The organism is Saccharothrix coeruleofusca (assembly GCF_017876325.1).
GTDB lineage: Bacteria > Actinomycetota > Actinomycetes > Mycobacteriales > Pseudonocardiaceae > Actinosynnema > Actinosynnema coeruleofuscum.
This window is the reverse complement of the sequence record NZ_JAGINV010000001.1, coordinates 3,136,047-3,251,389: the sequence shown is the minus strand read 5'-3', so window position 1 is coordinate 3,251,389 and position 115,343 is coordinate 3,136,047. Positions and strand designations below refer to the sequence as shown.

The 115,343-nt window shown below is 73.7% G+C and carries 91 protein-coding genes and 1 tRNA gene (1 of these 92 only partly in view); 58 read left to right on the top strand and 34 right to left on the bottom strand.

Annotation, left to right across the window (positions count from 1 at the left end):
- The 7 genes from JOF41_RS38270 to JOF41_RS14705 all read left to right on the top strand — a co-directional run.
- On the top strand, positions 1 to 94 hold the end of the coding sequence (locus JOF41_RS38270) for an AAA family ATPase (RefSeq protein WP_307867414.1). 2,774 nt of this gene lie to the left of the window's left edge; the window shows 94 of its 2,868 coding nt (coding positions 2,775–2,868); its start codon lies off the left edge, out of view; the stop codon is at positions 92 to 94.
- A gap of 21 nt (positions 95 to 115) precedes the next feature.
- The gene (locus JOF41_RS14730) at positions 116 to 2,872 is read left to right on the top strand and encodes an AAA family ATPase (protein ID WP_209619556.1); all 2,757 of its coding nucleotides are present in this window, start codon (positions 116 to 118) and stop codon (positions 2,870 to 2,872) included.
- 96 nt (positions 2,873 to 2,968) lie between these two features.
- Positions 2,969 to 5,755: an ATP-binding protein gene (locus JOF41_RS14725; protein WP_209619554.1), complete on the top strand. Its 2,787-nt coding sequence runs from the start codon at positions 2,969 to 2,971 to the stop codon at positions 5,753 to 5,755.
- A gap of 470 nt (positions 5,756 to 6,225) precedes the next feature.
- Positions 6,226 to 6,909, top strand: coding sequence for a helix-turn-helix transcriptional regulator (locus JOF41_RS38265; protein ID WP_209619552.1), 684 nt, complete (start codon positions 6,226 to 6,228; stop codon positions 6,907 to 6,909).
- A 406-nt stretch (positions 6,910 to 7,315) separates the two neighbouring features.
- Entirely contained in the window at positions 7,316 to 8,533 is a 1,218-nt protein-coding gene (locus tag JOF41_RS14715; RefSeq protein WP_209619551.1) for a helix-turn-helix domain-containing protein, read from the top strand.
- Between the two features lie 54 nt (positions 8,534 to 8,587).
- Positions 8,588 to 9,175 carry a GrpB family protein gene (locus JOF41_RS14710; RefSeq protein ID WP_209619548.1) on the top strand — a complete coding sequence of 196 codons (588 nt, stop codon included), beginning with the start codon at positions 8,588 to 8,590 and terminating at the stop codon, positions 9,173 to 9,175.
- 81 nt (positions 9,176 to 9,256) lie between these two features.
- Positions 9,257 to 9,871 (top strand): class I SAM-dependent methyltransferase, encoded by a 615-nt coding sequence (locus tag JOF41_RS14705; protein WP_209619546.1) that lies wholly within the window; start codon positions 9,257 to 9,259, stop codon positions 9,869 to 9,871.
- Positions 9,872 to 9,898: 27 nt separating this feature from the next.
- On the opposite strand, the gene JOF41_RS38260 is transcribed toward JOF41_RS14705, so the two are convergent.
- Complete coding sequence (locus JOF41_RS38260; protein ID WP_209619544.1) at positions 9,899 to 10,807, bottom strand: effector-associated domain 2-containing protein; 909 nt, start codon at positions 10,805 to 10,807, stop codon at positions 9,899 to 9,901.
- A 272-nt stretch (positions 10,808 to 11,079) separates the two neighbouring features.
- On the opposite strand from JOF41_RS38260, the gene JOF41_RS14695 reads away from it, so the two are divergent.
- Positions 11,080 to 12,507 carry an aldehyde dehydrogenase family protein gene (locus JOF41_RS14695; protein WP_189227241.1) on the top strand — a complete coding sequence of 476 codons (1,428 nt, stop codon included), beginning with the start codon at positions 11,080 to 11,082 and terminating at the stop codon, positions 12,505 to 12,507.
- A 228-nt stretch (positions 12,508 to 12,735) separates the two neighbouring features.
- Here JOF41_RS14695 and JOF41_RS14690 read toward each other — a convergent pair whose 3' ends face one another.
- Entirely contained in the window at positions 12,736 to 13,509 is a 774-nt protein-coding gene (locus JOF41_RS14690) for an NPP1 family protein (protein WP_372448525.1), read from the bottom strand.
- A gap of 169 nt (positions 13,510 to 13,678) precedes the next feature.
- Between JOF41_RS14690 and JOF41_RS14685 the strand changes: the two genes are divergently transcribed.
- The 3 genes from JOF41_RS14685 (at position 13,679) to selB (ending at position 16,790) form a co-directional block, all read left to right on the top strand.
- Positions 13,679 to 13,773: transfer RNA gene (locus tag JOF41_RS14685), tRNA-Sec, on the top strand.
- 12 nt (positions 13,774 to 13,785) lie between these two features.
- Positions 13,786 to 15,075: an L-seryl-tRNA(Sec) selenium transferase gene (selA, locus tag JOF41_RS14680; RefSeq protein WP_209619542.1), complete on the top strand. Its 1,290-nt coding sequence runs from the start codon at positions 13,786 to 13,788 to the stop codon at positions 15,073 to 15,075.
- Positions 15,066 to 16,790 (top strand): selenocysteine-specific translation elongation factor, encoded by a 1,725-nt coding sequence (selB, locus tag JOF41_RS14675; RefSeq protein ID WP_209624220.1) that lies wholly within the window; start codon positions 15,066 to 15,068, stop codon positions 16,788 to 16,790. The genes selA and selB overlap by 10 nt, the downstream gene beginning before the upstream one ends.
- On the opposite strand, the gene nrfD is transcribed toward selB, so the two are convergent.
- The 4 genes from nrfD to JOF41_RS14650 form a co-directional block, all read right to left on the bottom strand.
- A complete protein-coding gene (gene nrfD, locus JOF41_RS14670) occupies positions 16,737 to 17,858 on the bottom strand; it encodes an NrfD/PsrC family molybdoenzyme membrane anchor subunit (protein ID WP_244989595.1) in 1,122 nt (373 codons plus the stop codon). The genes selB and nrfD overlap by 54 nt on opposite strands.
- On the bottom strand, positions 17,858 to 18,745 hold the full coding sequence (locus tag JOF41_RS14665; protein WP_189227239.1) for a 4Fe-4S dicluster domain-containing protein: 888 nt from the start codon (positions 18,743 to 18,745) through the stop codon (positions 17,858 to 17,860). Before JOF41_RS14665 ends, nrfD begins: the two co-directional genes overlap by 1 nt.
- The gene (gene fdh / locus JOF41_RS14660; protein ID WP_307867412.1) at positions 18,742 to 22,020 is read right to left on the bottom strand and encodes a formate dehydrogenase; all 3,279 of its coding nucleotides are present in this window, start codon (positions 22,018 to 22,020) and stop codon (positions 18,742 to 18,744) included. The genes JOF41_RS14665 and fdh overlap by 4 nt, the downstream gene beginning before the upstream one ends.
- Before the next feature lie 65 nt (positions 22,021 to 22,085).
- Positions 22,086 to 23,483 carry a condensation domain-containing protein gene (locus JOF41_RS14650; protein ID WP_209619540.1) on the bottom strand — a complete coding sequence of 466 codons (1,398 nt, stop codon included), beginning with the start codon at positions 23,481 to 23,483 and terminating at the stop codon, positions 22,086 to 22,088.
- 193 nt (positions 23,484 to 23,676) lie between these two features.
- Between JOF41_RS14650 and fabG the strand changes: the two genes are divergently transcribed.
- The 11 genes from fabG (at position 23,677) to JOF41_RS14595 (ending at position 46,214) form a co-directional block, all read left to right on the top strand.
- Positions 23,677 to 24,429, top strand: coding sequence for a 3-oxoacyl-ACP reductase FabG (gene fabG / locus JOF41_RS14645; RefSeq protein WP_209619538.1), 753 nt, complete (start codon positions 23,677 to 23,679; stop codon positions 24,427 to 24,429).
- Between the two features lie 109 nt (positions 24,430 to 24,538).
- Positions 24,539 to 25,495: a beta-ketoacyl-ACP synthase 3 gene (locus tag JOF41_RS14640; protein ID WP_209619535.1), complete on the top strand. Its 957-nt coding sequence runs from the start codon at positions 24,539 to 24,541 to the stop codon at positions 25,493 to 25,495.
- 33 nt (positions 25,496 to 25,528) lie between these two features.
- Complete coding sequence (locus tag JOF41_RS37040) at positions 25,529 to 25,780, top strand: acyl carrier protein (protein ID WP_189227234.1); 252 nt, start codon at positions 25,529 to 25,531, stop codon at positions 25,778 to 25,780.
- Positions 25,777 to 26,853 (top strand): 2,3-diaminopropionate biosynthesis protein SbnA, encoded by a 1,077-nt coding sequence (gene sbnA / locus JOF41_RS14630; RefSeq protein WP_209619532.1) that lies wholly within the window; start codon positions 25,777 to 25,779, stop codon positions 26,851 to 26,853. The genes JOF41_RS37040 and sbnA overlap by 4 nt, the downstream gene beginning before the upstream one ends.
- On the top strand, positions 26,847 to 27,842 hold the full coding sequence (gene sbnB / locus JOF41_RS14625) for a 2,3-diaminopropionate biosynthesis protein SbnB (protein ID WP_189227232.1): 996 nt from the start codon (positions 26,847 to 26,849) through the stop codon (positions 27,840 to 27,842). The genes sbnA and sbnB overlap by 7 nt, the downstream gene beginning before the upstream one ends.
- 10 nt (positions 27,843 to 27,852) lie before the next feature.
- Complete coding sequence (locus JOF41_RS14620) at positions 27,853 to 28,065, top strand: MbtH family protein (RefSeq protein WP_189227231.1); 213 nt, start codon at positions 27,853 to 27,855, stop codon at positions 28,063 to 28,065.
- A 99-nt stretch (positions 28,066 to 28,164) separates the two neighbouring features.
- Complete coding sequence (locus JOF41_RS14615) at positions 28,165 to 33,177, top strand: non-ribosomal peptide synthetase (protein ID WP_209619530.1); 5,013 nt, start codon at positions 28,165 to 28,167, stop codon at positions 33,175 to 33,177.
- Positions 33,174 to 41,207: a non-ribosomal peptide synthetase gene (locus tag JOF41_RS14610; protein ID WP_209619528.1), complete on the top strand. Its 8,034-nt coding sequence runs from the start codon at positions 33,174 to 33,176 to the stop codon at positions 41,205 to 41,207. Before JOF41_RS14615 ends, JOF41_RS14610 begins: the two co-directional genes overlap by 4 nt.
- Positions 41,207 to 43,993: a non-ribosomal peptide synthetase gene (locus JOF41_RS14605; protein WP_209619525.1), complete on the top strand. Its 2,787-nt coding sequence runs from the start codon at positions 41,207 to 41,209 to the stop codon at positions 43,991 to 43,993. The genes JOF41_RS14610 and JOF41_RS14605 overlap by 1 nt, the downstream gene beginning before the upstream one ends.
- A gap of 20 nt (positions 43,994 to 44,013) precedes the next feature.
- Complete coding sequence (locus tag JOF41_RS14600) at positions 44,014 to 44,976, top strand: ornithine carbamoyltransferase (RefSeq protein ID WP_209619522.1); 963 nt, start codon at positions 44,014 to 44,016, stop codon at positions 44,974 to 44,976.
- A complete protein-coding gene (locus JOF41_RS14595) occupies positions 44,973 to 46,214 on the top strand; it encodes an MFS transporter (RefSeq protein ID WP_189226679.1) in 1,242 nt (413 codons plus the stop codon). The genes JOF41_RS14600 and JOF41_RS14595 overlap by 4 nt, the downstream gene beginning before the upstream one ends.
- A gap of 730 nt (positions 46,215 to 46,944) precedes the next feature.
- On the opposite strand, the gene JOF41_RS14590 is transcribed toward JOF41_RS14595, so the two are convergent.
- Positions 46,945 to 49,074 carry an MMPL family transporter gene (locus JOF41_RS14590; RefSeq protein ID WP_209619519.1) on the bottom strand — a complete coding sequence of 710 codons (2,130 nt, stop codon included), beginning with the start codon at positions 49,072 to 49,074 and terminating at the stop codon, positions 46,945 to 46,947.
- Between the two features lie 143 nt (positions 49,075 to 49,217).
- Here JOF41_RS14590 and JOF41_RS14585 point away from each other — a divergent pair, with 143 nt between their 5' ends.
- From JOF41_RS14585 to JOF41_RS14555, 7 genes are all read left to right on the top strand, one after another.
- Positions 49,218 to 50,492 carry a sensor histidine kinase gene (locus JOF41_RS14585; protein ID WP_209619516.1) on the top strand — a complete coding sequence of 425 codons (1,275 nt, stop codon included), beginning with the start codon at positions 49,218 to 49,220 and terminating at the stop codon, positions 50,490 to 50,492.
- Positions 50,483 to 51,124, top strand: coding sequence for a response regulator transcription factor (locus JOF41_RS14580; protein WP_189226682.1), 642 nt, complete (start codon positions 50,483 to 50,485; stop codon positions 51,122 to 51,124). The genes JOF41_RS14585 and JOF41_RS14580 overlap by 10 nt, the downstream gene beginning before the upstream one ends.
- A 12-nt stretch (positions 51,125 to 51,136) precedes the next feature.
- Positions 51,137 to 51,925 carry a DUF4097 family beta strand repeat-containing protein gene (locus JOF41_RS14575; protein WP_189226683.1) on the top strand — a complete coding sequence of 263 codons (789 nt, stop codon included), beginning with the start codon at positions 51,137 to 51,139 and terminating at the stop codon, positions 51,923 to 51,925.
- A 123-nt stretch (positions 51,926 to 52,048) separates the two neighbouring features.
- The gene (locus JOF41_RS14570; protein WP_209619514.1) at positions 52,049 to 52,987 is read left to right on the top strand and encodes a TauD/TfdA family dioxygenase; all 939 of its coding nucleotides are present in this window, start codon (positions 52,049 to 52,051) and stop codon (positions 52,985 to 52,987) included.
- 295 nt (positions 52,988 to 53,282) lie between these two features.
- The gene (locus JOF41_RS14565; RefSeq protein WP_209619512.1) at positions 53,283 to 55,061 is read left to right on the top strand and encodes an AMP-binding protein; all 1,779 of its coding nucleotides are present in this window, start codon (positions 53,283 to 53,285) and stop codon (positions 55,059 to 55,061) included.
- Positions 55,042 to 56,901, top strand: coding sequence for an AfsR/SARP family transcriptional regulator (locus tag JOF41_RS14560; RefSeq protein WP_209619510.1), 1,860 nt, complete (start codon positions 55,042 to 55,044; stop codon positions 56,899 to 56,901). The genes JOF41_RS14565 and JOF41_RS14560 overlap by 20 nt, the downstream gene beginning before the upstream one ends.
- Positions 56,898 to 57,641, top strand: a complete 744-nt coding sequence (locus JOF41_RS14555) for a thioesterase II family protein (RefSeq protein ID WP_189226687.1) — start codon at positions 56,898 to 56,900, stop codon at positions 57,639 to 57,641. The genes JOF41_RS14560 and JOF41_RS14555 overlap by 4 nt, the downstream gene beginning before the upstream one ends.
- A gap of 35 nt (positions 57,642 to 57,676) precedes the next feature.
- On the opposite strand, the gene JOF41_RS14550 is transcribed toward JOF41_RS14555, so the two are convergent.
- From JOF41_RS14550 to hflX, 3 genes are all read right to left on the bottom strand, one after another.
- Positions 57,677 to 59,338 carry a tannase/feruloyl esterase family alpha/beta hydrolase gene (locus JOF41_RS14550; RefSeq protein ID WP_209619508.1) on the bottom strand — a complete coding sequence of 554 codons (1,662 nt, stop codon included), beginning with the start codon at positions 59,336 to 59,338 and terminating at the stop codon, positions 57,677 to 57,679.
- A gap of 33 nt (positions 59,339 to 59,371) precedes the next feature.
- Complete coding sequence (locus JOF41_RS14545) at positions 59,372 to 60,256, bottom strand: Vgb family protein (RefSeq protein WP_189226689.1); 885 nt, start codon at positions 60,254 to 60,256, stop codon at positions 59,372 to 59,374.
- 68 nt (positions 60,257 to 60,324) lie between these two features.
- Positions 60,325 to 61,476: a GTPase HflX gene (hflX, locus tag JOF41_RS14540; protein ID WP_189226690.1), complete on the bottom strand. Its 1,152-nt coding sequence runs from the start codon at positions 61,474 to 61,476 to the stop codon at positions 60,325 to 60,327.
- 268 nt (positions 61,477 to 61,744) lie between these two features.
- On the opposite strand from hflX, the gene JOF41_RS14535 reads away from it, so the two are divergent.
- Positions 61,745 to 62,737 carry a sigma-70 family RNA polymerase sigma factor gene (locus tag JOF41_RS14535; protein ID WP_244989594.1) on the top strand — a complete coding sequence of 331 codons (993 nt, stop codon included), beginning with the start codon at positions 61,745 to 61,747 and terminating at the stop codon, positions 62,735 to 62,737.
- An 85-nt stretch (positions 62,738 to 62,822) separates the two neighbouring features.
- On the opposite strand, the gene JOF41_RS14530 is transcribed toward JOF41_RS14535, so the two are convergent.
- Positions 62,823 to 63,080 (bottom strand): hypothetical protein, encoded by a 258-nt coding sequence (locus JOF41_RS14530; RefSeq protein WP_189226691.1) that lies wholly within the window; start codon positions 63,078 to 63,080, stop codon positions 62,823 to 62,825.
- A gap of 605 nt (positions 63,081 to 63,685) precedes the next feature.
- The gene (locus JOF41_RS14525; protein WP_189226692.1) at positions 63,686 to 63,988 is read right to left on the bottom strand and encodes a hypothetical protein; all 303 of its coding nucleotides are present in this window, start codon (positions 63,986 to 63,988) and stop codon (positions 63,686 to 63,688) included.
- Positions 63,989 to 64,496: 508 nt separating this feature from the next.
- On the opposite strand from JOF41_RS14525, the gene JOF41_RS14520 reads away from it, so the two are divergent.
- From JOF41_RS14520 to JOF41_RS14490, 7 genes are all read left to right on the top strand, one after another.
- Positions 64,497 to 65,927, top strand: coding sequence for a mannitol dehydrogenase family protein (locus JOF41_RS14520; RefSeq protein WP_209619506.1), 1,431 nt, complete (start codon positions 64,497 to 64,499; stop codon positions 65,925 to 65,927).
- 53 nt (positions 65,928 to 65,980) lie between these two features.
- A complete protein-coding gene (locus JOF41_RS14515; protein ID WP_189226694.1) occupies positions 65,981 to 66,727 on the top strand; it encodes an HAD family hydrolase in 747 nt (248 codons plus the stop codon).
- Positions 66,728 to 66,774: 47 nt separating this feature from the next.
- Positions 66,775 to 68,076: a hypothetical protein gene (locus JOF41_RS14510; protein ID WP_209619504.1), complete on the top strand. Its 1,302-nt coding sequence runs from the start codon at positions 66,775 to 66,777 to the stop codon at positions 68,074 to 68,076.
- Positions 68,063 to 68,884, top strand: a complete 822-nt coding sequence (locus JOF41_RS14505) for an inositol monophosphatase family protein (protein WP_189226696.1) — start codon at positions 68,063 to 68,065, stop codon at positions 68,882 to 68,884. Before JOF41_RS14510 ends, JOF41_RS14505 begins: the two co-directional genes overlap by 14 nt.
- Before the next feature lie 326 nt (positions 68,885 to 69,210).
- Positions 69,211 to 70,188 carry a nucleoside hydrolase gene (locus JOF41_RS14500; protein WP_189226697.1) on the top strand — a complete coding sequence of 326 codons (978 nt, stop codon included), beginning with the start codon at positions 69,211 to 69,213 and terminating at the stop codon, positions 70,186 to 70,188.
- Positions 70,189 to 70,231: 43 nt separating this feature from the next.
- Positions 70,232 to 71,746, top strand: coding sequence for a mannitol dehydrogenase family protein (locus tag JOF41_RS14495; RefSeq protein WP_209619501.1), 1,515 nt, complete (start codon positions 70,232 to 70,234; stop codon positions 71,744 to 71,746).
- Positions 71,747 to 71,853: 107 nt separating this feature from the next.
- On the top strand, positions 71,854 to 72,273 hold the full coding sequence (locus tag JOF41_RS14490) for a CBS domain-containing protein (RefSeq protein ID WP_209619498.1): 420 nt from the start codon (positions 71,854 to 71,856) through the stop codon (positions 72,271 to 72,273).
- A gap of 33 nt (positions 72,274 to 72,306) precedes the next feature.
- Here the strand turns inward: JOF41_RS14490 and JOF41_RS14485 are convergent, their stop codons facing one another.
- The 6 genes from JOF41_RS14485 to JOF41_RS14460 form a co-directional block, all read right to left on the bottom strand.
- Positions 72,307 to 72,825: a pyridoxamine 5'-phosphate oxidase family protein gene (locus tag JOF41_RS14485; protein WP_209619495.1), complete on the bottom strand. Its 519-nt coding sequence runs from the start codon at positions 72,823 to 72,825 to the stop codon at positions 72,307 to 72,309.
- A 146-nt stretch (positions 72,826 to 72,971) separates the two neighbouring features.
- The gene (locus JOF41_RS14480) at positions 72,972 to 73,976 is read right to left on the bottom strand and encodes a chymotrypsin family serine protease (RefSeq protein ID WP_209619491.1); all 1,005 of its coding nucleotides are present in this window, start codon (positions 73,974 to 73,976) and stop codon (positions 72,972 to 72,974) included.
- 193 nt (positions 73,977 to 74,169) lie between these two features.
- Entirely contained in the window at positions 74,170 to 74,382 is a 213-nt protein-coding gene (locus tag JOF41_RS14475) for a hypothetical protein (RefSeq protein WP_209619488.1), read from the bottom strand.
- Complete coding sequence (locus JOF41_RS14470; protein ID WP_189226703.1) at positions 74,379 to 75,062, bottom strand: response regulator; 684 nt, start codon at positions 75,060 to 75,062, stop codon at positions 74,379 to 74,381. Before JOF41_RS14470 ends, JOF41_RS14475 begins: the two co-directional genes overlap by 4 nt.
- Before the next feature lie 162 nt (positions 75,063 to 75,224).
- Positions 75,225 to 75,653: an SRPBCC family protein gene (locus tag JOF41_RS14465; RefSeq protein ID WP_189226704.1), complete on the bottom strand. Its 429-nt coding sequence runs from the start codon at positions 75,651 to 75,653 to the stop codon at positions 75,225 to 75,227.
- Positions 75,654 to 75,754: 101 nt separating this feature from the next.
- Positions 75,755 to 77,119, bottom strand: coding sequence for a sensor histidine kinase (locus JOF41_RS14460; protein ID WP_189226705.1), 1,365 nt, complete (start codon positions 77,117 to 77,119; stop codon positions 75,755 to 75,757).
- Between the two features lie 218 nt (positions 77,120 to 77,337).
- Between JOF41_RS14460 and JOF41_RS14455 the strand changes: the two genes are divergently transcribed.
- Positions 77,338 to 77,547, top strand: coding sequence for a hypothetical protein (locus tag JOF41_RS14455; RefSeq protein WP_189226706.1), 210 nt, complete (start codon positions 77,338 to 77,340; stop codon positions 77,545 to 77,547).
- Positions 77,548 to 77,595: 48 nt separating this feature from the next.
- On the opposite strand, the gene JOF41_RS14450 is transcribed toward JOF41_RS14455, so the two are convergent.
- A complete protein-coding gene (locus JOF41_RS14450; protein ID WP_189226707.1) occupies positions 77,596 to 77,904 on the bottom strand; it encodes a DUF1540 domain-containing protein in 309 nt (102 codons plus the stop codon).
- A 440-nt stretch (positions 77,905 to 78,344) separates the two neighbouring features.
- Between JOF41_RS14450 and JOF41_RS37770 the strand changes: the two genes are divergently transcribed.
- Entirely contained in the window at positions 78,345 to 78,566 is a 222-nt protein-coding gene (locus tag JOF41_RS37770) for a hypothetical protein (protein ID WP_209619485.1), read from the top strand.
- Between the two features lie 21 nt (positions 78,567 to 78,587).
- Here the strand turns inward: JOF41_RS37770 and JOF41_RS14440 are convergent, their stop codons facing one another.
- Both JOF41_RS14440 and JOF41_RS14435 read right to left on the bottom strand, forming a co-directional pair.
- Positions 78,588 to 79,820, bottom strand: coding sequence for a sensor histidine kinase (locus JOF41_RS14440; protein ID WP_209619481.1), 1,233 nt, complete (start codon positions 79,818 to 79,820; stop codon positions 78,588 to 78,590).
- Positions 79,817 to 80,155, bottom strand: coding sequence for a hypothetical protein (locus JOF41_RS14435; RefSeq protein WP_209619477.1), 339 nt, complete (start codon positions 80,153 to 80,155; stop codon positions 79,817 to 79,819). The genes JOF41_RS14440 and JOF41_RS14435 overlap by 4 nt, the downstream gene beginning before the upstream one ends.
- 1,095 nt (positions 80,156 to 81,250) lie before the next feature.
- On the opposite strand from JOF41_RS14435, the gene JOF41_RS14430 reads away from it, so the two are divergent.
- Genes JOF41_RS14430 through JOF41_RS14420 form a run of 3 tightly spaced genes read left to right on the top strand, consistent with a single transcriptional unit; the run spans position 81,251 to position 82,544 of the window.
- Entirely contained in the window at positions 81,251 to 81,790 is a 540-nt protein-coding gene (locus tag JOF41_RS14430; RefSeq protein WP_189226711.1) for a DUF6292 family protein, read from the top strand.
- Complete coding sequence (locus tag JOF41_RS14425) at positions 81,787 to 81,942, top strand: hypothetical protein (RefSeq protein WP_189226712.1); 156 nt, start codon at positions 81,787 to 81,789, stop codon at positions 81,940 to 81,942. The genes JOF41_RS14430 and JOF41_RS14425 overlap by 4 nt, the downstream gene beginning before the upstream one ends.
- A gap of 8 nt (positions 81,943 to 81,950) precedes the next feature.
- The gene (locus tag JOF41_RS14420) at positions 81,951 to 82,544 is read left to right on the top strand and encodes a GNAT family N-acetyltransferase (RefSeq protein WP_209619474.1); all 594 of its coding nucleotides are present in this window, start codon (positions 81,951 to 81,953) and stop codon (positions 82,542 to 82,544) included.
- A gap of 76 nt (positions 82,545 to 82,620) precedes the next feature.
- On the opposite strand, the gene JOF41_RS14415 is transcribed toward JOF41_RS14420, so the two are convergent.
- A complete protein-coding gene (locus tag JOF41_RS14415) occupies positions 82,621 to 82,845 on the bottom strand; it encodes a hypothetical protein (protein ID WP_189226714.1) in 225 nt (74 codons plus the stop codon).
- A 292-nt stretch (positions 82,846 to 83,137) separates the two neighbouring features.
- Between JOF41_RS14415 and JOF41_RS14410 the strand changes: the two genes are divergently transcribed.
- From JOF41_RS14410 to JOF41_RS14395, 4 genes are all read left to right on the top strand, one after another.
- Positions 83,138 to 83,365: a hypothetical protein gene (locus JOF41_RS14410; RefSeq protein ID WP_189226715.1), complete on the top strand. Its 228-nt coding sequence runs from the start codon at positions 83,138 to 83,140 to the stop codon at positions 83,363 to 83,365.
- Positions 83,366 to 83,623: 258 nt separating this feature from the next.
- On the top strand, positions 83,624 to 84,499 hold the full coding sequence (locus tag JOF41_RS14405; protein WP_307867411.1) for a glycoside hydrolase family 191 protein: 876 nt from the start codon (positions 83,624 to 83,626) through the stop codon (positions 84,497 to 84,499).
- A gap of 52 nt (positions 84,500 to 84,551) precedes the next feature.
- Positions 84,552 to 85,847, top strand: a complete 1,296-nt coding sequence (locus tag JOF41_RS14400; RefSeq protein ID WP_189226717.1) for a nucleotide sugar dehydrogenase — start codon at positions 84,552 to 84,554, stop codon at positions 85,845 to 85,847.
- A complete protein-coding gene (locus tag JOF41_RS14395; protein WP_189226718.1) occupies positions 85,844 to 86,794 on the top strand; it encodes an NAD-dependent epimerase/dehydratase family protein in 951 nt (316 codons plus the stop codon). The genes JOF41_RS14400 and JOF41_RS14395 overlap by 4 nt, the downstream gene beginning before the upstream one ends.
- Before the next feature lie 54 nt (positions 86,795 to 86,848).
- On the opposite strand, the gene JOF41_RS14390 is transcribed toward JOF41_RS14395, so the two are convergent.
- Genes JOF41_RS14390 through JOF41_RS14365 form a run of 6 tightly spaced genes read right to left on the bottom strand, consistent with a single transcriptional unit; the run spans position 86,849 to position 95,529 of the window.
- Entirely contained in the window at positions 86,849 to 87,763 is a 915-nt protein-coding gene (locus JOF41_RS14390) for an NAD-dependent epimerase/dehydratase family protein (RefSeq protein ID WP_189226719.1), read from the bottom strand.
- A complete protein-coding gene (locus tag JOF41_RS14385; protein ID WP_189226720.1) occupies positions 87,760 to 88,497 on the bottom strand; it encodes a sugar phosphate nucleotidyltransferase in 738 nt (245 codons plus the stop codon). Before JOF41_RS14385 ends, JOF41_RS14390 begins: the two co-directional genes overlap by 4 nt.
- Before the next feature lie 33 nt (positions 88,498 to 88,530).
- Positions 88,531 to 89,889 (bottom strand): hypothetical protein, encoded by a 1,359-nt coding sequence (locus JOF41_RS14380; RefSeq protein ID WP_209619468.1) that lies wholly within the window; start codon positions 89,887 to 89,889, stop codon positions 88,531 to 88,533.
- On the bottom strand, positions 89,886 to 91,385 hold the full coding sequence (gene pelF, locus JOF41_RS14375; RefSeq protein ID WP_209619466.1) for a GT4 family glycosyltransferase PelF: 1,500 nt from the start codon (positions 91,383 to 91,385) through the stop codon (positions 89,886 to 89,888). Before pelF ends, JOF41_RS14380 begins: the two co-directional genes overlap by 4 nt.
- Positions 91,382 to 93,496 carry an Agd3-related carbohydrate-binding protein gene (locus JOF41_RS14370; RefSeq protein WP_189226723.1) on the bottom strand — a complete coding sequence of 705 codons (2,115 nt, stop codon included), beginning with the start codon at positions 93,494 to 93,496 and terminating at the stop codon, positions 91,382 to 91,384. Before JOF41_RS14370 ends, pelF begins: the two co-directional genes overlap by 4 nt.
- Positions 93,493 to 95,529, bottom strand: coding sequence for an Agd3-related carbohydrate-binding protein (locus tag JOF41_RS14365; protein WP_229796224.1), 2,037 nt, complete (start codon positions 95,527 to 95,529; stop codon positions 93,493 to 93,495). The genes JOF41_RS14370 and JOF41_RS14365 overlap by 4 nt, the downstream gene beginning before the upstream one ends.
- Positions 95,530 to 96,255: 726 nt before the next feature.
- Here JOF41_RS14365 and JOF41_RS14360 point away from each other — a divergent pair.
- Genes JOF41_RS14360 through JOF41_RS14340 form a run of 5 tightly spaced genes read left to right on the top strand, consistent with a single transcriptional unit; the run spans position 96,256 to position 101,093 of the window.
- On the top strand, positions 96,256 to 97,854 hold the full coding sequence (locus tag JOF41_RS14360; RefSeq protein ID WP_307867410.1) for an ABC transporter substrate-binding protein: 1,599 nt from the start codon (positions 96,256 to 96,258) through the stop codon (positions 97,852 to 97,854).
- Positions 97,848 to 98,825, top strand: coding sequence for an ABC transporter permease (locus tag JOF41_RS14355; RefSeq protein ID WP_229796226.1), 978 nt, complete (start codon positions 97,848 to 97,850; stop codon positions 98,823 to 98,825). Before JOF41_RS14360 ends, JOF41_RS14355 begins: the two co-directional genes overlap by 7 nt.
- Positions 98,826 to 98,833: 8 nt before the next feature.
- A complete protein-coding gene (locus JOF41_RS14350; protein ID WP_209619464.1) occupies positions 98,834 to 99,655 on the top strand; it encodes an ABC transporter permease in 822 nt (273 codons plus the stop codon).
- Positions 99,652 to 100,446: an ATP-binding cassette domain-containing protein gene (locus JOF41_RS14345; RefSeq protein WP_209619462.1), complete on the top strand. Its 795-nt coding sequence runs from the start codon at positions 99,652 to 99,654 to the stop codon at positions 100,444 to 100,446. The genes JOF41_RS14350 and JOF41_RS14345 overlap by 4 nt, the downstream gene beginning before the upstream one ends.
- Positions 100,443 to 101,093: an ABC transporter ATP-binding protein gene (locus JOF41_RS14340; RefSeq protein ID WP_209619459.1), complete on the top strand. Its 651-nt coding sequence runs from the start codon at positions 100,443 to 100,445 to the stop codon at positions 101,091 to 101,093. Before JOF41_RS14345 ends, JOF41_RS14340 begins: the two co-directional genes overlap by 4 nt.
- A 27-nt stretch (positions 101,094 to 101,120) precedes the next feature.
- On the opposite strand, the gene JOF41_RS14335 is transcribed toward JOF41_RS14340, so the two are convergent.
- A complete protein-coding gene (locus JOF41_RS14335) occupies positions 101,121 to 101,615 on the bottom strand; it encodes a hypothetical protein (RefSeq protein ID WP_189226729.1) in 495 nt (164 codons plus the stop codon).
- A 108-nt stretch (positions 101,616 to 101,723) separates the two neighbouring features.
- Positions 101,724 to 102,668 (bottom strand): anti-sigma factor RsbA family regulatory protein, encoded by a 945-nt coding sequence (locus JOF41_RS14330; RefSeq protein WP_209619456.1) that lies wholly within the window; start codon positions 102,666 to 102,668, stop codon positions 101,724 to 101,726.
- A 196-nt stretch (positions 102,669 to 102,864) separates the two neighbouring features.
- On the opposite strand from JOF41_RS14330, the gene JOF41_RS14325 reads away from it, so the two are divergent.
- The gene (locus tag JOF41_RS14325) at positions 102,865 to 103,206 is read left to right on the top strand and encodes an STAS domain-containing protein (protein ID WP_209619454.1); all 342 of its coding nucleotides are present in this window, start codon (positions 102,865 to 102,867) and stop codon (positions 103,204 to 103,206) included.
- 14 nt (positions 103,207 to 103,220) lie between these two features.
- Here the strand turns inward: JOF41_RS14325 and JOF41_RS14320 are convergent, their stop codons facing one another.
- Positions 103,221 to 103,595 carry an EamA family transporter gene (locus tag JOF41_RS14320; RefSeq protein ID WP_209619451.1) on the bottom strand — a complete coding sequence of 125 codons (375 nt, stop codon included), beginning with the start codon at positions 103,593 to 103,595 and terminating at the stop codon, positions 103,221 to 103,223.
- 59 nt (positions 103,596 to 103,654) lie between these two features.
- Here JOF41_RS14320 and JOF41_RS37030 point away from each other — a divergent pair, with 59 nt between their 5' ends.
- Both JOF41_RS37030 and JOF41_RS14310 read left to right on the top strand, forming a co-directional pair.
- Complete coding sequence (locus tag JOF41_RS37030; RefSeq protein WP_229796228.1) at positions 103,655 to 104,068, top strand: hypothetical protein; 414 nt, start codon at positions 103,655 to 103,657, stop codon at positions 104,066 to 104,068.
- A 154-nt stretch (positions 104,069 to 104,222) separates the two neighbouring features.
- On the top strand, positions 104,223 to 105,074 hold the full coding sequence (locus JOF41_RS14310) for a DUF4394 domain-containing protein (RefSeq protein WP_189226732.1): 852 nt from the start codon (positions 104,223 to 104,225) through the stop codon (positions 105,072 to 105,074).
- Between the two features lie 242 nt (positions 105,075 to 105,316).
- Here the strand turns inward: JOF41_RS14310 and JOF41_RS14305 are convergent, their stop codons facing one another.
- A complete protein-coding gene (locus tag JOF41_RS14305) occupies positions 105,317 to 106,060 on the bottom strand; it encodes a 3'(2'),5'-bisphosphate nucleotidase CysQ (protein WP_209619448.1) in 744 nt (247 codons plus the stop codon).
- A gap of 143 nt (positions 106,061 to 106,203) precedes the next feature.
- On the opposite strand from JOF41_RS14305, the gene JOF41_RS14300 reads away from it, so the two are divergent.
- From JOF41_RS14300 to JOF41_RS14285, 4 genes are all read left to right on the top strand, one after another.
- Positions 106,204 to 106,953, top strand: a complete 750-nt coding sequence (locus tag JOF41_RS14300) for an SDR family NAD(P)-dependent oxidoreductase (RefSeq protein ID WP_307867409.1) — start codon at positions 106,204 to 106,206, stop codon at positions 106,951 to 106,953.
- A gap of 324 nt (positions 106,954 to 107,277) precedes the next feature.
- Positions 107,278 to 108,177, top strand: coding sequence for an aldo/keto reductase (locus tag JOF41_RS14295; RefSeq protein WP_209619445.1), 900 nt, complete (start codon positions 107,278 to 107,280; stop codon positions 108,175 to 108,177).
- Positions 108,178 to 108,387: 210 nt separating this feature from the next.
- Entirely contained in the window at positions 108,388 to 108,612 is a 225-nt protein-coding gene (locus JOF41_RS14290) for an MDR/zinc-dependent alcohol dehydrogenase-like family protein (protein ID WP_209619442.1), read from the top strand.
- Positions 108,613 to 108,706: 94 nt separating this feature from the next.
- Positions 108,707 to 110,425, top strand: a complete 1,719-nt coding sequence (locus JOF41_RS14285; protein WP_209619440.1) for an alpha-glucosidase — start codon at positions 108,707 to 108,709, stop codon at positions 110,423 to 110,425.
- Here JOF41_RS14285 and JOF41_RS14280 read toward each other — a convergent pair.
- The gene (locus JOF41_RS14280; protein WP_209619437.1) at positions 110,412 to 113,600 is read right to left on the bottom strand and encodes a S8 family peptidase; all 3,189 of its coding nucleotides are present in this window, start codon (positions 113,598 to 113,600) and stop codon (positions 110,412 to 110,414) included. The two genes, JOF41_RS14285 and JOF41_RS14280, sit on opposite strands and share 14 nt — an antisense overlap.
- A gap of 702 nt (positions 113,601 to 114,302) precedes the next feature.
- A complete protein-coding gene (gene selD / locus JOF41_RS14275; protein ID WP_189226738.1) occupies positions 114,303 to 115,286 on the bottom strand; it encodes a selenide, water dikinase SelD in 984 nt (327 codons plus the stop codon).
- Positions 115,287 to 115,343: the final 57 nt, after the last annotated feature.

Here is a 115,343-nt window from a genome sequence, read left to right as displayed (position 1 = left end):
GCACCTGAGCAGCGTCTACCGCAAGCTCGGCGTCTGCGGCCGGGCCGAGCTGCCCGCCGCGCTGGCCCGTGAGCGCTGCGACCTGCCCCGGTAGCGAGAGACCCGAGGAGCGGTCATGACGAGAGGGGCGGGTGCCTGTGCGCGGGCGGTCCGGGACTCCGGCGAACTCGTCGAGCGCGACTCGGAGCGCGGAGTGCTCGACGCGGTGGTGCGGATGCTCGGGGCGGGGCGGTCGCACGCGGTCGTGGTGCGCGGCGAACCCGGTGTCGGGCGCAGCCGCCTGCTGGCGGAGGTCGTCACCGAGGCCGACCGGGTGGGCGCGGTGGTGGTAGCGGCCCGTGCGCGCCTCCCCGAGTCCGACGTCCGGTTCGGGGTCGCGGCCCAGTTGTTCAGCGCCCTGCCGGATGCCGACCCGGACGGCTGGAGCACCGCGGATCGCGCCGACTTGCCCCGGCTGTGCCAGGTCCTGCTCGCCGCGGCGCGGCGCAGGCCACTGGTCGTGGTGGTGGACGACGCGCAGTGGGTCGACCCGGAGTCCGACGCGCTGCTGCGGATGCTGCTGCGGCGGTTGCACCACGCACCGCTGGTGGTGGCCGTCGCGACGGACGGGTCGCGTCCCGACCCGGCCGACGAGGAGGCGCTCCCGCCCGAGGACTGCGCCGTGCTCAGGCCGCTCCCGCTGTCGGAGGACGGGGTGCGCCTGCTGTGCCGGGCGGTGTGCGGGACCGCGCCCGACGACGAGTTCGTACGTGCCGCCGCGGCGGCGACCGGGGGCAGGCCCGGCGTGCTGGTGCCCGCTCTGCGGGAGTTCGCGGACGGGGGCGAGCCCGTGGCGTCGGGCGTCGACCGGTTCGCCGCACTGGTCGCGGAACACCGGACCGGGCGGCTGGACGCGGTGCTCGACGGACTGCGCGGGTCCGCGCTGGACCTGCTGCGCGCGCTCGCCGTCGTCGGCGACGACTTGGAGCTGCGCTTCGTCCGCTCGATCGCGGGCAGTGTCCGCCGTGAGGAAGCCGACCAGCTGCGCACCGCGGGTCTCGCGGTCGGCCAGGAGCGGATGCGCCCGGCCGACCCGGTCGTCGCGGAGCGCGCGTTGGCGGGCATGGCGGTGTGGGCACGCAGGGCGTTGCACGCCTCGGCCGCCGAACTGGCGCACCGGATCGCCGCACCGGACCAGGTGGTGGGGCGCATCCTGCTCGGCGCTCCCGCGGTGGGGTCGTCCTGGGCACCGGGCGTGCTGCACCGCGCCGCGCGCCGGGCACTGGCCGCGGGCCGCGACGCCGAGGCCGCCACGCTGCTGGAGCGCGCCCTGCGCGAACCCGCGTCGCCCGGTGAGCGGCTGCGGCTGCTGTTCGACCTCGCGCTGGCGCAGGCGCGCCACCGGCCCGAGGGCAGTGACCGCACGCTGGTCCGCATCATCACCGGCGGGTGGGGCGGGCCGGACCGGGCGCGGGCCGCTGACCTGCTGGCGCTGCGCGGTGATCTGGCGACCGTGCGGCGCCTGCTCGCGGGCCGCCTGACCGGGAGGTCCGCGAAGGACCAGCCGGGGCACCCCGAGCTGTCCGCGCTGCACGCCTTCGTGGCGACCGTGCTGGTGGACGGCGAAGAGCTGGCGCTGCGGCGGCAGGAGCTGCCCGACGACCCGGTGGGCGCGGGCGTCGCGGCGTGGCGGCTGGCCGTGGCGGGCGTCGACCTGGACCGCACCCGCGCCCTGGCCAGGGCCGCGCTGGCCGCGCCACCCGCCGACCAGCCGCTGGTACTGCCCCGGCTGAGCGCGTGCGCCGCCCTGGTGCTAGCCGACGAGGCGGACGAGGCGGCGGCCGGGTTGACCGCGGTGCTGGTGGACGCCCGCCGCCGGGGCGTCCGGGTGGCCGCCGCGGCGGCACTGCTGGGGCTGGCCTGGCTGGCCCTGCGCGCGGGGCGGCTGGACGAGGCGGACGGCTGCCTGGACCAGGCGCGGGCCGAGCTGCCGACCGCGTCGTGGGCGGTGCTGCCCCAGCCCCTGTGGCTGGCCTGTCGGGCCTTGGTGGCGTTGGAGCGCGGGCGGATCACCGACGCGCGCCGGGTGCTGGCCACCGAACTGCCGGTGGCCGCCGAGCGGGGCATCGCCTGGGCGCCGCTGCTGTACGCGCGAGGGCAGGTGCGGTTGGCGGCGGGCGACCCGCGGGGCGCGCTGCGCGATCTGCAGGAGTGCGGGCGCAGGCTGGCGGGCAAGCGCTGGGACAACCCGGCGCTGATCGGCTGGCGCGCCCGCGCGGCCCAGGCGCTGGACGCGTTGGGCGACGCGGGAGGAGCGCGCGCCCTGCTGGCCGAGGAGACGCGGGCCGCCACCGCCTGGGGCACGCCTACGGTGCTCGGCGCGGTGGACTTGACCGCGGGCAGCCTGTCCGGGGACCGGGCCGAGGCGCAGTCGCGGATGCTGCGGGCGGAGCGGGTGCTGCGCGACTCGCCCGCGCGACTGCTGCACGCCAGGGCCCAGTTGGCCGCGGCGCGGGTGCTGCGCGAGCGGGGGAACGCGGCGGAAGCCGCGCCGCTGCTGGAGCAAGCCGCGCGCACCACGCGCGACTGCGGTGCGCGACCCCTCGCCCGCGCGGTCGACAGCCTGCGGACGCGCGGGGCGCGGCCGGTCGAGCACCACCGGAACGACGCGGTCCTCGCGCGGGCGGGGCTCTCGCCCGCCGAGACCAGGGCGGTCGAACTGGCCGCGAGCGGTCTGGCCAACCCGGAGATCGCGGGCGCGCTGGGGGTGACCCGGCGGACCGTTGAACTGCACCTGACCTCGGCTTATCGGAAGCTGGGGATTCGCGGGCGGGCCGGTCTGCCCGCGGTGCTGCCGGACGTGGTGCTGCCGGACGTGGCGGAGCGGGGCTGATGGCGTCGACGCGGCGTGCGCGGCTGCGCCGCTCGCGCGGGTGGGCCGCGGTGCCGGGAGCGGGTGCGCCCCCGGCGGTCGGGAGGAGAGCTGACCGTGCTGCTGGACCGTGAAACCGAACTGGCCCGCATCGGCGAGGCGCTGCGGGCCGCCGCGGCGGGCGATGGCTCGCTGCTGGTGGTCAGCGGTCCGCTGGGGATCGGCAAGACCGCGCTGCTGCGGGCGGTGGCCGACGACGCCACGGCGGCGGGGGCGAGCGTGTTGCGAGCCACGGCCTCGGTGGCGGAGCGGGAGTTCTCCTTCGGCGTGGTCCGCCAAGTCTTCGAACCCGCTGTCGCCGCGCTGCCCGAGCGGGTCCGCGCGCGGGTGCTGGGGGAGGTGGCCGACTGCGTCCGCCCGCTGGTCGGGGGCGGCGAGCCTGCCTGCGACACCGAGTCGCCGATCCCCGTCGAGCACGCGCTGCTGCACGGCCTGCGACGCCTGCTGTCGGTGCTCAGCGGGCGGCAACCGGTGGTGGTGCTGGTCGACGACCTCCAGTGGGCCGACGAGGAGTCGTTGCGCTGCCTGGGGTACTTGTTCAACCGACTCGACGGGCTGGGCGTGCTGGCGGTGGTCGTGGTCCGCGACGGCGACGCGGACAGCGAGCGGCCGCTGGTGCGCAACGCGGTCGGCGGCGCCCTGGGCGTGCTGCGGCCGGGCGGGTTGTCCGCCGCGGCGGTGCGCGAGCTGGTGCGCCAGTGGTTCGGCGAACCGGGAGGCGAGCGGTTCGACCAGGAGTGCTCCGCGGTCTCCGGCGGCAACCCGTTGCTGCTGCGGTCCATCCTGACCGACCTGACCCTGGCCGGGCACCAGCCGGGCGACCGGGCCGTCGACGCGGTGCGCGCCTGCCGCCCGGCTCCGCTGCGCAACCGGTTGCTGGCCCGCCTGCGCGGCCAGCCCGCCCCGGTGCGCGCCTTCGCCGAGGCGTTGTGCTTCCTCGGCGACGCGCCGGACATGGAGCTGGTCGGCTCGCTCGCGGGCCTGGACCCGATCGCCTGCCGGGAGATCGCGCGGTCGTTGGCCAGGCAGGGGCTCATCACCGCGAGCGCGACGCCGGAGTTCACCCACCCCGTGGTGCGCGACGCGATCGAGGAGCTGACCACCGCGGCGGAGGGGGAGCGGCTGCACACCGCAGCTGCCGCCCTGCTGCACCGCGGCGGCTACCCGGCGGAGGCCGTGGCCGCGCACCTGCTGGCCGTGTCGTCGCCGCAGCAGCTGTGGGCGGTGGACGTGCTGCGCGCCGCGGCGGAGTCGGCCGCGCAGCGGGGCGAGCACGAACTCGCCGCGCGCTACCTGCGCCGCGCCCTGCTGGACGCCTCCGCCGACAGCGGTGAGCGCGCCGAGCTGCTGGTGGAGCTGGCGGCGGTGGAACGCGCGGTGGACACCTCCGCGTCGGTGCGGCACGTGCTGGAGGCGGTGTCCCTGCTGCGCACCGCTCCCGAGCGCGCCGCCGCGCTGGTGCGCCTGGCGCCGAGCACGCTGGGCGCGGCACCGCTGGCGGTCTCCGAGGTCGTCCGCGACGTGGCGACCGCGCTGGGCGAGGTCGAGCGGCTGGTCGGCGTGGACCGGGAGCTGGCGCTGCGGCTGGAGGCGAGACTGCGCTACCTCGACGACTCCGACGCGCGCGACCTGCTCGCCGCGGCGCACCGGCTGCACGGGCTGGACCACCAGGTCTGCCTGCGCACCCCGGCCGGGCGCGAACTGCTGGCCGCGCTGCTGCACGCGGCCGCGCTGACCGGCCGGGAGTCCAGCGACCGGATCGCCGGGCTGGGGCACCAGCTGCTGCGGCTGGAGTCCCCCGAACCCGTGCACCTGCACAGCTCGCTGCCCATCGTGATCAGCGCGTTGACCCTGGCCGACCGGGCCGAGGCGGCCACCCCCTGGTTGGACGCCGCGCTGCACCAGGCCCGGCGCCACCGCGACCCGGTCGCGCTGGCGGTCGCCGAGGTCGACCGCGCCCTCGCGCTGATGGGCGCGGGACGGTTGGTCGAGGCCGAGTCGGTGGCCGAGGCGAGCATCACCGCGATGGGCAGCCGGTGGTTCGACGCGGTCACCACCTCGGGTGTCCTGCTGGCCATGGCCGCGTCGGAGCTGCCGGACCTGCAGTTGGCCGAGCGGATCACGGGCCTGTGCGCGGACCGCGTGGACCACCCGGCGCTGCGCGCGCTGGACCAGTACCTGCACGGGGTGCGCGCGTCGGTCAGAGGTGAGTTGCCGATGGCGCTGGAGCGGTTCCTGGACTGCGGGCGGCAGCTCGAACGGGCGGGCTGGCGCAATCCGCTGGTGCTGCCGTGGCGGGTCAGGGCGGCCGAGGTGCGGCACCGGTTGGGCAGCGCCGCCGCGGCGCTGGAGCTGGCGGAGGCCGAGCTGGACGCCGCCAGGACGTGGGGTGCGCCGGTGGGCGTCGGCCGGGCGCTGCGGGTGCAGGGCGCGCTCCGCGCGGGTGACGCGGGTGTGCGGCTCACCCGCGACGCGCTGGACGTGCTGGAGGAGTCGGAGAACCGGCTGGAGCTGGCGCGCGCTCACCTGCAGCTGGGCCGCTTGCTCGGTCGGCTGCGGTCCGCCGACGCGCCGCGGCACGCGCGCCGCGGTCGCGCGCTGGCCCTGGAGTGCGGCGCGTCGTGGCTGGTCGACCCGGCCACCGACGGCGAGCCGCAGCCGGGGCTGGTGCTCACCCGCGCCGAGCGCAGGGTCGCCGAGCTGGCCGCCGCGGGCCGGACCAACCAGGCGGTCGCCGAGGAGCTGGGGGTGAGCTCCCGCGCGGTGGAGAAGCACCTGACCAACGTCTACCGGAAGCTGAGCCTGTCCGGGCGGGCGGAACTCAAGTCCGCTCTGCTCGGCTGATCCCCGCGCTGCGGGCAATTCATCGCACGGGTAGCCGACGGGCAACACCCGAACAATTGTCTGTGATTCATATCACGATTAAACTGGGAAAAGGCGGTCCGCTGTTTCGGCTCGTGTTGCGGTCCGTACCCCGGCGCCGCGCGCGGGTGTTGGGAACTGCGGTGCGGTGTCCCGCTCCTCTCGCCGTTCGCGCAGGTGGGGCGATCGGTCGAACTCGGGTCGTGGGTGCCCGTCGTCGGGGGACGAGCCGCACCGAACCGCGCTCCGCACCTCCGCGGCGGGTCGACCGAACCACCGGTGCGGGACCACCGCAAGGTTAATTCGGATCGGCCGCTCCCTCGTTGACGAAGGTCTAGTCCATTCTTAGTGTTGTCACCACGCGGTGACGCACCGCAACGGGTGAACTCCGATCGCGTTCTCCGTCGCCGCACCCGCTTTCCGACGGCTACTCCACAAGGGATGGTGTCGCTGTGACCACTGCCGCGATCGCCCCGGCTCACGGTGGCGTGGTGGACGTGCCCGCCCGCCAGACCGCGGGCAGGCACGCGGCGGCCTACCGCTCGCTGTTCGAGCGGCTCGACGCCGCCGCCGTGGTCGACCTCGGGCTGCACGTGCTGGAGGCCAACCAGCGGTTCGTCCGCGACCTGGCCGGGCAGCGCGACCCGGTCGGCCGCAACCTGCTCGACTTCCTGCACCGCGGCGGCCACGCGAACCTGCGCAGGCAGTTCGTCAGGCTGATCCAGGGCAAGCGGGATCGCGTCGTGGAACGGGTGGTGGGCCTGGGCGCGGACGACCGGTTGGTGCCCGGCACGCTGACCGCCGTCGCCGTGCACGACCACGGCCCCATGGTTTCCACCCTCGTGGTCACCCTGCGGTGGGACGAGTCGTCGGACGCGGCTCCCGGCAACGAGCGGCGGCGCATCCTGACCGAGCTGGACGCCCGCATCCTGGAGGGCGTGGCCGCGGGCATGCCCACCGTCAAGCTGGCCGTCCAGCTCTACTTGAGCAAGCAGGGCGTGGAGTACCACGTCGGCACGATGCTGAAGAAGTTCAAGGTGCCCAACCGGGCCTCCCTGGTGTCCCGCGCGTACTCGGCGGGTGTGCTCAGCCCCGGCGAGTGGCCGCCCAAGGTATCGCCCGAATTCATCAAGTAGCGCGACGCTCCACACAGGACTCCCGGCGATGGCGGTGTCCGGGGTGTGAACCGCCCCGGTGACCGCCAGGCGGTTGCCGCGCCGGTCCGGCGACCCCGGACCGGGAGATCGCGCCGCCCGCCCAGCGCGGGCGGCGCGATCGGCTCCGGCCGAGTCGCGCAATTCCGCGACGCATTGCGCGGCAATCGGTCGGAAAAGCAACCGGATTCCCGCGGTGCGCGCCGGTTCCGTCGGGGCGGCACCCGCGCGCATCTCCGCGACCAATTGAGCCGGAGACTTGGCCGCGGCTCACGCGCCGTGGATACTCTCCACGGGCACGTGGGACACCGGTCGATTGGTCAGAGTTTTGCGGAACGACGCTGAGGCCCCGAAAGGGGGAAACAAGTCCGACGCGGGGAGCGGCGCGGTGGGGTCCCCATTCGGGTCGCGCTTGCGCGCGGTCCGGCAGCGGCGGGGTCTGGCGCAGAAGGACCTGGCGGGCCCCGGCGTGTCGATGAGCTACGTCTCCCGGTTGGAGTCCGGGGACCGGTTGCCGTCACCGTCGGTGATCGCCCGGCTGGCCGAGGTGCTCCAGGTCGACCCGCGCGAGCTGACCGGCGAGACCCGCTCCGCGTCCACCGAGCAGGCCGCGCTGCGCTGGTGCGAGGTGGCGCTGGCCTACCGCGAGGGCGAGCCCCGGCGGGCCGTCGAGCTGCTCGACGCGATCGAGCCCAAGGAGGACCCGCCGCTGTTCGCCTGGTCGGTGCGCTGGCTGCGGGCGGTGCTGATCATGTGCGTGTCGGACCCGGCGGAGGCGTTGGCGGCGCTGGACGAGCTGCGCGCGGGCTGGTCGCCGGGCCCGGCGGTGGACGTCGTCGTCGAGGTGCAGCGCGCCCAGGTCCTGTGGGAGCTGGGCCTGAGCGCCGAGGCGGTGCGCGCCGCGCGCACCGCGGTCGAGCTCTCCGAGAGCACCGACATCGCGGACCGGTGGCGCGTCCGGCTGCGGGCGCTGGTCGCGCTGTGCTGCCACGCCGCCCGCAGCGGTCGCGCGGCCGAGGCCGAGCAGGCGCTGGAGCAGCTGGACGAGGCGCTGGAGGTGGCGGGGGGCGGGCGCTTGGCGATCAGCGCGTGGTGGGCGCGCGCCGCCGTGACCGAGCGGCTGGGCGACAGCGCGCGGGCCCACGCGTCGATCACCAAGGCGCTCGAGCTGCTGGACCAGCAGGACTGCGGCGGGCTCCTGCGCAGCCAGGTGCTGCTGACCGCCGCGGCGATCGGCCTGCGCCTGCCCGAGCCGGACACCGGGGGAGCCGAGCGGGCCCTGGAACGGGTGAGGGCCGTCTCCGGGAACCGGTGGCCGCGGATCGCGGCCAGGGTCGAGGCGGTGCGCGCCGAGCTGGCGCTGCACCGGCGGCAGCCGGAGCTCTGCTGGTCGGCCGCGGACGCCGCGCTGGCCACCGGCGCGCTGGAGCTGGAGGACCAGCTGCGCTGCCACCTGCTGCGGGTGCAGGCGGTGGACCTCGCGGGGGACCGGGACCGGCTGGCCGCGGCCAAGCAGGCGCTGCGGGCGGCGCTGGAGTCGGTGCGGCCCGCAGCGGTGGACCCGGCGCTGTGGCGGGACATCGCGCGGGTCGCCCTGCGGGGCTGAGCGGGCCGCGGTCACCACGTCGACACCCCTGCCGGGGCTCGCTACCTTTCGACGGTGCCCAGCTTCGAGGAGATCACCCGGCACCACGACGCCGACCCGTCCGAGAGCCCCTGGGTCAACGGGCCGCCGGGGCCCGAGACGGTCACCATCGTCCCGTACGACCCCGAGTGGCCACGCCGCTACCGAGCCCTGTCGGCGCGGATCCGCGCGGCACTGGGCGAGGCGGCCCTCGACGTCGAGCACATCGGCTCGACCTCCGTGGAAGGGCTGGCGGCCAAGGACGTCATCGACATCGACCTCACCGTCGCCGACCCCCGTGACGAGCGGTCCTACGTCCCCGCGCTCGAACGCCTCGGCTACTTCCTGGTCATCCGGGAACCGTCCTTCCACCAGCACCGGTGCCTGCGGCTCGCCGAGCCGAGGGTGAACCTGCACGTGTTCGGCCCGGACTGCCCGGAGGCCATCCGGCACCGCATGTTCCGCGACTGGTTGCGCGCGCACCCCGACGACCGCGCCCGCTACGAGCGGGCGAAGCGGGCGGCGGTGCCCGGCGGGGGGAGCGTCATGGACTACAACGCGCGCAAGCAGCAGGTCGTCCGGGAGATCTACGACCGGCTCTTCCGCGCGGCGGGGATGTTGTAGGAGCCCGCGTCTTGCTGATCCGGCAAAGATGTTCGCCTTCCGGCGCGGGGAGTGGGCAGGTTGGCGGTGGAGGTGGTCACGATGGCCCGACACACCGGTGTGCAGTTCTGGGAACAGATGTACCGCAGCCGCGAGCGGCTCTTCAGCGGTGCGCCCAACGGGGTGCTCGTCACCGAGGTCGCCGACCTGCCGCCGGGACAGGCCCTCGACGTGGGGTGCGGTGAGGGCGGCGACGCGCTCTGGCTGGCCCGGCGCGGCTGGCGGGTCACCGCGGTCGACATCTCGCACACCGCGCTGAGCCGCGCCGCCGCGGCGGGCGCGGACGTCGCGGGCCGCGTGGCGTGGAAGCACGGCGACCTGACCGCCACGCCGCCCCCGGCGGGCGCGTTCGACCTGGTCTCCATCCAGTACTTCCCGCTGGAGCGCCGATCCGGCCGCACCGCGCTGCGCGGTCTGCTGGACGCCGTCGCCCCCGGCGGAACCCTGCTCGTGGTCAGTCACGACCTCGCCGACCTGGCCGCGGACGGCGAGCACGACTTCGATCCCGACGACTACTACTGGCCCGACGAGGTCGCCGGGCTCCTCGACCACGACTGGACCGTCCTGATCGCCGAAACCCGCCCGCGGACCGCTCCCGCCCCGGCGGGTACGCACCACACCCGCGACACCGTCCTGCGGGCACAGCGCTCGCGGTGACGCGCGGGGCCGGTCACCGGGAATCCCTCACGACTGCCCGGTGGTCAGCTCGTCCACCGCCCGGCGCGCTTCGCGCATGGGGGTGGAGTCGTGCTCGACGTGGTCGAGCACCCGCAGCAGGGCGGACAGGCCGCCGCTGTGCTCCAGGCAGGCCAGGACGAGGTTGGACAGGTGCACGGTGGGGTGCGCGCTCTCCGGGACGACCAGCCCGGTGCCCAGTTCGTGACCGACCAGCCGGATGATCGTGCTCCGGTTGCTCGCCTCGGCCAGTGCGGGCATCCGCAGCAGGGCGGCGACCAGGGGGAGGAGCACTTCCGGCCGCCGGTCCTCGGTGGGCGGGTGGGGCGCCTGGTCCGCCGGGGACGTGCCGAGCGCCGTGGACAACCGGTCCAGCCGGTCGTCCTGCGCGTCGAGGTAGGCGTCGACGTTGTCCAGGCCCGCTTCCAGCGCGGCCGGTTCCAGGGCTGGCAGGGAGTGTGCGGGCGGGTAGTGGGCGGGCGTTTCCCGGTGCGTCCGCGCCTGCAGTGCCCGCGCCTTCCGCCGCGCCACCTCCACCAGGCGCAGCGCGTTCTCCCGCTCCTGCTCGGCACGCCGCAGCCGCTGCTCGGTCCTGGCCTGGGCCTGGCGCGCGCGGGCCAGCTCCGCGCGCCGCCGGTCGGCTTCGTCCCGGAGGTGGTCGCGGTCCCCGGTCAGGTGCGCGACGGTGGCCCGCGCCTGGGCCAGGACCACTTGCAGCACCCACACGACCTTGGTGATGTCGCGTTCCGCGGCCACGCTCTCGGCCAGCTGTCGGCGGACCCGCTCGACCTCCTCGTAGGCGTTGGCCAGGCGCCGGTCGTCGGGGGAGTGGACGTGCACGCCGCCGTGGATCACGCCGGCCTGCACCACCACGCCGTCGACCGTCCCGGAGACCTCGTTGCGGGTGCTCTCGTCCACCTGCGCTCCTGTGCCGGCGTGCCCGTGGACACCACGCTACCGCGATCGGCGCGCATCGGGGCCTGCTCGCACCCGCTCCCGGTCGGCTGCGGCGAGAGCGCGGAACGGGCGCCGGAAAGATACCGCGCGATGGCCCCGACATGCCCCGGAATTACCGCGGAATTACCCGACTAGGTGAACAACTACATTGTTCCAAGGGGTGTGTCGCAGATCTCAGTCTACGCTTACCTTGGTCCGGCGCAGAGGAATTCCGGACTTGATCGGGAGCGGTGATGGAAGCCAACGAATGGGAATCCGTCCTCCAGCACGCGTCGGATTCCGTCCGAGCCTGGGGAGGGGCCCGGCCCGCCAAGCGCGCCGCCGCGCTGGGGCGGGTGGCGGACACCCTCGACCGCCACGCCGACGAGCTGGTGGGGATCGCCGCGCGGGAGGTCGGGCTGCCCGAGGACCGGCTGCGGGCGGAGCTGCGCCGCACCACCTTCCAACTGCGCGAGTGCGCGCGCGAGGTGGCCGAGGGCCACTGCCTGGAACTGGTGGTCGACCACGCCGACCGGCACTGGCCGTCCGGGCCGAGACCGGACCTGCGCCGGACGATGGTCCCGCTCGGCCCGGTCGTGGTCTTCGGCGCCTCGGCGTTCCCCTTCTCGGCCTCGGTGGCGGGCCGGGACACCGCCTCCGCGCTGGCCGCCGGGTGCTCGGTCGTCTTCAAGGCCCACCCCGCCCACCCCGGCCTGTCCGACCGCACCGCCGAGCTGGTGCGCCAGGCGCTGCGCGAGGCGGGGGCGCCCAAGGGCGTGTTCGACGTCGTCCACGGCGAGCGCAGCGGTCGCGAGCTGCTGCTGGACCCCAGGGTCAAGGCGGTGGCCTTCACCGGCTCGGCGTCGGTGGGCAAGCAGCTGCTGGCGCTGGCGGTGTCCCGCGAGGAGCCCATCCCCTTCTTCGGTGGCTTCGGCGGCATCAACCCGGTGTTCGTGACCAGGTGCGCCGCCGCGCGGCGCGGCACCGAGATCGCCGAGGGCTTCGTCGGGGCGCTGACCGCCGAAGGCGGCCAGCTGTGCACGAAACCCGGCGCGCTGGTGGTGCCCGCGACGTCGGTGCTGACCGCCGTCGCGGCGGACACCGCGCGCCGTCGCGGTGGCTCTCCGCTGTTCGACAAGCGCTTCGCCGAGCGCTACCAGCGGGAGGTCGCGGTGCTGCGCGAGCACCCGGACGTGACCACCCTGGTGGCGGGTGAGCCGACCGCCGACGGCCACTCGCCGACGCTGCTGCTGACCACCGCCGCCGCGGTGGTGCGCTCGCCGGACCTGCTCGCGGAGTGCTTCGGCCCGCTGGGGCTGGTGGTGCACTACGACACCGAGGACGAGCTGCTGGCCGTGGCCAGGGCGCTGCCCGGCCAGCTGACCACCGCGGTGCAGGGCGAGAACTGCGACGAGGTGCTGCTGGACCTGCTGCCCGAGCTGGTCGAGCGCAGCGGCCGGGTGGTGTGGAACGACTGGCCCAACGAACTGGCCGTGACCCCCGCGATGCAGCACGGCGGCCCGTACCCGGCCAGCACCGCGCCGCAGCGCACCGCCCTCGGTCGCGGTGCGATCGCGCGCTTCCAGCGCCCGGTGGCGTTCCAGGGCTTTCCCCGGCACCTGCTGCCGGAGGGGTTGCGCGAGGAGAATCCGCTGAACCTGCCCCGCCTGGTCGACCTGTGATTCCCCCGTCCGCCGCCGGATTTCCCCGTTTCGGGGATTTCCCGGAAATGCCGGGTGGTGACCGGCAGCGCGGACAGTCCGAGCAGTGCTCGCCGATGTGGGTGTGGCGGTCTCGCGGACCGGGTACTCGGACCGCGCCTCCCACCACCGGGCGCCACCGGGACGTGGTGCCCACCACCTGATGGCCGGTGGCGGAGGGCGCACCGCCCTCCGCCACCGGTGGGACCGTCAGGCGTTCGGGTCGAACGGGATGCCCGCGGGTTTGGCCTTGGCCAGTTCAGCGGCGAACGCGCCGTCCTTGATGCCCAGGCTCGCGCTCCCGAAGTCGGCGCGGACCAGGGTGTCGCGGCCGCCGGGCGGGAAGTGGTCCCAGCTCACCAGGTCGGGGTACTGCCAGGAGCCGTGGTGGTTCTCCGGCTGCTCCGCCGCGTCCGCCAGGCGGAAGCAGTGGGTGCTCAGCCCGTCCTTGTGGTAGACGATCTTGGGGTGGGTGCCCTCCCACGCGACCTGCGCGCGCGGGTAGGTCGAGTAGCGGCCGTGCGCGGAGGTCGAGACGTACTGGGCCTGGTCGCCCGAGACCCACACCACGACGTGCTCGATGTCGTGCCGGTGGCCGCAGCAGTCGATGCCCGGCACCGCCTGGTCCTTCTCGAAGTACAGGTCGTACAGGTGGGCGCACCAGCCGTTGTTGCACTTGGACCGGGCGTAGGAGTTGGTGTTGTCCAGGTCGGACCGGTCGCGGCACTGGCCGTTGAGCGCGCCGGAGTTCTTCAGCCCGGTCGCCACGACGCCGGTCGGGGAGATCGCGGGGGTGGGGTAGCAGCCGTCGGTGTCGTAGTCGAAGGCGGGCTGCCACCTGCCGTCGGCGGCGGTGAAGCTCGCGGGGATCGCCTGGGGCGGGTCGGCCCAGGCGGTGCCGGGCACGAGCACGGCGAGCAGGGTCGCGCCGAGCAGGCCGGGCAGCAGTCGCCTCCGCGTGGGGCGGGGCCGGGTCTTGGGCACGGTCACAGGGGCCTCTCGTTCCGGTAGCAGGGATGCGGCGAGATGGCGGGGCGGCACAGACGTTGCTGCACCGGCGGGAGCCGGTCAACCGCCTGGGGTTGAACGGCCGGTGTCGGAGCTCCGGTTCGCGCCCGAGCCGCGCCGAGGGCAGGATTGGGCGATGGCCCGAGGAGGCGTACCCGGTCTGGTGACCGGCGCGGTCTTCAACACCGTTGAGCGGCAGCACCTGCCGCTGGCGGGTTCGATTCCCGTCCGCCTCCGCCACGGCGGTGCCCGGTGACCGACCCCAGGCGCGCCATCCCGCGCACGGACGCGGTGCTCGCCGAGCCGCGAGTGGCCGCGGCGGTCGCGGAGCTGGGCAGGGCGGTGGTCAAGGCTGCCGTCGGGCGGGCCCAGCGGGAGGCCCGCGAGGGGGTGCTGACGCCCGACGGGGTGGTGGAGGCGGTGTTGGCGGCGCTCCCGCCGGGACCGTCCTCGCTGCGGCCGGTGATCAACGCGACCGGCGTCGTCGTGCACACCAACCTGGGCAGGGCGCCGCTGTCCAGGGCCGCCGCGCGGGCCGTCGCGGACGCGGCCGGGTGCGCGGACGTCGAGTTCGACCTGGTCACCGGGAAGCGGGCGCAGCGCGGACGAGGGGCGCTGGCGGCGCTCAGGACCGCCGTGCCGGACGCGGGCGACGTGCACGTGGTGAATAACAACGCCGCCGCGTTGCTGCTGTGCGCGATGGTGCTGGCACCCGGCAAGGAGATCGTGGTCAGCCGCGGCGAGCTGGTGGAGATCGGCGACGGGTTCCGCATACCGGACCTGCTGACCTCGGCCGGTGCGCGGCTGCGGGAGGTGGGCACCACCAACCGCACCCACCTGCGCGACTACGCCGAAGCGGTCGGCGACGGGACCGGGTTCGTGCTGCGGGTGCACCCGTCCAACTTCCGGGTCACCGGGTTTACCAGCGCCCCCGACGTCGGAGAGCTGGCCGGGCTGGGCGTGCCGCTGGTCGTGGACATCGGCTCCGGGCTGCTCTCGCCGCACCCGCTGCTGCCCGACGAGCCGGACGCGGCGGGCGCGCTGCGCGCGGGCGCCGCCCTGGTGACGGCCAGCGGGGACAAGCTGCTGGGCGGTCCGCAGGCGGGGCTGCTGCTGGGCGAGGCGGGGCTGGTGCACCGGTTGCGGCGGCACCCGGCGGCACGGGCGCTGCGCGTGGACAAACTGGCGCTGGCCGCCCTGGAGGCGACCCTGCTGGGACCGACCCCACCCGTGCGGCAGGCGTTGGAGGTCGACGCGCGGCGGCTGCGCGACCGCGCCGAGCTGCTGGTGAAAGCGTTGGCGGAGCAGGGGATCGACGCCGCGGTGGTGGACAGCGTGGCGGCGGTGGGCGGCGGCGGGGCGCCGGGAGTGGAGCTGCCCAGCGCGGCGGTGAGCCTGCCCGAGCGGTGGGCGGGCGCGCTGCGGGTGGACCGGACGCCGGTGGTGGGCCGGGTGGAGCGCGGGCGCTGCCTGCTGGACCTGCGCACCGTCGACCCGGCCGAGGACGAGCGGCTGTGCCAGGCGGTGCTGCGGTGCGGGTGATCGCCACCGCGGGGCACGTGGACCACGGCAAGTCCACGCTGATCCGCGAGCTGACCGGGATGGAGCCCGACCGCTGGGCCGAGGAGCGCAGGCGCGGCCTGACCATCGACCTGGGGTTCGCCTGGACCCGGCTGCCCGGCGGCGAGGTGGCCTTCGTGGACGTGCCCGGCCACGAGCGGTTCACCACCAACATGCTGGCCGGTGTCGGACCGGTGCCCGCGGTGGTGTTCGTGGTCGCCGCCGACGAGGGGTGGATGCCGCAGTCGGACGAGCACCTGGCCGCGCTGGACGGGCTGGGGGTGCGGCACGGGCTGCTCGTGGTGACCCGGTCGGACCTGGCCGATCCCGGCCCGGCGCTGGCGCAGGCCCGCGAGCGGTTGGCGCGGACGTCGTTGCGGGAGGCGCGGGCGGTGGCGGTCAGCGGGCGCACCCGAGCGGGGCTGGACGAGGTGCGCGCCGAGCTGGACGCGCTGGTGCGCGCGCTGCCCGACCCCGATCCGGGCGCCGATGTGCGGCTGTGGGTGGACCGCTCCTTCACGGTGCGCGGTGCGGGCACGGTGGTCACCGGCACGCTGGGCGCCGGGGCGCTGGAGGTCGGTGACGAGCTGGTGCTGTCCGGCACGGGTGGGCGCGTGGCGGTGCGCGGACTGCAGGCGCTGGGCGAGAGCGCGCGGCGGGTCGTCGGGGTGGCGCGGGTCGCGGTGAACCTGCGCGGCGTCGAGCGCGAGCGGGTGGGCCGCGGCGACGCCCTGCTCACCCCGGACGCCTGGCCCATGACGCGGGTGCTGGACGTCCGGTTGGTGGGAGCGGCCGAACCGCCGCGGAACGCGGTGCTGCACGTGGGTTCCGCGGCGGTGTCCGCCCACGTCCGTCCACTGGGGACGGACACCGCGCGGCTGGTCCTGACGCGCCCGCTGCCGCTGCGCGCGGGTGACCGGGGGCTGCTGCGAGACCCCGGACGACGCCGGATCGTGGACGGCGTCGTGGTGCTGGACGCGCGCCCGCCCGCGCTGGACCGGCGCGGCGCGGCGCGGCAGCGCGGGCTGGACCTGGCCGGTGACGCGGCTCGCGCGCACCTGGCGGCACGCGGGTTGGTGCTCGCGCGGGAGCTGCGGGTGCTCGGCTTCGGCGAGGTCGGGACGCCGGTCGGGCGGTGGCGGGCCGATCCGGCGCACTGGGCGGCGCTGGTGCGGCGGGTTCCGGAGGAGGTCCAGCGGTGGCGGCGGGAACACCCGCTGGCCTCGGGGGCTCCGGTGGAGGCCATGGCGCACCGGATGGGCATCGCCGCCGAGGTCGCCGTGCCGCTGCTGGCGCAGGCGGGACTGGCGGTGGTCGACGGGCAGGTGCCCGGTGCCGCCGCGCTGCCCGACCCGGTGGACCGCGCGGTCGCGGCGGTCGAGGCCGACCTCGCGCGAGCCCCGTTCGCCGCCCCGGACGCGGCGCGGCTGGCCGAACTCGGCTTGGGCGCCAGGGAGATCGGCGCGGCGGTGCGGGTGGGCAGGCTGCTGCGGCTGGCCGACGGGGTGGTGCTGGGTCCGGACGCGCCGGGGCGGGCGGCGCGGGTGCTGGCGGAGTTGCCCGCGCCGTTCACGGCGAGCCAGGCAAAGCAGGCGCTGGGCACCACGCGGCGGGTGGCGGTGCCGCTGCTGGAACTGCTGGACTCACTGGGGTTGACGCGCCGGGTCTGCGACACCGGCCGCGTCGTGCTGCCGTGAGTCCAGCCGCTCCCGCTGGGGCACCACGACGTACTTCGGGTCCTTAGTGGACTCGACTCCGGCTTCGAACACGCCGAACCGCTGCAAAGCGCTGCCCACCACCAGCGCGAGCCCGGAGGCCACGGCGACGACCCGGCTGCGCCGCGCACCGAGCGCCGCGCCCAGCACGCCGCCCACGGTGAGGTACTCCGACCAGCGCCGCAACCGGTGCGGGCGGCCCGTGGTGTACGCCTGGCGCACCAACCCCAGCCCGGACTCCATCACACGGGAGGCCACCAGTTCGCCCACACCGCCCATGACGGCGAACGCCCGTGCCGGACCGGCCTGCGCCAGGGGCGTGCACACCATGCCGAGCCCGCCCGAACTCGCCGCCGCCGACCCGGTGAACACCAGCGGCAGGTGCGGGTGCGCCTCGTGCCAGGCGGGCACCGCGGTCTGCGACAGCAGCACCGCCGTGTACGAGGCCACCGCCGGGGCCAGCGCCGCCGACGACACCGCCGAGGGCAGCGCGGCCCGCCGCAGCAGCCTGCCCAGCCACCACCGCCGCGGCAGCACCTCGGCCGCCGCGGCGACGGCCACCCCCGGCCCGTAGGCGACCAGGGTCCAGGTGCCCACGCTCATCGGCGAGGTCGGCTTGGCCACCCGCAGCATGTGCAGGAACCGCTCCGGCCGCCCCAGGTCGACCACCAGCAGGTACAGCCCGGCCAGCAGCGACACCAGCGCGCCGAGCCTGCCCGCGCGCCGCAGCGCGGGCCGCCCGGTCAGCGCCGCGCCCACGCCCAGCAGCGTCGAGCCCGCCGACACCCCGCCCGCGAACAGGTAGGCCGGGACCGGCCACTCCCACGCGGGCGTCTGCAGGATCTGCCGCTCGTAGTAGGAGCGGAACTCGGCGCGGTCCACCGGTTCCCGCGTTCCCGCGCGCACCTCCCCGTGCCGAGGACGGGGATCGCTGTCCTCGACGGCCCGCGGCCGGTAGTCGCGGCGCAGCCCCACCCGCTCCAGCAGCGCCCGACCCCGGTCCACCAGCGCCCGACTCATCAGCGCCCGCCCCATCAGCGCCCGCCCCATCAGCGCCCGCCCAGGAACGCGGCCACGGCGGCAGCGGCGAAGGCGACCGCCGCGACGCCCGCGCGCCGCCACATCGCGGGCAGGTCGCGGGTGGGCACCACCGGGTCCGGCGGCAGCCCGTAGACCTCCGGCTCGTCCAGAAGCAGGAAGAACGCGCCGTTGCCGCCCACCCCGTCCTCGGGGTCCGCGCCGTAGAGCCGGGCGCGGTCCTCGCCCCGCTCGCGCAGCTGCTCCACCCGGCGCGCGGCCCGCTCGCGCAGCTCGTCCAGCTCGCCGAACTGGATGGAGTCGGTGGGGCACGCCTTGGCGCACGCGGGTTGCTCGCCCACCCGCAGCCGGTCGTAGCACAGCGTGCACTTCTGCGCCCGGCCGTCGCCCTCGCGCCGCTGGATCACCCCGTACGGGCAGCCGGACACGCAGTAGCCGCACCCGTTGCAGATGTCCTGCTGCACCACCACCGTGCCGAACTCGGTGCGGAACAGCGCCCCGGTCGGGCACACGTCCAGGCAGCCCGCGTGGGTGCAGTGCTTGCACACGTCCGAGGCCATCAGCCAGCGGAAGTCGGTGCGCGCCTCCGGGCCGGTGGCCGCGCCCGGCCGGTCGAACGAGGGCATTCCCAGCTCCTGCGGCGCGGGCCGCTGCTGCTCCACGAACGCCACGTGCCGCCAGGCGTTGGCCCCGAGGTGCCCGGTGTTGTCCAGCGACATGCCCAGCAGGTCGAACCCGTCGGCGGGGACGTCGTTCCACTCCTTGCAGGCCACCTCGCACGCCTTGCACCCGATGCACACCGAGGTGTCGGTGAAGAAGCCCACCCTGGGCGGGTGCTGCTCGTACCCGGCCTCGCCCGCCACGTCGTGCAGCGGTCCGGAGAGGCTGTGCTCGGTCACGGCTGGTCCTCCTCGGTGTGCGGCAGGCCCGCCTCCGGGCCGGTGGTCAGCACGGTGGGCTCGGCGATCCCCGCGCGCCGCCGGTACCCGGCCAGGTAGTCCAGCAGCGCCGGTCCGCGCGGACGCCTGCCCGGCCGCACGTCGCAGGTGGCCACCTTGGTCTCCTGGATGAACACGTTCGGGTCGACGACCACGCCGAACAGGTCGTTGGGGGAGTCGCCGCGGACCAGGCCGACGCTGCCCCAGTGGTAGGGCAGCCAGATCTGGTGCACCTCGCGCTGGTCCACCCGCAGCGGCCGCATCCGGTCGGTCACCACCACGCGCGCCTCCACCGCCGCCCGGCTGGTCACCACGTGCGCCCACCCCAGGTTCTCCAGCCCGCGCTCGCGCGCCAGCGCGGGCGAGACCTCCACGAACAGCTCCGGCTGCAACTCCGCCAGGTGCGGCACCGTCCGGCTCATCCCGCCCGCGGTGTGGTGCTCTGTGAGCCGGGCGGTGGTCACCACGTACGGGAACACCTCGTGGTCCAGCGGCGGGTTGGACGGGTTGTCCGCGCGCCCGTAGATCTTGCGGGTCGGGTTGCCGCGCTGGCCGTGCAGCGGGTTGGGCACCGGCGACTCGTGCGGCTCGTAGTGCGTGGGCAGCGGGCCGTCGGCCAGGCCCTTGGGCGCGAACAGCCAGCCCTTGCCGTCGGCCTGCATGATGAACGGGTCGTCACCGCGCAGCGCCTCCGGACCCACCGCGCCTTCGGGCGGCACGTAGTCCGGCGGCTTGGTGCGCTCGAAGTCCGGCACGTCGTCCCCGGTCCACTCGCCTCGTTCGGCGTCCCACCAGATCAGCGCCTTGCGCTCGCTCCACGGCCGCCCCGCGGGGTCGGCGGAAGCGCGGTTGTAGAGCACCCGGCGGTTCATCGGCCACACCCAGCCCCACTCGGTGGCGTAGAGGTTCTGCTCGCGGCCGGGTTTGCGGCGGGCGGCCTGGTTGACCTCGTCGGCGTAGACGCCGCTGTAGATCCAGCAGCCCGCCATGGTGCTGCCGTCGGCCTTCAGCTCGGTGTAGCCGCCGACCGCGCGGCCGGTGGTCAGGTCCACGCCGTTGATGCGCCGCAGCACGTCCTGGGCCTGCGGCTCGTCGCCCACCACCGCGTAGTCCCAGGCCAGGTCCAGCAGCGGCCGGTCGCGCTCGTCGGTGGAGTCCGCCAGCCGCTGCCGCAGCTTGCGGCCCAGGTGGTAGAAGAACCACAGCTCCGAGCGCTGGTCCCCCTTGGGCTCCACGGCTTTCTCCCGCCACTGGAGCATCCGCTGGGTCTGGGTGAAGGTGCCCTCCTTCTCCACGTGCGAGGCGGCCGGGAAGAAGAACACCTCGGTGCGGCAGCGCTCCGGCGCGATCTCGCCGGTCTCCACCTCGGGGGAGTCCTTCCAGAAGGAAGCGCTCTCGATCATGGTCAGATCGCGCACCACCAGCCAGTCCAGGTTGGCCATGCCCAGCCGCTGCAACCGGCCGTGCGCCGAGCCGACCGCCGGGTTCTGGCCCAGCAGGAAGTAGCCGAAGACCTTGCCGTCGACCATGTCCATCACCGTGCGGTAGGTGCCGTGGTCGCCGGTGATGCGCGGCAGGTAGTCGAAGCAGTAGTCGTTGTCGGCGGTGGCGTGCTCGCCCCAGTACTCCTTGAGCAGCGAGATCATGTAGGCGTCGGCGTTGCGCCAGAAGCCCTTCTGCTGGTCGGCGCGGACGCTGTCGACGTACTCGGCCAGGTCGCCGTGCTCGGGGGTGGGCATCGGCAGGTAACCGGGCAGCAGGTTGAACAGCGTGGGGATGTCGGTGGAGCCCTGGATGCTGGCGTGGCCGCGCAGCGCGAACACGCCGCCGCCGGGGCGGCCGATGTTGCCCAGCAGCAGCTGGATGATCGCACCCGCGCGGATGCACTGCGCGCCCGTGGTGTGCTGGGTCCAGCCGACGCTGTAGACCAGCGCGGCGGTGCGCTCGCGGCCGGAGTTGGCCGTCCAGGTCTGGCACACCGCGCGGAACAGCTCCTCGGACACGCCGCAGGTGCGCGCCACCGCCTCGGGCGTGTAGCGGGCGTAGTGCCGCTTGAGGACCTGGTAGACGCAGCGCGGGTGCTCCAACGTCGGGTCGGCGGCGATGCGCCCGCTGCCGCCCTCGATCTTCGGCCCGCCCGAGCCGTGCTGGTAGGACGCGGACCGCTCCTTGGCGCTCGCGCCCGCGTGGTCGTCCGGGCCCGCTTCGGCGGTCTCGTACTGCCAGGTCGACGAGTCGTAGGACGCGGTCTCCGGGTCGTAGCCGCTGAACAGCCCGTCGAGGTCCTCGGTGTCCCGGTAGTCCTCGCCGACCAGGAAGGAGGCGTTGGTGTAGGCCACCACGTACTCGCGGAAGTCCAGCGCGTTGGTCAGGATGTGGTTGATCACCCCGCCGAGGAACGCGATGTCGGTGCCCGCGCGCAGCGGCACGTGCACGTCGGCGTGCGCGCTGGTCCGGGTGAACCGGGGGTCGATGTGCAGGACCCTGGCACCGCGCTCCTTGGCCTCCATGACCCACTGGAAGCCCACGGGGTGAGCCTCGGCCATGTTGGAGCCCATGATGACGATGGCGTCGGAGTTGATCAGGTCCTGCTGGTAGTCCGTCGCGCCCCCGCGACCGAAGGAGGCTCCCAGACCGGGAACCGTGGCGGAGTGTCAAATGCGGGCCTGGTTCTCGATCTGCAACGCGCCCAGTGCCGTGAACAGCTTCTTGATCAGGTAGTTCTCTTCGTTGTCCAGGGTCGCCCCGCCCAGGCTGGCCAGCCCGAGCGTGCGGCGCACGCGCCTGCCGCGCTCGTCGACGTCCTGCCAGCCCTTGGCGCGGGCCTCCAGCACCCGGTCGGCCACCATGTCCATGGCGGTGTCCAGGTCCAGCTCCCGCCACTGGCCGCCGTAGGGGGCGCGGTAGAGCACCTTCCGCGCGCGCTGCGGACCGGTGACCAGCTGCGTGCTGGCCGAGCCCTTGGGGCACAGCCTGCCGCGCGAGATGGGGCTGTCCGGGTCACCCTCGATCTGCAGCACCCGGTCCTCGGACACGTAGACGCGCTGGGCGCAGCCGACCGCGCAGAACGGGCACACGGACTTGGCGACGCGGTCGGCGTCGGCGATCCGCGCGGTCAGCCCGGCGGAGCGGGGCGACTGGGCGGCCCGGCCGCGGCCCAGCGGGTCGCGCCCGGTGATCTGCCGGTACACCGGCCACGACGCCAGCCGCGACGCCAGCCACCGCCCGACGCCCACGCGCACCTCCGTCCACGACGTCCCCCCATGCTGACACCGGGCAGGCGGGGGCGCACCTCGGCGGCTCACCAGTCCAGCGCGTCCCCGCCCACCGCGCTGAGCAGCAGCTCCCGCTCCTCGGCGGCCATCATCGGCAGCCTGCCCGCCAGCTCGTCGGGGTCGGCGCACGCGGACTGGACCAGGACCAGGTACTGGCGGGCCAGCCGCTCGACGGTGGCGGCGTCGAACAGCGCGGTCGCGTACTTGAGGGTGGCGGTCACCGACCGCTTGCTCATGTGCAGCTCCAGCGTGAGGTCGAACTGACCGGTCTGCTGCGGCGGCATGTCGACGGCCGCCACCCGCACCCCGGCGTAGTCGAACGGGCCGTGCGCCACGCCCTGGAACAGGCCGTCGAGCAGGGTGTCGTCCGCGCCCGCCGAGTAGGCGGTGACCAGCACCTGGAACAGCGCCGAGCGGCTCGGGTCGTGCGGCACGCCCAGCGCGGGCGGCAGCAGCGCGAACGGGTGGTGCCGGTACGCGGTGCCCTGGCGCAGCTGCCCACCGGTCTGCGCGACCAGCTCCCGGAACGTGGTCCGCGCGCCCACCTCCGGGCGCAGCAGCACCGGGTTGACGAAGAAGCCGACCACCTCGCTCATCCGGCGGTCCTTGGTGGAGGTCGCGCAGCCGAGCAGGAAGTCCGGCTGTCCGCTGTAGCGGTGCAGCAGCACCTCGAACACGGCCACCAGGAACGCGAACGGGGTGACCCGCAGCTCGCGGGCGACGCGCTGGACGTCCGCCACCGCGTCCTCGGGCAGCCGCGCGGACACCGCCGAGCCGACGTAGCGCTGCACCGCGGGACGCGGCCGGTCGGTGGGCAGCTCCAGCGCCACCGGGGCGCCCGCGCAGAACCGCCGCCAGTGCTCGGTCAGCTCGGCCAATCGGGGGGAGGCCAGCAGTTCCCGCTCGGCGGCCACGTGGTCGGCGTAGGTCAGCGCCAGCTCGGGCAGCCGGGCGGGCACCCCGGTGCGCAGCGCCCGGTACTCCTCGAACAGGTCGCGCATGATCACCGTCTGCGAACCCGCGTCGAGCACGACGTGGTGGGCGACCATCACCAGCACGCCGCCCGTGTCGCCCCCCGTGTCGTCGCGGAGCAGCACGAACCGCACCAGCGGCGCCTCGCGCAACCGGAACGGCTCGGCGATGACCGCGCGCACCTGGGCCGCCGGGTCGCGCGCCGGTCTCACCTCCAGCCGCACCACGTCGTCCCCGTGCACCACCCGCTCCGGCTGGCCGGAGACGTCGGAGAACGACGACCTGAGCATGTCGTGCCGCCGCGCGGTGCGCCGCACCGCCTGCTCCAGCGCCCCGGTGTCGACCGGGTCGAGAATGCGCAGCGCGAACGCCACGTTGTACGCGGCGCTCTCCGGCGCCAAGTCGTGCAGGAACCACAGGGCGGCCTGGCCGACGGTGATATTTGTGGGCATCTGGCCAAGGTAGCGGCGGGCTCCGGCGGAAACCAACGAACTGCGCCGGATAGAGCCGGAAAATAGAGCCCAAGTGCGTCGATATGGGCTCAGTATTGGAATCGCGACCAAGCTCCCCGGTGCCTGGGTCTCGGCCCCTACCGCCGAGCACGCGCGGCCGCATGGCCGCCATCGCGAAGAGGAGTTCCCGTTCATGACGAACGATGACTTGGCGCGCCCCGTGGCGCTGGTGTCCGGGGGAGCGAGGGGGATAGGTCGAGCGGTCGTGGTCCGGCTCGCGCAGGCGGGCTACGACGTCGGCTTCTGCTACCGCAACGACGTCGCATCGGCCGAGCTGACGGTCAAGGAGGCCGCGCAGTTCGGCGGCCAGGTGCTGGCCGAGCGGGTCGACGTGGCCGACAAGGCCGCCGTCGACGAGCACGTGCAGGACATGGTCGAGCGGCTCGGCAGGCCGGAGGCGGTGGTCAGCTGCGCGGGCGTGGTGCGGGACAAGCCGCTGGCGCTGCTGGACGCCGACGACTGGGACTCGGTGCTGCGGGTCAACCTCGACGGCACCTTCCACTTCTGCCGGGCCGCGCTGCGGCCGATGATCGCCCGCCGGGGCGGCTCGTTCGTCACGGTGTCCTCCGTGGCGGGCGTGGTCGGCAACGCCATGCAGACCAACTACTCCGCCTCCAAGGCGGGCATCATCGGCTTCACCAGGGCGCTGGCCAAGGAAGTCGGCCGCTACCGCCTGCGGGCCAACGCGGTGGCGCCGGGGCTGATCGAGACCGACATGACCGCCGGGCTGGAGGAGTCGACCGCCAAGGGCTATTTGCGGCGCATCCCGCTGCACCGGTTCGGGCGGCCCGCGGAAGTCGCCGACATGGTCACGTTCCTGGTCTCCGAGCAGGCTTCCTACGTCACCGGCCAGGTTTTCCAGGTGGACGGCGGTATCGCGCTGTGAGCGGCCCGAGAACCGATATGGGGCCAGTGTGGGGCGGTGTCGCAGACTTTCCCCCGGCGGCCTCGATGCCGGTCATCGCATTCCACTTCACGAGATTCGGGGAAATCCGGTGAGCGCACTTCGCGGTTCCCGCATCGCGGGCGTGGGCGGCTACCGGCCCGAGCGGGTGGTGGCCAACGCCGAGTTGGCCGCGATGACCAGCGTCAGCGCCCGCTGGATGGAAGAGCGGACCGGCATCAGGCAGCGGCACTACGCCGGGACGGGAGAAACCGTCGTCAGCATGGCGATCGCGGCGGGCACCGCCGCGATCAAAGCGGCCGACCTCGTGCCGGACGACGTGGACCTGGTGGTGCTCGCGACATCCTCGCGCGAGCAACTGGCACCCGCGGGCGCACCACAAGTGGCCAGCGGGCTGGGCACCAGGGGCGCGGCGGCGTTCGACCTGAACGCCGTCTGCGCCGGCTTCACCTTCGGGCTGTCCATGGCGTCCAACGCCGTGCGCACCGGTCAGGCGGAGAACGTGCTGGTGGTGGGCTCGGACAAGCTGTCGCCGATGATCGGCCCCGAGCTGCCGGACACCTTCGCGATCTTCGCCGACGGCGCGGGCGCCGCGGTGGTCTCGGCCGCCGCCACCGAGGACATCGGGCAGGCGGTCTGGGGCAGCGACGGCACCAGGGCCGCGGTCATCGAGTCCAAGCTGCGGCCCGACGGCCGGGTCCGGGCCACCATGGACGGCCCGGTGGTCTACCGGTGGGCCACCGGCGAGATGCCCGCCGTGGCCAAGGCCGCCTGCGCGCGCTACGGGGTGTCCCCCTCGGACATCGCGTGGTTCGTCCCGCACCAGGCCAACCGCCGGATCATCGACACGGTCGCCCGGACGCTGGCGATCCCGCCCGAGCGGGTGGTGCTCGACATCGTCGAGACCGGAAACACCTCCTCGGCCTCCATCCCCCTGGCGCTGACGCGGCTGCGCGACAGCGGCCGCTCGACGCCGGGGGAGCTCGTGCTGCTGCTCGGCTTCGGCTCCGGCCTGAGCCACGCGGGCATGGTCGCCCGCATGTGCTGACCAACACCCGAAGACACCGGAAGGACCCGTTCCGTGGACAACATCCTGCAGGTCACCACCTCCCTGATCAGGGACCTGGTGCCCGATTACGAGGGCGACGTCGCGCTGTCGTCCAACTTCGAGGAGATGGGGGTGGACTCGCTGAGCCGGGTCGACCTCGTGGTGGCGCTGGAGCGCGAGTTCCAGGTGACCATCCCGGACTCCGTGCTGGCCGAGCTGCGCACGGTCGGTGACCTCGCGTCCTTCGTGGACGGAGCCAGGGCCGCGGGCAGCGCCGCGCAATGACGGACCTGCTGGCTGCCGTCCGGACCCCGGCGCCGGGCGACCAGGTGGCCTCGCTGCCCGGTCTGACCTCGGTGGCCGGGGGCGCCGGGAACACCGTGGGCGGTGTGCTGAGCACCGTCGCCAACACCCCGCTGGTCGAGCTGACGCGCATCGCGCCCGGCCTGGACGCCAGGGTCTTCGCCAAGCTGGAGCAGTTCAACCCCGGCGGCAGCATCAAGGACCGCTCGGCGCTGAGCATGGTGCGCGGTCGGGTGGACAGCGGCGAGCTGGTGCCGGGCCGGTCGGTGGTCGTGGAGTCCAGCTCCGGCAACCTCGCCGTGGGCATGGCCCAGGTCTGCCGCTACTACGGGCTGCGGTTCGTGTGCGTGGTCGACGCCAAGACCAACCGGCAGACGCTGTCCATCCTGCGGGCCTACGGCGCGGAGGTGGACGTGGTCGCCGAACCCGACCCGCGCACCGGCGAGTTCCTGCCCAGCAGGCTGGCCAGGGTGCGTGAGCTGGTGGCGGCCATCCCGCACGCGTGCTGGCCCAACCAGTACGCCAACCCGCTCAACCCCAAGGCGCACGAGCAGACCATGCACGAGATCGCCAACGCGATGGACGGGCGGGTCGACTACCTGTTCTGCTCGGTGGGCTCGTTCGGGACGCTGCGCGGCTGCGCGCAGTACGTGGCCGACCACGGCCTGCGGACCAGCATCGTCGGTGTCGACGCGGTCGGCAGCGTCATCTTCGACGGGCAGGCGCCCGCGCCGCGCCACATCCCCGGCCACGGCGCCTCGCTGCGGCCCCCGCTCTACGACGCCGGGGCCGCCGACCACGTGGTGCACGTGTCCGACGTGGAGTGCGTGGCCGCCTGCCGCAGGCTCGTGGCCACCGAGGCGATCCTCGCGGGCGGCTCGTCCGGGGCGACGGTGTCGGCGCTGGAGAAGTTCGCCGACCGCATCCCGCCGGGGGCGCGCTGCGCGCTGATCTTCCCCGACACCGGCGACCGCTACCTGGACACCATCTACTGCGACTCCTGGGTGGCGGAGCGCTTCGGCGCGGTACCCGCAACGGAGGTCCACCCGTGTTGATCCTGGGGCACGACGAGGTCGCGGAAGTCCTGCGCGACCGCGAGAAAGACCTGGTCGAACTGGTCCGCACCGCCTACGAGCTGCACGACGAGGGCCGCTCGGCGGTACCGCACTCCACGTTCCTGCGCTTCCCCGGCGATACCCGCAACCGGATCATCGGCCTGCCCGCCTTCCTCGGCGGCGACCAGCCTGCCGCGGGCATGAAGTGGATCAGCTCGTTCCCGGCCAACGTCGAGGCGGGGCTGGCCCGCGCCAGCTCGGTGGTCGTGCTCAACGAGCTGACCACCGGCAGGCCGGTGGCGCTGCTGGAGGGCTCGCTGATCTCCGCCAAGCGCACCGCCGCGAGCGCCGCGCTGGCCGCGCGGGAGTTCACCGAGCCCGGCACCGGGGGCGTGGGCCTGATCGGCTGCGGGCCGATCAACTTCGAGGTGCTGCGGTTCCTGCGGGCGGTCCTGCCGTCGCTGGCCGAGGTCACCGCGTTCGACCTGTCCCCGGACCGGGCCGCCGCGTTCGCCCGCCGGGCCGCCGACGAGCTGGACCTGCCGGTGGCGGTGGTCGACGACGCGCACCGGGCGGTGGGCGCGCACCCGCTGGTGTCGCTGGCCACCACCGCGAGCACCCCGCACCTGGACCTGCGCGCCGCGCGACCGGGCGCGGTCGTGCTGCACGTGTCGCTGCGCGACCTGACCGTCGAGGCGGTGCTGGCCGCGCAGAACGTGGTCGACGACGCCGACCACGTGTGCCGGGAGCGCACCTCGCCGCACCTGGCCGAGCAGCGCACCGGCGGCCGGGCGTTCATCGACGCACCCATCGGCGGGGTGCTGCGCGGCCGCGTGCGGTTCACCCGAGACCCGGCCCGGCCGCTGGTCTACTCGCCGTTCGGGCTGGGCGCGCTGGACATGGCCGTGGCCCGGCTGGTGCGCGACGAGGCGGCGCACCGGGGGCTGGGCACCACCGTCGAGGGCTTCCTGCCCCGACCCACCACCTGAGAGGAACACCATGAGCGAGCAGCACGACCAGGAGACCTACCTCGTCGTCCTCAACGACGAGGAGCAGTACTCGATCTGGTGGGCGGACCGACCGCTGCCCGCGGGCTGGCGCGGCGACGGCCACTCCGGCACCAAGCAGGAGTGCCTGGACCACATCGCGCGGGTGTGGACCGACATGCGGCCCGCCGGTCTGCGCCGCCGCATGGCCGCCGCCGAGTCCTGACCCGGCCCGCCGCCGGACACCGCGCCGAACCCGCGCCCGACCGCGCGCTCGACTCCGCGACCGACCGCGTCCGCCGGAGCACACCACTGAGGGGAACCCATGATTGCCAAACAACCGGGGAGCGTGCTCGGGCCGCTGCCGGACCTGGTCGGCGCGCAGGCCGCCCGCACACCCGACGCCGTCGCGGTGCTCGCGGAGCGCGGCGCGCTGACCTACCGCGAGCTCATCGGCCGCGCCGACCGGCTGGCGCGGGTGCTGCGGGAACGCGGGCACGGGCCGGAGAGCGTGGTCGGCGTGTGCCTGGAGCGCGGGCCGGAGCTGGCGGTGGCGCTGCTGGGCGCGTGGCGGGCGGGCGCGGCATACCTGCCGGTGGAACCCGCGCACCCGGTCACCCGGTTGGCCTGGACCCTCTCCGACTCCGGCGCGCGGACCGTGCTGACCCAGCCGTCGCTGGCGGACAAGGTGCGGGAGGCGGGCGGCGAGCCGCTGCTGCTGGACGGGCTCGGCGACGACGACGGGGACTGGCGGGGCGTGCGGGTGCGGTCCGACCAGGCCGCCTACGTCAGCTACACCTCGGGCTCGACCGGTCGCCCCAAGGGGGTGGTGATCACCCACGGCGGCATCGCCAACCGGGTGTCCTGGACGGTGCGCACGCACGGCCTGGCCGAGACCGACCGGGTCGTGCACAAGACGTCGATGGCATTCGACGCCGCCTGCTGGGAGGTGTTCGCGCCGCTGATCAGCGGCGGGACCGTGGTGATGGCGCCGACCGGGGCCGAGCGCGACCCCGCGCTGCTGACCCGCACCATCGCCGAGTACCGGGTCACCGTGCTCCAGGTGGTGCCCACGGTGCTGCGTGCGCTGGTGGACGACCCCGGCTGGCGGGACTGCGGTTCGCTGCGGCTGCTGTTCTCCGCGGGCGAGCCGCTGCACGCCGAGCTGTGCCAGCGGGCGCTGGCGGCGGTGCGACCGGCCATCTGGAACACCTACGGGCCCACCGAGTGCTCCATCGACATCACCGCCCACGAGTTCGACCCCGACCAGCACAGCGGCCCGGTGCCCATCGGCCGGGCCATCGACCACGGCCGGGTGCTGGTGCTGGACCGGCACGGCGAGCCCGCGCCGGTGGGCGTGCCGGGCGAGCTGCACCTGGGCGGGGTGGGGTTGGCCCGCGGCTACCTGGGCAGGCCGGACCTGACCGCGGAGCGGTTCGTGCCCGACCCGTTCGGCAGGCCGGGCGCGCGGCTGTACCGCACCGGCGACCTGGGCAGGCTGCGCGAGGACGGCACCCTGGACTACCTGGGCCGGTCCGACCACCAGGTCAAGGTCAACGGCGTGCGGATCGAGCCCGCCGAGGTCGAGGCCGCGCTCACCGCGCACCCCGACGTGCGCGCCGCGGTGGTGGTGGTGACCCGCGAACCCAAGCGGCTGGCCGCCTACGTGGTCGCCGACCGGGAGATCGACGCGGCCGAGCACCGGGAGTTCCTGCGCGCCCGGCTGCCCGAGGCGCTGGTGCCCGCGGTGTTCGTGGCGCTGCCCGAGCTGCCGACGACCACCAGCGGCAAGGTCGACCGGACCGCGCTGCCCGACGTGGACGCCACGGCGCGCGCCGCGCGGCCCGAGCACGAGGAACCCGCGGACGACACCGAGCGCGCGGTCGCCGGGGTGTGGCGTTCGGTGCTCGGCGTGGAGCGCGTCGGCGCCCACGACGACTTCTTCCAGCTCGGCGGCACCTCGATCCTGCTGACCGGGCTGGCCAACCGGCTGCGCGACACCACCGGCGCGGACGTGCGGCTGGCCGACCTGTTCGTCACCCCCACGGTGCGCGAGCAGGCCAGGCTGGTGGCCGCGGGCCGCGCGGCGGACGCGCCGATCGTGCCGGAGGCGGAGGCCACCAGCGCGCCGCTGTCCACCGGTCAGACCCGGCTGTGGTTCCTCGACCGGTTGCGGCCGGGCAGCCTGGAGTGGGTCACCCCGGTGTTCCTGCGGATTGCCCGCGAGGTCGGCGAGGACGCCGTGGCCGCGGCGCTGAACGCCCTGGAGACCCGCCACGACGTGCTGCGCACCACCTACGCCGCGGTGGCGGGCAGGCCGGTGCAGCGGATCAACCCGCCGGGCAAGGTCGAGCTGACCGTGGTCGACGGGGACGCCGATGGCCGGTTCGACTACGTGGAGGCGGAGCTGGCCAGGGGTTTCGACCTGGCCGACGGCCCGGTCTGGCGGGCGCTGCTGACCCCGGTGTCCGACACCGAGTCGCTGCTGCTGCTGACCATCCACCACATCGCCTGCGACGGCTGGTCGTCGGTGGTGCTGGAGCGCGAGCTGCGCGAGCTGCTGGCCGCCCAGCGGGCGGGGCGCGAGCCGAACCTGCCGCCGCTGGCCGTGCGGTACGCCGACTACGCGGTCTGGCAGCGGCGGCACCTGTCCGGCGATCGGGTGGAGCGCGACCTGGCGCACTGGCGCGGCGTGCTGGCGGACCTGGCCCCGCTGGAGCTGCCCACGGACCGGCCCCGGCCGGTGGAGCGGGACGCCCGCGGCGGCCTGGTGGCCCTGGACGTGCCGCCCGACCTGGCCGAGCGGGTGGTCGAGCTGGGCCGGGGCCAGGGCGCGACCCCGTTCATGACCTTCCTGACCTGCTACGCGGTGCTGCTGGCGCGTTACACCGGCCAGTCCGACGTGGCGGTGGGCAGCCCGGTGGCGGGCCGCGACCGGCCCGAGGTGGCCGACCTGGTCGGGTTCTTCCTCAACAACGTGGTGCTGCGCTGCGACCTGGACGGCGACCCCACCTTCGAGCAGGCGCTGCGGCGCGTGCGGGAGGTCTGCCGGGAGGCGTTCGCGCACCAGGAGGCGCCGTTCGACCGCGTGGTCGACGCGCTGGAGGTGCGCCGGGACCTGTCCCGCACGCCGCTGTACCAGGTGGCCTTCGACTTCCACGAGGAGGGCGCGACCGGCACCGCCGACCACACCGCCGACGTGGACTCCTTCGCCGAGGCGTGGGCGGTGGCCAAGACCGACCTGACCGTGCTGGCGCACCGGCGCCGCGACGGCGGTGTCACCGCCTACCTGGAGTTCGCCGCCGCACTGTTCGACCGGTCCACGGTCGAGCGGTTCGGCGAGCACTTCCTGGGCCTGCTGCGCGCGGTCGCGGCCGAGCCGACCGCGCGGCTGTCGGCGCTGGAGTTCGTCGGTCCGGGGGAGCGGGCGCTGCTGCTCCACGGCGGCGAGGGCGAGCGGTTCGCGGTCGACCGCGGCCTGCACGCGATGTTCGCCGAGCGCGTGGCCATGTCACCGGACGCGCCCGCGGTGGTGTTCGGCGACGAGGTGCTGACCTACCGCCAGCTCAACGCGCGGGCCAACCAGCTGGCCCGATACCTGGTGTCGATGGGCGTGCGGCCGGGCTCGCTGGTCGGCGTGTGCCTGACGCGATCGGCGAACCTGGTGGTGGCGCTGCTCGGCGTGCTCAAGGCGGGCGGGGCGTACCTGCCGCTGGACCCGGCGGTGCCCGCCGAGCGCCTGCGGTTCATGGCCGAGGACGCGGCCGTGCCGGTCGTGCTGGGCGAGCTGTCGGTCGAGCCGCTGGTGTCGGAGTTCTTCGACGGCGCGCAGGTCCTGCTCGACGACGTGCTCCAGGCCGCGGCCATCGACGGCTACCCGACCAGCGACATCGACGCGGGCACCGGTCCGGACGACCTGATCTACATGATCTACACGTCGGGTTCGACCGGACGCCCCAAGGGTGTTTACCTGACCCACCGCAACGTGGCTCGGCTGTTCCACAGCTGCCAGGGCGACTATGCCTTCGGGCGGTCGGACGTGCTGACGCTGTTCCACTCCTACGCCTTCGACATGTCGGTGTGGGAGCTGTGGGGCGCGCTGCTGTACGGCGGCAAGCTGGTGGTGGTGCCGCAGTCGGTGACGCGGTCGCCGGACGAGTTCCTGGACCTGCTGGTGGAGCACCGGGTGACGGTGCTCAACCAGACGCCTTCGGCGTTCAAGGGCCTGGTGGACCTGGCGTCCACCGACGACCCGAGGCTGGCGGACCTGGCGCTGCGCGCGGTCACGTTCGGCGGGGAGAAGCTGGAGATGGCCGAGTTGCGGCCGTGGGTGGACCGGTTCGGTACCGCGGCGCCGAAGCTGGTGAACATGTACGGCATCACCGAGACGACCGTGCACTCCACCTACCACGAGGTGTCCGATGTGGACGTTGCCGACGGCTGGCTGAACCCGATCGGAACACCGTTGTCCGACCTGCGCATCCACTTGTTGGACCGGCACGGCCGGTTGGTTCCGGTGGGTGTGCCGGGGGAGATCCACGTGGGTGGTCCGGGTGTGGCGGTGGGGTACTGGAACCGGCCCGCGCTCACGGCGGAGCGGTTCGTGCCCGATCCGTTCGGCGGTGAGCCGGGAGCGCGCTTGTACCGCAGCGGTGACCTCGCCAGGCGTCGGGCCGACGGGAGCCTGGAGTTCCTGGGCCGCATCGACGACCAGATCAAGCTGCGCGGCTACCGGATCGAACTGGGCGAGATCCAACTGCTGCTGGTCGGGCACACGGGTGTCAACGACGCCGCGGTGCTGCTGCGCGAGGACGTGCCGGGCGACCGGCGCATCGTCGGCTACGTGGTGCCCGAGCCCGGAATCGAGCTGTCGCCGCGCGAGCTGCGCGAGCACCTGCTGACGGCCCTGCCCGAGTACATGGTGCCCTCCGCCGTCGTGGTGCTCGACCGGATGCCGTTGACCAACAACGGCAAGCTCGACAAGCGCGCCCTGCCCGCGCCCACCGACGACGCGCTGGCCAAGGCCGACTACACCGCGCCGAGCGGTGCGGCGCAGGAGCGCCTCGCGGCGCTGTTCGCCGACCTGCTGGGCGTGCCGGAGGTCGGCGCGCACGACAGCTTCTTCGACCTCGGCGGCAACTCGATCCTGGCGGTGCGGCTCACCTCGCTGGTGGAGGAGGAGTTCGACCTCGACTTCACCGTCCGGCAGGTGTTCGAGCACGCCACCGTGGCCAGGCTCGCCGAGGCCGTGGAGGCCGCGATCCGGGCCGAGGTCGCCCGGCTGTCCGAGGCCGAGGTCCGCACGCATTCGTTGGAGAGCAGGGGGTACACGTCGTGACGACGAGCGAGATCGGGACCGCGGTCGAGGCCGACCGCGAGGAGCTGGTCCGGCGCAGGCTGGCGGGCGGGCGGGCGGCCCGCCGCGCGGCCATCGAACCAGCCGACCGGTCCCGGCCGCTGCCGCTGTCCTTCGGCCAGCAGCAGATGTGGTTCCTCACCAGGCTCGACCCCGGCAGCGCGGAGTACCTCATCCCGCTGGCGCTGCGCATCAAGGGCCCGCTGGACGTGGCCGCCCTCGGCCAGTCGTGGCGGCAGGTGCTGGCCCGGCACGAGATCCTGCGCACCCGTTACGAACTGGTCGACGACCTGCCCCGCCAGGTGGTCGACCAGCCCGCCGACGTCGAGCTGCCCGTGGTCGACGTGCACGGCAACCCCGTGGCGGTGCTGGAGCACGTCGAGCGCGAGTCGAGCACCGGGTTCGACCTGGAGCGCGAGTGGCCCGCCAGGGCCAGCCTGGTGCGGGTCTCCGACGACGTGCACGTGCTGGTGGCGGTGTTCCACCACATCGCGTGGGACGCCTGGTCCACCGGCGTGTTCGCGGACGAGCTGCGCGAGGGCTACCGGGCGGCGGTGGCGGGCGGGCGGCCCGCCGACGCGCCCCCGGTCCAGCCACCCGCCGTGCAGTTCGCCGACTACGCCTCGTGGGAGCGCGGCCGCTCCGAGATCGCCCACCGCAGGCACCTGGACTACTGGGTCAAGCAGCTGCACGAACTGGAGCCGGTCGAGCTGCCGCTGGACCGGCCCCGGCCCGCCACCCGCGACTGGCGCGGCGACGTGGTGTCGCTGGAGGTGCCCGCCGAGCTGGCCGACGGCGTCCGGCGGCTGGCCCGCGAGCACAGCGCCACCGAGTACGTGGTGCTGCTGTCGGCGTTCCAGGCGCTGCTGGCGCGCTGGACCGGCAAGACCGACATCCCGGTGGGCACCGTGGTCTCCGGCCGGTTCCGGCCGGAGCTGCAGCGGCTGATCGGCTACGGCGTCAACAGCCTGGTGGTGCGCACCCGCTGGGAGGGCGACACCACCTTCACCGAACTGCTGGCCGACACCCGCACCGCGGTGCACGAGGCGTTCGACCACCAGGAGGTGCCCTTCGCCCGCCTGGTGGACGAGGTCCAGCCGCAGCGCGACATGTCGCGCACGCCGCTGTTCCAGGTCGCCTTCACCGCGCACGAGGCCCAGGACGACCTGTTCTCGCTGCCCGGCCTGGACGTGCAGGCGCTGGAGCTGCCCTCGCAGGTGTCCCGGTTCGACCTGACCGCGCTGGTCAAGCAGCGCCGCGACGGCTCCATGCGGCTGGAGGTGGAGTTCGCCGCGGCGCTGTTCGACCGCGCCACCGTCGAGCGGCTGGGCGAGCACTACCTCGGGCTGCTGGGCGCGGTGACCGGCAACCCCGCCGCGCGGCTGTCGGAGCTGGAGTTCGTCGGGCCCGCGGAGCGGGAACTGCTGCTGGACCGCGGTTCCGATCCGGGGTTCGCGGTCGGCCGCGGTGTGCACGCGATGTTCGCCGAGCGCGCCGCGACCACGCCGGACGCGCCCGCCGTCGTCTTCGGCGAGGAGGTGCTGTCCTACCGGGATTTGGACCATCGGGCCAACCGGTTGGCCCGCTACCTGATGTCGGTCGGCGTGCGTCCGGGTTCCTTGGTGGGCGTCTGCCTGCCGCGTTCGGCTGACGTCGTGGTGGCGCTGCTGGGCGTGCTCAAGGCGGGCGCGGCGTACCTGCCGCTGGACCCGGCGGTGCCGGTGGACCGGCTGCGGTTCATGGTCGAGGACGCCGGCGTCTCCGTCGTGGTCACCGACACCTCTTGCGCGGCAACCGTCTCGGAGTTCTCCGACGGCGCACAGGTGGTGCTCGACGCCGCGTCCGCGGAGATCGACGCCCTGCCCTCGTCCGATGTGGACAACGGTTCGGGGCCGGACGACCTGATCTACATGATCTACACGTCGGGTTCGACCGGACGCCCCAAGGGCGTGTGCCTGACCCACCGCAACGTGCTGCGGTTGATGCTGTGCGGGCACCGGCACTACCAGTTCGGCCCGTCGGACGTGTGGCCGCTGTTCCACTCATACGCCTTCGACGTCTCGGTGTGGGAGCTGTGGGGTTCGCTGCTGTACGGCGGCAAGCTGGTGGTGGTGCCGCAGTCGGTGACGCGGTCGCCGGACGAGTTCCTTGATCTGCTGGTGGAGCATCGGGTGACGGTGCTCAACCAGACGCCCTCGGCGTTCAAGGGCCTGGTGGACCTGGCCGCGGCGGACGACGACCGGTTGGCGTCGTTGTGCCTGCGCGCCGTGGTGTTCGCGGGCGAGAAGCTGGAGATGGCCGAGCTGCGGCCGTGGGTGGACCGGTTCGGTACCGCGGCGCCGAAGCTGGTGAACATGTACGGCATCACCGAGACGACCGTGCACTCCACCTACTACGAGGTGACCGACGCCGACGTGGCCAACGGCTGGCTGAACCCCATCGGCAGGCCCCTGGCCGACTTGCGCATCCACTTGTTGGACCGGCACGGCCGGTTGGTTCCGGTGGGTGTGCCGGGGGAGATCCACGTGGGTGGGCCGGGTGTGGCGGTGGGGTACTGGAACCGGCCCGCGCTCACGGCGGAGCGGTTCGTGCCCGATCCGTTCGGCGGTGAGCCGGGAGCGCGGTTGTACCGCAGTGGTGATCTGGCGCGGCGTCGGGCCGACGGGAGCCTGGAGTTCCTGGGCCGCATCGACGACCAGATCAAGCTGCGCGGCTTCCGGATCGAGCTGGGCGAGATCGAGAGCGTGCTGGCGGACGCGGCGGGCGTGCGCGATGCCGCGGTGCTGCTGCGCGAGGACGTGCCGGGCGACCGGCGCATCGTCGGCTACGTGGTGCCCGAGCCCGGAATCGAGCCCGGAGCCGAACCCGCGCCGCGCGAGCTGCGCGAGCACGTGGCGGCCCACCTGCCCGAGTACATGGTGCCCTCGGCGGTGGTCGTGCTGGACCGCTTGCCGTTGACCAACAACGGCAAGCTCGACAAGCGCGCCCTGCCCGCGCCCACCGACGACGCGCTGGCCAAGGCCGACTACGTCGCCCCGGACGGTCCCGCCGAGCAGCGCGTCGCGGCGCTGTTCGCCGACCTGCTGGGCGTGGCGGGCGTCGGCGCGCACGACAGCTTCTTCGACCTCGGCGGCAACTCCATGTCCGCCGTCGCCCTGGTGGGCAGGCTGCGCGCGGCCAACGTGGACGTGACCGTGCGCGACGTGTTCGACCACCGCTCGGTGGCGGGCCTGGCCGCGCTGCTGGAGTCCCGCGAGGAGCTCGCGCACGAGCGCCGCGTGGCGCCGTTCGAGCTGATCACCGCCGAGGACCGGGCCAGGTTGCCGAAGGAGGCGGTCGACGCCTACCCGCTGTCACGGGTGCAGACCGGCATGGTCGTGGAGATGCTGACCTCCGGCGACCTGCTGGCCTACCACAACGTCACCTCCTTCCGCGTCCGCGACGACCGGCCGCTGGACCTGGCGGCGCTGCGCGAGGCGGCGCGGGTGGTCAGCGCGCGGCACGAGGTGCTGCGCACCGGCATCGACCTGGACCGCTACTCCGTGCCGATGCAGTTCGTGGTCGCCGACGCGGCGATGGCCGTGGGCCACCAGGACCTCACCGGCCTGGACGACGAGTCGGTGCACGCCGCGATCCGCGAGTTCACCGCGGTGGAGCGGGCCGAGCCGTTCGACCTGCGCCGTCCGTCGCTGGTGCGGCTGCACGCCCACGAGTGCGACGGCGACGCCTGGTGGCTGACCATCACCGAGTGCCACGCGGTCATCGAGGGCTGGAGCCACCACACCCTGCTGATGGACGTGCTGGACTGCTACCGGCAGCTGCGCGACACCGGCGCGACCGAGCCGGTCGAGCCGCCCGCGCTGCGCTTCGCCGACTTCATCGCGGCCGAGCTGGCGGCGCTGGAGTCGGCCGAGGACCGCGCCCACTGGCAGGCCGTGGTGGACCGGCACCCGAAGTTCGCCCTGCCGACGGGGTGGGGCGAGCCCGATGGCGAGCGCGAGGCGATCTCGCACCCGGTGCCGTTCACCGACCTGGAGCCCCGGCTGCGCGAGCTGGCGGGCAGCGCGGGCGCGTCGATGAAGAGCGTGCTGCTGGCCGCCCACTTCACCGTGCTGGGCCAGCTGACCGACCAGGAGAGCTTCCTCAGCGGGCTGGTGCTGCACGGCAGGCCCGAGGTCGAGGGCGCCGAGCGGGTCTACGGCATGTTCCTCAACAGCCTGCCCTTCAGCCACGACCGCAGCGCAACCACGTGGCGGGACCTGGTGCGCTCGGTGTTCGAGCAGGAAGCCGCGCTGTGGCCGCACCGCCGGTTCCCGATGCCGGTCATCCAGCAGGAGCTGGCCGACGGCGAGCGGCTGCTGGACGTGCGGTTCAGCTACCACGACTTCACCATGGTCGACCGCGGCCTGGTCGACTACGCCGCCAGCGTCGACGACAGCCCGACCGAGTTCCCGCTGGCCGTGCTGGTCCGGCTGGGGCACGTGTTCCTGATGGCCGACAGCAGGCAGCTCAGCCGCGCCAACGTCGAGCGCATCGGCGGCATGTACCGGGCCGTGCTGCTGGCCATGGCCGAGGACGCCGACGGCGACCCGCGCGAGGTCCGGCTGCCCGCCGCCGAGCGCGAGCGGGTGCTGCACCAGCCCACCGCCGACGTGGACGGCTTCACCGGCACCGTGCTGGAGGCGTTCGAGGCCCAGGCGGCCCGCACGCCCGACGCCGTCGCGGTCACCTGCGGCGACGACCGGGTGACCTACGCCGAGTTGGACCGGCGGGCCAACCGGCTGGCCCACCACCTGCGGGCGCAGGGCGTGCGCGCGGAGACCGCGGTCGGCGTGCTGGTCGACCGCGGACCGGACCTGATCACCGCGCTGCTGGCGACCTGGAAGGCGGGCGGGGCCTACGTGCCCGCCGACCCCTCCCAGCCCGCCGACCGGCTGGCCGCGATCCTGGCCGACGCGGGCGCCCCGCTGGTGGTGACCCAGGCCCGCTACAGCGACCGGTTCGCCGTGGACGTGCCGCTGGTGGTGCTCGACACCTTCCGCGCGGTCATCGACACCCGACCGGACACCAAGCCGCCGGTGGTCAACGACCTGGACGCGGCGGCGTACGCCATCTTCACCTCCGGCTCCACCGGGCGCCCCAAGGGCGTGCTGGTCAGCCACCGCGGCCTGGCCAACCACGTGCGCTGGGCGGCGGCCGAGCTGTCCGGTCCCGGCGGCGCGCCGCTGTTCTCCTCGGTGGCCTTCGACCTGGTGGTGCCCAACCTGTACGCGCCGCTGGTGACCGGGGAGCGGGTGGCGTTCCTGCCGCAGGACCTGGACCTGGCCGACCTGGGCGCGCTGCTGGTGGAGGCGGGGCCGTTCGGCTTCATCAAGCTGACCCCCGGCCACCTGGACGTGATCGCCTCGCAGGTGCCGGTGGGCACCGAGCTGGCCGACGTGCTGGTGGTGGCGGGCGAACCGCTCAGCCGCACCACCGTGCGGCGGTGGCGGGAGATCTCCCCGCGCAGCAGGCTGATCAACGAGTACGGCCCCACCGAGGCGTCCGTCGGCACGAGCGTCTTCCCGGTCGTGGCCGAGCCGACGACCGACGTGCTGCCCATCGGCCTCCCGCTGCCGGGCATGTCGATGTACGTGCTCGACGCGCGGATGCACGCCGTGCCGATCGGTGTTCTCGGCGAGCTGTACGTCGGCGGCACCGGCGTGGCGCGCGGCTACGTCGGGCAGCCCGCCATGACCGCGGAGCGGTTCGTGCCCGACCCCTTCGGGGAGGGCAGGCTCTACCGCACCGGTGACCTGGTGCGGCGGCTGCCCGACGGCAACGTGGAGTTCGTCGGCCGGGTGGACGACCAGGTCAAGATCCGCGGCTACCGGGTGGAGCCGGGCGAGGTCCGCGCCGTGCTGGTCGAGCACCCCGCCGTGCAGGACGCGGCGGTCATCGCGCACGGCGGCGCCGACGTCCGGCTGATCGCCTACGTGGTCAGCGACGAGGGGACGCAGGAGCTGTTGCGGCACTGCGGGGAGAAGCTGCCGGAGTACATGGTGCCCTCGCTGGTGGTGCGGGTGCCATCGATTCCCCTGAACGCCAACGGGAAGATCGACCGCCGCGCCCTGCCCGCGCCGGACGGCGCGTCCACTGTGGAGGAATCGGCCGCGCCGCGTTCGGAGCTGGAGGAGCGGATAGCCGAGGTCTGGCGCAAGGTGCTGGACCGGCCGGAAGTGGGCGTGCACGACAACTTCTTCGCCATCGGCGGGCATTCGATTCGTGCTGTGGCGGTGGTGGGTGCGTTGCGTGCGGCGGGTGTGGACGTCGGTGTGCAGGACGTTTTCAAGCACCGCACGATCGCCGCACTGGCCGAGGCCGTCTCCGGCCAGTCGGCGGGCAAGCCGCGTTCGGAGCTGGAGGTGAGGATCGCGGAGGTCTGGCGCAAGGTGCTGGACCGGCCGGATGTCGGCGTGCACGACAACTTCTTCGCCATTGGCGGGCATTCGATTCGTGCTGTGGCGGTGGTGGGTGCGTTGCGTGCGGCGGGTGTGGACGTCGGTGTGCAGGACGTTTTCAAGCACCGCACGATCGCCGCACTGGCCGAGGCCGTCTCCGGCCAGTCCGCTCAGGCGGAGGAGCGCTTCGCGGCCCCGTTCGAGCTGATCTCCGACGCCGACCGCGCCGCGCTGCCCACCGGGCTCGCCGACGCCTACCCGCTGTCGCGGGTGCAGCTGGGCATGGTCGTCGAGATGCTGTCCGACCCCAGCGTGAACCGGTACCACAACTGCACCTCGTTCCGCGTCCACGATGACGAGCCCTTCGCCGCGGACGCCATGCGGGAAGCCGTGCGGATCCTGGTCGACCGGCACGAGGTGCTGCGCACCGCCATCCACCTCCAGGGCTTCTCGGCACCCCTGCAACTGGTGCACGAGCGCGCCGAGATGGCGCTGGAGGTGCACGACGTGCGCCACCTCGACGAGGACGGGCTCGGCCGGACCCTGCGCGAGTTCACCGCGCGGGAGCGGGCCACTCCGTTCGACCTCGTCGCCGCGCCGCTGCAGCGGATCACCGTGCACGTCGACAGCGACCGGAGCTGGTGGCTGTCGGTGACCGTGTGCCACGCGATCACCGAGGGCTGGAGCCAGCGGCTGCTGGTCTCCGAGCTGCTGGAGCACTACCGGGCGCTGCGCGCCGGACGGCGGCCCGACCCGGCGCCGCTGCCGCGCGTGCGCTACGCCGACTTCATCGCCGCCGAGCTGGCCGCGCTGGAGTCGGCGGACACCAACCGCTACTGGAAGTCCGTGGTCACCAGCCGCCCCCGGTTCACCCTGCCCGACGGCTGGGGCGGGCAGGCGGGCCCCGGCTACGTGCTGCCGGTGGCCTTCGGCGACCTGCGTGAGGGCTTGACGCGGCTGGCCGAGGCGGCGGGCGCGTCGCTCAAGAGCGTGCTGCTCGGCGCGCACCTGGCGGTGCTGGGCAGGCTGGCCTTCGAGCCCGCGTTCTACACCGGGTACGTGTGCAGCGCCCGCCCCGAGGCCGAGGGCGCCGAGCGGGTGCCCGGCATGTACCTCAACACGGTGCCCTTCCCGCACGACGGGCGCGCGCGCACGTGGCGCGAGCTGGTGCGCGGGGTGTTCGACACGGAGAGCGAGCTGTGGGCGCACCGCGCCCTGCCCATGCCCGCCATCGCCGCGCACGCCGGACCCGGCCGGATGCTGGAGGTCATGTTCAGCTACCGGGACTTCGACGCCGCGGAGACCGACCTGGCCGACGGCACCGGCGTCGGCGAGGGCGCGGGCGAGGGGGCCAACGAGTTCCCGCTGGCGGTGTCCACCGTGCCCGGTCACCTCGCGCTCACCGCCGACCCGGCTTTCCTGAGCCGGGCCAACGGCGAGCGGCTGGCCCTGATGTACCGAGGGGTGCTGGAGGCGATGGCCGCGGACCCGGACGGCGACCCCGCCGCCGAGCACCCGGCCGACGGCACGAACCCGACCGACGACTGGAACGACACCGCGGTGGAGTGGTGATGGCGAACCGAGTGCTGGACCTGTTCGAGGAGCAGGCGGCGGTCACCCCCGACGCGGTGGCGCTGGTCTTCGACGGCGTGGAGCAGACCTACGCCGAGCTGGACCTGCTGGCCGACCGCTACGCGACCCTGCTGCGCGCGGCGGGCGTGCGCCGCGGTGACGCGGTGGGCCTGCTGCTGGCGCGCGGCCCGGACCTGCCCGCCGCGATGCTGGGCGTGTGGAAGGCGGGCGGCGCGTACGTGCCGCTGACCGCCGCGACCCCCGCCGAGCGGATCGGCCGCGTCCTGGCCACGGCCCAGGCCCGCGCGGTGGTCACCGGCGGTGTGCTGGCCGACCGGCTGGACGGCGTGTTCGACGGCCCTCGCGTGCGGTCGGAGGACCTGGCGGGCGCCGAGCGGGTGCGGGTGCCGGGGGAGCGGGCGGACCTGGCGTACGTGATGTTCACGTCCGGGTCCACCGGCGAGCCCAAGGGCGTGCAGATCTCCCACGGCGCGCTGATCAACCTGCTCAAGTCGATGGGCAGGCTGCTCGACGCCGAGCCCGCGCACGCCTGGCTGGCCTCCACCGCGGTGTCGTTCGACATCTCGGGGCTGGAGCTGCACCTGCCGCTGACCACCGGCGGCCGGGTGGTGCTGGCGGACGAGGAGCAGGCCGCGGACGGCCCCCGGCTGCTGGAGCTGGTGGACAAGCACTCCGCCACCCACGTGCAGGCCACCCCGTCGGGGTGGAAGCTGCTGCTGGCCGCGGGCTTCGCGCGACCGGACGTGGTCGCGCTGGTCGGCGGTGAGGAACTGCCCGCCACGCTGGCCCGGCGGCTGCGGCCCGCGGTCGGCCGCCTGGTCAACGTCTACGGCCCGACCGAGACCACCATCTGGTCCACCAGTTGGCCGGTGCCCGACCCCGTCGAGCACGTGCGCATCGGCAGGCCGATCGCCAACACCCGCCTCTACGTCCTGGACGCGCGGGGCAGGCGGCTGCCGGTCGGCGTGACCGGCGAGCTCTACATCGCGGGCGACGGCGTGGCGCGGGGGTACGCGGGCCGCCCGGCGCTGACCGCCGAGCGGTTCCTGCCCGAACCCTTCGGCCCACGGGCGGGCGGGCGGATGTACCGCACCGGCGACCTGGCCCGGTTCACCGCCGACGGCGGCCTGGAGTTCCTGGGCCGGGCCGACCACCAGGTGAAGGTGCGCGGCCACCGCGTCGAGCTGGGCGAGATCGAGGCCGGGCTGCTCAAGCACCCGGCGGTGGCCGACGCGGTGGTGGTGGCCAGGGACCTCGGCGAGGGCGAGAAGGCGCTCGTCGGGTACGTGGTGCCCGCGGCGGACGCCACCGCCGACCCGGCGGACCTGGCGGCCTTCCTGGGCGAGTCGCTGCCCGCCTACATGGTGCCCTCGGCGTTCGTGTCGCTGCCGGAGTTCCCGCTGAGCACGGCGGGCAAGGTCAACCGCGGCGCGCTGCCCGCGCCCGACCGCGACGCCACCGCGGCGGGCAGGCCCTACCAGGAGCCCGCCACGGCCACCGAGCGGAAGCTGGCCGCGCTGTGGCAGGAGGTGCTCGGCGTGACGCGGATCGGCCGCGACGACCGGTTCTTCGACCTGGGCGGCGACTCCACGCGCGTGGTGAAATTCCTGGCCGTGGCGCAGGAAGCGGGCGTGTCGCTTTCGCTGGCCACGCTCTACCAGCACGACACGATCGCCGAGCTGGGGCGGCAGCTGGACGGCCACACCGCACGGCGCGGCCTGTCGTCGCCGGAGCCGGTGATGGCCGAGCACGGCATCCCGGCGGTCAGCATCGCCGTGATCAACGGTGGCGGGCTCGTCGCCGCGCACACCTACGGCGCCCTCACCCCCGGAGGGGCGCCCACCACACCCGACGCGCTGTTCCAAGTCGGGTCGATCAGCAAGCACGTCACCGCGCTGGCCGTGCTGCGGCTGGTCGGTGAAGGGCGGCTGGACCTGGACACCGACGTCAACGAGTACCTGACGTCGTGGCGGGTTCCCTACGCCCGCGAGGATTCGGAGAGGGTCACCCCCCGGCTGCTGATGGCCAACCTCTCCGGACTGTCGGTGACCTCCAACGAGTCCTTCCCCCGCTCCGCGGAGATGCCGACCGTCCTGGACCTGCTGCAGGGCACACCCCCGGCCGAACCACCGCGCGTGTTCGTCGAGGGAGTCCCCGGACGGGACTTCGTCAAGCACAACACGCACTCCGCGGTGCTGCAGCAGGTCCTGGTCGACGTGGTGGGCGTCGGGTTCGCCGAGCTGATGGCCGAGCTGGTGCTGCGCCCGCTGGGCATGGACAGCAGCAGCTACGACTTCGCCCACCCGGAGACCTCCGGGCTGCCGGTCGCCCTCGGCCACGACGCCGACGGCGCGGTGCTCGACGGCGGCTGGCGCAACCGCTCCACGCAAGCCGCCGCCGGCCTGTGGACCACGGCCTCGGACCTGGCCCGCGTGGCCGTGGAGATCCGCGAGGCGCACCTGGGCGGCTCGCCAAGGGTGTTGACCCGCGAGACGGCGGAGCAGATGCTGACCGTGGCCCACCCCGGCAGCCTGTTCGGGCTGGGCACCTCGGTCGACCCCACCGGGGCCGACCTGGAGTACGGGCACGTCGGCGAGTCACCCGGCTACCGCGCGGTGACGCTGAGCAGGCTGCGGGCGGGCAGCGGCCTGGTCGTGCTGACCAACTCCGACTCCGGCCGCGAGGCGCACAAGTTCGTCGCCACCCACGCCGCGCAGCTCGTCGACGGGCTCGGCGCGGGCCTGACCACCGCGCACGAGTACTGACACCCCTACGGACCGAGGGCATGGGCAAGCACATGGGACGACACCTGATCTCCATCGGCGACCTGGCCGACCACGACCTGCGGCACATCGTCGGCCAGGGGGTGCGGTTCGCCGAAGGCTCGGCCGACCCGCGCGGCCTGCTCGACGGGGCCGTGGTCGGCGTCTACTTCCGCAAGACCTCCACCCGCACCCGCACCGCGTTCTCCAGCGGCGCGCTGAGACTGGGCGCGCGGCTGATCACCTACGGGCCCGACGACCTCCAGCTCAACACCGGCGAGACGGTCGCGGACACCGGCCGGGTGCTCGGCCGGATGCTCGACGTGCTGGTGGCCAGGACCGCGGGCGCCGAGCAGGAGCTGCGCGAGTTCGCCCAACCCGGCGGCATGGGCGTGGTCAACGCGATGAGCGCGCTGGAGCACCCGACCCAGGCGCTGGCCGACCTGACCACCCTGACCCAGCGCTTCGGCGCGGTGGACGGGCTGCGCGTGCTCTACGTCGGCGAGGGCAACAACACCTGCACCGCGCTGGCGCTGGCGCTGAGCCGGTTCTCGGGCGTGCACTTCGAGGCCCGCACGCCACCCGGCTACGGGATGCCCGAGTCGATCACCGCCGCCGCGCGGGCGCAGGCCGCCCGGACCGGCTCGACCGTGGTGGAGCGGCACGACGTGGCCGACCTGCCGCCGGACTGCCACGTCATCTACACCACCCGCTGGCAGACCACCGGCACGTCCAAACCGGACCCGCACTGGCGCCAGGCGTTCGAGCCCTACCGCGTCCACCGGGGACTGTGGCGGGACAGCCCGGACGCGGTGTTCATGCACGACCTGCCCGCCCACCGCGGCGAGGAGGTCACCGCCGAGGTGCTCGACGGGCCGCGCAGCATCGCGTTCGACCAGGCGGCGAACAAGATGACCAGTGCCATGGCGGTGCTGCGCTGGTGCGCCGCCGGGGCGGCGTCGGAGCTGGCTGGGGTGACCGGGTGAGCGTCGAGGCGCAGCCGCGCCCGCTGCGCGCCAACCGCGACTTCGTGCTGCTGTGGAGCGGCGCGGGCAGCATGCTGCTGGGCAGCAAGGTCACCGTGTTCGTCTACCCGCTGCTGGCGCTGTGGGCCACCCAGTCGGCCACCGCGGCGGGCGTGGTGACGGCCGCGGTGCTGCTGCCGCAGCTGCTGGTGCAGCTGCCCGCGGGCGTGCTGGTCGACAGGGTCGACCGGCGCAGGCTGATGGTGCTGTGCGACGTGGGCTGCATCCTGCTCACCGGCAGCGTCGCCGTCGCGGTGCTGCTCGGGCACGTGTGGATCGCCCAGCTGGTCGCGGTGGCGTTCCTCCAGGGCAGCCTGGTGATCTGCTACGACCTGGCCGAGCGCGCCGCCGTGCGACACGTGGTGCCGGTGCCGCAGCTGTCGTCAGCGCTGAGCCAGAACGAGGCCCGCGCCCGCGCCGCCGGGATGCTGGGCCAGCCCATCGGCAGCGGCCTGTTCGCGCTCGCGCGCTGGTCGCCGTTCCTGTTCACCGTGGTGACCCACCTGGTGTCGCTGGTGACGTTGCTGCTGATCCGCAAGCAGTTCCAGGCCGGGCGGCCCGAGCGGCGGGACTTCCGCGCCGAGGTCGTCGAAGGGTTGCGGTGGATCTGGGGGCAGCGGCTGCTGCGCACCGCGATGATGCTGATCTCGGTGAGCAACATCGTCTTCGCCGGGTTGGGCCTGGCGGTGATGTTCGTGGTCAAGACCGGCGGCGGCTCCGCGGCCGTGCTGGGCGTGATCACCGCCATCGGCGGCCTCGGCGGCATGGTCGGCGCGCTGACCGCGACCCGGTGGCTGGCCTGGCTGAGCATGAGGGCGCTGCTGGTCGGCGGGTTCACCGCGTGGGCGCTGACCGTCGTGCCGGTGGCGTTCGCCGACGACCCGATCACCCTCGGGGCGGCGTTCGCCGCGTTCGGCTACATCGGCGGGGTCTTCAACGTGGCGGGCGGCGTGTACCTGGTCTCCATCGCGCCGGACGCCATGATGGGGCGCGCGGTGAGCGTGATGACCCTGCTCGGCTCCGGCCTGGCCTTCCTCGGCGGCCTGGTCGTCGGGCCGCTGCTGGACGCCGTCGGCGCCACCCCCACCGTGCTGGGCCTGGCCGCCGTCATGGCCGCCCTGGCCGTCGGGGCCCTCGCCAGCCCCGTCGTCCGCGCCGCCACCGCCACCGTCTCCGGCGCCGCGCCCAAGCGTTCCTGAGCCCACCCCCTCCCGCAGCCGCGGGCGGCCACCTCCCCGGTGCCCGCCCGCGGCTTCCCCATGCCCCCACCTCCCCGCGAGTCGAACGCTCAGAACCCCCGAGTTCAACGCTCAGAACGGCCACGCCCGCCCTCGGCGTCACCCGCCTATGGGCGTGTTGGGCGTGTCGCCCCCGCGAGTCGCGCGTTCCGACACCACGAACCGAGCGTTCACGCACCCGGTCCGCACTTTCGCGCCCCCGCCTCCGCCCTCACCCACCCCGGGCAGTAGCTACCGGCCCTCCCAGCCCCGTCGGGTAGTACTTGCCCACGCACCAGGGGGACGGCGCGACCCGCCATCCTTGGCGACCTGCCGCGCGGCGAGCGCCGCTCTTCAAACCCCCACCTACCCCCAACGCTCACCCCACCCAACCCCAACGCTCAGTTCACAGTGCCCGAACGCTCAACTCGCGACCCGAGTGACGAACTCAGGGCGTCCCGAGCGTTCGACCCGCGACGGGGGAGGGCATGGGAAAGCGGGTGGGGCGTGACCGGAGACGGTCACGCCCCACCCGCGAGGGGCGAGGGGCCGGTCGAGGCTGGGGGGAGCGCTCGACCGACCCCTCGCTGGGCACCCGCCTCGCGGCTGGGCCTGGGTACTGGCCGGAGGCGGGTTGGTCCGGGTGCTACCTCGGACAGGGCGCAGGGCTCCGCCACCCGGACGGGGCCGGGTGGCGGGAACCCCCGCTGGTCTACCTCCGGGTCAGCTCGAACTCCGGCTCGTCGTCGGGCAGGTTCCCCGAGTCGCGGAGCTGGAAGCGGTCGTGCACGGGGCGCAGGAACCTCGGCGCCCACCAGTTCCACTTGCCCAGCAGCGTCATCGTCGAGGGCACCAGCACGCAGCGCACCAGCGTGGCGTCGATGAACACCGCCAGGAACAGCCCGATGCCCAGCTCTTCCACGTCGGCCAGGTCGGCGATGGCGAAGCCGACGAACACGATCAGCATCAGCAGCCCGGCCGAGGTGATGATGCGGCCGCTGCGCTGCAGGCCGCGGCGCACCGCGGTGTCGGTGTCCTGGCCCTCGTCCACGTGCTCCTTGATCCGGCCGAGCAGGAACACCTCGTAGTCCATCGAGAAGCCGAACGCGAACGCCGCGACCAGCACCAGGATGTACGGGCTGAGGCCGCCCACGGTCAGCGTGTCCAGCGGGCCGGACAGCCAGCCGTGCTGGAAGATCGCCACCATCACACCGATCGTCGCGCCCAGCGACAGCACGTTCATGAAGATCGCCTTGATCGGCACCGCCAGCGAGCCGGTCATCAGGAACAGCAGCACGAACATCGAGATCAGCACGATGGCGATGGCCAGCGGCAGCCCTTCGACGACCTTCTCCCACAGGTCCACGATCACCGCCGCGTCACCGAGCACCCACGACTCGCCGCCCGGCGGCCGGTCGGCGCGCACCCGGCCGACGAAGTCCTGGGCCGCCTGGCTCTGGCTGTCGCCCTCCATGTCGAACGCCACCATGGCCAGGTCCTGCCCGGTCTGCTCGGCGGGCCGGGCCCGCGGCGCGGACGGGTCGTCGGTCCAGCGCTGCGCCCACTGGTCCAGCTCGACGGCGCTGGTGCGGGCCACCACGATCACCGGCGGCTGCACGGCGAAGTCGAACTTCTCCTCCAGCAGGTCCGCGGCGCGGGCGGACTCCATCACGTCCCTGGGCAGCCCGTCCAGCTGCGGCAGCTTCGGCGTGGCGGTGAACCCCGGCAGGGCCATCACCAGCAGCAGCCCGGAGGCCAGCAGCGTGATCAGCAGCGGGCGCCGCTGGGTGAACCGGGCCAGCCTGGCGAACCCGCCGTGCTCGGAGCTGTCGGCCCTGGCGGCCTTGGCGATGGCCTTCTGCGAGGGCTTGATCCGCTTGCCGAAGAAGCCCAGCAGCGCGCCGGTCAGGGTGAGCGCGGCCAGCATCGACACCAGCGTGGCCGAGATGCCCGCCGCGCCCATGGTCTGCAACCGCGCCACGTCGAAGGCCAGCAGGCCGGTCAGCGCCGCGGACACGGTCAGCCCGCTGAACAGGATGGTGCGCCCCGCCGTGGCCCACGTGCGCGCCGCGGCACGGCTGGGCGAGTGGCCCGCGGCCAGCTCGTCGCGGTACCGGGCGACCAGCAGCAGCCCGTAGTCGATGGACAGCCCCAGACCCAGCAGCGACACCACGGAGATGACCGTGCTGTCCAGGTTCAGGAACGTGGAGAACAGCAGCACCATGGCGAACGACGCGGCCACCGCGGCGATCGCGGCCACCAGCGGCAGCAGCGCGGCCAGCAGCCCGCCGAAGACCACCACCAGCACGATGAGCACGATCGGCAGCGTGCTCAGCTCGGCGCGCAGGGTGTCCGCGCCGGAGACCGAGTTGGTCTCCTGGGCTTGCGGCTCGTCCCCGCCGACGACGACCTTCGCCCCCGGCACCTCGCCCGCCAGCTGGTGCAGCCGGTCGGAAGCGGCCCGCAGCGACTCCTTCTTCTCCGACTTGGGCATCTTGCCGAACTTGACCGTGATCGCCAGCGCCGTGCCGTCGGCGGAGACGGCGGGCTCGTCCACGGCCTTGATGCCCGCGATGTCGCGCACGTCGTCGACGGCCCGGTCCACCGCGGCGCCGGTCGCCGCCGACCGGACGTCGCCGCCGTCCACCACGGCGATCAGCTTGTCGTAGTAGTCGCCCTCGGCGGTCAACACCTGCCGGGCGACATTGGACTCCATGCCCTGCGAGGGCTTGTTCAACGCCAGGGTGCTGAACAGCGGGCTGAACGCCACGCCGCCAACGACCATGACCAGCAACCAGATACCGAACACCCAACCGCGCCGCTCGTAGCAGACGCGCCCCATCCGAGATAGCATGCTCACAGAGTGTCGATCGGACGACTTCATGTCGTTAAGGCCCACCCCCCACTTGGCCTGCACCCAGGTACAGGGTCCGAACGGGTGCTGGTGTCATGGTGACGGCCTGCGACGGGCCATACGGTGGGAGAATGCTCGCTAGCCGCGTTCCGCCGGTCCTCTCCGGACCGCGTGCGCTCGTCGTCGCGGTCCTGGCCGCTCCGGCGCGACGGCGTTCCTGGCTGGCGACGATGCACGTGGCCACCGGCGCGCTGATCGGCGTCCCGGTCGGCATCGCGCTGCTGCTGCTGGCCGCGCTGACCGGTCTGCTCGCCATCACCGTGGTCCTGGCAGCGATCTGCCTGGTCGCGTTCGTCGCCTGCGTCGACGTGGGCACCTCTCTGCACCGCGCGCGGTTCGCCGCTTTCCTCGACGTGCGGCTGCAGCGCACCCGCCGGGAGGCGGTCGCCAAGGACAGGGGCTGGACCGGGGTGCTGGCGGTCCGGCTGCGCGAGCCCGCCACGCTGCGCCAGATCGGCTACCACCTGCTGATCCTGCTGCTCGGCCCGGTCAGCGCGGCGCTGGTGCTCTCGGCCTGGGTGGCCGGTGTCGCGCTCACCCTGTTCGCCGTGCTGAGGCTGCTCTCCGGTGGCACGGCGGTGGTCCACCCGGCCGCGCTGGTGGCGCTGGGCCTGGTCGCCCTGCTGGCCGCACCCTGGGTCGCTCGCGGCCTCGCCGGGCTGGACGTGGCGCTGGCCAGGGCGCTGCTGCAGCGCAGCGCCCGCGACGTGCTGGCGGAGAAGGTCGAGTCGCTGGTGGAGAGCCGCGCGGGACTGCGCGAGGCGGCCGACTCGGAGCGCCGCCGCATCGAGCGGGACCTGCACGACGGCACGCAGCAGCAGCTGACCTCCCTCGCGCTCAACCTGGGCATCGCGCGGCAGACGCTGCCCGACCTCTCCGATCCCGCGCGGGCCGCGATCGTGGCCGCGCACGAGGACGCCAAGGCGGCGCTGGCCGACCTGCGCAACCTGGTCCGCGGCCTGCACCCGGCGGTGCTGGACGAGCGCGGGCTGGACGCCGCGCTGGCCGGGGTGTGCGCGCGTTCGCCGGTCCCGGTGGCGCTGACGGTGGACGTGGACGTCCGCCCATCGGCTGGAATCGAGGCCGTCGCGTATTTCGTGGTCTCCGAGAGCCTCACCAATATTGCGAAGCACGCGCGGGCCACGCGCGTCGAGGTCTCGGTGCGCAGGACGGGAGGTTCGTTGTCGATCCAGGTGGTGGACGACGGTGTCGGCGGTGCGGGTGAGCGGGACGGCTCCGGGCTGCGCGGGCTGCGGCAGCGGGTCGCGTCGGTGGACGGCGCGCTGGTCCTGGACAGCCCCGCGGGCGGCGGCACCTCGATCAGGGTGGAGCTGCCGTGCGAGTGATGATCGCCGAGGACTCGGTGCTGCTGCGCGAGGGCCTGATCAGGCTGCTCGCCGTCGCGGGCATCGAGACCATCGCCGCCGTGGGCGACGCCGAGTCGCTGCTGCGGGCGGTCGAGCGGGAACGGCCCGACCTGGTCATCACCGACGTGCGGATGCCGCCGGACTTCCGCGACGAGGGCCTGCGCGCCGCCCTGGTGCTGCGCCAGGAGTGGCCGGACCTGGCGCTGGTGGTGCTGTCCCAGTACGTCGAGGAGCGCTACGCCACCGAGCTGCTGTCCACGCACAACACCGGCGTCGGCTACCTGCTCAAGGACCGGGTCGCCGATGTCGGCGAGTTCATCGACGCGGTGCGCCGGGTGCTCGACGGCGGCACCGTGCTCGACCCGGACGTGGTGGCGCAGCTGCTGGTCAAGCACCGGGAGCGGCCGCTGGACCGGCTGACCCAGCGGGAGTCGCAGGTGCTGCGGCTGATGGCCGAGGGCCGGTCGAACTCGGGCATCGCCACCGCGTTGACGGTCAGCGAGAGCGCGGTGGCCAAGCACGTCAACAGCATCTTCACCAAGCTCGACATCGGGCTCAAGGACAGCGACCACCGCCGGGTCATCGCCGTGCAGCGGTTCCTGCAGGGCTGAGGGGGAGGACACGTGACCGAGCACGGCACGGCGCTCGCCAGGCGCCGGATCTGGCTGGTGACGGGCGCGATCGTGGTGACCGCGGCCATGGTGCTGGGCAGCCTCTACCTGTGGTCCTGGGTGGGGGTGCAGACCGAGTCCCAGCACCAGACCTACCAGCGCGAGGCCAGCAGGGTCGAGGTGGACACCGACGCGGTGGACGTGGCCGTGGTGGCGGGGCAGCCCGGTCGGGTGGTCGTGCACCGGGAGCTGAGCTGGTCGTTCGGCAAACCGGAGGTGCGCGAGGTGTGGGACGGCGGCACGCTGCGGGTCAGCGCGGGCTGCCGGTCGGCCCCGCGGCTGCCCGGCTGCTCGGTGCGCTACCGGATCGAGGTGCCCGCCCGGACCGCGGTGGAGGCGCGGACGTCCTCGGGCGCGCTGTCGGTCGACGGCCTGGACGGCGATCTGCGGCTGAGCACGACCTCGGGCAGCCTGACGGCGGACCGGCTGGGCGGGGTGCTGTGGGCGCGGGCGTCCTCGGGCGGTATCCGGGCCACCGGGTTGCGCTCGCCCGAGGTCGACGTGGGCAGCACTTCCGGCCCGACCGAACTGGTGTTCGCCGAGGACCCGCGTCAGGTCACCGCCTCCGTCCGCTCCGGGGATTTCGCGATGCGCGTGCCTCCCGGCACCGGGCCCTACGCGGTCCTGCTGAGCGTCAAATCCGGGAACCGGGCGGTGGAGGTCGACCAGAGCGGAGAGGCGGCCAACCGCATCGACGTCGAATCACTCTCGGGAGACGTCCGGATTCAATACGACGAATAGTCCGCCAGTCGTCAAAGTGGTCGCAGTATAGCTTCGTCCGGCACCGTTGACCCGCGGCCGGAGGGATTTGCAGTGCCTTCGGCAGGGTTGTGGAGACTCATTCCAGGAAACGGAGCCGAACACATGGACACGGGTCAGAAGTGGGTGCCGACGGAAATCACGCCGGGTGACGCGGGGGTGTCCCCGACCCCGGACGGGCTGCTGGCGCACCTGGCCACCGCCGAAGGGCTGGACGATCTGCTGGTCGAGCGCAAGGCGCTGGTCTTCCGCGGCTTCGGGGTCACCGAGGGCACCGTCACCGCGATCATGGACCGGCTGCTGCCGGACCGGCTGGCCTACGTGCACGGCAACTCGCCGCGCACCAAGGTGGGCGCGAACGTCTACACCTCGACCGAGTACCCGCCCGAGTTCACCATCTCCATGCACAACGAGCTGTCCTACGCGAACCGTTGGCCCTCGCGGCTCGTGTTCTGCTGCGTGCTGGCCGACATGACCGGGGGAGCCACCCCGCTGGTGGACGCCCGGCTGTGGCTGGAGTCACTGGACGACGAGGTGCGCGAAGCCTTCGCGGGCGGCGTGCGCTACACGCAGAACCTGCACGGCGGCTTCGGCTTGGGCAAGAGCTGGCAGGACACCTTCGAGACCGACGACCGGGGGGCTGTCGACGAGTTCCTGGCGGGCACCGAGGCGACGTGGCGCTGGCAGGACGACGGGGGCCTGCGGGTCAGCCAGCTGCGGCCCGCCACCACGCGGCACCCGGTGACCGGCGTCGAGGTCTGGTTCAACCAGGCCGACCAGTGGCACAGCGCGACGTTGGGTGACGAGACGGCGCGGGCCATGGCCGAGGTGCTGCGGGCGGAGGAGATGCCGCAGAGCGTCACCTACGCCGATGGCAGCCCGATTCCCGCCGAGCACGTCCTGCAGGTGCGCGACCGCGGCCTGGACAACGCGGTGGACGTGGACTGGCGGCTGGGCGACCTGCTGCTCATCGACAACGTGCTGGTCGGTCACGGCAGGCGACCGTTCGACGGCGCGAGGAGGGTGCTGGTGGGGATGTCCTAGCATTCCGCCGCGGCGCGCGCAATGTCTTCGCGGGCAGTTCCGCCGCGCCCGCGGGGGTATCACCGAAAATGTTGAGACCATTTACGGGTTTGATCTCCGAGGCCTTTCGGCTTGGTTGGGTGCATATCCCACCAATATGTCGGGAACCGACTCCCGGAGATTGACACGGACCGTCCGCGTAGGTACTTTGCTTGCCAAGTCCGGGGGGTGGACCGCGGTGATCGCCGACACGACGACGGGGAAGTCTGGGGACGTCGGCCGGCGATCGCCCTCATTGCTCGCATGGGGGATCCAAATGTATTTCAACCACGTGGTGGAGCGGTTGTCAGGACGGCCCGCGGGCCGTTCCGGCGAAGCGGCCGCGATCACCTGCGACACGGACGGCGGGGAAGGTTCGGGCGACTCGTCGTCGCTGTCCTACGCCGAGCTCGACCTGGCCGCCAGAGCGGTGGCGGTCTGGCTGTCGGAGCACTGCGCGCCCGGTGAGCGCGTGCTGCTGCTCAGCCCGCTGGGCGTGGAACTGGTCAAGAACGTGCTCGGCTGCCTCTACGCGGGCGTGGTGCCGGTCGTCGCGCCGGTGCCCGATGGCCGCGACCCGCACCTGTCCAGGGCCACCGGCATCGCGTTCGACGCGGAGGCCAGGGTGGTGCTCACCGAAGCGAGCTGCCTGAGCGCGGTGCACGACTGGCTCAGCCAGGACGGCATGGGGGAGCTGACCTGCGTGGCCACCGACGCGGTGCCGCTGGGCGACCCGGCGGACTGGGTCGAGCCCCGCCGCGACCCCGGCGAGCTGGCCCTGCTGTCCTACGGGTCGGGCGAGGGCGAACTGGTGGGCACCGCCATCTCCGCCGCGGCGCTGGGCCACGGCCTGCGGCGCACCGCCGACGCCCTCGGGCTGACCGAGGAGGACCGGGTGCTCAGCTGGCTGCCGCCGGACCAGTACTCGGGCCTGATGGCGGTGCTCACCGCGCTGTCGGTCGGGGCGACCACCGTCCTGCTCAGCCCCGACCGCTTCCGCCGCGACCCGCTGCGCTGGCTGGAGCTGGTCCACCGGCACCGCATCACCGTCAGCGGCGGCGGGCCGGGCGCCTACGGGCGCTGCGCGGACGCCGCGGCCGAGCGCGGGGTGACCGGACTGGACCTGTCCAGCTGGCGCGTCGCCTACACCTCCACCGCGATGCTGGACCCGGCGACGCTGACCCGGTTCGCCCGCGTGCTGGCACCCGCGGGCTTCGACCAGTCCGCGCTGCGGGTGAGCTACTGCCTGCCGGAGGCAGGCTTCCTGGTCTCCACCACGGACCCCAGCCCGCTGCTGCGCACCGCTCGGGTCTCGGCGGTGGCGCTGGAGAAGCGCACGTTCGCCGCCTCGACCTCGGCCGAGGGACCGGTGCTGGTCAGCTCCGGCCGGGTGGCCAGGCTGGACCTGCGGGTGGTCGACCCCGAATCGGGCCGCCCGCTGCCCGACCGCCGGGTCGGCGAGGTGTGGGTCCGCGGTGACGGCCTGGCCTCGGGCTACTGGCGGCGCGGCGGCGGGACCGACCTCCGGTTCGGCGCCACCCTCGACACCGGTGAGGGCGGGTTCTTCCGCACCGGCGACATCGGCGTGCTCGACGCGGGCGAGTTGTTCGTCCTGGGCCGGGCGGACTCGATGCTCACCGTCGCCGGGCGCACCATCCGCGCCCACGACGTGGAGCGCGAGCTGGCCGAGCGGTTCCCCGCGCTGGCCGGGCACCCGGCCAGCGTGTTCACCGTGGCCGTGCCCCGCCACGAGGTCGTGGTGGTGCAGGAGCTGGACCGCGTCGACCGCGACGAGCTGCGCCTGCTCGCGGGCGCGGTGCGGTCGTGGCTGCGACGGCGCACGCGGGTCCGCTTCGGCAGCGTGGTGTTCCTCCAGCCCGGGCAGCTGCCCGCCGTGGGCGGCGAGCGAGACCGGCGCGAACTGGTCAGGGCGCTGTTCGCCGCCAGGGCCGTCCACCCCGTCTACGAGGAGCTCGACGGCGACGTGCGCAGGCTCTACCGGGAGCCCACCGGCCACGGGGTGGAGGTGGTGACCGGTGACAGAGTCGCCGTCTGACCAGCACACCGGCACGCGGTTCACCCTGCTCGGCCCGGTCGAGCTGACCGTGGCCGGGGAGCGGATCGACCTGCGGGCGGCCAAGCTGCGCACCGTGCTGGCACTGCTGCTGCTCAGCCGGGGCAGCCTGGTGCCCGATTCCAGGATCGCCGAGATGCTGTGGGGCCACGCGCCGCCGGTGACCGCGGAGGCGCAGATCCAGAACTACGTCTCCCGGCTGCGCAAGGTGCTCGGCGAGGGTTGCGCGATCACCCGCAGACGCCCCGGCTACGTGCTCGACGTCGGGCCCGCCCAGCTGGACCTCGTCGAGTTCGAGCGGATCGCGGCGGCCGGTCGGCAGGCCGCCGCGGCCGGGCGGACCGCCGCCGCGGCCGACCTGCTGGCCCGGTCGCTGGCGGTGTGGACGGGCCCGGCGCTGGCGGGGGTGACCGACGTGCTGGAGGCGGCGGCCGCGCCCGACCTGGAGGAGCGCAGGCTGGTGGTGCTGGAGGACCGCCTGGCCGCCGACATCGAGCTTGGCAGGCACGCCGAGCTGGTGGCCGAGCTGACCGGCCTGGTCAGCGCGCACCCGCTGCGCGAACGGCTGCGCGGTCAGCTGATGATCGTGCTCAACCGCACCGGTCGCCAGGCCGAGGCGCTGAGCAGCTACCACCGGCACCGCCGCAGGATGGCCGCGGACATGGGCATCGACCCCGGTGTGGAGCTGCGCCGCGTGTACGAGTCGATTCTGGCCGCACCCGCCGCCGAGCCGCCGCCGGGGCACCGGACCGCCCCGCGCCGCGCGGTGCCCGCCCAGCTGCCACCCGACATCGCCGACTTCACCGGCCGGGACGCGGAGGTGGCCGAGCTGGAGGCGCTGCTGCGGCAGCCGCGTTCCCCGGTCGCCACCGTCTCGGGGATGGCGGGCGTGGGCAAGACCGCGCTCGCGGTGCACGTGGCGCACCGCTGCCGGGAGCACTTCCCCGACGGGCAGTGCTACCTGGACCTGCGCGGGACCTCCGGGCCGCTGGACCCGGCCGAAGCGCTGGCGGTCCTGCTGACGGGGCTGGGCGTGCCCGCGCGCGAGGTTCCCGACGGCGTGGACGAGCGGTTGCGGCTCTACCGCAGCAGGCTGGCCGAGCGGCGGGTGCTGCTGGTGCTGGACAACGCGGCGGACGAGCGGCAGGTGCGCCCGCTGCTGCCCGGCAACGCCGGGTGCGGGGTGCTGGTCACCGGCCGCACCCGGCTCTCCGCGCTGCCCGGCGTCCCGCTGCTCGACCTGGACGTGCTGCCCGCCGTCGAAGGTGTCCGGCTGCTCGGCCGGATCACCGGCGAGCAGCGGGTGGCGGCCGACCGGGCCGCCGCCGAGCGGATCGTGCGGCTGTGCGGCGGGCTCCCGCTGGCCGTGCGCATCGCGGGCGCCCGGCTGGTGGCCAAACCGCACCTGCGCACCGCCGAGCTGGCCACCCGGCTGGCCGACCAGCGCCGCAGGCTCGACGAGCTGCAGCTGGCGGACCTGGACGTGCGGGCCAGCGTGGCGCTGAGCTACCGAGGGCTGGCCGAGCCGACCCGCCGGGCGTTCCGGCTGCTGGCCCTGCTGGACCGGGAGCGGTTCGCGGTGTGGACCGCGGCGGTGGTGCTGGACGTGCCGGTCGGCCGGGCCAGGAAGCTGGTCGAGGAACTGGTGGACGCCCGGCTGCTGGAGGTCTCCGGCACCGACCTGCCCGGCCAGGACAAGTACGGCTTCCACGACCTGGTCCGCGCGGTGGCCACCGAACTGGTCGCCGAGGAGGACCTGGCGGTGGACCGGTTCGCCGCGCTGCACCGGGCGCACACGAGCACGGCGTACTCGCCGGAATGAGCGGGAGAGCACCGATGGAGTGGCTGCGGATCTTCGAACCCAGACCGCGGGCGGGCAGCAGGCTGTTCTGCTTCCCGCACGCGGGCGGCGGGGCGGCCTCCTACCGGCCGTGGACGGCGATGCTGCGCCCGGACGTGGAGCTGGTGGCCGTGCAGTACCCCGGCAGGCAGGACCGGTTCGGCGAACCGTGCGCGGAATCGCTGGAGGAGCTGGTGGCGGGCGCCACCGCCGAGATCGCCGGACTGCTGGACCGGCCCTACGCGTTCTTCGGGCACAGCATGGGCGCCACGGTCGCCTTCGAGGCGGTCCGCGCGCTGACCGCCCGCGGCCTGCCCGAACCGCGGCGGCTGTTCGTCTCGGCCAGGTCCGCGCCGTCGGAGTCCGAACCGGTCCGGGTGGACACCGCCGACGACGCCGACCTGCTGGCCCACGTGCGCGGGCTGGGCAGCGCGGGCGGCGCCCACCTGGACGCGGAACCCAGGCTGCGCCCGCTGGTGCTGCCCAGCCTGCGGGCCGACCTGGCGGTGGTCAACAGCTACCGGTACCGGGGCGGCGAGCCGGTCCGCTGCCCCGTCACCGCCATCGCGGGCAGCACCGATCACAGCGTCGGCAGGCGTGAGATCGCGGCCTGGCAGCGGCACACCACCCTGCCGGTGGAACTGCTCGAACTGCCCGGCGGCCACTTCTACCTGGAGGAGTCCGCCCAGCGACTGCTGAGCGTGCTCAACGATCGCGTCTGATCACCGCGCCCTCGGGCGTGGCCTCGCGCGGGCTGTCAGGGGGCGGTGGGGCCTGGTTGGTGGTGGAGGTAGGTGCCGATCCAGTCGACGGTGTCCTGCGGGGGAGCGGCGGGGGAGACCGGCACGAAGTTGGTGGCGTCGTCCACGCTGCCGGAGCCGTCGTAGCGGGTCCGCAGCGGGTAGGGGTGCACCGGCCGCGTCCGGGCGGCACCGTCGGCGTTCTGGCCGGTGGCGATGATCCGGTCCGGGGCGTCGCCGCGCTCGACCCAGGCCAGCAGCGCGCGCAGCGGGTCGAACGCGGACAGCGTGTCGCCGCCCGTGCAGTGCTGCACCGAGGGGACCATGAACAGCCTGGCCCACCGCTGGGTCGCGCGCAGCCCGCCGTCGCGCAGGGTCAACCGCTGGTAGTAGTCCAGCGTCCCGCCCGGCGGGATGACCTGATCGCCCCAGCCGTGCCAGAGGATCAGCTTGCCACCCGCCCGGCGGAACGCGCTCAGGTCGAGCGCCATCGCCCCGCCGCGCACCCCTTCGTGGGTCAGGCGGTGGAACTCCTGTGCGGTGAACCGGACCTCGGCCAGTGACGAGTGCGGCGTGCCGAGTGGGTAGCCGAGGTAGCGCAGGTAGTTGTCGGCCAGCAGCGCCGCCATCGACTCGCCCGACTGGGGGGAGGGCGTCACCCAGCCGCTCCAGGCCAGTTCCGAGCCGGGTTCCTGGCCCGCCGGGTACAGCCGCCTGCCGTGTTTGTCGGTCGGACCCGCGTACAGCGCGCGCACGGTGCCGACCTGGGCCCCGGTCAGGCAGGACGGCTGGTCGGTGCCGTCCGGGCAGCGCAGGGCGGCGGGGTCGAAGTCGCACCGGCGCGGGTCGTCGAGCTGCCCGTCGGACAGGCCGTCGAGGTGGTCGCAGCGGGCCAGCACGGCCCGGTGCAGCGCGGGCAGCTTGTCGGCGGTGAGCACCGGCCCGCCGTCCGGGGCGGTGTTCACCCTGGCCAGCCACGCTTGGTAGAGCATCAGCGGGGCCTGGTAGTTCGCGGGCGCGCCCGCGAGGATGCCGTCGAAGTCGTGCGGGTAGCGCTGGGCCAGCAGCAGCGCCTCGCGACCGCCGTTGGAGCAGCCGCCGAAGTAGGAGCGCGCGGGCGGTTTCCCGTAGTACCGCGCGATGAGCCGCTTGGCGGCCAGCGACACCACGTGCGGCGCGCGGAAGGCCAAGTCGTCCCTGGCTGCCTGGTCGTCCGCGGCCCAGCGGGCGTCGACCGTGGGCACCGGCCCCCGGCCCACGTGCCCGTCGTCGGTGGCCGCCACGGCCAGGTCGCCGACGCGGGGACCGCAGTCGGGCATGGCGGGGGAGGAGAGCACGCCGCAGAACCCGCCGCAGCCGTACTGGAAGTAGCGGCCGGTGTAGGTGGCGGTGGGGAGCTTGAGGTGGAAGCGCACTTCCGGCTCGACGTACCCGCGCACGGAGCAGTGCTCGGCCTCGCCACCGCCCGAGGGGACCACCGCCGCTTCGGTCACGTGCGCGCGGGTGCCGGGGATGGCGAAGTCGCGCACCAGATCGACGCAGTCCACCACCGGGCGGACCGGTCGGGCGGTGTCGGCGGAGGCGCGCGGGGTGCCGAGTTCGACCGTGGTCAGCACGAGCACCAGGACGACCAGGAACAAGTGGCCGTATCTGTGGCTTTTCGGCGTTCTCAACCCCATCCCCATCCACACCCGCTCGGTGGCACGGGAAGTTTAGTCATGGGCGAACCGCACGAGGACGCCCGCTTCCATCGCCACCCACACCGCGCCGTCCGGGCCGAGCGCGAGGCCGTGCGGTTCGGCGGAGGGCAGCTCGTGCCGCTCGACCCGGCCGTCGGCGTCGATCCGGCCGAGGCGGTTGCCGCCCCACTCGGTGAACCAGCAGCCGCCGCGCGGATCGGCGACGACGGCGTGCGGCTTGGCGGTCCGGTCCGGCAGCGGGAACTCCGCGATGGTCCCGTCCGGACCGATCCGCCCGATCTGTCCCGCGAGGATCTCCGCGAACCACAGCGCGCCGTCGGAGCCCGCGGTGATGCCGACCGGACCCGCGTCGGCGGTGGGCAGCGGGTGCACGGTGACGCCACCGCTGGTGTCCGCGCGGCCGATGGCGTTGGCCGCGTTGAGGGTGAACCACAGGGCGCCGTCCGCGCCCGTGGTGATGAACGACGGGAACGCCCCCTCCGCTGGAAGCGCGAACCCGGTGACCTCGCCCTCGGTGCCGAGGCGGCAGATCCGGTTCGCGGTGGTCTCGGTGAACCACAGCGCGCCGTCGGGACCGGTGGTGATCCCGAAGGGCCCGGCTTGCGGGGCCAGCGGGAAGGACGTGGCTCGGCCGTCGACGGTGATGCGGCCGATCCTGTCGTCGCGGCGGGTGAACCACAGGGCGCCGTCCGGACCGGGGGTGATCACCATCGGGGCTGCCCCGTCGCCCAGCTCGAAGGTGGCCTGCTCGCCATCCGCGCCCATCCGTCCGATGTGGCCGGAGCCCACGAGGGTGAACCACAGGGCTCCGTCCGGGCCTGGCGTGATGCTGTAGGGACCGGCGGCGGGATGCGGCACGGGGAACTGCTGAATGGTCGTGCTGTGCTCCTGGGTCACGGGGAAGTCACCCTAGTGGGAGCGGGCTTCGCCGTGCCGGGTGGTCGCGCGGCGGCCACCCGGCGTGCTCACCGGTGGTGCGATCCGGCCCAGGCCGCCAGTCGGTTGCGCAGCTCCTCGACGCCGTCGCCGGTCAGCGCGGAAACGGGGACGGCCTCGGGGTGGGCGCGGCGCAGAGCCGCCACCCACTCCGGCGGGGCGATGTCGGTCTTGTTGAGCACGAGCAGCTCAGGGACTTCACCCGCGTCGATCTCGTGCAGAACGCCGTGCACGGTGGTGATCTGGTCCAGGGCGTCGGGGGCGGAGGCGTCGGCCACGTGGAGCACCAGGTCGGCGTGGCGGACCTCCTCCAGGGTGGAGCCGAAGGCGTCGACGAGCTGGTGGGGGAGGTGGCGGACGAAGCCGACCGTGTCGGTGACGGTGAGGGTGGCGCCCTCGGCGTCGATGCGCCGCACGGTGGGGTCGAGGGTGGCGAACAGGACGTCGGCCGAGCCTGCCCGCGCCCCGGCGAGTCGGTTGAGCAGCGCGGACTTGCCCGCGTTGGTGTAGCCGGTGATGGCGACCGAGGGGACGCGGTTGCGGGCGCGGCGGTCGCGGGTGCGTTCCCGCCGCTTGGCCAGCTCGGCGACTCGCCTGCGCAGGCTTCCCGCTCGTTGCCGCAACTTGCGCCGCTGGGTTTCCAGGCGCATCTCACCGGGGCCGCGCACGCCGATGCCCGCACCGCCCGCGACGCGCCCGCCACCGACGCGGGACAGGGCTTGTCCCTGGCCGCGCAGGCGCGGCAGCTGGTAGGCGATCTGGGCCAGTTCGACCTGGAGGCGCCCCTCGCTGCTGCGGGCGTGCTGGGCGAAGATGTCCAGGATCAGGGCGGTGCGGTCGACCACGCGCACGCCGACGCGCTCCTCCAGGGTGCGGGCCTGCCGGGGGGACAGCTCGCCGTCGGCGATGACCAGGTCGGCGTCGGCCCGCAGGGCGGTGGCGGCCAGTTCGTCGGCCTTCCCGGAGCCGACGTAGGTAGCCGGGTCGGGGCGTCCGCGGACCTGCACGACCTGCTCGACGATGTCCAGGCCGTCGGTGTCGGCCAGCCGTCGCAGTTCCGCCAGCGACAGCTCGGTGCCCGGCGCACCCGCGTCCTCCTCCTCGCGGACGGCCACCAGCACGGCCTTCGCCGGTGCTCGCGCCGCGTCGGCCTCGGTTCCCAACAGCCACGCGCCTGCCATGGGCTCCTCCTCACCGTCGAGTAGGTCCTCGGCTACCCCTCCACCCGACGTCCATGCGCGTCCGCGACGACCGCGCCGCCACGGGAACCGGAACGCCCCTGGCGACGTTGAACAAGAGCTGCCCCTCCGGGCGCGTGGGCGCGTCCCGGTCGCCGCTGCTTGAGCAGTGGCGGTGTTCGCGGATCGCCCTCTTCCCTCGATGTTCTGTTCCGACCTTCCGGAACCCGTGCGCCGTCGCGACGGGTGCGAGCCGGGCAAGGAGATGATCATGTCGTCGACGATGGGGACACCCCGCGCGCCGAGGCGGGCCGCACCCGGCCAGGAGTGGTCGGCGGAGGTGGACCTGGTGGGCCACTACCTGCGCGAGGTCGGCGCCACGCCGCTGCTGACCGCCGAGGAGGAGGTCGACCTGGCCAGGCGCATCGAGGCGGGCGTGTACGCCGCCGAGCTGCTGCGCCGCGCCGAGCAGGGCGGGGCGGGGCCGACCCCGCAGCCGACCCCGCAGCGCCGCCGCGACCTGCGCGCGGTGGCCGCGGACGGCAGCCGCGCCAAGGAGCACATGATCCGGGCGAACCTGCGCCTGGTCGTGTCGGTGGCCAAGAAGCACTCCTTCCGCGGGCTGCCGCTGCTGGACGTGGTGCAGGAGGGCAACCTGGGGTTGATCCGCGCCGTGGAGAAGTTCGACTACGCCAAGGGCTACAAGTTCTCCACTTACGCGATCTGGTGGATCAGGCAGGCCATCGAGCGCGGTCTGGCCGATCAGATCCGCACCATCCGAATCCCGGTCCACGTGACCGAGGAGCTGGCCAAGCTGCAGAAGGCCGAGCGGCGGCTGCGGCAGGAGCTCGACCGCGAGCCGACCCACGAGGAGGTCGCGCGCGCGGCGAAGGCGTCGGTGGCCAGGGTGGCCGAGCTGCGCACGGCGGCCCGCGCCACGGTCAGCTTGGAGACGCCGGTCGGTGACGGCGGCTCGTCGGTGGCTGACCTGATCGAGGACGCCGACGCGGTGCAGGCCCACGATGCGGTCGAGCACCAGGCGATCACACGGGCGCTGCGGGCGCTGGTGGACACCCTGCCCGAGCGGCAGGCGCGGATCATGACCCAGCGCTACGGACTGGCCGACGGCCGCCCGCGCACGCTCCAGGAGGTGGCCGAGGAGATCGGGCTGACCCGCGAGCGCATCCGCCAGTTGGAGAAGGAGTCCCTGCGGCTGTTGCGCGATCCCGAGCGCAACGGGGCACTGCACGCGCTGACCGCGTGAGCCCGGCGCCCCGCGCCGGTCGTCCGGGCGCGGGGCGCCGCTCGTCGTGGGCGGGAAGGGCTCGTCACGGGCGGGGAGGCGACCGCTACGGAGGGGGCAGTCGGACGTGGAGGTCCCAGGCCCCGTACTCCTCGTTGAAGACGCAGTCGTAATCGATCCAGTCGCCGTTCCGCACACCGCTGTGGCCGGTGGCCGCGCACAGCGCTTCCTCGTGGTAGGTCGCGATGTGCTCCCAGCGCTGTTCCACCGGCGGTCGGCGGCGGCGGAACGGAGCGGGAGCGGTCCAGAGGTCCCTGGGCGGGACCAGCGCGGCCAGGGCGATCGAGGTGATCACACGTCGCATGACGTGCCTCCCCGTGGTTGAGTGTGCCAGTTGGAGCGGGGGGCGGTTCCTCGGATTCCGCACCATCGGGATGCCACCCAGGGTCGGCGATAACGCGCATTTCGCCTTTCGCCACCCGAAAGGATTGTGGTCGGCGGATGGGTGAGCTCTCCGGTCGCGCGGGGGAAGCAGCGGCCAAGTCGGTGGGCGGGGCGGTGCGCTCACCCGAGCGAGCGGGGGAGAGGTCGAGCAGGAAGGCTGCCCGGCGGTTGGGCGCAGGCATGAGGTGCTCCTCGGGCAGTGGGCGCGGTCCCCTCGACCTACCCCCTCCCCGCGGCACGACACGGCGACGCCGTGTTTTCCGCCCTTCCGAGCGAGCGGATGAGCACCACGGACTGACGACGCGGCGGACAACCGAACAACCGCCCCCTGCGCCCTTCCCGTCGAAGCGGTGCGGCGAGGCCCGAAGGGGTCGGTGTCGCTCCGCCTGCTCCGCACCGCCGATCACGGGCTGATCGGCACGGCACGATCTGCCGCTGGTCTACGCCACGCCCATCGTGTTCGGCTTCGCCAACTCCGTCCCACCGCCGCAGATCGGCTCGCCGGCTTCTCCGCATCCACCTCCATCATCGCCATCCCCCCGGCGTCAAGTTCTTCAACTGCGCCAGCACCACGTGGAAGGGCCGGTTGACCTTCGAGGCGTCCACTTCCGGACCGCGTTCATCGGTTCCAAGCTCGCCTTCTCCGTCCACCACCTGCTGGGCAACCGGGGCGTGCCGCGCCGCCACGCCGACCGTTCCTCTGGAACGTGCGCAGAGCCGCCGCTCCGGCGAGCCCGCTGCTCGGTCCGCAACCGCGACCAGCGCGACGCCGGGGTGGACAGGACCATCGGGACGCACCTCGCGCCCACCGACCGCCAGCTCGACCACGACGGCCGAGGGCCCCGAGGGCGTCCTGCGCGCGACGGACGTTGCGCGGTCAGGCCCGTTCGCTCTGGGTGATGGCGGCGGGGCCGGCTAAGGCCCGCTGGGGTGGTTCGGCGGTGCAACCGCCGGGCTTGATGGCAGCGAAAACGCCCCGAACGTGCGGTTCAGGCTCACTTCCCTTGCTCACGGGTGTGAAATCGATCCCCGATCGGGTGTGTTTGCCGTTCAATTCCTGTGGTAACCAGGCGTGGATTCGACGGCGTCACCCGTGACGTTGTCGAGTCGAGCTCCCAGGTCGGTCAAAAAGCGCGCCGGCCCGCCGTACGAGGCGGCAGGCGCGTCACGAGGTCTCGACAACCCTGTCCTCGTGCCCGCCGAAGGCCGTTCCCAGCGCCGTCCCGCCGTGAAACCGGTGGACGGCGGAGCACGCGGTGTATCGTCCACAATGGACATAACTGTCGTCGCTGGAGCGGTTTCCCCGACGGGCTGCCGAACACCACTGAGGACTGCCATGACCGAGACACCTTCGGCACCGCTGTCGAACAGCGCCCTCGATTTCCCCGATGACCGCGTGGCACTGCCCGCCTACGACCGGTCGCGGCTGCGGCCCGCGGTGGTGCACTTCGGGGTCGGTGGTTTCCACCGGGCCCACCAGGCGGTGTACTTCGACCAGCTCGCCGGGTTGGGGTTCACCCACTGGGGAGTGATCGGGGTGGGGATGCACCGCCCGGAGCTGGGCCGGGTGCTGGAGGCGCAGGACAACCTGTTCACCGTGGTGCAGCGGGGAGCGGGGAACAGCACGGCCAGGGTGGTCGCCAGCATGGTGGAGTACCTGCTGCTGGCCCAGGACCCGGACGCGGTGCTGGCGCGGCTGGCCGACCCGCGCATCCGGTTGGTGACCTTGACCGTGACCGCCGACGGCTACGTGCTGCCCGAGGACCGGGAGGAGGCGGCCAAGTCGGTGTTCGGGCTGATCGTGCGGGCGCTCGACGCGCGCAGGCGGGCCGGTCATGCGCCGTTCACGGTGCTCTCCTGCGACAACCTGCCCGACAGCGCCGCGGTGACGCGGGAAGCGGTGCTGGAGCTGGCCCGCCGCCACGCCCCGGAGCTGGCGGCGTGGGTCGAGCAGCGGGTGACCTTCCCCGGCAGCATGGTGGACCGGATCACGCCCGCGACCACGCCCCTGGACCGGGAGGTGGTGCAGCGGGACTTCGGGGTGGGGGACCGGTGGCCGGTGATCACCGAGCCGTTCCGGCAGTGGGTGATCGAGGACGCCTTCTGCAACGACCGGCCCCCGCTGGACCGGGTGGGGGCGCGGTTCGTGCCGGATGTGGCGCCCTACAAGTTGATCAAGAGCAGGCTGCTCAACGGCGCGCACTGCGCGCTGGGGTACGTGGGGGTGCTGGCCGGGCACCGCAGCACCGACGAGGTGATGGCCGACCCGCTGGTGGCCGAGTACGTCGAGGCCCTGATGCGCCGGGAGATCGCGCCGCTGCTGCCCGACGACATCCCGGACATGGACCCGCAGTCCTACTGCGGCACCCTGCTGGAGCGCTTCGCCAACCCGGCCATCGCCGACCAGCTGTCGCGGCTGTGCCGCCGGGGGTCCACGAAGGTGGTCGACTACCTGCTGCCCTCCCTGCACGACGCCCGCGCCCAGGGGCGTCCGCGCGCACGCCTGACCTTCGCGGTGGCCGCGTGGATGCGGTACTTGCGCGGCGTGGACCTGCGCGGCGCGCCGATCGAGGTGCACGACGCCCGAGCCGAGGAGTTGCGCGAGGCCGCCGAGCGCGGTGGCGTGGACCCGTGCCCGCTGCTGGCGCTGACCGACATCTTCGGCGACCTGGGCCAGGACGCCGGGTGCGTGGCCGACCTGCGCCGAGTGCTGACCGCGCTGGACCGGGACGGCCTGCCCGCCGCCATGGCCGTCCTGGCCCGCTGACCCGCCCCGCTGGAACCCGTCCGACGACCTGCCCGCTGCGACCCAGGAGACGTATGAGCGCCCCAGACCTGACCGGGATCACGACGCTGCTGCTGGATGCCGACGGCACCCTGTTCCCCTCCGAGGAACCCGCCTTCGCCGCCTCGGCCGGTGTCACCCGCGCCTTCGCCGACCGGTTCGGCCTGACCGGCGACTTCTCGCCCGAACACCTGCGCCGCACCACCACCGGCAGGAACTTCCGCACCACGGCGGGCGACCTGCTCGCCCGAGCCGGGGTCCGCGCCGACCCCGACGAGCTGGAGCGGTGGGTGCAGCGGGAGAAGGTCGAGGTCTCCGCGCACCTGGGCCGGGTGCTGCGACCGCTGCCCGACGTGGTGGCCGCCCTGTCGGCGCTGCGGGGCCGCTACCGGCTGGCCGTGGTCAGCTCCAGCGCCCTGACCCGCCTGCGGGCCTGCTTCACCGCCAGCGGCCTGGACGACCTGCTCCCCGCCGCGACGCGCTTCAGCGCCGAGGACAGCCTGCCCGTACCCACCAGCAAACCCGACCCCGCCATCTACCGGCACGCCCTGCGCCACCTCGGCATCGCGCCGGGGCGGGCGCTGGCCGTGGAGGACTCCGCCACCGGCGCCGCTTCCGCCGTCGCCGCGGGCATCCCCACCGCGGGCCTGGTCCAGTTCGTCCCCGAGGACGAGCGGGCCGAGCGCGTGGAGGTGCTCCGCGAGGCCGGGGCGGCCGTGGTCGTGCGCTCCTGGTCCGAGCTGACCGGTCTGCTCCTGCGCACCGCGGAGATACCCGCGTGAACGGCCGGAGACGAGCCCTCCCGCGTGGCGCGCGCACGCCGGGGCTCGTGGGCATCAGCGTCGCTCCGATCCCCCGCCGGGAGGACGAGCAGGCCCGGCGGGACGGCGTTCCCGCGCGGGCGCACCGCCGGACGCTGCTGGGCTACCTGCTGGTGCCCCGCCCCAAGGACACGGTCAAGGGGCTGCTCATGCCGGTCACCTTCGCCCTGGGCGTGCTGGCAGGCGGCACCCCCGGTCCGGAGGCGGTGCTGCGCGCCGCCGTGGTGTGGGCGGCGCTGGAGCTGCTGATCTACCCGGCGCGCTACCAGTGGAACGACGTGCGCGGGTTCGTCGCCGACCAGCACCACCCCGGCGAGAAGGACCGGGGACGTCTGCCCGGCCCCCTGGCGCGCGCCCGGCGGCACGTGACCGCCAGCTGCGCCGTGGCGCTGGTCAGGCTGGCCGCCGTCGCCTGCCTGGCGCTGTCGCTGCCCCACCTCCGCCTCGGCGGGGTGCTCGCCGCCGTCACCGCGGCGGTGTTCGGCGTCGCCATCGCCTACGAGGCGCTGCGGAGCGGGGGAACGGGCCGGACGGGGCGCGTGCCGCCGCCCCTGGGACCGAGGCTGATCGCGCTGTGGGTGGTCGTGGGCGCGGGCTACGTCGTGCGCGGCATGGCCGGGCTGGCGATGGCCGTCGACCTCGGGGGCCGCCCGGTGCTGGCCGTCGCTGCCGTGGTCGCGCTGTGGGCGTTCGGCATCGCGTTCGTGACCAGCAGGTGGGCGTTGGAGGCCACCGCGTTCGCGCGGGTGGAGCGGGGCAGGCTGATCTGGGGCGCCCGCGCCGAGCAGGCGCGGGAGCACCTGCTCGGCCTGGTGCGGTGGCTGCCGTCGCGGACCGCCGAACGCGACCCCGCGAGCTGGGCGGCGCTGCGCGGGCGCACCCCGCTGACCGCGCCGTGGAACCTGGCCCTGGTGCTGGCGGGCGCGGCCGCCGGGCTGACCGGGCGGCTGCTCACCGGTCCCGCGCCGGTCGCGCACGCGCTCGGGACGGCGGTGGTCGGCGGCACGGCGACCGCGATCGCGGCCGCCGTGCCGCGAGGGCGCGTGGTCGTGGTGCTCGCGGGCGCGGCGGTCCAGTTCGGCGCGCTGGTCGTGGCGGGCGGGCCGCGTCCCCTGTCCGCCGTGCTGCCCTGGCTGGCGGTGATGGCGGCCTACCTGGTGTTCAGCAGCAGGCGGCGGAACACGATCGGTCTGCCCGGCAGGCGTGTGCGGACCGCGGGCGCGGCCGTGCTGGCGCCGGTCGCGCGGGCCGTGGTCGGGCGGGACACCTGGACCGCCCTGCGAGCCGAGGAGCGCGGTGGACCTCGATGAGCTGCTGGCCGTGGCGCGCACGGCGGCGCGGGCCGGAGCGCGCACGGCGATGTCCTGGCGCACTCGCGAGCTGCTGGTCGAGGAGAAGGCGGGCAGGCCGGACGACCTGGTCAGCCAGGCCGACCGGGACACCGAGCGGGCCATCCGGTCGGTGCTGGCCCGCCACCGCCCCGACGACCCCGTGCTGGGCGAGGAGAGCGGTGTCACGTCGGGGACCGGGCGCGTGCGGTGGGTCGTCGACCCGATCGACGGGACCACGAACTACCTCTACGGGCGCCCCGACTGGGCGGTCAGCGTCGCCGCGGCGGACGCCGCCGACGGCAGGCTGCTGGCGGGGGTGGTGGTCGAGCCGGTGCTCGGCAGGACGACCGAGGCCCGGCTCGGCGGCGGCACCGCGGCGGACGGGACGCCGGTCCCCGCGCTCGGCGGGCACGACCTGTCCCGCGCCCTGGTCGAGCTCAACCTCGGCCGCCCGGTCCAGCGGGCGCTGGCGGGCCGCGTGATCGACGCCCTGGTGCCCCGCGTGCGCGACGTGCGGCGCGGCGGTAGCGCGGCCGCGGCGCTCGCGCAGGTGGCCACCGGTCGGGCGGACGCGGTGTGGGCGCCCGGCCTGCGGCCCTGGGACTGCGCCGCCGGTGTCCTGCTGGTCCAGGAGGCGGGCGGCACGACCGGGGACCTCGACGGCCCGGTGCCGGGCACCTGGCCGTCGAGCGGCGACGTGCTGGCGGCGTCGGACCCGCTGTGGACCGCCTTGAGGGAGCTCCTGGCCCCCGCGTGGGCGGCATCGCCGCGCCTGGGCGTCCGGTAGCGCGTCCCGCTGCGCGGACCGAGCCGCGAAGACCACTCGTTCGGCCTGATCGGGCCTGCGGACACCCCTGTTCCGACCAGTGCCCGTGGGCGGGTAGTGGCTACCGGCCCGTTCCGGCGCGTCCGGTAGTGCTTGCCGACGTGCGTTCGGCGGTGGGGCGGACACGCTGCGTTACACACCATCGTGTGAAAAAGTGCCGCAAGATCCATTTGGTCGAATTTCAAACATGATCCTGGTCACTACCGCTTCGCCTGGGGCGGTCACAGTGCGTTCATAACAGGGCTGCGGGCGCCAGCCCACCACCGAACGAGATCAGGTTGTGTTCGATGAGGATGATCCTGGACACCGACCCCGGCAACGGCGTCCCCGGTGCCGATGTCGACGACGGCTTGGCCATCGGGCTCGCGCTGCGGTCACCGGAGATCGAGCTGGAGGCGATCACGGTCGTCGCCGGGAACGTGTCCGTCGACCGGGGCGTGCGCTCCGCCCTGGAGGTGCTGGAGGTCGCGGGCGCGACGCACGTGCCGGTGCACCGGGGCGCCGCGCGACCGCTGATGCAGGACCCCACCGCGTGGCGGGCGCGACTGGACGGCCGCCGCGACTCCGAGTCGGCGCGGCGGCACTGGCAGCACCTGCGCACCCCCGGCGCGACCACCGCCGCCGACCCCACCCCCGCGGCGCGGGTGCTGGTGGACCGGGTGAACGAGCGTCCCGGTGAGATCACCGTGCTGGCGATCGGACCGCTGACCAACATCGCCACCGCCATGATGCTCGACCCCGAGTGGTCGCAGAAGATCAAGCAGCTCGTCGTCATGGGCGGCGCGTTCGACGTGCCCAACCTGCTGCACGAGCTGAACGCCGCCTACGACCCCGAGGCGACGCACATCGTGCTGAGCAGCGGGGCCCCGCTGCTCATCGTCCCGCTCGACGTCACCACCCGCACCTTCATGCGCCTTGGGGACGTCGACCGGCTCGACGCCGCGGGCACGCCGCTGGCGACCTACCTGGGGCACACCGCCCGGCCGTGGATCACCTGGCTGGCGGAGCGCTTCGCGGAGGACGGGTGCGCGCTGCACGACCCGCTGGCGCTCGCGGCGTTGCTCGAACCGAGGGTGATCGGCACCCGCACGGCCTACGTCGACGTCGAGCTGCGCGGCAGGCTGACGCGGGGGCGCATGGTCGCCTGGGACGACGAGATGCTGCGCGGCGACCTCGAACTGCCCGAGCTCAGCCCGGTGATGATCGCCGACCACGTCGACAACGACCTGTTCATGCCGCTGCTGCTGGACCGCCTGACCTCTTGACCCGCGCCCGTCGCGGAATCCGCCCGCCGGAATGGACCACCCCATGCCACCGCTGAACGCCACCACCCTCGCCGAGCACGCCGTGCCCGTGCCGACCTACGACCGCGATCGGGTCCGCACCGGGATCGTGCACTTCGGCGTCGGCGGCTTCCACCGCGCCCACCAGGCGGTGTACCTGGACGAGCTGATGCGCCGCGGCCAGGCGATGGACTGGGGCATCTGCGGCGTCGGCCTGCTGCCCGCGGACCGCCGGATGCAGCGGGTGCTCCAGGCGCAGGACCACCTCTACACCGTGGTGACCAAGCACGCCGACGGCACTCGGGAAGCGCGGGTCGTCGGATCGGTCGTGCAGTACCTCTACGCGCCCGACGACCCCGAAGCCGTGGTGCGCAAGCTCGCCGACGAGACCACCCGCGTCGTCTCGCTCACCATCACCGAGGGCGGGTACAACGTCGACACCGCCACCGGGCGCTTCGACGCGGGCAACCCCGCCGTCCTGGCCGACCTCGAACCGGGGGCCGCGCCGCGGTCGGTCTTCGGACTCGTCGTCGAAGCGCTGGTGCGCCGCCGCGAGCGCGGTGTCCCGCCGTTCACGGTCGTGTCGTGCGACAACGTCCCGGCCAACGGCGAGGTGGCGCGGCGCTGCTTCGCCGCCTTCGCCACCCTGCGCGACCCGGAGCTGGGGGAGTGGGTGCGCCGGGAGGTCCGCTTCCCCAACTCCATGGTCGACCGCATCACCCCGGTCACCACCGACGAGGACCGCGTCGACCTCGCCCGGCGCTTCGGCGTCGAGGACGGGTGGCCCGTGGTGTGCGAGCCGTTCACCCAGTGGGTGCTGGAGGACTCCTTCACGATGGGCAGGCCCCCGCTGGAGGAGGTCGGGGTCCAGCTGGTCGACGACGTCGAGCCGTACGAGCTGATGAAGCTGCGCCTGCTCAACGCCAGCCACCAGGTGCTGTGCTACCTCGGCTCGCTGGTGGGCTACCGGTTCGCGCACGAGGTCTGCCGCGACCCGCTGTTCGCCTCGTTCCTGCTGGGGTACATGGAGCGCGAGGCGAGCCCGACCCTGCGGCCGGTGCCCGGCGTGGACCTCGACCGCTACCGGCTGCGGCTGCTGGAGCGGTTCGGCAACGCGGAGGTGGCGGACACCCTCGAGCGGCTCTGCGCGGACACCTCCGACCGCATCCCGAAGTTCCTGCTGCCGGTCGTGCGGGAGAACCTCGCCGCGGGCGGGGAGGTCGAGCACGCCGCCGTCGTGGTGGCGGCCTGGGCCCGCTACGTCGAAGGCTTGGACGAGCGCGGCGGGGAGATCCGGGTGGTCGACCGGCTGCGCGAGCCGCTCGCGGCCGCCGCCCGCCGCTGGCGCGAGGACCCGCTGGCCTTCCTCCGCAGGCGCGAGGTGTTCGGCGACCTCGTCGACAACCCGCGGTTCACCGCGGCGTACGTGAACGCGTTGACCTCGCTGCACCTCCGCGGTGTGCGGTCGGCCATCGGGGAGGTGGTCGCGCACCACCTCCCCGTCACAGCACCCGACGCGCTGTCCGGAGTCGACCGGTAACGCGGGTCCCCTCCCCGCGAGCCCGTCGGAGCCGACCCGTGTGCCGCGCACCGTGGCGGGTAACCGTGGGCGGACCGAACGGCTCCGCGAACAGGAGGAGGGTGCTGATGACCCAGCACGTGCGCGATCTGATGACCCCCAACCCGGTGACGCTGGCCCCGGACACGCCGGTCCGGCAGGCGGCGCGGGCGATGCGCGACCAGGGCATCGGCGACGTCCTCGTCGTCGACGGCGACCAGGTGCGCGGCATCGTCACCGACCGCGACATCGTCGTGCGCGGTCTGGCCGACCGCGACGACCTGTCCGACTGCCGCGTGGGCGACGTGTGCAGCGACCGGTTGGTGACCGCCACCCCGGACGAGGACGTGGACACCGCCGTGACGCGGATGCGGGAGAACGCCGTGCGCCGCATCGCGGTCGTCGAGGGCGGCAAGCCCGTCGGCGTGCTGTCGCTCGGCGACGCCGCCATCGACAAGGACTCGCTCTCCGGGCTGGCGGACATCAGCGCCGCCCGCAGCAACACCTGATCCCGCCGCCCCGGCCGGGGCGCGACCGGCGGCTCAGGGGGTGAAGTCCCAGCGGGTGGCCCCGTACGGCTCGGCGGTGGCCACGCCGAACGCGGTGCGCAGCGCCAGGCGGTACAGGTGCCAGGGCGGTGGCCCCGCGCTGGGCGCGCTGTACGGGGCGGTGAGCGCACCGCCTTCCACCACGGCGGGCCAGCCGTCCGCGCGGTAGACGGCCGCCACGCGCTCCACCTCGGCGGCGTCGGCGACCCGCTGGGCCTCGCCCTCCAGCACCAGGTCGATGCCGGGCAGGCGCACCGACACGGTGCACGCCGGGTTCACCGCCAGGTTGCGCGACTTGCGGGTGCCCGGCCCGCTGGTGAAGTACAGCGCGCCTGCCACCCACGCGGCTCCGACGCCGGCCGAGTGCGGTCGCCCGTCGGGGCGCACGGTCCCGAGGAAGAAGGTGAGGCCGACCTCGGGCGTGCCGTTGACGAGGAGGTCGTGCGCACGGCTCCAGGGCAGCTCCGCGCACCCGTACCCGTCCAGGTTGCGGGTCGCGGCTGGTTCGATCATGGTGTCAGTCATACCCGTGCGACGAACGGGCGGGCCGCCGATCGACACCCGCGCGGGGAAATCCACCTGTCGGGGGAGCGCCGATCGCAGCGCTCCCCCGACAGGTCCGGGGTCGCTCGCACCACCGGCGGGCCCGCCGGTCGCGCTCAGGGGGTGGCGAGCACCGTGGCACCGACGTGGGCCGTGATGTTGGAGACCTTCTCGGCGAACACCGTCTTGCCGTCCGCGCTGCCGCCGATGACCATGCCGTTGACCACCGCCCCGGTGGCGCCGGACTGGGTGTACACCACTCCGCCCGAATCGCCCTTCGCGCCGATGACCACCTTGCTGCCGCCGACGGTCTTGCTCAGCTGCATGACGTCCGGCACGCAACCGGGGAACTCCGGCGGGCAGAACGAGGTCGCGGTCTCGTCCACGTTGATGTTGCACTTGGCCAGGGTCACCCGGCCGCTGGCGCACACCTTCGCGTTCTTGACCGGGTCGGCATCGCCGATCACGGAGCGGGCGCTCGGGCAGCACGGGTCGACGTGCAGCACGTTGGTGTAGGTCTCCGCGGTGCCCGCGTTGTCGACGGCGACCACGTCGAAGCTCGGGAAGCCCTCGATCTGCCGCACGACGCCGTAGAACTGGCTCCCGGACAGCAGCGCTTCATCGCTGTTGAAGCAGTGCGACGCGGTCACCGACCCCCTGGTGCCGTCCGGGAACCTGACCGAGAACCCGGTGGTGCAGGTGGGGATGCTGCTGAACCCGACGGCCGCGCCACCGTAGTGCGGGCTCGCGTCGTTGGTCCGGCTGCCCGAGAAGGCGGTCAGGCCGGTGCGCTCCACGACCACCACCTCGCCCAGCGCCCGCTGGAGCCGGTCCGCGGCGGCGGGATCGGCGGACGCGTCGAGCATGACCCGGACGCGGGTGCCGCCCCCGTCCGGTGAGAAGGCGTACCCGACCTTCTGCGCGCCCGCGCCCCAACTGCGGTCGAGCAGCGCCTGGTACGCGTCGCGCGCGGTTTCCGTCGCCAGGCACACCGTGCTCTTGGCGGTGGTGACGCAGGTTCGCGGCGTGGTCCGCTGCTCCCCGCTCGCCGCGCTCGGCGCAGCGGGTAACAGCACGACCAGGCAGGCCGCGGTGGCGGCGGACAGCGTCTTCTTGACCATCAACGGATGTCACTCCCCCTGCAAAAGCGCTGAATCCCCATGAGCGGCACGAACCGCTCCCCGCGCACAGGGTGCTCGACGCCAGGGTGGCGGAGAAGGGCGGGCCGGGCGGCCAGAGGTGCGGTCCGGCCCGCCCTTCCGGGCAACCCGCGCCGCGCGTCGGGCCCAGTGCTGTCCGAAGTGGACGGTGGGGTCAGGTCGAAGGTGCGACGGCTGTCGTCGTCGACGGTGGGGACGAGCCCGCCGAGGAGGAGGTGGCCGAGGACGTCGGGTCGGGCCGCTGGGTGACCGTCGGGGTGGTGGCGGGCCCGTCCGAGGAGGTCACCAGCGGCACCGGGTGCTCCTGGGTGGTCACCCCGCACGCCCCGGTCAGCAGGCAGGACAGCAGCAGGACGAGCCGCTTCACCGGTCCACCCCGATCCGGTAGCCCGCGCCGCGCACGGTGACCACCAGCACCGGGTCGTCGGGGTTGGGCTCGACCTTGCGGCGCAGCCTGCGGACGTGCACGTCCAGCAGCCGCGTGTCACCGAAGTAGTCGTAGCCCCAGACCCGCTGGAGCAGTTGCTCGCGGGTCACGATGCGGCCCGCCGCGGCGGCCAGCTCGACCAGCAACCGGAACTCGGTCCGGGTCAGGTGCACCTCCTGGCCCGCCCGGTGCACCGTCCCCACGTCGCGGTGGATCTCCAGGTCGCCGACCCGCAGCACCTCGCCCTGGTGCCCGGTGCCGCGGCGGCGCAGCAGCGCCCGGATGCGGGCGGCCAGTTCGCCCGCCACCAGCGGTTTGGAGACGTAGTCGTCCGCGCCTGCCTCCAACCCGGCGATCACGTCCGGGGTGTCGGCGCGCGCGGTGACGATGATGATCGGCAGGTCGCCGCGCGCCCGCAGGGTGCGGCAGACCTCCAGGCCGTCCACGCCGGGCAGCGTCAGGTCCAGCAGCACCACGTCGAAGCCGTCGCCCGCCAGCACCCGCAGGGCCTGCTCCCCGGACACCGCGCCGGTGACCCGGAAGCCCTCGTCCTCCAGCGCCAGGCCGAGCGCCTGCCTGATGTTCTCGTCGTCCTCGACGAGCAGTACGGAGTGGTCCATGTCCGCCCGATCTTCGCCGACCCGGCGCACCGCCTTCCACCGCCGCGCCACCGGTCGCCGCGATCGCAAGGTGATCGCAAGGTTGGCGGGCGGGCACGGGGTTCGCGGTGCTCGTTCGGGTCGGCTACCCGTCCGCGGCGGCGCCAACCCGGTCGTCCCCGATCAGCGGGCCGCGGCGGCCTGGAACTGCCGGGGCGGGGTGCAGGGGTGCTCGACCGCGACGACCTCGGCGAGCGCGTGCAGTGCCTGGTCGAGCCAGCTGTCCACGCGCGGGTCGGCGATTCCGCTCGCGCCGACCACGTCCGCGGTGACCGCGCTGCGGTGTGGGCCGATCCGCAGCACCTGAACGCGGCCGCGGTAGCTGGGGGTGGCGTCGCTGCCCCACACCACCCGGAGGTTCTCCCAGTCGATCGCGATGTGCCGCTCGACCGCGCCGTGCGGCAGCCACAGCCGCACCAGGTTCGGCCCGTAGCGCTCCACCTCCAGCCCGCGGGGCAGCCAGGCGGACAGGTTCTCCAGGTCGGTGATGATCTCGAAGAGGTTCTCGGCGTCGGCGGGCATGGAGAGGCTGCGGGTCAAGGTGTTCCTCACGGTCGGGGATGTCGCCCCCCATCCTGGGGGAGGAGCCCGTCCTTCCACCTGACAACTGCCTGACGATCACCCCACCGGGGTCAACGCGGTGTTGCGGCAGGTCACCGAGGCGTTTCGGGCAGCTCGACGAAGAACCGCGCGCCCCCGCCGGGGCGCGGCTCCACGCCGGTCGTGCCGCCGTGGCGCTGCACGTGCTGGGCGACCAGGGCCAGGCCGAGCCCGCTGCCGGTGTCGGCGCCGCGGCTGCCCGCCCGCGCCCCCCGGTCGAACCGCTGGAAGACGCGCTCGCGCAGCTCGGGGGGCACGCCGGGCCCCGCGTCGTCGACCTCCAGCCGCACCCGGCCGTCCCGGCGCAGCACGCCCACCCGGATCGCGCCGCCCGCGTGCCGGTCGGCGTTGTCCAGCAGGTTGCTGACCACCCGGTCCAACCTGCGGCGGTCGCCGAGCACCCACGCCGGTTCCGCCTCCAGCGGCGTCGTGGAGCCCGGCCGGGCCGCGAGCACGTTGCGCACCAGTTCGGCCAGGTCGATCGGCTCCGCCTCGGACCCGTCCGCCCGCTGGTCGGCGCGGGAGATCTCCAGCAGGTCCACCACCATCCGGGCGAACCGGTCGACCTCGCCGGTCAGCAGGTCCAGCGCCTTGCCCGCGGCGCCGGGCAGGTCGGCGCGGCGGCGGCGCAGCACCTGGACGGCGTTGACCATGGTGGTCAGCGGGGAGCGCAGCTCGTGGCTGACGTCGCCCGCGAACCGGGCGTCGCGCAGCACCCGCCGCTCCAGCGCCTCGGCGGTGGCGTTGAACGTGGTGGCCAGGTGGGTCAGGTCGGGGTCGGTCTGCGGAGGCAGCCGCGCGCTCAGGTCACCTCCCGCCACCCGCGAGGCGGCGCGGGTGAACTCGGTCAGCGGACGCAGCGCGCGACGGCCGGTCCAGACCCCCAACCCCACCCCGAGCAGGCCGCTGACCAGCACGCCCAGCACCATCACCGCGCTGAGGAAGCGGAACGTCCGGTCCAGCTGCACCAGGGGCACCAGTTCCACGTAGGCGCCCTCGGCGGCGGTGATCGGCAGGGTGACCGCGAGCACCGGCACGCCCTCCACGCGCAGCCGCTGCTTGGCCGCGGTGCCCTCGCGGCCGAGCGCCACCAGGGACCGGGGCAGCACGCCGGGGTCGACCTGGCGTCCGCTGGTGAGCACCCCGCCGGGGCGGAACAGCAGCACGGTCGAATCCGGCCCGGTGGTCAGACCGGTCAGCAGTTCCTCCAGGCCCTGCGCGCCCTGGCGCAGCGACTGGTCCACCAGCCGCGCGTTGACCTCGGCCTGCCTGGCGCCCGCCTGCTCGCGCTGGCGCAGCAGGTAGTCGGTGGCCAGCGTCCAGGTCGCGAACGACAGCGCGCTGGTGATCAGCAGCGATCCGGCGCCCAGCGCCAGCGCCACTCGCCGCCGCAACGACAGCCTGGGCACGGCTGTCACCGCAGGAGGCCGCACCCGCGCGGGCCGGGGCGCGTCGAAGACCTCATGGTCTGCCCTCCGTCCCGTGCGGGCGTCGCGCTCCGGTCGGCCGAGCACGGCGATCGCAAGGTGATTGCAAGGTCGTCGTCGGTGAATCCGGACCAGAGTATCCGTCGGTATCCGACATGATGAGCGACCGACCACCGCCCGAGCGCCGCCGAGAGAGCAGACCCCTTGCCGTGACCGCCATCCCCAGCAGCACCCCCGGCGTCGCCCCCGGCGACCGGGACCTGTCCGATCTCGTCCTCATCTGCGACGGTTGCGGCCGGACCTTCCGCCACGACGAGCGGGGGTGGGACCTGCTGTGGTCGTCCGCGCAGGGGGCGGGGTGGAGGGGACGGGACAGGGCCGTGGGACCGCACTTCTGCTCGTGGTGCGGCGCGGCGTGACGGCGGGCTGGGGCGCCGCACGTCGGACACGTGCGGCGCCCGGCCCGCTCAGCCCCGCGAGACGGGGGTGTAGGTCAGGCAGTTGGCGGCGTGGCCACCGCTGCCCGGTCCGACGCGGACCCCGGACGCGGTGCACTCCAGGTCGGAGTTGTACTGGCAGTCCGTGCGCGAGCAGGCGCCCACCTGGGCGATCACCTTCGTCAGGCCGCCCTTGGTGGACAGCGGGACGAACGTGCCGCAGTCGGCTGCGCCGTCGGTGCCGTTCACGGTGATCGCGAACGCGTGGCACCCGTCGTGGTTGTACGAGCAGCCGGTGACGGTGCACTCGTGGACGGCAGGCATTTCAGTTGTGGTCATGACCGCTCCTCTGGACAGCGGGCTCCGTCAATCGGAACGGTGCCACCGGCGATTCGGGCCCGCAACCGGAGAGAATTTAGGGGAGCCTAACCTATTATCTTTTGCGGATTGCGTCTTCCCAGTCCAGAGGCCGCACGCAGGGGTGATGGGTAAAACCGCACATCGCTCGGAGAGGTGTTCCGCGACCCATAAGGGGGACCATTGAAAGTGGTGCCTCCGGCGTTGTCGGACCGAAATCGATCGCTTGCCCGCGAAGTGCCGCGCACGGCCGGGAACGGGGTGCGCGGCGGTCGTCGCCCGGCGAGCGCCACGGAACGCGGCCGGGCCTGTCGCACGCTTGAGTCGTCGAGCGGACCCGGCGGGCCGCCGCCGAGAAGGCCAGGCAGGACCTGCGGGCCGGGCAGCCGCGCGAGTGGCTGGTCGACCGGCTCGCGGGCCGGGTGCTGGCCGCGCTGGGCCTGGCAGTGCCCCCGACGGTGCCCGCCGACCCGCACGAGGTACGCCCGGTCCGGTTGGAGGAGGAGGCCCTGAGCCGGGTGACGGCGCGGCTGCTGGGCGAGGCCAAGGACCTGCTGCGTGCCCTGCTCTTCGGCGGCCCCGAGGACGGCGTGGACCTGGCCCGCACCGAGTGCGAGCTGCTCACCCTCAAGTCGATTCTGTAGGCCGCGACGACGGGACCCGGATCACCGCCCCTCCTGACCCACGTGGGCCTCGGCGGGCCGGGCCTCGGCGGGGCGGGGCTCCGCCGTGGGCAGCACGGCGGTCACCCGGAACCCGCCGCCCGCCACCGGTCCCGCCGCCAGCGTGCCGCCCACGACGGCCAGCCGCTCGCGCAGCCCGAGCAGGCCGTGGTCGGTTGACAGCACGGCGCGCCCAGGCCGCAGGCCGCGGCCGTCGTCGACGACCGCCACGGTCAGCTCATCCCGGTCCCAGCACAGCCGCACCTCGGCGTCCGCGCCCGGCCCCACGTGCTTGGTCACGTTGGTCAGCGCCTCCTGCACCACCCGGTAGGCCGCCAGGTCGACGCTGGCGGCGAGCCCGCGCGGCACGCCCTCCACCCGCGTGCGGACCCGCACCCCGGCCGCCGAGGCCGCCGCCACCAGGTGCGCCACGTCGGCCAGACCCGGCTGCGGTCCGTCCGCGGTCGCCTCGGCGTCCTCGCGGTCGGGGCGCAGCGCGGTCAGCATCCGGCGCAGCTCGCCCATGGCCTGCTCGCCGGACTCCTCGATGTGGCCCAGCGCCTCCCGCACCCGTCCCTGATCGCTGTCGAGCACCCGCCGCGCGTTCGCCGCCTGCAGGACCATGACCGTCACGGAGCGGGCCACGATGTCGTGCAACTCCCTGGCGATGCGGGTGCGCTCCTCCAGCACCGCCTCCCTGGCCTCGGCCCGCCGCCGGAACGCCAGGTCGTCCGCGTGCTGCCTGCTCATCCGCACCCAGCGCCCGGCGGCCCACGCGCAGCCGTACAGCACCAGGTAGAAGGCCAGCGTGCCGTACAGCGCCGCAGCCCGGCCCTCCGCCGGGCGGGAGCCGGACTCCAGCAGCGCGGCGAGCACCGCCAGCGGACCGGTCGCCGCCAGCGCCCCGACGGCCACCGGGGTGCGGGCGCGCAGCGCCACGGTGAACAGCGCAACGCACGGCGTCGCGGTCGGCCGGAAGTCGATGCCGCTGACCGGGGCGGCCAGCGCCGCACAGGTCCAGACCACCGCGAACACCGCGACGGGGCGCCTGCGGCGGGCGGAGAGCGCCAGCAGCCCCACCCCGGCGAAGGCCAGGGCAACGGCCGCGCTCGCGTTCGTCGCCGGGTGGCGGCTGAAGGTGGAGAACAGGAGCACGTCCAGGATCGCCGCCGACACGGCCAGCGCCACGTCGGCCGCGCTCGCGCGGGACAGCCACCAGTGCTGTCCCGTGATCATGACCCGTTCTTCTCGCGGACCGGGGTGGACTCGCCCACGGCGGGCTGGACGCCGGACAGCGCCACCGGGCGCTGGAACACCGGTTCGCGCTGCTCCCGCTCGACCGCTGCCACCTGCCGTGGCGACTCCGGCGGGATCGCCTCGCACGCGCCCGCCGGCACCGCACCCTTCAACGCGCAGCCGGCGCGCTCGGCCCGCAGTCGCTCGCCCCCGGTCGGCGGTAGCGGAAGCACGAGCGGGTCGACGCCTCCGGTGGCCAGGTGCCCCTCCACTGGTCTCCCGTCGAAACCCGCGCTTTGCGCGGACACCGCCAGTCGCACATCGGAACCGGACATTCTTTCCTCCCCGTTCTCGCGTCAATCGCTTTGTTCGCACGCCCCGAGAACAATGGGACCGCCTTGTCCCTGCACGTATCGTCCACCCGGTGTCGGACCTTGAGCCTCCCTCTGGAGGCTTACCTCGAACGAGGGGCGATGGACACGGAACTGCCTGATCAGGCCCCTTGAGTGAGGGGGAGATGCTCCGATCGGGCAGCCCGTACGGGCACTGCGGGGCGCACTTTCGCCCCGTTCCCCCCCCCCCGCTGGCGGACGCGGTGAATCCGCCCGTTGCCGGACGAAAGGGGCGAATCCGTGGGAATCACTTTTCCCGAAATCAGCGACTCGCGATGGCCGCGAGACCCGAGTGGTCGGCGCGGTGGCGCTCGACGTGGTGACCGTCGAGGCGACCGCCGGCTCAACCCCGAGCAGGCGCTCGCGGTCGTGCGGGCGTGGCGCGGGTTGGTCTCAGGCGAGGGGAAATCCCTGCACAGCAACGGAACCATCGCGATGCGGTGTTCATTCAGGACGGACGACGAGTTCACCGACCTCGCGGGCCACGGCGTGCTGGGCGCGGTCGGGTAGGGCGACGTGGCCCGGCACGGGATTCCCGGCGGCTGCTCACTGCGGGACCTGCGCGCGGTCAAGGGTCCGGACCTGCTCGTCGAGGTCGAAGGAATCGCACCGCGACCGGAGAAGGAGTGACCACGCGGGACACGTCGGCCTCGATCCTCCTGCCGCCGCCGTACCTGCCGGTGCTGATGGTCACCGACGGCGAGTCGGTCGCCCCGCCTGCGGGCGACCCGGACCGGCACGACACGCTGTCGGCGGGGCCGCGTGGCCCGCCGCGAGCGCGTCACAGCGCTTCTGCCCCCGCTGCTGCCCGTGATGCGATACAGTGAGTGCGAGAGAGACCACTGCCCGCCTCCTGCGGGCTCTCCGGGTCGGTCCGATCCGGTTCTCCAGTCGAGGACGGGGAGCCGACAGCGCCGCCGGGGCATCGGGTCGTTCCCGCCACTGCCTCGTTCCGCGAACGCGCTTCCTCCGATCCCTCATCGGCCGCACGGCCGTCGAAGGGCTCTCCCACTCGACCTCCAGGCAGATGGAGCCCGCATGAGCCGAACCAGACCACTCGGACCGCGACGCGTTGACGACGCGGCCCTCCCGCAGGGCAGTGTCCTGCCCGCACAGCGGACCCACACCACCGTCCTGTCCGACGCGGCGGACGCCTTGTCGCGCGCCCTCGGTGATTACGTGCGGATGGTCGCGGAAGCGGTCGGCGTCCCCCGCGAGGGCACCACCTGCGAGGTCACCGACACGGTGACCGCCTACCTCGCGCTGAACTGCCGGTCCGCGCAGCACCCCGGCCGCGACCTCATGCTGGCCTGGAGCGCTTCGCAGGGATGGGTGCTCTCGGTCGAGACCGCACCGGCCGAACCGCCGGTGGTGCTCTCGCGGGCGGGTCGGGACCTGGTCCCGGCGCCGGGGGCGGTGGCCCGGTTCGTCGCCGAGTCGACCACCCCGCGCCCTCGGGAGCGGGCCTGCGCGGTCCTGCCCGCGCACGTGGACTGGTCCGACCTGGCCGAGCGCATGGAACGCCACACCCGTCCCGCACGGGACACCTCAACCGCATCGCGAAAGGAAAACCCATGACCCACAACGGAACCCGACTCACCCCGAACCGCGCCAACCCCGTCCACCCGGTCGTGTTCAGCCACTTGGACACCGAGATCAGGGCCGTCTCCCGCCAGTCGCGCGGTGTGCCGGCCGTGCGCTTCCAGCCGCTGCCCGCCTCCGGCAGGTGACGCGGGCCATGTCCTCCGACGACCCGAGCGCGCCGCCCCCGTCCGGGGTGATCGGAACCGACCGGCTGGTGCTGCGCCCCTGGCGCGTGGAGGACGCCGCCGCGGCGCTGGAGGTCTACGGCAGCGCGGAGGTCACCCGGTGGCTCAGCCCCGTGATGGACCGCGTGCCCGACCTGGCCGCCATGCGCTTGTTGCTCCAGCGGTGGATCGCCGAGGACGGCAGGCTCACCGCGCCCGCCGGGCGGTGGGCGCTCCACCGCGCTGACGACGACCGCGTGATCGGCGGAGCCGTCCTGCTGCCCCTGCCGCCGGGCGACGAGGACCTGGAGATCGGGTGGCAGCTGCACCCCGGCGCGTGGGGCGAGGACTACGCGGGTGAGTGCGCGTTCGCCTTGGCCCGGCTGGCCTTCGAGCACGGCGTTGACGAGGTGTTCGCCGTCGTCCGGTCCGACAACGCGCAGGACGCCGCGGCGATCCGCAGCAACGGCATGTACTGGGTCGGCGAGACGCGCAAGTACTTCGGACTGGAGTTGCAGGTGTACCGGCTGCGCGCGGCGGACCTCGACCGCGCGGCCCCCGAAGGGCACCGGCCGCCGCGCTGAGCGGTTCGCGTCGTCGCCCGGCACCGGGCGCACGTGCCGCGGCGACGGGCGGAGAAGTGTCCGGTGTGGACGCCGATCAGGCGGGAACGTGCCGATCGTGCGGTGCGGTGTCCGGGTCCGCGCCCGGCAGGCCCAGCATGGACAGCAGTTCCCGGCGGTCGTTCGCGTCGAGCGAGTGGTTCGCCACCGTGCGGCCTGCCCGGATCTGGCGGGCCGCCTCGGCCCGCTGGGCGGCGGAGCGCGTCTCGGCGAAGTCCGCGGCGGCGCCTCGGGACCGGTTCGGACGTCCGTCCGGTGTCATGCGGGTTCCCCTTCTGCTGCGGGTTGACCTCGACGTGCGGCGAGGTCGGGATCGTCCGCCGGGCCCGTGGGCGCGGCGGGACCGCTCCACCCGCGGGTCGCGGGAGTCGAGGGGAGTGGTGGTGCGAGCTGGCGGTCCGGCGACAAGCCGGTGCTCCCGTCCCCGGCCGGAACCACCGGACCGGACTGGATCGAGGACTGCGGCGGCGGGATGCCGACGCCTCGTACCCCGACGGGCCGACTGTACCGCACGGCGGGTCGATCCGGCGGCCCCGGAGCAGTACGTTCTGGCCATGTCAGGAGAATTCGGCGGTCCGGAACTGGCCCCCACGCTGTCCGAGTGGCTCAAGGCCAGGCAGGAGACCGAACGGCACCTGGCGGGCGCGACGCCGCCGATCGACGCCCAGTGGGCGCAGCGGCTGGCCGACCTGCTGGCCACCGAGCGGTCGTGGCAGGAGCAGTACACCGACCTCGTCGCGCTCGGCAGTCGGGGTGGTCGGTTCCCCCGCTCCAACCGCTGACGGCACCACCGCCGGGGAGCGCTCGTGGCGGGCGATTCGCCGCACCGGGTCCGGCTCTTTCCGGAACTCGCGCGAATGCGTGGCGACGCCCATTCCGGCAGCCCGAGAAATGCGGTGCCGCGGTGTCCGAATGGGCGGTCGCGCAGTTCGCGGCGGATGCTCGCGCGGCGGCACGGACTGCCCTCAACGGACCATTGATCCGGTGATCGGCGTCGGTACTGTTGAGCTGTGGCGAATCGCCTCCTGCTCGGAGCTATCGTGGTTTTCCCGCTACTGCTGCCGGGCGCGGCGGTCGGCTGCGGTGCGGAGGTCCCGGTGCCGCCAGACGCGCGCGGGTTCGTCTACCAGTTGCAGGGCTACCAGGACGGCGGGCTCGACGCTCTGGCCGCCGCGCCGTTCCGGTACGCCGTCATCGACCTGGCGCGCGACGGCGGGGACGGCTACTTCAGCGCCGAGGAGGTCGGCGCGCTGAAGAAGTCGGGCAAGCGGGTGCTGGCCTACTTCGAGATCGGCTCGATCGAGTCGTTCCGGCCCGACTACGCCGCCATCCGCGACGACCGCGCGGACCTGCTGCTCAACGAGTGGCCCAGCTGGCCCGGCGAGCACTTCGTGCGGTACTGGGACCAGCGCTGGTGGGAGCTGGGCGTGCGACCGCGCGTGGACCGGGCGCTGGCCGCCGGGTTCGACGGGGTCTACCTGGACACCCCGCTGGCCTACGAGGAGATCGACCTGGCGCTGGTGCCCGGCATCGGGCGCGAGGAGCTCGGCCGCCGGATGGTCGAGCTGATCGCCAGGATCAGCGCGCACGGCAAGCGGACGGACGCGGATTTCCTGGTCTACCCGCAGAACTCGCCGGAGCTGCTGCACCACCACGGCTACCTGGAGGCGGTCGACGGCATCGGCGTGGAGGAGCTGTTCTTCCGCGCCACCGACGAGCCGTGCGCGGCGGACTACTGCGCGCAGAACCTGGCCGAGACGAGAAAGCTGCGCGCCGCCGGGAAGACCGTGCTGGCGGTGGACTACGCGGTGCGCCCGGAGAACGTGGAGAGGGCCTGCCGGGCGTACCGCGAAGAGGGTTTCGAGGGCTACGTGTCGGTGCGGGAGCTGGATCGGATCAGCGCCCCGTGCCGGTGAACCGTGGCGCGCACCGAGTGAGGGAGTGGTTGTGGCGGAGGAGTTACCGGGAATGCGTCGGATCGGCATCATGGGGATGGGGTACGTCGGCCTGACGCTGGCCGCGGCACTGGCCCGCAAGGGCTACGAGGTGCACGGCGTGGACACGCAGGCAGCGGTGCTGGACTCGCTGTCGCGCGGTCGTCCGCACATCTTCGAGCCCGGCGTCGAAGAGGTCTTCGGGGAGTGGGTAGGCAAGCGCATCTTCCTGTGGCCGGAGCTGCCCGAGGACGTGGACGCGGCGATCATCTGCGTGTCCACGCCGGTGGACGAGGCCGGTCGCGAGCCGTACCTGGGCAACCTGGCCGCCGCCGCCGAGCACATCGCCAAGCGGTGCTCGCCGCGGACGCTGGTGGTGGTGCGCAGCACCGTGCCGGTGGGCGCGACGCGGTCGGTGGTGCTGCCCCGGCTGGTCGACGCGTGGGGTTCGGCGCGGCTGGTGATGGCGCCCGAGCGGACCATCCAGGGGCAGGCGCTGCGCGAGCTGGTCGAGCTGCCGCAGGTGGTCGGCGGGCTGGACGAGGAGAGCCTGCGGCTGGGCCTGGAGCTGTTCGGCGGCCTGGCCGCCCAGCTGGTGCCGGTGTCCACCCTGGAGACGGCCGAGCTGGTCAAGCTGACCAACAACTGCCACACCGACGTCATCTACTCCTTCGGCAACGAGGTGGCCCGGCTGACCGAGCGGCTCGGGCTGGACCCGCTGGAGGTGATCCGGGCGACCAACCTGGACTACCCCCGGCCCAACATCGCCAAGCCCGGCTACGTCGGCGGCGGCTGCCTGTCCAAGGACCCGTACATCCTGATGTCCAGCGCCGACCGGACCGGCTACGTGCCGCCGCTGGTGCGCGCGGCGCGCCAGGTCAACGAGGACACGCCGGTGCACGTCGCGGGCCGCGTCGTGGAGCTGATGGGCGCGGCGCGCGAGCGGACCCTGCTGGTGCTGGGCTGGGCCTACAAGGGCTGGCCGCCCACCGACGACATGCGCGGCACGCCCATCGCGTCGATGATGCCGGTGTTCGCCGAGGCGGGCGTGCGGGTGCTGGGCCACGACCCGCTGGTGAGCGCGGAGGTGATCCGCCGCTACGGCGGCGAGCCGGTCGACCTGGCGGCCGGGTTCGCCGCCGCCGACGCGGTGCTGGTCATCACCGACCACCCCGAGTACCGGCGGCTGGACGTCGACGCGCTGCTGCCGGGATCGGGCGTGCGCCTGGTCTACGACTCCTGGCGCGTCCTCGACGCGGAGCGGGTGACCCGGCACGGCGTCCGCTACGCGGGCCTGGGCTACGAGCCCGTCGAGGAGGCGGCCGGATGAGGCACCTGGTTCTCGGCGGCGCCGGGTTCATCGGCGTCCACCTGACCCGCAGGCTGCTGGCCGACGGGCACGAGGTGACCATCGTGGACGACTTCTCGCGCGGCAGGCGGGACCCGGAGCTGGACGAGCTCGGCGTGCCGGTGATCTCCGCGGACCTCACCGATCCCGCGTCGCTGGACGGCGTGCCGCACGAGTTCGAGCGGGTGCACCTGCTGGCCGCGGTGGTCGGCGTGCGCAACGTCGAGCGCGACCCGGCGCGCGTGATCAACGTCAACACCCTGGCCGTGCTCAACGCGCTGCGCTGGGTCGAGCCGCACCAGAAGCTGTTCTTCGCCTCCACCAGCGAGACCTACGCGGGCGGGGTGGACGCGGGTGTGGTGCCGGTGCCCACCGGCGAGGACGTGCCGCTGGTGGTGCAGGACGTCACCTCGCCGCGCTTCGCCTACGCGGTGAGCAAGATGCTCGGGGAGGCGGCGGTCGTGCACACCGGCCGCGCCAAGGGCGTGCCCGTGGTGGTCGGCCGCTTCCACAACGTCTACGGCCCTCGGATGGGCGCCGACCACGTGATCCCGGAGCTCTCGCTGCGCGCGATCCGCCGCGAGGACCCGTTCCGGGTCTACGGCACCGACCAGTTCCGGGCGTTCTGCCACGTGGACGACGCGGTGGACGCGGTGGTGCGGCTGGTGGAGGCGGAGGACGCGGCGGGGCGGATCGTCCACATCGGCAACGACTCCGCCGAGACCAACATCGGCGAGCTGGCCGAGCTGGTGCTCAAGATCGCCGGGCACAGCCCCGAGCTGGAGCGGGTGCCCGCGCCGCCGGGCTCGGTCCACCGCCGCTGCCCGGACCTGACCAGGCTCCGCGCGCTGACCGGGTTCGAGCCGGAGGTGTCGCTGGAGGACGGTGTTCGGCGGACCTTCGAGTGGTACCGGGACAACTGGGCTTGATCCCCGCGTGGGTGAAAATGCCGCTCCACCGGCATTTTCACCCACGCAGCCAGGTCAGAGCCCCGCCCAGACGTCGCGCACGGACGCCGCCAGCGAGTGCCGCGGCGACCATCCCAGCGCACGCCGGGTCCTGGTCAGGTCCGCCGCGATCCAGGACACCGCGCCGGAGCGGGCGGGAGCCGGGTCGGACTCGACGACCTGGCCGGTGAAGCCCGCGGTCTCGGCCAGCAGCTTGACCGCCTCGCGCACGGTGACCGCGTTCCCGCTGCCCACGTTGAGCACCGGCTCCGGCGGCGTGGCCACCAGCGCCGCCGCGGCGACCGCCTCGGCCACGTCGCGCACGTCGACGAAGTCGCGGAACGCGCCCAGCGGGCCGAGCACGACGTCCCCGCCGCTGACCAGCGCCGCGCGGATCGCCTCCGCCGCGCGGCCCAGCACGGTGCCAGCGGGCATCCCGGCGCCGATCGGGTTGAACACCCGCAGCACCACCGCGTCCAGCCGCCCGGCGGCGACGGCCGAGCGCACCAGCGAGGTGCCCGCCAGCTTGGTGATCCCGTAGGGCGCCACCGGGTTCGCGGGCGCGTCCTCGGCGACCGGGATGCCGTCGGGCACCACCCCGTACTCCGCCGCCGAGCCGAGCGAGACCAGTCGCGCGGCGGGCGCGGCGGCGGGGATGGCGTCGAGCAGGTGGGCGGTGGCCGTGACGTTGGCCGCCACCAGCTGCGCCGTGCTGCCGTCCAGCGCGCCGGTGCAGTTGACCACCACGTCGGGCGCGGTCGCCGCCAGCACCCGCGCCAGCTGCTCCGGTGGGCCGTGCACGAGGTCGTGGCGCACCCACCCGGCCTCCTGCGGGGCGGTGCGGCCCACCCGGACCACCGCGACCTCCCCCGGACCGGCCGACAGCGCCGCGGCCACCTGCCTGCCCAGGTAGCCGGTAGCGCCGAACAGCAGCACCTTGACCGGGCTCACGGGGCGTCCACCGGAGCGGCGCGCCGACCGGGCAGCAGCGCCGAGCGCACCTGCTCGAAGCAGCGGTTGGCCTCGTCGTAGTCGTCGGGGCGGCCGATGTCGAGCCAGTAGCCGCCGAACTCGTAGGCGGCGGGCTCCTCGCCGCGCGCCAGCAGGTCCAGCACCAGCTCGTCCAGCCCGAAGGGGACGCCGCGTGGGTACGGCGTGAGCGTCTTGCGGGACATCGCGTACACGCCCATGCTGACGCCGTAGGACAGCACGGGCTTCTCGACGAACTCCACGATCCGGCCCCGGTCGGTCTCCAGCGTGCCGAAGTCGATCTTCACCTTGCGCTGGTAGGTGGCCACGGTCAGCGGCGCCTTGGTGGCCACGTGGTGGTCCAGCAGTGCCACGTAGTCCAGGTCGGTGAGCACGTCGCCGTTCATCACCAGGAAGTTCTCGGGCAGCTGGTCGACGAAGTTGAGCAGCGGTCCGATGGTGGACAGCGGCTTCTTCTCCTCGGCGTAGTCGACCGCGATGTCCCACTTGGACCCGTCGCCGACGAACGCGCGGATGAGCGCGCCGAGGTGGCCGATGGCCAGGGTGGCGCGCTGGAAGCCGTGCGCCTTGAGCTGTTGCAGGATGATGTCCAGGATCGCGTACTCCTCCCCGATGGGCACCAGCGGCTTGGGCAGCGCCGTGGTGTAGGGGCGGAGTCGCACCCCCTGGCCGCCTGCGAGTATGACCGCGTGCATCAGATCACTCCCTTGTCATAAGTGGTGCCGATGTCATAAGTGGTGCCGAACTTGCCCGACGCTCCCGCGGAGCGCCCCCAGCATGAGAACCGGCAGTACCGCGCTGCCCACCAGGAACACCGGCACGTGGCCGTGCGGACCCCAGGCGTCCGCCGCGGTCTCGGCCACCGCGACGCAGGCGAGCAGCACACCGGAGGCGATGGCCAGCGGCCGGGCCGGACCACCGGTGCGGATCAGCACGAAGCCGAGGAAGAACGCGCCGCCGAGCAGGACGTGCCCGTCGATCAGCAGCGCGCCGTGCAGGGTGAGCGCGCCCGCCCACCGCAGGACCAGCAGGAGCAGCAGGGCGAACGCGCCCAACGCCACCAGGCAGGTGGTCAGCTCGCGCAGCAGCACCCGCCACACCGCCCGCTGGAACTGCGCGGGCCGCAGGTCGCCCCGGATCAGGTCGTCGGCCTGCTCGAAGACCCGGTTGGCCCGCCACTCGACCACGCCCATGCCGAGCACCAGCGGCGCCGCGGCCACCGCGAGGTCCACCGCCCCCAGCACGTAACGCGCGTCGGTGTAGAGCAGGAAAGCCGCGCACGCCGCCGCGTAGGCCGCGTTGGGCAGCGCGCCGCGCGCCAGCGCCGACCGCGTCGGCGGCCGGACGCCGTCGGCGTCGCGGGTGCCCCGAGTGGCGCGCCAGGCGAGCGCGAGCGCGAACAGCACCGAGACGCCGCCGAACAGCAGCACCACGGGGGCGAAGGCGTCGTCGTAACCCGATGCCAGGTGCACCAAGCCCGCCAGTCCCGCGGGCAGCATCGCCGCCAGCAGCAGCGGCTGCTCGCGGTGGAAGAGCAGAATCCCGTACGCCGCTTGGACAGCCGCTTGCGCCACGGCGAACAGGACCAGTGGCAGGCCGCCGCCCCACGGCAGGAGCGCGACCGCCCCGGCCAGCACCGCGGTCACGCCGATGCCGCTCATCACCCGCTGCGCCCGGTCGGCGCTGCCCGCCGCGCCGAGGCCGAGCAGCTGGTGCGCCACCCAGCTCGTGCCCGCGCCCCACACCCAGCCCACCGCGGTCGCGAGCACCATCCCGCGCGCCATGACCGGTCCGCCCAGCACGGCGAACACCGCCGGGTAGACCGCCGAGGGCATCAGGTACAGCAGGCCGTGCGCCGCGTCGTGCCAGGAACGCCGCGGCAGCGGGGTTTCCGGAGCGGGGACGGGGGTGTGCGGCAGCCGCTGGAAGACCTCCTGCGCCAGCGCGAACACGTCGGCCGCCCCGTACTGCTCGACGGCCGCCTGGTCGGTGACGCCCTGGCTCTCCAGCAGCGCGGCGACCTGCAGCTCGTCCACCGGTGCGGGCAGCAGCGGCTGGACCCGCCCGACCAGGTCCGCGACGCTCATCCGGACCTGCCCAGCAGCGCGAGCTCGGCGTAGCGGGCCTGGTAGCTGTCGTTCCAGCGCTGGAGCGTGAAGTTCTCCATCACCCGCTGCCGCGCCCGCTGCCCCAGCTCGCGCCGCAGGCCGCCGTCGGTGAGCAGCCGCAGGCACGCCCGCGCCACCGCGGCGTGGTCGCGCGGCGGCACGACGAAACCGGCGTCCCCCACCGCCTCGGACACGCCGCCCACGTTGGTGCAGACCGTGGCCCGGCCGGTGGACATCGCCTCCACCACGCTGAACGGGAAGCCCTCGGACACGCTGGTCAGCGCGACCAGGTGGCCTGCGTGGTAGGCGTCGACCTGTTTGGGGATCAGCCCCTCGAAGACCGCCGAGCCGGACAGCCCCAGCTCCTCCACCAGCGCGACGCAGCTCGCGTGGTAGCCGCGGTTGGCCGCGGTCACCGGGCCGAACATGCGCAGCCGCGCCTCGGGCAGCTCCCGGCGCACCAGCCCGAACGCGCGGATCAGCGTGTGCAGGTCCTTGAGCGGGTCGATCCGGCCGACGAACACGATCGTCGGCACGTCCGGTTCCCCTTGGGCCACCGGGAAGTCCTCCGGGTCGATGCCGTTGTACATGGTGCGCATCCGCTTCTCGTCGGCGCCGTTGCGCAGCTGCCAGCGCCGGTTGTAGCTGGAGTGCGGGGTCAGCATGTCGCAGCAGCGGTAGGCCGCCCCGGCCAGCGCGCGGTGGAAGCTCAGCAGCAGCACCTTGACCGGCTGGGGCAGCGGCTCGGCGACCATGCCCAGGTACCGCTCGCGCAGGTAGACACCGTGCTCGGACATCAGCACCGGGGTGCCGTAGGCCCACTTGCTGGCCATCGCCACGAGCGCGCTGACCCCGTTCATCGCCAGGTGGCACACGTCCGCCCGGATGGGCGGGTGGAACAGCGGTCGCAGCAGGTGCGCCAGCAGGTCGGTCGCCATCGCCGCGTCGCGCAGGGACAACCGGGTGCCCGCCTCGGCGGCGACGTCGATCAGCCTGCCCACCGCGTCGTTGGAGGTCAACGCAGGCTCCGGGTCCGCTGACCGGGACAGGTCGAACAACCGCCGCAGCGCGGCCAGCAGCGCGTCCGCGCTGTCCGCGGTGTGCGGCACGAACGACCGGAGGAGAGCTTCGTGGGCGGCGGTGAAGTCCGCGGAGCGACTTCTTTTCCGCCGCCGGGGTCTGCCCCACAGCGGCAGGTTCACCACCTCCACCAGGTTGTCCGGCGCGGGCCACGTCGGCCGTTCGGAGCCGTCGACGGTCAGCGCGACGGCGGTGAAGGCGTGCTCGGGCATCCCGCGCACGAGCTGGTCGCACCACAGGCTCACCCCGCCGGGGTGGAACGGGTAGGTGCCCTCGGAGATGAGCGCGATCCGCAGCGCCCTGGTGCCCGCTCCGGCGCCCGCTCCGGTGTCCGGCCGGATGTTCGTGGTCTGCGCGGGGCCGGTGATCGCGCCCCGGTGCTGGGAGGTGGTCATGGGCGCGGGCTCGCCATCAGGGTGACCCGCTCGCCACCGGTCAGGCCGACCCGCGCCACCGGGTCGGAGCCGTAGGTCTCGCCCTCGTCGGCGGAGCGCTGGTCCTCGTCGGTGGCCGGGCGCTGCTGCACCCCGGTGAGGAACAGCGCGCCGTCGGCGCCGGGGACGTAGTCGATGGCGCCGGTCGCCCGGTTCCACACCGCGTCCCGGCGGGTCGACAGCTCCGCGAAGTGGGCGTTGCGGCCCTGCACGTACCCCGCCAGCGCGAGCCAGTCCGGGTTCTTCAGCGGAACCCGGTAGTAGGCCGCGTACTTGTCCACGGTGGCACCGATCCAGTCGAACGCGAGGCTGCGCCCCGGCGCGTGTTCGTGCAGGTTGCCCTGGTGCAGGGTGTGGGCGTAGGCGGAGCCGCTCACCAGGTGGCGCAGGGCCACCTCGGCTTCGGCGTCCACGAACTGCTCGTAGGTCAGGTCCTGGTCGGCGTGGTCGGGCGCGCGGCCCTCGCGGCCGTACTCGGCGTTGTAGAGGACGGTCTGCTCCTCGGGCGTGGTCGCCTCGAAGGCGACGTTGGTGGGCCAGTCGGGCACGACGAACAGCTCCGGCCGCAGCGGGTGGTCGATGCCGCAGTTGAAGCAGGCCGGGCGGTGGCTGTCGAAGGACATGTTGCCCTGCACGTACCGCACGCCCAGGTCGTGCGCGGCGTCGAGCATGGCCTTGTTCGACGCGGCCAGCCCGAAGTCCGTGGGCGGGTCGAGCGACTGCGGGTCGGGGTTGTAGACGCCCAGCCCGGAGTACTCCGGGGTCTTGAGCACGGTGGGCGGGACCGGCAGCCCGGCCGCGGCGGCGATCTCCAGGTTCGTGCTGATCTCGGTGCGGCTGACGTCGTAGGAGGTGTCGTTCATCTGCGGGTGGGTCGAGGTGTGGTTGATCCACCGGAACTGGTCGACCAGCCGCTTGGAGCAGCTGCTCAACGGGTCCGGCGTGTCCTTCTCCTCGCACGTGGCGGGCGCGCTGGTGTTCAACCTGCTGCCGTTGTAGGGCAGGTTGAGCGTGAAGGCCGACGCCACCGGGCTCCGCTCGCGCAGGGCGCGCTGCTGGGCGGCGACCGAGGCCGCTTCCGCGCCGCTGAGCCGGAACAGGTCCTTGCCGCCGTCGGCGCGCAGCCGCAGCGTGGCGTTGAACCAGTCGTCGACGTCGACGCTGAACCAGTGCCGGTGCTCGCCGAGCAGCACACCGTGCGTGGCCCAGCGCACCATGCCGTAGCCCAGCAGCAGCGCGGACATCGAGTCCGGCCCGGTGGCGAAGGTCAGCGCCAGGCGCTCGCGCCCGTCGGGCGCCTTGGCGACCACCGCGACCACGTCGTCCCCGGCGGAGAGCAGCGCTTGCCCCGCGCAGCCCTCCGCCAGGCGGGCGCGGTAGAGGTGGGAGTCGGACAGCGGGATGCGGGCCTGCGGGGCCAGGTAGTCGAACAGGTCCTGACCGGCCGGGGTGAGCGTCAGCGGCACCGGGTCCCGGCCCACCGGTCCCTCCCCGCGGATGCGCAGGCAGTGGTCCTCCGGCGTGGTGCCGGGGTAGGTGTTCAGCGAGACCTGGCGGACCCGGTACTCGCGCTCGTAGTCCCACAGCACCGCCCACTGCGCGTCGTCCAACGCGCTGGCGTACGCGCCGTCGGCTTGCTGGCGCAGCAGGGCGTTGTTGGTCAGCAGCACGGCGTTGTACCGGCCGGTGCCGTCGGGGTGCACCAGCCGCTGCGGCACCAGCGGCTCGGTGCCCGCGAGCAGCACGTCGTAAGGCGAGCCGATGCCGTCCAGCACCGCCTTCCAGGTGGCCAGGCCGAAGTCGTCCGGGCCGGTGGCGACCACCAGCTGCCGCAGCGCCACCAGGTCCCCCCGACCCGCCGCGCCCCGCGGCGGGTCGGTCAAGCGCACCGGCACCTGCTGCTTGGCCGCGACCGGCACCGGGACCGGCGGGGGCGCCGCGCCGTCGCGCGACGGCGCGGCGCCCCCTGGACCGGGACTGGACGGGCTCACCGCGGTGATCACCCCGATGGCCAGCGCGAGAGCGGCCAGCAGGGGTCCGCGCAGCCCCAGTCGTGATCGGGACGCGGTCATGCGCGGGGCGTCGCCGTGGCCACGAGCTGGGTCCCGGCGGTGATCGGGAGCTGCACCACGGTGTCGGTGCCGTACCGGTCGGTGGTGCCCGCGGTGGAGGTCACGCCGGTGAGGAACAGCGAACCGGTCGTGGCCGGGGTGAAGGTGACGCTGTTGGTTCCCTTGTCCCACACCGCGTCCCGCTTGGCGGCCAGTTCGGCGAAGTGCGCGGTGCGCGCTTTCACGTAGGTGGACAGCGCGGGCCAATCCGGGTTCCGCAGCGGCACCTGGTAGTTGGCGGCGTATTTCGCCACGACCGCCTGCAGCCAGTCGAAGGTCAGGCTGCGGTTGGCCGCGTACTGCCTGAGGTTGCCCTGGTGCAGGGTGTGCGCGTAGGCCGAACCGCTCATGACGTGCTGCAGCGCCACGTCCGATTCATAGTCGAGCAATTCGGCGTAGGTGAGGTTGTGGTCGTGGTAGGGGAACCTGCCCTGCGGCCCGTACATCTGGTTGTAGAACAGCGTTTCCTCGGCGGGCGCGGTGGTGTGGTAGCCGATGTTGGTCGGCCAGTCCGGCACGACCATGATGGAGGACTTCAAGGGGTGGTACAGACCGCAGTTGAAGCAGCTCGGTCGGTGGCTGGTGAACGACATGTTGCCGTGCAGGTAGCGCACGCCCAGGTCGTGCGCGGCGTCGAGCATGGCCTTGTTCGACGCGGCCAGGCCGAAGTCCGTCGGCGGGTCGGTGTCGGGGGCGTTGGGGTCGGGGTGGTAGACACCCAGCCCGGAGTAGGCGGGGGTCTTGAGCACGTCGGTGGGCACGGTCAGCCCGGCCTGCCTGCCGATGGTGAGGTTGTCGCCGATCTCGGCGCGGCTGACCGCGTAGTTGGTGGCGTTGAGCTCGGGGTGGTTCACCGTGTGGTTGAGCCACCGGAAGTTGCCCGACAGGCACTTGGAGTAGCTGGTCAGCGAGTCCGGGGTGCCCGTCGAGCTGCACAGCGAGGGTGCCTCGGGGACGAGGTCGCCGCCGTTGTAGGGCAGGTTCAGGGTGAAGCCCGCCGCCTGCGGGTAGGCCGCGCGCAGGGCGTTCTGCTGGGCGTGGGTGCCGTTGGCGTCCGAGCCGCTGAGCCGGAAGCCGGGATCGGTCTCCAGCCGCCCGTCGGGGTGCAGGTGGTCGCTGGAGTTGAACCAGTCGTCCACGTCGACGTTGATCCAGTGCCTGCGCTCGCCCACGAGGACCCCTCGGGTGGCCCAGCGCAGCAGGCCGTGCCCCAGCATGTCGGTCTGCGCCAGGTGCTCGTTGGAGGAGAAGGTCAGCGCCGCGCGCTCGCGTCCGTCGGTGGAGGTGCTGACCACGCCCAGCGCGTGACTGCCCGTGGTCAGCAGCGCCTGTGCGTCGCAGCCGGGGGCGAGGGTGGACCGGTAGAGGTAGGAGTCCCGGATCGGCACCGTCGCGGAGGACTTGAGGTAGTCGAAGAACCGGGCGCCCGTGCTGGTCAGCGACGCGTTGAGCGGACCGCCGACGCCGCCCTCGATGCCGGGGCGCAGGCAGTAGTCCTCCGGGAAGGTTCCCCACGAGGTGTAGAGGGAGACCTGGCGCACCCGGTAGGCGCGCTCGTAGGCCCACAGCGCCTGCCACTCGTCGGTGTTGAGCGCGCTGGTGTAGCCGCCCGCGCCGTCGGGGTGCAGCAGGGCGTTGTCGGTCAGCAGGATGGCGTTGTAGCGGCCCACGCCGTCGGGGCGCAGCAGCCGCTCACCGGTCAGCGGTTGGCTCCCGGCCAGCAGCACGTCGTAGGGGGTGCCCGCGCGGTCCAGCACGGCCCGCCAGGTGGGCAGGCCGAAGTCGGCCGAGTCCAGCGCGATCACCAGCACGCGCAGCGCGACCTTGTTCGGCTCGGCGGCGGCGGTGTTCGCGCTGGACGCGGGGGGAGTGCTCTTGGTCGGGGGGAGGGCGCCGTCCGACACCGCCAGCTTCGGCGGCGCGGGGGCCTTCGGCCGGGCGACGTCGCCCAGGATGATCCCGTGTCTGTGTCTGTCCGGGGCGCTTGCGTGCACCGCTGGTGGTAGTGCCGTCGCGGTGGCCACCACCGTTGCCAACAATGACGCGGTCCACTTCGCGCGCACGCGTGAGGTAACCACGGTGTGATCCCTTCGGGAAGTCGTTGAATTCCGTACTTCTGCGGATTTCCCCGCTCTTCCGGGGCGGTTCCGCTGCCTCCCCGCTCGTCGGGGAGGGCGTGCAGAGCTGGTGGCGACCCTCGGCGGTTATTCCCGGTCGGTTGTCCCATCGGTCTCCGCGGGGCACTGGGCGAAGTGGTGCGGCGGAGCATCCGAGAGCATCCGACCTCCCCCTGTTCAGGGCATCTCGGGACGCGCAAAGAGAAGATATGCGCGATCCGCAGGAGGGGGTACCGCGCTTCGCTCGATATTCCTTTTGTTTTCAGGAGTAGCGGCGAGAGCCGAACGGCCCACCGGAGCCCTGGGGCCGGATGGCGAACTCGGCGGTAACCGGACCCCTTATTCCGCACATTTCGTCAAAATTTCCGAGACGCCCGGCGGGTGCCGGCGGATGTGTGATCCGCCGTCTTTACCGGCCCGCCCGACGCCCGCGCACGTCCTTTATCGAGACGTGACTGTTGCGGTACCGGTTCGTGGCACAAACAGTCCGCGGGGAGCGCGGTGCGCCCCGGCGGGGTGGTGTGAGTTGGCTCTCAGGTCGCCCAGTCGCGTTGGGCTGCTTGTTACGAATAGCTGGCAACAGCGGGACGAGGGGGCGGTGTGGTGCGCGGGTTCACCCGGAGTGCGGCGGTGCTGTCCGCGGCGGCGGTCGTGGCGGCGGGGTGCACGGGAGGCGCCGACGGCGCGGCGGGCCCGGCCCCGACCGAGCTGAGGCTGGCCATCGGCGGCGAGTCCGAGGAGGGCTACGACCCCACCCTGGGGTGGGGCCGCTACGGGGCGCCGCTGTTCCAGTCCACGCTGCTGACCCGCGACGCCGACCTCGGCATCGTCAACGACCTGGCCACGAACCACTCGGTGAGCCCCGACGGTCTGGTCTGGACGGTCGACATCCGGACCGACGCCGAGTTCACCGACGGCACGCCGCTGACCGCGCGCGACGTCGCCTACACCTTCACCACCGCCGCCAGGAGCGGCGGCCTGACCGACGTGACCGCGCTGAAGGAGGCCGTCGCGGTCGACGACGACACCGTCGAACTCCGGCTGACCGCACCGCAGAGCACGTTCGTGAACCGGCTGGTGTCGCTGGGAATCGTGCCCCATCACGCCCACGGCCCCGATTACGCGCGCAAGCCGGTCGGCTCCGGACCGTTCGTCCTGGAGCAGTGGGACGAGGGCCAGCAGCTGATCGTCCGGCGCAACGACGGCTACTACGGCGCCAAGCCCGCCTTCGAGCGCGTCGTGTTCGTGTTCACCGGTGAGGACGCCACCCTGGCGGCGGCCAGGTCCGGCCAGGTCGACGTGGCCGCGCTGCCCTCGTCGCTGGCGGGCTCACCGGTGCCCGGCATGGAGCTGGTGCGGGTGACCTCGGTGGACAACCGGGGGATCATGTTCCCCTACGCGCCCGACACCGGCCGCAAGAGCGCCGCAGGCCACCCCATCGGCAACGCCGTGACCTCCGACAAGGCGGTGCGCCAGGCGGTCAACGCGGCGCTGGACCGCCGGGCGCTGGTGGACGGCGTGCTGGCCGGGTTCGGCAGCCCCGCCACCGGCCCGGTCGACGGGCTGCCCTGGCACGAGCCCGCCTCGGCCGTGCCGGACAACGACCCCGACCGGGCGCGGCAGCTGCTGGAGTCCGCGGGCTGGACCGACGCCGACGGCGACGGCACCCGCGAGCGCGGCGGTGTGCGCGCGGAGTTCACCCTGCTCTACCCGGCGGGCGACTCGTTGCGGCAGGGCCTGGCGCTGGCCGTGGCCGACATGCTCGAACCGGTCGGCGTCGCGGTGACGGCCAAGGGGGAGAGCTGGGAGGTCATCCGCACCCGGATGCACGCCGACGCCGTGCTGTTCGGCTGGGGCAGCCACGACCCCACCGAGATGTTCAACCTGCACCACTCGGCCCTGGCGGGCACCGAGCTGTGGAACCCCGGCTTCTACGCCAGCGCCGAGGTCGACGCCCACCTCGACGCCGCCATGGCCGCCACCGACCCCGAGCAGGCCACCGCGCACTGGAAGGCCGCGCAGCACGACGGCCGGGGCAACGGCTTCGGCCCGGCCGCCGACGCGGCCTGGGCCTGGCTGGTCAACCTGGAGCACACCTACTTCGTCGACTCCTGCCTGGACGTGGGCGAGCCCGGCGTCGAGCCGCACGGCCACGGCTGGCCGATCACCTCGGGCATCGTCGGCTGGCGCTGGAAGTGCTGACCGCGCTGGCCAAGCGCCTTGGCAGGCTGGCGCTGCTGCTGGCCGCGGTCGCGGTGGCGTCGTTCGCCCTGATGGTCAACTCGCCGGTCGACCCGGTCGCCGCCTACGTCGGCGGCGACGTGGCCGCGCTCGGGCCGCAGCAGCGGGCGCTGATCGTCGAGCGGTGGGGCCTGGACGACCCGGCGCCCCAGCGCTTCCTGACCTGGCTGGGCAACCTGGTGCGGGGCGACTTCGGGCACTCGCTGACCTTCAACCGGCCGGTGCTGGAGGTCATCGGCGACAAGTTCCTGACCAGCCTCGCCCTGATGGCCCTGGCCTGGCTGCTGTCCGGCCTGCTGGGGTTCGCGCTGGGCGTGGTGGCGGGCGTGCGGCAGGGACGTGCCGCGGACCGGGTGATCACCTGGTGGGCCTACACCCTGGCCTCCGCGCCCACCTTCTGGGTGGGCCTGCTGCTGCTCTACGTCTTCGCGGTGAGCCTGAACTGGGCGCCGGTGTGCTGCGCGGTGCCGATCGGCGTACCCGCCGCGGAGGTCGGCCCGCTCGACCGGCTGCACCACCTGGCGCTGCCCGCGATCACCCTCAGCGTGGTGGGCGTCGCCCCGGTGGTCCTGCACACCCGGCAGGCGGTGGTCGCCACGATGGCCTCCGACCACGTGGCGTTCGCCAGGGCGCAGGGCGACCGGGGGCTGGGCCTGGTGCTGCACCGGGTGGTGCGCAACGCCGCCGCGCCCGCGCTGCTGCTCCAGTTCGGCTCGCTGGGCGAGCTGTTCGGCGGGTCGGTGCTGGCCGAGCAGGTGTTCTCCTACCCCGGTCTCGGCGCGGCCACCACGACCGCGGCACTGGGGCAGGACGTGCCGCTGCTGCTGGGCATCGCGCTGTTCACCACGGTGCTGGTGTACGCGGGCAACGCCATCGGGGACCGCGTGCACGCCGTGGTCGACCCGCGGGCCGACCACCGGAGGTGGCGGTGAGCAGCGGGATGAGGTGGGACCGTCGCGGGAAGACGCTGGTCATGCTGGCGCTGTCGGTGCTCGTCGTGGCCGCCGTGGTGATCGCGGGCGCGGTGGCGGAGGAGGCCGCGCGGACCACCGCGCTGGCCGAGCGCAACGGCCCGCCCTCGGTCGCGCACTGGTTCGGCACCGACTGGCTGGGCCGCGACGTGCTGGCCAGGGTGCTGGCGGGACTGCGGCTGAGCCTGGTGGTGGGCACGTCGGCCGCGGTGGTCTCCGCGGTCATCGCGCTGGTGCTGGCCTGCGCCGCCACGATGGGCGGGCCGCGGGTGGACGCCGCGGTGGGCTGGCTGGTGGACCTGTTCCTGGCGCTGCCGCACCTGGTGCTGCTGGTGCTGCTGGCCTTCGCGCTGGGCGGCGGCACCCAGGCGGTGGTGATCGCGGTGGCGGTGACCCACTGGCCGACCCTGACCAGGGTGCTGCGCGGCCAGGCCAGGCAGGTGGTGGGCTCGGACTACGTGGCGGTCGCCGCGCAGTTGGGCCGAGGCCGGTGGTGGATCGCGCGCGAGCACGTCGCCCGGCACCTGGTCGGGCACTTCCTGGTCGGCACCGTGCTGCTGTTCCCGCACGCCATCCTGCACGAGGCGGCGCTGTCGTTCCTGGGCCTGGGCGTGGACCCGGCGGAGCCCTCGATCGGCGTGCTGCTGGCCGAGTCCATGCGCTTCCTGTCGGCGGGCGCGTGGTGGCTGGCCGTGCTGCCGGGCGCGTGCCTGCTGCTGGTGGTCAAGGCGGTGGACGGGATCGGCGAGAACCTGCGCGCCCTGCTCGACCCGAGGAGCCACCACCGGTGACCGCGCTGCTGGAGATCGACGCGCTGGGCGTCTCCTTCGACCAGTACGACCGGGGGCTGCGCCGCCGCACCGTGGTCGCGCTGTCCGGGATGGACCTGACCGCGCACCGGGGGGAGCTGGTCGCCCTGGTCGGCGCCAGCGGGGCGGGGAAGACCCTGCTCGCGCACGCCGTGCTGGGGATGCTGCCGCCCAACGCCACCGAGACCGGCGAGATCCGGTTCGACGGCAGGCCGCTGGACGTTCCCGCGCGGCGCGCGCTGGCGGGCCGGGAGGTGGCGCTGCTGCCGCAGTCGGTGACCTTCCTGGACCCGGTGGTCCCGGTCGGCCGCCAGGTGCGCCGCTCGGCCGAGCTGGCGGGCCTGCCCGACCCGAGGGCCGCGGCCACCGCCGCGCTGGCCACGCGCGGGCTGGGCCCGGAAGTGGCCCGGATGCACCCGCACCAGCTCTCCGGCGGCATGGTCCGGCGCGTGCTGGCCGCGATGGCGATGATGGCCGACCCGAGCCTGGTGCTGGCCGACGAGCCCACGCCCGGCCTGCCCGAGGAGGCGGTCCGCGCGGTGCTGGCAGACCTGCGCCGCACCGCCGACGAGGGCCGCGCGGTCGTGCTGATCACCCACGAGCTGTCCGGGGCGCTGGAGGTGGCCGACCGCCTGGTGATCTGCCGCGAGGGTCGCACCGTGGACGAGGCCCGACCGGCGGACTTCCGCGGCGGCGGACCGTCCCACCCGTACACCAGGGCGCTGTGGCGGGCGTTGCCCGCCAACGGGTTCGGACTGCCGGAGGACGCATGACGCTGCAGGCGCGGGACGTCTGGTTCCGCTACGGCCCGCGAGACCCGTGGGTGGTGCGCGGCGTGTCGCTGACCGTGGCGGCGGGGGAGGTGGTGGGGCTGCACGGGCCCAGCGGCGCGGGCAAGAGCACCCTGGCCAGGCTGCTGGCCGGGATGGTCGCGCCGAGCCGGGGGCAGGTCACCGTCGACGGCCACCCACCCCGACCGAACCGGCGCGAGCGACGCCCGAACCCGGTGCAGCTGGTCTTCCAGCACGCCGAGCTGGCGGTGGACCCGCTGTGGAAGGTGCGCGCCACCCTGGCCGAGACCGGTGCCCCGGACGAGGTGATCGCCGCGCTGGACCCGGAGCTGGTCCCGCCCCGGCTGCTGGACCGCTTCCCGCACGAGATCAGCGGCGGGGAGGCCCAGCGGGTCACCCTGGCCAGGGCGCTGCTGGCCAGGCCGCGCTTCCTGGTGGCCGACGAGATCACCGCCAACCTCGACGCGATCACCCAGGCGGGCCTGTGGCACTCGCTGCTGGCCGCGGTCCGGGCGGAGGGCATCGGCGTGCTGGCGATCTCCCACGACCGCCCCCTGCTCGACGCCGTCGCCGACCGCGTCCTCGACTTCGCCGACCTCTCCCGCGGAGCACGCGCCGGGACGCCGTGACGCCCTCGCTCCACCCCGCGGGGCTGGTCAGTTGGCGGTGGAGCCGAGGGGTTCCTGGAACAGCACGGCGGGCGCGCTCGCGCGGCGCTGCGGGGCGACCACGACCGGCGCGGTGAGCACCGGCGCTGAGTCCACCGCGGAGTCCGTCCTGGCGTCCACCGCGGCATCGGCCAGGAAGTCCACCGCGGGGTTCGCGCCTGCGTCCACCGTGGACTTCCGGCGCGAGTCCACCGTGGACTTCGGGGCAGGAGCCTGCGCGCTCGTGGTGGGCGCGGCCAGTTGCTGCTGGGCCTGGGCGATCCACAGCAGCCACATGCCCTCGTCGCGGTGACCGCGGAACTCCGCCTTCAGCCCGGCCAGCGCGCCACGCGCGCGAGCGGCCAGCACGGGGTCTTCGCGCACGGCGGCCCACGTGGCCCGCGCGGCCGCGTCCCTGGCCTTCACCAGGTGCCGAACTTGTTCGGTCAACTCCCGCGCGGACAGGGCAGACCACGCCGCTGCGATCTTCTGTGCCTTGTTCACGACGTCATCCTCTCCGAAGAGAAGCCCTCGACGCCGCAACTGTGCAATGTAATCAACACCTCGTTTTGAATCCGGCCCGAACGGGAACTAATGGGAACTCCCTGGCGTTCAGCGATGGGCGAAGCGCACCCTGGTCGTGGTGCCCTCCGGGGTGGTGTGCGTGCGCACGAGGTCGGCGAGGTGGTTGACCAGCAGCAGGCCCCGTCCGCGTGGCTGCTCCGGTGGCGCGGGCCTGCGCCCGGCCAGCGGGTCGGTGATGTGGCCGCGGTCGCTGGCCTGGCAGAACAGGTGCGTCCGATCGGCCCAGAGCCAGGCCGTGCCGGTGCCGCCGCCGTGCAGCACGCTGTTGGCGGCCAGTTCGGTGACCACCAGGCGCACCTCGTCCACGCGGTCCGGCGGGAAACCCAGCTCGCGGGCGTGCTCGGTGGCCAGCGCGCGCAACCGGGCCGCGGGACGGGGCGAGGACAGGTCGACCGGGGTGGCGTGCGCGGGAGGGGGCGGCAGCGGGCGGTTGTAGGCCCGCACCACGTGCTCGGGCGCGTAGTGGTCGCTGGCGCGCTCCACGCCCCCGTCGATGAGCACCGGGTGGGTCATCTCGGCGTCGCGCAGGGCCTGCCCGCTGAGCCCTCGCACGTCGTACGGGCACAGGATGGCCACGTCGCGGCCCGCGAAGGAGTAGTTGATCAGCGCTTCGTGCTGGGCGCAGGCGGGGTACTCGGCGGCCGAGCGCAGCGGCCAGATCGGCTCGCCGACCAGGCGCACCCGCCGACCCCGGTGCGGGTCGGCGAACGCGCGCAGCACGCCGGGGATGATCCGACCGGGATTGCGGCCCACTCGCGTCATGTCCAGCCAGCGCACCCGCTCGGCGGCCGGGCCCAAGGCGGCGCGCAGCGCGGCCAGCCGAGGAGCGGGCACCGCGACGGCCACCGGCTCGTCGCGCGCCAGCCCCTCGGTGATGAACGGGACGACACTTCCGAGGTAGTCGTCCTCGCCGCGGTAGAACAGGGCGGGATGCGTGAAGGGGCCTGTGTGCGGAGCAGGTGCGGTGGTCATGGCATTCCGCTTCACGGGGAGGACGGTTCACCCCATGCGGTGCGCCCGCCGGTGGGAGGGGACCAGGGGTGGCCCGTTCATTGACGGTAACACAGGGCGCGCGGGTCACCCGGTCGCCGCGGGTGGCCGGACCAGCGGCCGGCGTGGTCGACTGGCCTCCGACGGGACGTGTGAGGGGGTGGCGGTGGAGGAGCGGGTGCAGTTGTCGATCGACGTCGACGACCGCGGTGGTGGCGGGCCGGTGGTGGTGGCGGTCGCGGGAGAGCTGGACTTCGCCACCACACCGGCGCTGCTCGACGCCGCGGTGCCGCTCGCCGAGGCGGGCCGCGAGCTGGTCCTGGACCTGGACGGCCTGGTGTTCTGCGACTCCAGCGCCCTCAGCGCGCTGGTGCGCCTGCACAAGGCGGCCACCGGCTCGGGTGGCTCGCTGCTGCTGGCCCGTCCGCGCAGCGCGGTGCTGGCGGCGTTGCGGATGGCCACGCTGGACCGGCTGTTCGCCATCAGCGACGGTCCGCCGCCCGGCGGTGCGCGCCGCTGACCGCCGGGCGCGGGTTACCGACCGCCGACCCCCTCGGGCGTCCAGGATGGCGGCGCGATCCGGCGCGCGACCGCGGGCTGGCCCAGCAGCACGCCCACCAGCACCAGCGCGAGCCCCAGGTGCCGGCGACCGGTCAGCGCCTCGCCCGCCAGCAGCGTCCCCAGCAGGACGCCGGTCACGGGGTTGAGCAGGCCGATGAGGCCGACCGCGCCCGTGCCCAGGTGCCGCAGGCCGGTGAACCAGGCGGTGAAGCCCAGCGCGGTGGCCACCGCGCAGAGGTAGCCGAAGCCGAGCAGGCCGCCGGGGGTGAGCGTCGGGGGAGCGCCCTCGACCACGAGCGCGGGCACGATCAGCACGCCGCCGTCCGCGAGCAACTGCCAGGCCGTCATCGGGAGCACCGGCAGGTTTCGAACCCCATCTCCTGGTCAGGACGTGCCCGAGGGCGGACATGACCATCGCGGCCACCGACGCGAGCACGCCGAGCGGGTCGACGGCCTGGGCGCCGGTGGCGAGCAGCAGCACCACGCCGAGCACCCCGATGACCGCGCCGACCGCGGGTGGCGTGCTCGGGCGCTCTGCCAGCAGCGGTCCCGCCAGCAGCATCGTCACCATGGCCGACCACGTAGCGCGCATCCAGGCGGAGTGGGCCCGCGAGCGCCCTGACGTGGACGTGACGCCCCAGGGCGTCATCGGCCGCCCGCACCGCCTCGCGGCGCTGCTCACCGAGGAGCTGTGCCTCGTCTACCGCAGGCACGGGCTGAGCGAGGGGGCGTTCGACGTGCTGGAACCCGCTGACGCCCAACGGCTGGAAACGATCCTCACGACCTTGCTGGCCCGCTTCGGGTCCCCGCCCACGCCGTAGCCGCCCACCTCCGCGAGTCGGACGTCCACGACTCTCGAGTTCGACGTTCGGGTGGAAACCCCGCGCTCAGCGCGCGCTCAGCTCGCACCCAGCCCCGCCTCCTAGCTTCGAGTCGATCGCTCTTCCAGGCGAGCGACTCAGGAGGGGATGGGCCATGAAGGCACGGATCAAGAGGGGGGTCGCCGCGGCGGCCGTGCTCCTGTCCGCCACGACGGCGATGGTCGTGGGCTCGGCGAGCGGCGGCAGCGCGGACGCGCCGCCGTCCCTGCGGGCTTACGGGATCACCGCCGACGGCAAGCTGATGTTCACCTTCACCACCGATCACCCGCAGGTGTTCGACTGGGTCCGCACGGTGACCGGGCTCAGCGGCCACGACACCGCGCTGGTCGGTTTGGACTTCCGCGTGCAGGACGGTGCGTTGTACGGCGTCGGCAACTACGGCGGCATCTACAAGATCCCGGTCACCGGCGACGCGGTCACGAAGGTCTCCCAGCTCGCCGTGTCGCTGGAGGGCAAGAACTTCGGCGTCGACTTCAACCCCGCCGCCGACCGGCTGCGGGTGATCAGCGACACCGGGCAGAACCTGCGCCACAACCTCAACGACGGCACCACGATCAAGGACAAGCCGCTCAACCTCAACGGCGCCACCGCCACCGGGGTCACCGCCGCGGCCTACACGAACAACGACCTGAACAGCAGCACCGGGACCACGCTGTTCGACATCGGCACCGCCGGCGATCAGGTGCTGATCCAGTCGCCGCCCAACGACGGCACGCTGGCCCCGACCGGATCGCTCGGAGTGGACGCCGGGGTCAACGCCGGGTTCGACATCTACAGCAACCTGGTCGGCGGCAAGGCCGACTCGCTGCTGGCCTTCGCCGCGCTGAACACGATGAGCGGATCGGCGTTCTACACCATCAACCTCCTCAGCGGCGCGGCCACCGCGGTGGGCAGCTTCCCGCTGTCCGTCGGTGACATCGCCGTCGCGCTCAACCCGCCGTACTGACCCGCACCCGAGCACGGCGAGCCCGTCCCCACCGCGGGGGCGGGCTCGCCGTGCTGGTCGGGTGGTGCAACCACGGCTCCACACCTGCCCGGCAGTCCCGCAGGTGCTCTCGTCCTTCCGACGCGCGATGCGCACGGCCTCCGGCAAGACCTCGCCCTGGTGTCCACAGCGGACTCATGGCGGTCGCCCTCGACGTGCCCGGTCGGGGCGGGACATCACCGGTGAGCCGGTTTCCGGAGGGCTCAGGAGCGCGCGGCGGCCAGGGCGGTGAGCAGGGTGTCGCGCAGCTCCGGGCGGCAGATCAGCAGATCCGGGATGCTGGGCGAGGGGTTGCCGTAGACCAGTTCGCTGCCGTCGATCCGGGAGGTGTGCGCGCCCGCCGCGGCGGACACCGCGACCGGCGCGGCGCTGTCCCACTCGTACTGGCCCCCCGCGTGCACGTAGGCGTCGGCGGCCCCGGTGAGCACCGCGACCGCCTTCACCCCGGCCGAGCCCATCGGCACCAGGTCCACGTCGACCACCTCGGCCAGCGCGTCCACCAGTGGCGGCCGGTGACTGCGGCTGACCACCACCCGAGGCCGGGGCCGAGGGGGCGCCGGGGCCAGCGCGGCTTCGTCGGTGGCGAAGGTGCGCCCGGTCGCGGGCACCGCCACCGCCCCCGCGAGCAGCTTGCCGCGCTCGGACAGCGCCACGTGCACGGCCCAGTCACCGCGCTCCCGGTCGCCGTACTCGCGGGTGCCGTCGAGCGGGTCGACGATCCACAACCTCCCCGACCGGTGCCCGTCAAGCGCCGCCTCGCCTTCCTCGGACCGCACCGCGTCGTCGGGTCGGTGCTCGCGCAAGGCGCTCACCAGCATCGCGTGCGCTCGTCGATCCCCCTCCCGGCCCAGCTCCGCGCCTGCCAGGTCGGTGCGCTCGCGGCGCAGTTCCAGCAGCAGGTCTCCGGCCAGGGTGGCCAGCAGGCGGGCCAGCGAGTGGTCGTCCACGGGGCGGCTCCTGGTGGTCGGGGTCGGGCCGAGCAAGACGATATCGGCGTCGCGGCCGCGCGGGTCGCCCAGTCCGCGCACGGGACCGGCAGGATGGTCGACCGGGGGCTTCGCCCGCTACCAACCGGACAAGGAGTGGACTGGTGCGAACAGTGGTGGTCAGCGGTGGGGGGACCGGCATCGGTCGGGCGGTCGCGCTGCGCTTCGCGGCCGACGGCGAGCAGGTGGTGCTCATCGGCCGCAGGGCCGAGGTACTGGACCGGGTGGTCGTGGAGATCGCGTCCCGGCACCCAGGCGCACCGGCGGCGGTGGCGGTGGCCGCCGATCTGACCGAGCCCGCGCAGGCGGAGCGGGTGGCGGGGCGGATCGGCTCGGTGGACGTGGTGGTCAACTCGGCGGGCGGCAACGCGTTGATGAGCGCGCCGCCGGACGTGCCCGAGGGCATCGCGGGCGTGGCGTGGCACTGGGTGGAGAACTTCCGCCTCAACACGCTCACCGCGGTGCTGCTCACCGAGGCGCTGCGGGGGCGGATCGCCGATGGCGGCCGGGTTGTGCTGCTCAGTTCGATCGCGGCTTACCGGGGATCGGGCTCCGGCTCCTACGGCGGGTCGAAGGCGGCCCTGCACCCGTACGCCTACGACATGGCCGCCGCGTTGGGGCCGCGCGGCATCACGGTGAACGTGGTCGCTCCCGGCTACATCGCCGACACCGAGTTCTTCAAGGGCGGGATGTCCCCGGAGCGGGAGGAGGTGCTGGTCGGCCAGACCCACACCGGCCGCGCGGGCACGCCCGCCGACGTGGCCGAGACGGTGGCGTGGCTGGCCTCCGCGGGCGCGGCCCACGCGACCGGCCAGGTCGTCCAGGTCAACGGCGGCGCGGAGCGAGGGCGCTGATCGCGCCCGCGACCACCACCTCTGGCACGTCGGCAAGTAGTACCAGAGGTGCCCGTCCGGGCCGAGAACTACTACCCGGAGGTCCTGGACGCTCGGTGTCTGTGGAGGCGAACGCACAACTCACCTGAATGAGTGGCTGACAGATGTTGATAGTTGTCAGTCGAACGTTGTAGGTTGTCCTCACGGAGGCGCCGCGCTCGCGCCGTCGGCTCGGCGATCGGGGCAGGGTGCTCAACACTGTCCACAGTGCGCAGATTTCGTCGGGTGGAGCCGAGTGCGCGCAGTCCTGACCCTGACGCGACCACCAACTGCGGAGACCCTTCCATGAGCTCACCCACCGCTTCGCTCGCCGGCCGCACCGTGTCCCGGATCGGCTATGGCGCGATGCAGCTCGAACGCCTGCGGGGCAACCGGGACGACGCCGTCGCGCTGCTGCGCCGCGCCGTCGAGCTGGGCGTCGACCACGTGGACACCGCCCAGTTCTACGGCTTCGGCTTCGTCAACGACGTGATCCGCGAGGTGCTGGGCACCGACGACGACGTCCTGGTGGTCACCAAGGTCGGTGCCGACCCCAACCCCGGCGGGCGGGTGCCGCTGCGGCCCGCGCAGCGCCCGGAGCAGCTGCGGGCCAGTGTCGAGGACAACCTGCGCAGCCTGGGGGTGGACCAGCTGGCCGTGGTCAACCTCCGCCGCCTCGACGCCGGTCCGGGGCTGCGGCCCCACGGGGACCAGCTGGTCGACCTCGACGACCAGCTCGCGGTGATGACCGCCTTGCGCGACGAGGGCAAGATCGGCGCGATCGGCCTGAGCAGCGTCACCCTCGACGGCCTGCGCCGCGCCCTGCCCGCGGGCATCGCCTGCGTGCAGAACGCCTACAGCCTCGTCTCCCGAGGCGACGAGGACCTGCTGCGGCTGTGCGTGGCGGAGGGCATCGCCTGGGTGCCGTTCTTCCCGCTGGGCGGCGCCTTCCCCGGACTGCCCAAGGTCACCGAGGAGTCCGCCGTCCGCGCCGCGGCCGAAGCCCTGGGCGTCACCCCTTCCCAGGTCGGTCTGGCCTGGCTGCTGCACCACGCCCCGAACGTGCTGCTCATCCCCGGCACCGCCGACGCGGACCACTTGGAGGCCAACGTGGCGGCCGGTGGGATCACCTTCGACGCGGCGACGCTGGCCGCCCTCGACGCCGTGGAGTCCCGCTCCGTCGATCTCGTGCTCGACGCCGAGTGAGGGGGAGCGGGTCGTGAAGGCCATCGCCCACCGCGACAACGGCGGTCCCGAGGTGCTCCGGTTCGTGGAGCGTGACGTGCCCGAATCCGGTCCCGGCGAGGTCCGCGTCCGGGTCGTCGTGTCCGGGGCAGCCCGACCGACCGGCAGGACCGCTCCGGCGCCCACCCCGAGCGGTTCCCGGAGGTCGTCCCCCACCTCGACGGCGCGGGTGTGGTCGACGCCGTCGCCGAGGTGGCACCCGGCGCGAACCTCGCGCTGCGCCTCGCCGTGCTGCGGCCTCGGGGGACGATCTCGACCTACGCCAACCTCGGTGGCGCGCCGGTCGAACTGGACGTGGCGCGGACCACGGTGCTCAACGCGCGCTTGCAGTTCCTGGTGCTCTACACGGCCGGTCCGCGGGTTCGGGCCGCGGCCGTCGAGGACGTCGCGCCATGAGCTCGACCGCGTCGCGGCGAGAGGGTGGTGAGCGGCGGAGGTGATCGCCTCCCGGTAGTTTCGGGGTGCCCCGCCCCCGGCACGAAGGACGGCGATGACCCCGCACAGCGACGCCCCGTGGTGGACCTCGGCCGTGGTGTACCAGGTGTACCCGCGCAGCTTCGCCGACTCCGACGGTGACGGGGTCGGCGATCTGGCGGGCATCGCCTCCCGGCTCGACCACTTGCGGCGGCTGGGCGTCGACGTGGTCTGGCTGTCCCCGGTCTACCTCTCCCCGCACGCCGACAACGGCTACGACATCGCCGACTACCAGGCGATCGACCCCGTCTTCGGCACGCTGGAGGACTTCGACCGGCTGCTGGCGCAGGTGCACGAGCGCGGCATGAAGCTGGTGATGGACCTGGTGGTCAACCACACCTCCGACGAGCACCCGTGGTTCGCGCAGTCGCGCTCCTCCCGCGACAACCCCAAGCGCGACTGGTACTGGTGGCGCCCACCGCGCGAGGGGTTCGAGCCGGGCGCGCCCGGCGCCGAGCCGACCAACTGGGAGTCGCTGTTCTCCGGCCCCGCCTGGACGCTGGACGAGGCCACCGGCGAGTACTACCTGCACCTGTTCGACCGCAAGCAGCCCGACCTCAACTGGGAGAACCCCGAGGTGCGGCGGGCGGTGCACGCGATGATGCGCTGGTGGCTGGACCGGGGCGTGGACGGTTTCCGGATGGACGTGATCAACTTCATCTCCAAGGACCCGGCCCTGCCCGACGGCGTCACCACCGGCACCGGTGCGCTGGGCGACGGGTTCCCGCACTTCTGCACCGGCCCGCGCGTCCACGAGTTCCTCCAGGAGATGCACCGCGAGGTCTTCGCGGGCCGCGAGGGGCAGTTCCTCACCGTCGGCGAGATGCCCGGCGTCACCTGGGAGGACGCCAGGCTGTTCACCGACCCGGCCCGGCGCGAGGTGGACATGGTGTTCCAGTTCGAGCACGTCTCGCTGGACCACGGGCCGGGCGGCAAGTTCGACCCGAGGCCGCTGGACCTGCGCGACCTCAAGGCGTCGCTGGGCCGCTGGCAGACCGCGTTGGCCAAAACCGGCTGGAACAGCCTGTACTGGAACAACCACGACCAGCCCCGCGTGGTCTCCCGCTTCGGCGACGACGGGCGCTGGTGGCGCGAGTCGGCCACCGCCCTGGCCACGGTGCTGCACCTGCACCGCGGCACGCCCTACGTCTACCAGGGCGAGGAGATCGGCATGACCAACGCGCCGTTCGCGGGCCTGGCGGATCTGCGCGACGTGGAGTCGCTCAACCACTACCACCGGTCGGTCGCCGAGGGGCGGTCGCCGGAGGACGTGCTGCGCGGGCTGCGCGCGATGGGGCGGGACAACGCCCGCACGCCGATGCAGTGGGACGACACCCCCAACGCCGGTTTCACCAGCGGCACGCCGTGGATCGCGGTGAACCCCAACCACACGTGGCTCAACGCCGCGGCCCAGTACGACGACCCGCGGTCGGTGTTCCGGCACTACCAGCGGCTGATCCGGCTGCGGCACACCAAACCCGTGGTGGCGCTGGGGGAGTTCCGGATGCTGCTGGCCGACGATCCGCAGGTCTACGCCTACGAACGCGCGCTCGACGGCACCCGGCTGCTGGTCGTGGCCAACCTCGGCGGCACCGGGCGGACGGTCGAGGTGGCCCCGGAGTGGTCCGCGGCCGAGGTGGTCCTGTCCAACACCGAGCCCGGGAAAGTCCACGAAGGACAGTTGGCGCTCTCCCCGTGGGCGGCCCTGGTGCTGGAGCTGACTACTTCAGCGTGAAGGCCCGGATGATCGTCTGGTCAACGGAGTTGCCCTCGTCGTCAGCCGCGCCCGCCCGCAGCGACACGTGGGCCGCGTTGGGCGGGTGCGCCAGCTCCGCCGTCCAGCGGTCGTCGTGGCGCCGGAGTTGCACCGGCTGCCAGCTCGCGCCGTCGTCATAGGACACCTCGACCCGCGTCGGACGCGCCGAGCGGGCGCCGCCGTTGTGGTCCACGGTCAGGTCGAGCACCGTCGGCGCGTCGCGCGGAGCCTGGTTCCAGTCGTCCAGCTCCGGCGCGAACCGCACGGCGAGCAGCGGCAGCGGCGTCTGCCCGACGGTCGTGCCGGACCGGAACGTCCAGTCCGCCGTGACGCGCGTGGAGACCTCGGCGGTGTCCGCGCGGAGGGCGTCGACGTGCAGCCGGTAGGTCGCGCTCCCGCCCGGCACGGCGAACTGGCCGGTGCCCGCCTGCGACCGGGCCTCGCCGACCCTCTCCTGCCCCCGGTAGAGCTCGGTGGTCCCGGAGTGCGGGCCGTAGCCGATGTGGTTGGGGGTGCTGTCGGAGTACAGCGGGATGTCGAACGCCATCCGGTCCCCGGAACGGGTGGCCAGAGCGCGCGTGGACGGTGGGAACGCCGGGCCCTGGACGCCGTGGTTCCACCGCTCCACCACCGATTGGCCGCGTCGGAACACCCGCGGCGCGGCGGTGCCCTGGTGCCCGTCCCACGGGCGGTGGTGCGCGCGCGGGACCTGGGCGAACTCGCCGTGCCACGGCTGGTCCGGCGTGTAGAGCTCCTCCAGGGTGAACGGCAGCGGTCGCACCACGTCCCCGTCGCGCTCGCCGACGCGACCGGGCAGAGTGGTCGCGTGCACCGCGCTGACCACGGCCAGTTCGTCGTCACGCACGGTCCGCAGCAGGTCGGCGGGCACCCGGCCGTCCTCGACGCGGCGCAGGTGGTACAGGTACGGGCTGGTGGTGAAGCCCCCGCTGCCGTCCGGCCGGGCCATGGTCGCCTCGGCGGTGAAGGTGAACTTCCCCGGCGCGGACGTGCTGGACGGCGCGACCAGGTAGCCGTTGAAGCCGTGCAGGTGCAGCAGGAGACGCGCCTCGCCCCACTCCGCGCGCAGCGAGAACTCCGCGCTCGCCCCGCTCGACCTCGCTTCCGGGCGGTCGACGGCGAACCCGAGGGGCTTGCCCTCGCGGTGGTCCACGGTCAGCGCGGTGTCCTGCTCGACCACGAAGGCCGGTTCGACCCGGACCGACTCGGCCGGGCCGGTCCGGGTGTGCGCCTGGAGGTGGAAGTTCCCCTTGGGCAGCCGGACGACCACCGTTCCCGACTCGTCGTAGGACTGGTACGACTTCTGGTGGTCGATGCCGATGAACCGGTAGTCGTAGTCGGGCGTCGGCAGGCCGTCCGCCCCGAGGAAGGTCAGCCGCACGTCGTAGCTCTCCACCTCGCGGGTCACCGCCAGCGGAGTCCGGATGGTGCTGTCACCGCCGGTCGCGGTGACCGTTCCGCTGTAGAGGCCGTCGACGCCGTCCACCGCGGTGTCGGTGGTGACCGTGACCTCGGCCCGACCACCCGCCGGGACGGTGATCTCGCGCGGTGCGACGGTGAACATGCCGGCGGGCGCGGGAGTTCCGTCCTGGGCGCGCACGTCGGCCTCCACCGCCAGCGTCACCGGCGTGGTTCCCGCGTTGTGGTAGGTCACCACCCTGTCGATGGGCTCGTCGTCCGTGTGCGGCCATCGCACCAGGCCGTTGCCGATGGCCGCCGGGGTGGCGTGCACGGCGTGGGACACCGCCCGCGCCAGGTCGACGCGACCGGCGCCCTGCTCGAAGACCGACAGCGCCGGGTCGGCCTTGGCGCTGCCGGTCAGGGCCGCTTTGACGTCCTCGGCCCGCCAGTGCGGGTACCGCGCGGCCAGGATCGCCGCGGCGCCCGCCACGTGGGGTGCCGCCATCGACGTGCCGGACACCCGCGTGTGCCGATCGCCGACCGGCTGCCCCAGCGAGCTGCCCGAGGCGCGGGCGGCCACGACGTCCACGCCGGGGGCGGTGATGTCGGGCTTGATGCCGTCGTCGGCCAGGCGCGGCCCCCGGCTGGAGAAGTCGGCCAGCGCGTCCCGCTCGTCCACCGCGCCCACGGTCAGCGCCGCGTCCGCCGCGGCGGGGCTGCCGACCAGGTCGCCGGTGTTGCCCGCGGCGACCACGAACAGGGTGCCGGTGCGCTCGGTGAGCCGGTTCACCGCCCGGGACACCGGATCGGCGCCGTCGCTGGCGGTGGCGTTGCCCAGGCTCATGTTCACCACGTCGGCGCCTTCGGCGACCGCCCACTCCATGCCCGCGATGATCGCGGACTCGAGGCCGAAACCGCTGTCCGGCAGCACCTTGCCGTTGAGCAGCGCGGCACCGGGCGCCACACCCGTGTACCGGTCGTGGCGGCCCGCGATGATCGAGGCGACGTGCGTGCCGTGCCCGTACCGGTCGGTCGGGCCGCTGGCGCTGCCGGTGAAGTCCCGCTCCCGCACCACGGCACCCGCCAGGTCGGGGTGGGTGGTGTCGACACCGGTGTCCAGCACCGCGACCGTGGCGCCCTTGCCGGTGTGCCCCGCCCGCCACGCCGAGGGCGCGCCGATCTGCGCGGCACTGCGGTCCAGATGCGGGCTCATCGGGCCGTCCAGCCAGATCCGCGTCGTGCTCGTGGCCGAGCGGGCGGACCAGAACGCGGACGACTTGGCCACCCGCACGGCGATCGCGTCGATGCTCGGCAGTTCGCGCACCGCGGTGGCGGCGGTCGGTCGGGCGTTCGAGCGCGCCACGATCAGCGGGATGTCCCGGCGGGTGGCGTCGTCGTAGCCGGTCGCGGCGAGCAGGGAGATGTTGAACAGGCGCGGGTCCAGCCACCCGGAGGCCACCGGGGCGGCGGCGTCGGAGGGCACGAGGTGGGTGTCGCCGTGCTCGTCGGTGCTCTGCCGGAACCCCATGGCCTCCCGCCCCGGCGCCGGGACCACGGTCAGGCCCCGAGGACCGCCCAGTTGCACCCGGTCGCCGGTGATCAGGGTGATCGACCGGTCGGGGTGCGGGGACCACGACTGCGCCGCGGTGGCCACGTGCGGTGGTGTGCCCGACAGCAGGACACCGGCGATCAGCACGGCGGCGGAGAAGACCGCAGGACTGCGGTGGGGCGTCACGCTGCCTCCCGGATTCGGGGTTCGCGCGCGCGGACCCCCGAATCCAGGAAACACCTGTGGGGGTGTTCCGTCATTCAGCGTGTTGGCGTAACGGTTGCCCGCCGCGTGGGCCGCAGCCTTCTCGCGCGTCCCGCCTTCGGAGCCGCCGTGGTCGACGGAGCGCGAGGAGGAGCCGGTGACCGAGGGGGAGCGGCGGGTGCCGCCCACGCGGCGCGGGGCGGGCTGATCGGATGCGGGTACGTCGACGAAACGCGCACCACCCCGTGGGGCACGAAACCATCACCAACGTCTGGTCCACCACAAGACGATGACGGCCCTGTGCGTCCTGCTGCTGGCCGCTCGGCGATCGTGGTCGCGGCCGGGCGTCTAGGGCTGCTACCGCGCGCTCACCCAGGGGTCCCTGATCGACGAGGTGGTCCGCCGCGTCACCGGGCGCGGCACCGCGTCGCGCCGGTGATCCCACCGCCGCCCGGCACGGCGTTCGAGCCTCCCCGGTGCGGCAACCCCCCGATGCCCGCCGAGGAGGGCAACAGCGAGTAGTGGCAGTGTGCGGCTGATGTCCGGTGGTGGTGGCCGACCTCGACCGCCGGATGACGGTGTCCTACGTGATGAACCGGATGCCGGGACAGGGTGACGAGCGCGGTCCGGGCGTCGTCGTGGCCGCTTTCCGGGCCGCGCGGGGGTGACCGCCCCGCACCCCGCTCACCTCACCACGATGGTGTGCTCCCGGCGCGGCACGAGCTCGCCGATCACCGCCGCGCCGGGGACCTCCCCGGCCAGCAGCAGCCCGCCCGAGGTCTGCGCGTCGGCCAGCAGCAGGGCGTCGTCCGCGCCGCCGAGGTCCACGTGCGGGGCCACCCAGTCCAGGTTGCGCCGGGTGCCGCCGCTGACGTAGCCGTCGCGCAGGGCCTCCCGCGCGCCGTCGAGGTAGGGCACGGCTGTCGAGTCGACCACGGCCGTCACGCCGCTGGCGCGCGCCAGCTTGTGAAGGTGCCCCAACAGGCCGAAGCCGGTGACGTCGGTGGCGCACCGGATGCCCGCCGCGACCGCGGCCCGCGAGGCGTCCCGGTTCAGCGCCGCCATGGTCTCGACCGCGTGCGGGAAGACCTCGCCGGTCGCCTTGTGGCGGTTGTTGAGCACGCCCAGGCCCAGCGGCTTGGTCAGCGACAGCGGCACGCCCGCCGCGCCCGCGTCGTTGCGCATGACCGCGCCGGGATCGACCAGGCCCGTCACGGCCAGGCCGTACTTGGGCTCCGGGTCGTCCACGCTGTGCCCGCCCGCCACGTGGCACCCGGCTTCCGCCGCCACGTCGAGCCCACCGCGCAGCACCTCGCCCGCCAGTTCCAGCGGCAGCACGTCGCGGGGCCAGCCCAGCAGGTTCAGCGCGACCACCGGCGTGCCACCCATGGCGTAGACGTCGGACAGCGCGTTGGCCGCGGCGATCCGGCCCCAGTCGTACGGGTCGTCCACGACCGGGGTGAAGAAGTCCGTGGTGGCCACCAGCGCCAGGTCGGGCCGGATGCCGACCACCGCGGCGTCGTCCCCGGTGTCCAGCCCCACCAGCAGCTGCCCGTGCGGGCGGCGCGGGGGCCGCGCCAAACCCGCGACGACGCCTTCCAGTTCTCCGGGCGGGATCTTGCAGGCGCACCCGCCGCCGTGCGCGTACTGGGTCAGTCGGATGCTCACCCCGGCAGTGTGACAAGGGACTCGCCGGGCCGCTGGGCGGAGCGATCGCGTTTCGGC

Bases quoted from the DNA above. Each gene is read 5' to 3' on its own strand.
- JOF41_RS14730 (WP_209619556.1), top strand. From the start codon at position 116: ATGACGAGAGGGGCGGGTGCCTGTGCGCGGGCGGTCCGGGACTCCGGC.
- JOF41_RS14705 (WP_209619546.1), top strand. From the start codon at position 9,257: ATGGCCCGACACACCGGTGTGCAGTTCTGGGAACAGATGTACCGCAGC.
- JOF41_RS14695 (WP_189227241.1), top strand. From the start codon at position 11,080: ATGGAAGCCAACGAATGGGAATCCGTCCTCCAGCACGCGTCGGATTCC.
- nrfD (WP_244989595.1), bottom strand. From the start codon at position 17,858: ATGGGGCGGGCGCTGATGGGGCGGGCGCTGATGAGTCGGGCGCTGGTG.
- JOF41_RS14650 (WP_209619540.1), bottom strand. From the start codon at position 23,483: ATGCCCACAAATATCACCGTCGGCCAGGCCGCCCTGTGGTTCCTGCAC.
- fabG (WP_209619538.1), top strand. From the start codon at position 23,677: ATGACGAACGATGACTTGGCGCGCCCCGTGGCGCTGGTGTCCGGGGGA.
- sbnA (WP_209619532.1), top strand. From the start codon at position 25,777: ATGACGGACCTGCTGGCTGCCGTCCGGACCCCGGCGCCGGGCGACCAG.
- JOF41_RS14620 (WP_189227231.1), top strand. From the start codon at position 27,853: ATGAGCGAGCAGCACGACCAGGAGACCTACCTCGTCGTCCTCAACGAC.
- JOF41_RS14615 (WP_209619530.1), top strand. From the start codon at position 28,165: ATGATTGCCAAACAACCGGGGAGCGTGCTCGGGCCGCTGCCGGACCTG.
- JOF41_RS14605 (WP_209619525.1), top strand. From the start codon at position 41,207: ATGGCGAACCGAGTGCTGGACCTGTTCGAGGAGCAGGCGGCGGTCACC.
- JOF41_RS14600 (WP_209619522.1), top strand. From the start codon at position 44,014: ATGGGCAAGCACATGGGACGACACCTGATCTCCATCGGCGACCTGGCC.
- JOF41_RS14590 (WP_209619519.1), bottom strand. From the start codon at position 49,074: ATGGGGCGCGTCTGCTACGAGCGGCGCGGTTGGGTGTTCGGTATCTGG.
- JOF41_RS14585 (WP_209619516.1), top strand. From the start codon at position 49,218: ATGCTCGCTAGCCGCGTTCCGCCGGTCCTCTCCGGACCGCGTGCGCTC.
- JOF41_RS14570 (WP_209619514.1), top strand. From the start codon at position 52,049: ATGGACACGGGTCAGAAGTGGGTGCCGACGGAAATCACGCCGGGTGAC.
- JOF41_RS14565 (WP_209619512.1), top strand. From the start codon at position 53,283: ATGTATTTCAACCACGTGGTGGAGCGGTTGTCAGGACGGCCCGCGGGC.
- JOF41_RS14555 (WP_189226687.1), top strand. From the start codon at position 56,898: ATGAGCGGGAGAGCACCGATGGAGTGGCTGCGGATCTTCGAACCCAGA.
- JOF41_RS14550 (WP_209619508.1), bottom strand. From the start codon at position 59,338: ATGGGGTTGAGAACGCCGAAAAGCCACAGATACGGCCACTTGTTCCTG.
- hflX (WP_189226690.1), bottom strand. From the start codon at position 61,476: ATGGCAGGCGCGTGGCTGTTGGGAACCGAGGCCGACGCGGCGCGAGCA.
- JOF41_RS14535 (WP_244989594.1), top strand. From the start codon at position 61,745: ATGTCGTCGACGATGGGGACACCCCGCGCGCCGAGGCGGGCCGCACCC.
- JOF41_RS14530 (WP_189226691.1), bottom strand. From the start codon at position 63,080: ATGCGACGTGTGATCACCTCGATCGCCCTGGCCGCGCTGGTCCCGCCC.
- JOF41_RS14520 (WP_209619506.1), top strand. From the start codon at position 64,497: ATGACCGAGACACCTTCGGCACCGCTGTCGAACAGCGCCCTCGATTTC.
- JOF41_RS14515 (WP_189226694.1), top strand. From the start codon at position 65,981: ATGAGCGCCCCAGACCTGACCGGGATCACGACGCTGCTGCTGGATGCC.
- JOF41_RS14500 (WP_189226697.1), top strand. From the start codon at position 69,211: ATGAGGATGATCCTGGACACCGACCCCGGCAACGGCGTCCCCGGTGCC.
- JOF41_RS14495 (WP_209619501.1), top strand. From the start codon at position 70,232: ATGCCACCGCTGAACGCCACCACCCTCGCCGAGCACGCCGTGCCCGTG.
- JOF41_RS14490 (WP_209619498.1), top strand. From the start codon at position 71,854: ATGACCCAGCACGTGCGCGATCTGATGACCCCCAACCCGGTGACGCTG.
- JOF41_RS14485 (WP_209619495.1), bottom strand. From the start codon at position 72,825: ATGATCGAACCAGCCGCGACCCGCAACCTGGACGGGTACGGGTGCGCG.
- JOF41_RS14480 (WP_209619491.1), bottom strand. From the start codon at position 73,976: ATGGTCAAGAAGACGCTGTCCGCCGCCACCGCGGCCTGCCTGGTCGTG.
- JOF41_RS14470 (WP_189226703.1), bottom strand. From the start codon at position 75,062: ATGGACCACTCCGTACTGCTCGTCGAGGACGACGAGAACATCAGGCAG.
- JOF41_RS14450 (WP_189226707.1), bottom strand. From the start codon at position 77,904: ATGACCACAACTGAAATGCCTGCCGTCCACGAGTGCACCGTCACCGGC.
- JOF41_RS14440 (WP_209619481.1), bottom strand. From the start codon at position 79,820: ATGATCACGGGACAGCACTGGTGGCTGTCCCGCGCGAGCGCGGCCGAC.
- JOF41_RS14435 (WP_209619477.1), bottom strand. From the start codon at position 80,155: ATGTCCGGTTCCGATGTGCGACTGGCGGTGTCCGCGCAAAGCGCGGGT.
- JOF41_RS14430 (WP_189226711.1), top strand. From the start codon at position 81,251: ATGAGCCGAACCAGACCACTCGGACCGCGACGCGTTGACGACGCGGCC.
- JOF41_RS14425 (WP_189226712.1), top strand. From the start codon at position 81,787: ATGACCCACAACGGAACCCGACTCACCCCGAACCGCGCCAACCCCGTC.
- JOF41_RS14420 (WP_209619474.1), top strand. From the start codon at position 81,951: ATGTCCTCCGACGACCCGAGCGCGCCGCCCCCGTCCGGGGTGATCGGA.
- JOF41_RS14415 (WP_189226714.1), bottom strand. From the start codon at position 82,845: ATGACACCGGACGGACGTCCGAACCGGTCCCGAGGCGCCGCCGCGGAC.
- JOF41_RS14410 (WP_189226715.1), top strand. From the start codon at position 83,138: ATGTCAGGAGAATTCGGCGGTCCGGAACTGGCCCCCACGCTGTCCGAG.
- JOF41_RS14400 (WP_189226717.1), top strand. From the start codon at position 84,552: ATGCGTCGGATCGGCATCATGGGGATGGGGTACGTCGGCCTGACGCTG.
- JOF41_RS14395 (WP_189226718.1), top strand. From the start codon at position 85,844: ATGAGGCACCTGGTTCTCGGCGGCGCCGGGTTCATCGGCGTCCACCTG.
- JOF41_RS14385 (WP_189226720.1), bottom strand. From the start codon at position 88,497: ATGCACGCGGTCATACTCGCAGGCGGCCAGGGGGTGCGACTCCGCCCC.
- JOF41_RS14380 (WP_209619468.1), bottom strand. From the start codon at position 89,889: ATGAGCGTCGCGGACCTGGTCGGGCGGGTCCAGCCGCTGCTGCCCGCA.
- pelF (WP_209619466.1), bottom strand. From the start codon at position 91,385: ATGACCACCTCCCAGCACCGGGGCGCGATCACCGGCCCCGCGCAGACC.
- JOF41_RS14370 (WP_189226723.1), bottom strand. From the start codon at position 93,496: ATGACCGCGTCCCGATCACGACTGGGGCTGCGCGGACCCCTGCTGGCC.
- JOF41_RS14350 (WP_209619464.1), top strand. From the start codon at position 98,834: ATGAGGTGGGACCGTCGCGGGAAGACGCTGGTCATGCTGGCGCTGTCG.
- JOF41_RS14340 (WP_209619459.1), top strand. From the start codon at position 100,443: ATGACGCTGCAGGCGCGGGACGTCTGGTTCCGCTACGGCCCGCGAGAC.
- JOF41_RS14330 (WP_209619456.1), bottom strand. From the start codon at position 102,668: ATGACCACCGCACCTGCTCCGCACACAGGCCCCTTCACGCATCCCGCC.
- JOF41_RS14320 (WP_209619451.1), bottom strand. From the start codon at position 103,595: ATGACGGCCTGGCAGTTGCTCGCGGACGGCGGCGTGCTGATCGTGCCC.
- JOF41_RS37030 (WP_229796228.1), top strand. From the start codon at position 103,655: ATGACCATCGCGGCCACCGACGCGAGCACGCCGAGCGGGTCGACGGCC.
- JOF41_RS14310 (WP_189226732.1), top strand. From the start codon at position 104,223: ATGAAGGCACGGATCAAGAGGGGGGTCGCCGCGGCGGCCGTGCTCCTG.
- JOF41_RS14295 (WP_209619445.1), top strand. From the start codon at position 107,278: ATGAGCTCACCCACCGCTTCGCTCGCCGGCCGCACCGTGTCCCGGATC.
- JOF41_RS14285 (WP_209619440.1), top strand. From the start codon at position 108,707: ATGACCCCGCACAGCGACGCCCCGTGGTGGACCTCGGCCGTGGTGTAC.